The organism is Acinetobacter gerneri DSM 14967 = CIP 107464 = MTCC 9824 (assembly GCF_000368565.1).
In the GTDB taxonomy this organism is placed as follows: Bacteria; Pseudomonadota; Gammaproteobacteria; order Pseudomonadales; family Moraxellaceae; genus Acinetobacter; species Acinetobacter gerneri.
In genome coordinates, this window is sequence record NZ_KB849543.1 from 551,078 (window position 1) to 645,261 (window position 94,184).

General features: G+C 36.8%; 91 protein-coding genes, 1 tRNA gene and 3 pseudogenes (1 of these 95 cut by a window edge). 63 read left to right on the forward strand and 32 right to left on the reverse strand.

Translation table 11 applies throughout. The features are described 5' to 3' along the window. The 7 genes from lysA to F960_RS10840 all read left to right on the forward strand — a co-directional run. Nucleotides 1–13 carry the 3' portion of a diaminopimelate decarboxylase gene (lysA, locus tag F960_RS10810; RefSeq protein ID WP_004863966.1) on the forward strand. 1,232 nt of this gene lie to the left of the window's left edge, so the window shows 13 of its 1,245 coding nt (coding positions 1,233–1,245); the start codon falls outside the window, past its left edge; the stop codon is at nt 11–13. A 13-nt stretch (nt 14–26) separates the two neighbouring features. Then, nucleotides 27–872 carry a diaminopimelate epimerase gene (gene dapF, locus F960_RS10815; protein WP_004863970.1) on the forward strand — a complete coding sequence of 282 codons (846 nt, stop codon included), beginning with the start codon at nt 27–29 and terminating at the stop codon, nt 870–872. Nucleotides 873–1,049: 177 nt separating this feature from the next. Next, nucleotides 1,050–2,312 (forward strand): accessory Sec system protein Asp2, encoded by a 1,263-nt coding sequence (locus F960_RS21535; protein ID WP_004863972.1) that lies wholly within the window; start codon nt 1,050–1,052, stop codon nt 2,310–2,312. 272 nt (nt 2,313–2,584) lie between these two features. Beyond that, on the forward strand, nt 2,585–3,013 hold the full coding sequence (locus tag F960_RS10825) for a DUF7832 domain-containing protein (RefSeq protein WP_004863976.1): 429 nt from the start codon (nt 2,585–2,587) through the stop codon (nt 3,011–3,013). Between the two features lie 164 nt (nt 3,014–3,177). Then, nucleotides 3,178–4,005, forward strand: coding sequence for an enhanced serine sensitivity protein SseB C-terminal domain-containing protein (locus F960_RS10830; protein ID WP_004863980.1), 828 nt, complete (start codon nt 3,178–3,180; stop codon nt 4,003–4,005). 70 nt (nt 4,006–4,075) lie between these two features. Then, on the forward strand, nt 4,076–4,963 hold the full coding sequence (gene xerA / locus F960_RS10835; RefSeq protein WP_169333015.1) for a site-specific tyrosine recombinase/integron integrase: 888 nt from the start codon (nt 4,076–4,078) through the stop codon (nt 4,961–4,963). Between the two features lie 226 nt (nt 4,964–5,189). Beyond that, nucleotides 5,190–5,561: a hypothetical protein gene (locus F960_RS10840; RefSeq protein WP_004863988.1), complete on the forward strand. Its 372-nt coding sequence runs from the start codon at nt 5,190–5,192 to the stop codon at nt 5,559–5,561. Nucleotides 5,562–5,568: 7 nt separating this feature from the next. Here F960_RS10840 and F960_RS10845 read toward each other — a convergent pair whose 3' ends face one another. Further along, nucleotides 5,569–6,123, reverse strand: coding sequence for a GNAT family N-acetyltransferase (locus F960_RS10845; RefSeq protein WP_004863991.1), 555 nt, complete (start codon nt 6,121–6,123; stop codon nt 5,569–5,571). A gap of 644 nt (nt 6,124–6,767) precedes the next feature. On the opposite strand from F960_RS10845, the gene F960_RS10850 reads away from it, so the two are divergent. From F960_RS10850 to F960_RS10885, 8 genes are all read left to right on the forward strand, one after another. Beyond that, nucleotides 6,768–7,520: an electron transfer flavoprotein subunit beta/FixA family protein gene (locus F960_RS10850; RefSeq protein ID WP_004863993.1), complete on the forward strand. Its 753-nt coding sequence runs from the start codon at nt 6,768–6,770 to the stop codon at nt 7,518–7,520. Between the two features lie 18 nt (nt 7,521–7,538). Further along, entirely contained in the window at nt 7,539–8,471 is a 933-nt protein-coding gene (locus F960_RS10855) for an electron transfer flavoprotein subunit alpha/FixB family protein (protein ID WP_004863995.1), read from the forward strand. Between the two features lie 88 nt (nt 8,472–8,559). Beyond that, a complete protein-coding gene (locus F960_RS10860; protein WP_004863997.1) occupies nt 8,560–9,099 on the forward strand; it encodes a tetratricopeptide repeat protein in 540 nt (179 codons plus the stop codon). A gap of 150 nt (nt 9,100–9,249) precedes the next feature. Beyond that, nucleotides 9,250–10,221 carry a zinc ribbon domain-containing protein gene (locus F960_RS10865; protein ID WP_004864001.1) on the forward strand — a complete coding sequence of 324 codons (972 nt, stop codon included), beginning with the start codon at nt 9,250–9,252 and terminating at the stop codon, nt 10,219–10,221. Nucleotides 10,222–10,549: 328 nt separating this feature from the next. Continuing rightward, nucleotides 10,550–13,528 (forward strand): DNA gyrase subunit A, encoded by a 2,979-nt coding sequence (gyrA, locus tag F960_RS10870; RefSeq protein WP_004864004.1) that lies wholly within the window; start codon nt 10,550–10,552, stop codon nt 13,526–13,528. Nucleotides 13,529–13,705: 177 nt separating this feature from the next. Next, nucleotides 13,706–14,530: a DUF3472 domain-containing protein gene (locus F960_RS10875; RefSeq protein ID WP_004864008.1), complete on the forward strand. Its 825-nt coding sequence runs from the start codon at nt 13,706–13,708 to the stop codon at nt 14,528–14,530. A 304-nt stretch (nt 14,531–14,834) separates the two neighbouring features. After that, on the forward strand, nt 14,835–15,203 hold the full coding sequence (locus F960_RS10880; RefSeq protein WP_004864009.1) for a hypothetical protein: 369 nt from the start codon (nt 14,835–14,837) through the stop codon (nt 15,201–15,203). A gap of 128 nt (nt 15,204–15,331) precedes the next feature. After that, nucleotides 15,332–15,784, forward strand: a complete 453-nt coding sequence (locus F960_RS10885) for an ABC transporter permease (RefSeq protein ID WP_004864015.1) — start codon at nt 15,332–15,334, stop codon at nt 15,782–15,784. Between the two features lie 55 nt (nt 15,785–15,839). On the opposite strand, the gene gltP is transcribed toward F960_RS10885, so the two are convergent. Then, on the reverse strand, nt 15,840–17,135 hold the full coding sequence (gene gltP / locus F960_RS10890; protein ID WP_004864018.1) for a glutamate/aspartate:proton symporter GltP: 1,296 nt from the start codon (nt 17,133–17,135) through the stop codon (nt 15,840–15,842). Between the two features lie 326 nt (nt 17,136–17,461). Here gltP and F960_RS10895 point away from each other — a divergent pair, with 326 nt between their 5' ends. After that, nucleotides 17,462–17,782 carry a YqfO family protein gene (locus tag F960_RS10895; protein ID WP_020846401.1) on the forward strand — a complete coding sequence of 107 codons (321 nt, stop codon included), beginning with the start codon at nt 17,462–17,464 and terminating at the stop codon, nt 17,780–17,782. A gap of 147 nt (nt 17,783–17,929) precedes the next feature. On the opposite strand, the gene F960_RS10900 is transcribed toward F960_RS10895, so the two are convergent. Then, nucleotides 17,930–18,730: an enoyl-CoA hydratase gene (locus tag F960_RS10900; protein WP_004864023.1), complete on the reverse strand. Its 801-nt coding sequence runs from the start codon at nt 18,728–18,730 to the stop codon at nt 17,930–17,932. A 102-nt stretch (nt 18,731–18,832) separates the two neighbouring features. Here F960_RS10900 and F960_RS10905 point away from each other — a divergent pair, with 102 nt between their 5' ends. Both F960_RS10905 and F960_RS10910 read left to right on the forward strand, forming a co-directional pair. Beyond that, nucleotides 18,833–19,402 carry a nicotinate-nicotinamide nucleotide adenylyltransferase gene (locus tag F960_RS10905; protein WP_004864026.1) on the forward strand — a complete coding sequence of 190 codons (570 nt, stop codon included), beginning with the start codon at nt 18,833–18,835 and terminating at the stop codon, nt 19,400–19,402. A gap of 72 nt (nt 19,403–19,474) precedes the next feature. Then, on the forward strand, nt 19,475–20,059 hold the full coding sequence (locus F960_RS10910; RefSeq protein WP_004864028.1) for a YceI family protein: 585 nt from the start codon (nt 19,475–19,477) through the stop codon (nt 20,057–20,059). A gap of 144 nt (nt 20,060–20,203) precedes the next feature. On the opposite strand, the gene F960_RS10915 is transcribed toward F960_RS10910, so the two are convergent. The 5 genes from F960_RS10915 to dapD form a co-directional block, all read right to left on the reverse strand. Next, entirely contained in the window at nt 20,204–20,668 is a 465-nt protein-coding gene (locus F960_RS10915; RefSeq protein WP_004864033.1) for a peroxiredoxin, read from the reverse strand. Between the two features lie 93 nt (nt 20,669–20,761). After that, nucleotides 20,762–21,160 carry a hypothetical protein gene (locus F960_RS10920; protein ID WP_004864037.1) on the reverse strand — a complete coding sequence of 133 codons (399 nt, stop codon included), beginning with the start codon at nt 21,158–21,160 and terminating at the stop codon, nt 20,762–20,764. 15 nt (nt 21,161–21,175) lie between these two features. Beyond that, nucleotides 21,176–21,847: a 7-cyano-7-deazaguanine synthase QueC gene (queC, locus tag F960_RS10925; protein ID WP_004864041.1), complete on the reverse strand. Its 672-nt coding sequence runs from the start codon at nt 21,845–21,847 to the stop codon at nt 21,176–21,178. A gap of 33 nt (nt 21,848–21,880) precedes the next feature. Beyond that, entirely contained in the window at nt 21,881–22,591 is a 711-nt protein-coding gene (gene queE / locus F960_RS10930) for a 7-carboxy-7-deazaguanine synthase QueE (protein WP_004864043.1), read from the reverse strand. A 132-nt stretch (nt 22,592–22,723) separates the two neighbouring features. Then, complete coding sequence (gene dapD, locus F960_RS10935) at nt 22,724–23,545, reverse strand: 2,3,4,5-tetrahydropyridine-2,6-dicarboxylate N-succinyltransferase (RefSeq protein WP_004864046.1); 822 nt, start codon at nt 23,543–23,545, stop codon at nt 22,724–22,726. Nucleotides 23,546–23,849: 304 nt separating this feature from the next. On the opposite strand from dapD, the gene carO reads away from it, so the two are divergent. After that, entirely contained in the window at nt 23,850–24,602 is a 753-nt protein-coding gene (gene carO, locus F960_RS10940) for an ornithine uptake porin CarO (protein ID WP_004864049.1), read from the forward strand. Nucleotides 24,603–24,917: 315 nt separating this feature from the next. Here carO and F960_RS10945 read toward each other — a convergent pair whose 3' ends face one another. From F960_RS10945 to F960_RS10970, 6 genes are all read right to left on the reverse strand, one after another. Beyond that, complete coding sequence (locus tag F960_RS10945; RefSeq protein WP_004864052.1) at nt 24,918–25,847, reverse strand: CysB family HTH-type transcriptional regulator; 930 nt, start codon at nt 25,845–25,847, stop codon at nt 24,918–24,920. 52 nt (nt 25,848–25,899) lie between these two features. Next, nucleotides 25,900–26,961: a sulfate/molybdate ABC transporter ATP-binding protein gene (locus tag F960_RS10950; RefSeq protein WP_004864055.1), complete on the reverse strand. Its 1,062-nt coding sequence runs from the start codon at nt 26,959–26,961 to the stop codon at nt 25,900–25,902. Nucleotides 26,962–26,972: 11 nt separating this feature from the next. Further along, nucleotides 26,973–27,863, reverse strand: coding sequence for a sulfate ABC transporter permease subunit CysW (gene cysW, locus F960_RS10955; RefSeq protein ID WP_004864058.1), 891 nt, complete (start codon nt 27,861–27,863; stop codon nt 26,973–26,975). Continuing rightward, a complete protein-coding gene (cysT, locus tag F960_RS10960; RefSeq protein WP_004864061.1) occupies nt 27,860–28,693 on the reverse strand; it encodes a sulfate ABC transporter permease subunit CysT in 834 nt (277 codons plus the stop codon). Before cysT ends, cysW begins: the two co-directional genes overlap by 4 nt. A 95-nt stretch (nt 28,694–28,788) precedes the next feature. Next, nucleotides 28,789–29,394, reverse strand: a complete 606-nt coding sequence (locus F960_RS10965) for an RBBP9/YdeN family alpha/beta hydrolase (RefSeq protein WP_004864063.1) — start codon at nt 29,392–29,394, stop codon at nt 28,789–28,791. Between the two features lie 22 nt (nt 29,395–29,416). Then, entirely contained in the window at nt 29,417–30,424 is a 1,008-nt protein-coding gene (locus F960_RS10970) for a sulfate ABC transporter substrate-binding protein (protein ID WP_004864066.1), read from the reverse strand. Between the two features lie 160 nt (nt 30,425–30,584). On the opposite strand from F960_RS10970, the gene pabC reads away from it, so the two are divergent. From pabC to F960_RS11005, 7 genes are all read left to right on the forward strand, one after another. Continuing rightward, the gene (gene pabC, locus F960_RS10975; RefSeq protein WP_004864070.1) at nt 30,585–31,418 is read left to right on the forward strand and encodes an aminodeoxychorismate lyase; all 834 of its coding nucleotides are present in this window, start codon (nt 30,585–30,587) and stop codon (nt 31,416–31,418) included. Beyond that, nucleotides 31,399–32,472, forward strand: coding sequence for an endolytic transglycosylase MltG (mltG, locus tag F960_RS10980; protein WP_004864074.1), 1,074 nt, complete (start codon nt 31,399–31,401; stop codon nt 32,470–32,472). The genes pabC and mltG overlap by 20 nt, the downstream gene beginning before the upstream one ends. A gap of 9 nt (nt 32,473–32,481) precedes the next feature. Continuing rightward, nucleotides 32,482–33,090 carry a dTMP kinase gene (gene tmk / locus F960_RS10985; RefSeq protein WP_004864076.1) on the forward strand — a complete coding sequence of 203 codons (609 nt, stop codon included), beginning with the start codon at nt 32,482–32,484 and terminating at the stop codon, nt 33,088–33,090. Nucleotides 33,091–33,313: 223 nt separating this feature from the next. Further along, the gene (locus F960_RS10990) at nt 33,314–34,276 is read left to right on the forward strand and encodes an IS30 family transposase (RefSeq protein WP_004854881.1); all 963 of its coding nucleotides are present in this window, start codon (nt 33,314–33,316) and stop codon (nt 34,274–34,276) included. A 114-nt stretch (nt 34,277–34,390) separates the two neighbouring features. Beyond that, nucleotides 34,391–34,807 (forward strand): PaaI family thioesterase, encoded by a 417-nt coding sequence (locus F960_RS10995; protein WP_004864078.1) that lies wholly within the window; start codon nt 34,391–34,393, stop codon nt 34,805–34,807. Nucleotides 34,808–34,906: 99 nt separating this feature from the next. Beyond that, nucleotides 34,907–35,299: a hypothetical protein gene (locus tag F960_RS11000; RefSeq protein ID WP_004864080.1), complete on the forward strand. Its 393-nt coding sequence runs from the start codon at nt 34,907–34,909 to the stop codon at nt 35,297–35,299. 10 nt (nt 35,300–35,309) lie between these two features. Then, nucleotides 35,310–36,092, forward strand: a complete 783-nt coding sequence (locus F960_RS11005; RefSeq protein ID WP_004864082.1) for a helix-turn-helix domain-containing protein — start codon at nt 35,310–35,312, stop codon at nt 36,090–36,092. 41 nt (nt 36,093–36,133) lie between these two features. On the opposite strand, the gene nadB is transcribed toward F960_RS11005, so the two are convergent. Further along, on the reverse strand, nt 36,134–37,777 hold the full coding sequence (gene nadB, locus F960_RS11010) for an L-aspartate oxidase (protein WP_004864085.1): 1,644 nt from the start codon (nt 37,775–37,777) through the stop codon (nt 36,134–36,136). Between the two features lie 234 nt (nt 37,778–38,011). Between nadB and F960_RS11015 the strand changes: the two genes are divergently transcribed. Further along, complete coding sequence (locus tag F960_RS11015; RefSeq protein ID WP_004864089.1) at nt 38,012–39,400, forward strand: Do family serine endopeptidase; 1,389 nt, start codon at nt 38,012–38,014, stop codon at nt 39,398–39,400. Nucleotides 39,401–39,613: 213 nt separating this feature from the next. Further along, complete coding sequence (locus F960_RS11020) at nt 39,614–40,072, forward strand: acyl-CoA thioesterase (protein WP_004864093.1); 459 nt, start codon at nt 39,614–39,616, stop codon at nt 40,070–40,072. A gap of 318 nt (nt 40,073–40,390) precedes the next feature. Here F960_RS11020 and F960_RS11025 read toward each other — a convergent pair whose 3' ends face one another. Next, nucleotides 40,391–40,603, reverse strand: a complete 213-nt coding sequence (locus tag F960_RS11025) for a DUF1090 family protein (RefSeq protein ID WP_154650754.1) — start codon at nt 40,601–40,603, stop codon at nt 40,391–40,393. A 429-nt stretch (nt 40,604–41,032) separates the two neighbouring features. Between F960_RS11025 and lepA the strand changes: the two genes are divergently transcribed. Genes lepA through F960_RS11070 form a run of 9 tightly spaced genes read left to right on the forward strand, consistent with a single transcriptional unit; the run spans nt 41,033 to nt 48,271 of the window. Then, nucleotides 41,033–42,850, forward strand: a complete 1,818-nt coding sequence (gene lepA, locus F960_RS11030) for a translation elongation factor 4 (RefSeq protein WP_004864099.1) — start codon at nt 41,033–41,035, stop codon at nt 42,848–42,850. 22 nt (nt 42,851–42,872) lie between these two features. Next, nucleotides 42,873–43,727 (forward strand): signal peptidase I, encoded by an 855-nt coding sequence (lepB, locus tag F960_RS11035; protein ID WP_004864102.1) that lies wholly within the window; start codon nt 42,873–42,875, stop codon nt 43,725–43,727. Nucleotides 43,728–43,760: 33 nt separating this feature from the next. Then, entirely contained in the window at nt 43,761–44,138 is a 378-nt protein-coding gene (locus tag F960_RS11040) for a DUF4845 domain-containing protein (RefSeq protein ID WP_004864105.1), read from the forward strand. Continuing rightward, nucleotides 44,110–44,802, forward strand: coding sequence for a ribonuclease III (rnc, locus tag F960_RS11045; protein WP_004864109.1), 693 nt, complete (start codon nt 44,110–44,112; stop codon nt 44,800–44,802). The genes F960_RS11040 and rnc overlap by 29 nt, the downstream gene beginning before the upstream one ends. Nucleotides 44,803–44,813: 11 nt before the next feature. Then, a complete protein-coding gene (gene era, locus F960_RS11050) occupies nt 44,814–45,860 on the forward strand; it encodes a GTPase Era (RefSeq protein WP_373429824.1) in 1,047 nt (348 codons plus the stop codon). 39 nt (nt 45,861–45,899) lie between these two features. Further along, nucleotides 45,900–46,094 (forward strand): NF038104 family lipoprotein, encoded by a 195-nt coding sequence (locus tag F960_RS11055; RefSeq protein ID WP_004864115.1) that lies wholly within the window; start codon nt 45,900–45,902, stop codon nt 46,092–46,094. A 9-nt stretch (nt 46,095–46,103) separates the two neighbouring features. Beyond that, complete coding sequence (gene recO, locus F960_RS11060) at nt 46,104–46,841, forward strand: DNA repair protein RecO (RefSeq protein WP_171066266.1); 738 nt, start codon at nt 46,104–46,106, stop codon at nt 46,839–46,841. Between the two features lie 14 nt (nt 46,842–46,855). Then, on the forward strand, nt 46,856–47,581 hold the full coding sequence (pdxJ, locus tag F960_RS11065) for a pyridoxine 5'-phosphate synthase (RefSeq protein ID WP_004864121.1): 726 nt from the start codon (nt 46,856–46,858) through the stop codon (nt 47,579–47,581). A gap of 33 nt (nt 47,582–47,614) precedes the next feature. Next, a complete protein-coding gene (locus F960_RS11070) occupies nt 47,615–48,271 on the forward strand; it encodes a MiaE family protein (protein WP_004864124.1) in 657 nt (218 codons plus the stop codon). 140 nt (nt 48,272–48,411) lie between these two features. Here the strand turns inward: F960_RS11070 and F960_RS11075 are convergent, their stop codons facing one another. Next, complete coding sequence (locus tag F960_RS11075; protein WP_035374553.1) at nt 48,412–48,675, reverse strand: hypothetical protein; 264 nt, start codon at nt 48,673–48,675, stop codon at nt 48,412–48,414. A 93-nt stretch (nt 48,676–48,768) separates the two neighbouring features. Here F960_RS11075 and F960_RS11080 point away from each other — a divergent pair, with 93 nt between their 5' ends. Then, the gene (locus tag F960_RS11080; RefSeq protein ID WP_004854881.1) at nt 48,769–49,731 is read left to right on the forward strand and encodes an IS30 family transposase; all 963 of its coding nucleotides are present in this window, start codon (nt 48,769–48,771) and stop codon (nt 49,729–49,731) included. 460 nt (nt 49,732–50,191) lie between these two features. Next, nucleotides 50,192–51,019: a DUF4198 domain-containing protein gene (locus F960_RS11085; RefSeq protein ID WP_004864126.1), complete on the forward strand. Its 828-nt coding sequence runs from the start codon at nt 50,192–50,194 to the stop codon at nt 51,017–51,019. Nucleotides 51,020–51,269: 250 nt separating this feature from the next. Here the strand turns inward: F960_RS11085 and F960_RS11090 are convergent. Beyond that, a tRNA-Asn gene (locus F960_RS11090) sits at nt 51,270–51,345 on the reverse strand. 236 nt (nt 51,346–51,581) lie between these two features. Here F960_RS11090 and F960_RS11095 point away from each other — a divergent pair. Beyond that, complete coding sequence (locus tag F960_RS11095; RefSeq protein ID WP_004864129.1) at nt 51,582–52,001, forward strand: hypothetical protein; 420 nt, start codon at nt 51,582–51,584, stop codon at nt 51,999–52,001. 77 nt (nt 52,002–52,078) lie between these two features. Here the strand turns inward: F960_RS11095 and F960_RS11100 are convergent, their stop codons facing one another. From F960_RS11100 to F960_RS11110, 3 genes and pseudogenes are all read right to left on the reverse strand, one after another. Beyond that, complete coding sequence (locus tag F960_RS11100; RefSeq protein ID WP_004864130.1) at nt 52,079–52,669, reverse strand: DUF1269 domain-containing protein; 591 nt, start codon at nt 52,667–52,669, stop codon at nt 52,079–52,081. 171 nt (nt 52,670–52,840) lie between these two features. After that, nucleotides 52,841–53,275, reverse strand: a pseudogene (locus tag F960_RS11105) (PaaI family thioesterase). 107 nt (nt 53,276–53,382) lie between these two features. Next, the gene (locus F960_RS11110; RefSeq protein WP_004864141.1) at nt 53,383–53,628 is read right to left on the reverse strand and encodes a hypothetical protein; all 246 of its coding nucleotides are present in this window, start codon (nt 53,626–53,628) and stop codon (nt 53,383–53,385) included. Between the two features lie 206 nt (nt 53,629–53,834). Here F960_RS11110 and F960_RS11115 point away from each other — a divergent pair, with 206 nt between their 5' ends. Together F960_RS11115 and F960_RS11120 are read left to right on the forward strand one after the other, a co-directional pair. After that, on the forward strand, nt 53,835–54,248 hold the full coding sequence (locus tag F960_RS11115) for a GFA family protein (RefSeq protein ID WP_004864144.1): 414 nt from the start codon (nt 53,835–53,837) through the stop codon (nt 54,246–54,248). A 130-nt stretch (nt 54,249–54,378) separates the two neighbouring features. Beyond that, complete coding sequence (locus F960_RS11120; protein ID WP_004864147.1) at nt 54,379–55,239, forward strand: DMT family transporter; 861 nt, start codon at nt 54,379–54,381, stop codon at nt 55,237–55,239. Nucleotides 55,240–55,438: 199 nt separating this feature from the next. Here the strand turns inward: F960_RS11120 and F960_RS11125 are convergent, their stop codons facing one another. After that, a complete protein-coding gene (locus F960_RS11125) occupies nt 55,439–56,674 on the reverse strand; it encodes a pyridoxal phosphate-dependent aminotransferase (RefSeq protein WP_004864150.1) in 1,236 nt (411 codons plus the stop codon). A gap of 429 nt (nt 56,675–57,103) precedes the next feature. Between F960_RS11125 and F960_RS11130 the strand changes: the two genes are divergently transcribed. After that, nucleotides 57,104–57,283, forward strand: a complete 180-nt coding sequence (locus tag F960_RS11130; RefSeq protein ID WP_004864153.1) for a hypothetical protein — start codon at nt 57,104–57,106, stop codon at nt 57,281–57,283. A gap of 47 nt (nt 57,284–57,330) precedes the next feature. On the opposite strand, the gene F960_RS11135 is transcribed toward F960_RS11130, so the two are convergent. Together F960_RS11135 and F960_RS11140 are read right to left on the reverse strand one after the other, a co-directional pair. Continuing rightward, nucleotides 57,331–58,761: a sensor domain-containing diguanylate cyclase gene (locus F960_RS11135; RefSeq protein WP_004864156.1), complete on the reverse strand. Its 1,431-nt coding sequence runs from the start codon at nt 58,759–58,761 to the stop codon at nt 57,331–57,333. 284 nt (nt 58,762–59,045) lie between these two features. After that, on the reverse strand, nt 59,046–59,825 hold the full coding sequence (locus F960_RS11140) for an A1S_2505 family phage non-structural protein (RefSeq protein WP_004864160.1): 780 nt from the start codon (nt 59,823–59,825) through the stop codon (nt 59,046–59,048). Between the two features lie 186 nt (nt 59,826–60,011). On the opposite strand from F960_RS11140, the gene uvrB reads away from it, so the two are divergent. The 6 genes from uvrB (at nt 60,012) to F960_RS11170 (ending at nt 67,547) form a co-directional block, all read left to right on the forward strand. Further along, complete coding sequence (gene uvrB / locus F960_RS11145) at nt 60,012–62,033, forward strand: excinuclease ABC subunit UvrB (protein WP_004864161.1); 2,022 nt, start codon at nt 60,012–60,014, stop codon at nt 62,031–62,033. A gap of 374 nt (nt 62,034–62,407) precedes the next feature. Further along, the gene (locus tag F960_RS11150) at nt 62,408–63,013 is read left to right on the forward strand and encodes a lipocalin family protein (protein ID WP_004864164.1); all 606 of its coding nucleotides are present in this window, start codon (nt 62,408–62,410) and stop codon (nt 63,011–63,013) included. Nucleotides 63,014–63,125: 112 nt separating this feature from the next. Next, nucleotides 63,126–64,061, forward strand: coding sequence for an EamA family transporter RarD (rarD, locus tag F960_RS11155; RefSeq protein ID WP_004864167.1), 936 nt, complete (start codon nt 63,126–63,128; stop codon nt 64,059–64,061). 270 nt (nt 64,062–64,331) lie between these two features. Then, nucleotides 64,332–65,789, forward strand: a complete 1,458-nt coding sequence (locus F960_RS11160) for a glyceraldehyde-3-phosphate dehydrogenase (RefSeq protein ID WP_004864170.1) — start codon at nt 64,332–64,334, stop codon at nt 65,787–65,789. A 327-nt stretch (nt 65,790–66,116) separates the two neighbouring features. Beyond that, on the forward strand, nt 66,117–66,857 hold the full coding sequence (locus tag F960_RS11165) for a hypothetical protein (RefSeq protein WP_004864173.1): 741 nt from the start codon (nt 66,117–66,119) through the stop codon (nt 66,855–66,857). A gap of 9 nt (nt 66,858–66,866) precedes the next feature. Further along, nucleotides 66,867–67,547: a hypothetical protein gene (locus tag F960_RS11170; protein ID WP_004864177.1), complete on the forward strand. Its 681-nt coding sequence runs from the start codon at nt 66,867–66,869 to the stop codon at nt 67,545–67,547. 139 nt (nt 67,548–67,686) lie between these two features. Here the strand turns inward: F960_RS11170 and F960_RS11175 are convergent, their stop codons facing one another. Next, nucleotides 67,687–68,544, reverse strand: a complete 858-nt coding sequence (locus F960_RS11175) for an SDR family oxidoreductase (protein WP_004864180.1) — start codon at nt 68,542–68,544, stop codon at nt 67,687–67,689. A 132-nt stretch (nt 68,545–68,676) separates the two neighbouring features. Between F960_RS11175 and F960_RS11180 the strand changes: the two genes are divergently transcribed. Then, nucleotides 68,677–69,054 (forward strand): winged helix-turn-helix transcriptional regulator, encoded by a 378-nt coding sequence (locus F960_RS11180; protein WP_004864182.1) that lies wholly within the window; start codon nt 68,677–68,679, stop codon nt 69,052–69,054. 19 nt (nt 69,055–69,073) lie between these two features. Here the strand turns inward: F960_RS11180 and F960_RS11185 are convergent, their stop codons facing one another. Both F960_RS11185 and prfH read right to left on the reverse strand, forming a co-directional pair. Further along, entirely contained in the window at nt 69,074–70,135 is a 1,062-nt protein-coding gene (locus tag F960_RS11185; RefSeq protein WP_004864186.1) for a hypothetical protein, read from the reverse strand. A gap of 7 nt (nt 70,136–70,142) precedes the next feature. Beyond that, nucleotides 70,143–70,736, reverse strand: coding sequence for a peptide chain release factor H (gene prfH, locus F960_RS11190; RefSeq protein WP_004864189.1), 594 nt, complete (start codon nt 70,734–70,736; stop codon nt 70,143–70,145). A 469-nt stretch (nt 70,737–71,205) separates the two neighbouring features. On the opposite strand from prfH, the gene cgtA reads away from it, so the two are divergent. Both cgtA and proB read left to right on the forward strand, forming a co-directional pair. Then, the gene (cgtA, locus tag F960_RS11195) at nt 71,206–72,420 is read left to right on the forward strand and encodes an Obg family GTPase CgtA (RefSeq protein WP_004864194.1); all 1,215 of its coding nucleotides are present in this window, start codon (nt 71,206–71,208) and stop codon (nt 72,418–72,420) included. 163 nt (nt 72,421–72,583) lie between these two features. Next, nucleotides 72,584–73,717 carry a glutamate 5-kinase gene (proB, locus tag F960_RS11200; protein ID WP_004864198.1) on the forward strand — a complete coding sequence of 378 codons (1,134 nt, stop codon included), beginning with the start codon at nt 72,584–72,586 and terminating at the stop codon, nt 73,715–73,717. A gap of 255 nt (nt 73,718–73,972) precedes the next feature. Here the strand turns inward: proB and prpR are convergent, their stop codons facing one another. Further along, nucleotides 73,973–75,964, reverse strand: a complete 1,992-nt coding sequence (gene prpR / locus F960_RS11205; protein WP_004864201.1) for a propionate catabolism operon regulatory protein PrpR — start codon at nt 75,962–75,964, stop codon at nt 73,973–73,975. A 489-nt stretch (nt 75,965–76,453) separates the two neighbouring features. Between prpR and F960_RS11210 the strand changes: the two genes are divergently transcribed. The 6 genes from F960_RS11210 (at nt 76,454) to F960_RS11235 (ending at nt 82,403) form a co-directional block, all read left to right on the forward strand. Next, entirely contained in the window at nt 76,454–77,371 is a 918-nt protein-coding gene (locus F960_RS11210) for a SphA family protein (protein ID WP_004864206.1), read from the forward strand. A 121-nt stretch (nt 77,372–77,492) separates the two neighbouring features. Next, the gene (locus F960_RS21540) at nt 77,493–77,900 is read left to right on the forward strand and encodes a nuclear transport factor 2 family protein (RefSeq protein WP_004864209.1); all 408 of its coding nucleotides are present in this window, start codon (nt 77,493–77,495) and stop codon (nt 77,898–77,900) included. 457 nt (nt 77,901–78,357) lie between these two features. Further along, nucleotides 78,358–79,554 (forward strand): CaiB/BaiF CoA transferase family protein, encoded by a 1,197-nt coding sequence (locus F960_RS11220; protein ID WP_004864211.1) that lies wholly within the window; start codon nt 78,358–78,360, stop codon nt 79,552–79,554. Nucleotides 79,555–79,556: 2 nt separating this feature from the next. Then, entirely contained in the window at nt 79,557–80,492 is a 936-nt protein-coding gene (locus F960_RS11225) for a hydroxymethylglutaryl-CoA lyase (RefSeq protein WP_020846606.1), read from the forward strand. A 67-nt stretch (nt 80,493–80,559) separates the two neighbouring features. Further along, nucleotides 80,560–81,159 (forward strand): VOC family protein, encoded by a 600-nt coding sequence (locus F960_RS11230; protein WP_004864217.1) that lies wholly within the window; start codon nt 80,560–80,562, stop codon nt 81,157–81,159. After that, complete coding sequence (locus tag F960_RS11235; protein ID WP_004864220.1) at nt 81,159–82,403, forward strand: alpha/beta hydrolase family protein; 1,245 nt, start codon at nt 81,159–81,161, stop codon at nt 82,401–82,403. The genes F960_RS11230 and F960_RS11235 overlap by 1 nt, the downstream gene beginning before the upstream one ends. 219 nt (nt 82,404–82,622) lie before the next feature. On the opposite strand, the gene F960_RS11240 is transcribed toward F960_RS11235, so the two are convergent. The 3 genes from F960_RS11240 to F960_RS11250 form a co-directional block, all read right to left on the reverse strand. Beyond that, nucleotides 82,623–83,285 carry an HAD-IB family hydrolase gene (locus F960_RS11240; RefSeq protein ID WP_004864225.1) on the reverse strand — a complete coding sequence of 221 codons (663 nt, stop codon included), beginning with the start codon at nt 83,283–83,285 and terminating at the stop codon, nt 82,623–82,625. Continuing rightward, a complete protein-coding gene (locus tag F960_RS11245) occupies nt 83,252–84,460 on the reverse strand; it encodes a DUF1615 domain-containing protein (protein ID WP_004864227.1) in 1,209 nt (402 codons plus the stop codon). The genes F960_RS11240 and F960_RS11245 overlap by 34 nt, the downstream gene beginning before the upstream one ends. A gap of 314 nt (nt 84,461–84,774) precedes the next feature. After that, nucleotides 84,775–85,827, reverse strand: a complete 1,053-nt coding sequence (locus tag F960_RS11250) for an AraC family transcriptional regulator (RefSeq protein WP_035373050.1) — start codon at nt 85,825–85,827, stop codon at nt 84,775–84,777. A gap of 881 nt (nt 85,828–86,708) precedes the next feature. On the opposite strand from F960_RS11250, the gene F960_RS11255 reads away from it, so the two are divergent. From F960_RS11255 to F960_RS11265, 3 genes and pseudogenes are all read left to right on the forward strand, one after another. Then, a complete protein-coding gene (locus F960_RS11255; RefSeq protein WP_004864231.1) occupies nt 86,709–88,247 on the forward strand; it encodes a TolC family protein in 1,539 nt (512 codons plus the stop codon). Further along, nucleotides 88,244–90,361, forward strand: a complete 2,118-nt coding sequence (locus F960_RS11260; RefSeq protein WP_004864233.1) for a type I secretion system permease/ATPase — start codon at nt 88,244–88,246, stop codon at nt 90,359–90,361. Before F960_RS11255 ends, F960_RS11260 begins: the two co-directional genes overlap by 4 nt. 10 nt (nt 90,362–90,371) lie before the next feature. Beyond that, nucleotides 90,372–90,989, forward strand: a pseudogene (locus tag F960_RS11265) (HlyD family secretion protein); the annotation flags it as partial. A 54-nt stretch (nt 90,990–91,043) separates the two neighbouring features. Here the strand turns inward: F960_RS11265 and F960_RS11270 are convergent. After that, nucleotides 91,044–92,378 carry an ISNCY family transposase gene (locus F960_RS11270; RefSeq protein ID WP_004856465.1) on the reverse strand — a complete coding sequence of 445 codons (1,335 nt, stop codon included), beginning with the start codon at nt 92,376–92,378 and terminating at the stop codon, nt 91,044–91,046. A gap of 85 nt (nt 92,379–92,463) precedes the next feature. Between F960_RS11270 and F960_RS11275 the strand changes: the two are divergent. Together F960_RS11275 and F960_RS22380 are read left to right on the forward strand one after the other, a co-directional pair. Beyond that, nucleotides 92,464–93,048, forward strand: a pseudogene (locus tag F960_RS11275) (beta-barrel domain-containing protein); the annotation flags it as partial. A 312-nt stretch (nt 93,049–93,360) separates the two neighbouring features. Beyond that, nucleotides 93,361–94,184, forward strand: an 824-nt coding sequence (locus F960_RS22380) for a BapA/Bap/LapF family prefix-like domain-containing protein (protein WP_004864239.1), incomplete at its 3' end; no start/stop codon positions are given.

Genomic DNA, 94,184 nt, shown 5'->3' on the forward strand with positions numbered 1-94,184 from the left:
TTTGTTGCCTTAAGGAGTAATTCAAGATGTTATTAGAATTTACCAAAATGCATGGTCTAGGCAATGACTTCATGGTGGTGGATTTGATTAGTCAACGTGCATATTTTGATGCAGTGACGATTCAACGTTTGGCAGATCGACATTTCGGTGTTGGTTTTGATCAATTGCTCATTGTTGAGCCACCTGATGAACCTAATGTAGATTTTAAATATCGTATTTTCAATGCTGATGGCTCAGAAGTAGAGCAATGTGGTAATGGTGTGCGCTGTTTTGCACGCTTCGTGCATGAACGCCAACTTACCAATAAAACCAAACTCCGCGTGCAAACCTGTTCAGGGATCGTTGAACCTGAATTGGGTCCAAATGGTTGGGTACGTGTCAATATGGGTTATCCACGTTTTTTACCAAACGAAATTCCATTTGTAGCTGAAGAACCAGAAAATCTATATGACTTGGCTTTGGCTGATAATGAGTCGATTTCGATTGATGTTGTCAACATGGGCAATCCGCATGCTGTCACCATCGTTTCAAATGTTTTGACTGCTGAAGTTGCTAAAATTGGACCACAAGTCGAGTCGCATGAACGTTTCCCTGAGCGTGTGAATGCTGGCTTTATGCAAATCGTTGATGAAAAGCATGCTCGTTTACGCGTTTATGAACGTGGTGTAGGTGAAACAATGGCATGTGGTACAGGCGCTTGTGCTGCTGCTGTTTCAGGTATGCGCCGTGGTTTGTTGGCAAATAATGTTGAAATCGAATTGGCTGGTGGCAAACTTCAAATCGAATGGCAAGAAGGCGGTGTAGTTTGGATGACAGGTCCAACAGCTACTGTATATGAAGGTCGTTTGGATATGCGTTACTTCCAAAATTGATTGAAAAATTAAAAAACAAAACCCTGATTCGTCAGGGTTTTTTATTTAAAGTGTTTTATAGTTTAAATTATAGATAACAGAAAAATAAGTTAATTAATTAATTATTTATTGTTAATATTTATAAACAATGTCTAAAATAGTATAAATAAGTATTTGACTATAAAAGGATATAGATGAATGTTGCTTGCTTCTGGTAAAGAAGAAACTCATAGTTTTTTAGGTTATCAATTCAAATATATTTTAAAGAATCGTAGCTATGATACTAATCATTTAATTATCGTGTTCAGTGGTTTTGGTACGGGTAGTGATTTTACATATGACTTTTTCGGTTCTTTAAATAATTCATGCCGTGCTGCTGTTCTTTGGATTAAAGATGATTTTTACCAGAATAATTTGGCAACATATTATATGGATGTTTTAGGTGAGGATCGATTAGAGCAGGCAGTTATTGGCTTTATTCGTAAAGTGCAACTATTTTTGGAGATAGATCAGCAATATTGTACTTTACTTGGTTGTTCTAAGGGGGGAGCTAGTGCATTGTATTATGGGGCTAAATATAATTTTAAAAATATAGTAGCTTCAGCCCCAACTATAAAAATAGGATCATTTATTTCAGGTATTGAACCGAAGGACCAGCCAAGATTATGTGCAAATTTTATATGTCATGGCGAAGTTAATTCTGAAAAAATTAACCAACTTGATCTGAGAGTAATTAAAGAAATTGATCAAGATCAGGCGTTTGACAAAAATATTTTTTTGATTTCATCACAAAAGGATTACATTCATAATTCTCAAATAAAGCCTTTTATTGGAGCATTTGCTAAATATAACAATTTCAATTACATCGAATCTCAATCATGCTTGGTACGAACGCACCCAGATGTAACATTTTTTAATACACCGCTTATCTTAAGCATTTTAAATTGTTTGGTTTTTAATTTAGTGCCCTCATTTTTAAATCATGTGTCAATAGGGGATTTACCACATAAAAAAGCTAAAGTTACAAAGGAACCAGTATTTAAGGCAATGAAAGTTGATTTTGATGATGAGTCGAGATTTCATCCTGAAGGTGTATTTTTCTTGAGAGGTTTGGCATGTCAAAATTATGAAGACTTAGATTATGTACTTTTACTTGATTCAGATACTTCACAATTTAAATTAGATTTAGCAAAAGGTCATAAGATTTTTATTACAAAAGAATATTATGCAGATGCCTTTGTTAATTATGATAAAGCTTTTTTCTGTACATTGGGTTTTCGTGGCTTAGCATTAGATTACTTGCCTCAAGGTTTTTATAGGTTGTCTATAGAAATCATTATGGAAACGGGGGAACGAGTTATTTCACCTTTTTTCTACGAATTAGATGAAAAAAATATTAGCCTGAATGGTAAATATGAGCTATCTACTGAAGATGATATTTTGTATTTAAATATAAAATAAGATGCTATATATACTGTGTCTGAAAGATAGATTTTTTGATTTATCTACTTTATTTTAATAGGTAAAACTATAAGAAAAAATACTCTATTTTTAGCATTATTTTATATCTTGGGTTAGCGTTGCAAAGTGCAACACCATGCAATTAAAACAAAACCCTGATTCGTCAGGGTTTTTTATGATAGGATTGTATGAAATACGATCATTTATTTATGTGGTGATTGTAAATATTAAATAGAAAAAAACACATTGATCACTTTTAAAGGGGAAATGAAATGGCAATAGACCGTTTAGATTGGCATGTAGATACAGTTGAAGAAGCTGATTTGCCTTATGAAAATTCGGGTACACATATTGGGATGTATTTGGCGTGGATGATTATGCATCATCTTGAAGGTGAAATTCATCAGGAAGATAGTGAAAGCGAGTTGGATAGTGTTCGAAATAGACAAATGACAGGACGTACTTTTCTAATCAATGTCTGTGACGAAAAATTTTGCGATGAGGACTTGAGTGATGAAGGTTTTGCTTTTACTCAAGCTTATTATGAAACCGATCAGTATAGTAACGACTATGATGAAATTTTAGTTTTGCCAGAAGGTTTATCGAGCAGTTATGCGGTAGCTGATACATGGGAAAATTATGACTTAATTGCAGCCAAAATTACGCAGCGCTATACAGAGTGGAAAAAGAATCAGTCTTAATCTTAGAAAAGTTAGATTCAGGATTTTGGCATCATCAAGATGCTAAAATCCGTTCTTTATTTATCCATTTTATAGTCGCAACTAAAATTACAAGAAAGCTACCCCATTTTTAGCAGTATTTTATATATTAAAATCTTAATATTAAAAGAAATAATGAGTTCATTATGTTTGATATTCAAAAAGAACAGGCACTTGAAGCACTTTTTACACAAGCAGCTAAAGAGCCTGCTTACCGCCCTGAGTTTTTAAAACAATTATTGGATGCTGATATTTATGTTGTTGGGCATTCAAATAAAGATGCCGATACACCTAAGCAGATACAAGAAATGACGCTGACTGAGGGAAGTCAGGTGCAAATAAAAAGCTGGAATAAAGCAGATGGAAGCAGCATATTGCCATTTTTTACTTCATTGAAAATGTTGCAACAGGCGATTGAAACGCCAGATTCCTATTTAAATCTCAATACTCGAGCTTTCTTTGAACTGACATTGGGAAGCAATTTAGTACTCAATCCGAATGGTCCATATAGCAAAGAGTTTTTAGTGCCAGAGATTGAGGGTTTACTCAAAGGTGATTTGGGTATGTCACCAAAGCCTTATGAATACCAAGAATCTACCGAAGTTTTATTGAGTCAGCCTTCAGATTATCCTGAAGAAATGCTGGAACAATTAAGTAAATTTTTCAAACTAAAATCAGCAGTACAATCTGCATATTTAGCGCAAATGCATGATGTAAAACGTGATCCTGAACCAACATTATTATTGGGGATTCTAAGCAAAAAAAATGTGACAGAAGAGGAGCGAAAACAGTTAAGCCGTGAAATTGGGCAAGTTGCATACGATAGTTTGGTGACGAAGCGAGATGTGGATGTGTATTTTATTGATGAACAAGATACAGACGGTTTAAGTCGATACTTACTGGATGAAACAACAGCTTTTTATACGGCTAAAGATGACCCTAAAAAGGGATTTTTTGCTAGACTATTTTCTTAAACCATTTCAGATCAATGCAAGATAAAAGGAGAGCTTTATGCAACAGTATGGTGCGATGCAATTGCTCTCTATGTTTCTAAAAGATCGTAAAATACAAAACCAATCTGAGCATACTTTAGATGCATATTTTCGTGATATTTCAGGTTTTATCGATTTTTGTTATGAGAAAAATATAGAATTAAGAGAAGTTGAATCTTCTGATCTCCGTGAATATTTGGCAAAAAAAGTTGAGCAAGATGGGCTGGTTTCCAGTAGTTTACAGCGTCATTTGACCTCCATTCGCCAATTTATGAAATGGGCGGAACAAGGAAACTATCTTGAAATGAATCCTGCCAATGATTTGCAACTTAAAAGACAACCTCGACCATTGCCCGGAATGATTGATGTAGAAACAATCAACCAAATATTGGATCAAAAAAAGCCTGAAAAAGCACTCGAACAACAGCTTTGGTTTCGAGATAAGGCTATTTTAGAATTGTTATATTCAAGTGGTTTGCGTTTGGCTGAAATTCAAGGTTTAAGTATAAAAGATATTGATTTCAATCGGATGCTGCTCAGGATTACTGGTAAGGGGAATAAAACTCGGATCGTGCCTTTTGGCTCTAAAGCGAAACAAAGTTTGGTGGAATGGTTGCAGATTTATCGGATTTGGATGGGCGAATTTCAATGCGAATCGGCTGTATTTATTTCACAAAAAGGTAATGCTTTGACCCCGCGTCAAATCGAAAATAGAGTGAAGTTACAAGCGGCTCGTGCAGGAGTAAATATTGATTTACATCCGCATTTATTGAGACATTGTTTTGCAAGCCATATGTTATCCAACAGCGGTGACTTACGCGCGGTACAAGAGATGCTTGGACATAGCAACTTAACCACAACCCAAATCTATACCCATGTTGATTTTGATCACTTAGCTCAAGTCTATGATCAAGCGCATCCACGTGCACAAAAAAACTGAGATGCATTTGGCATTCTTTACATTTAGATATAAAAATAAGTTGTATATAAGGAATTGTTCTAGCAGAGCTTTGACTAAAGTTAGCATTAAAAAAGCAATATTATAGGTGAATTTACACGCAGTTTTCGTCTATGATGTCAATTCAAAATATTGCATTTCGTGTTGAAATGCGAAAATCCTCATCAAGGATGATTGAATTTGTGTTGATGTAATAATAGGCAAAATAATGATAGATGAGCTTGAAAAGAAATACCAACAACTGACTACGCCACAAAAAGAGATTTTTCGTGGATATGGTTTACGTCAAATTAAACATTTTGTTGAATGGACATTGCCTAAAGTTGAACCACTTTTACCTACCGAAACTGAAGTGATCGGAGTGAATGCTGAGGGTAAAGTTCAAGCTGAAAACGCTAAAACACATCAACTTTATTTGTGGATTTCTGATCAACAATGGCAACAGACTCAAAAGCAAACTAAACATATCGACTTAAAAGAAGATTTTATTGAAATCTGGAAAGTTTTAGAGTTAGAAAAGCAAGATTTGATTGATTTAAGTCATATCCATCGTGACTTTTTAGCGGGTACTTCAAACTAAAACAGGCCTAAGTTTTTTGCAAAAAGCTTTCTTTGCTGATTTTATATAACACATGCTCTGCAAGAGGATGTACCGCTTCTAAATCTGGATGATAAAAGTTTTTGTGCCATGTCATACCCAGACGTTGCATGACTTTCATAGACGGTAAATTTTGTGTAGCGGTAAATGCAACGACCTCATCCAGATCTAATTGGCTAAATGCAAAATCTAAACAGGCATGCGCCGCTTCAGTCGCATAGCCTTTGCCCCAAAATTCTTGTAAAAAGCGCCAACCGATCTCTACACAAGGTTGAAAATCAAAGTCTGCACTCGGGCGATGTAGCCCTGTAAAACCGATAAATTGCTGAGAGTCTTTGAGTTCTACAGCCCACATTCCCCATGCATTTTCTGCTATGAGTGTCATTATTTTTGTTGCAAGTGCATCACTTTCAATTTGTGTCAGTGGTTTGGGGAAGTAACGCATGGTATGTGCATCAGCATTGAGTTTTGCAAATGGAGCAAAATCAGCAGTTTTCCATTGTCTTAGTCGTAATCGTTCAGTTTCAAGTTCAAAAATTTGCATATTGAATGACTTTATATACTTTGCAATAGAGCATTTTATCTTAGCGCTTTTTCTTGTGTTTTTCAGATATGAAAATAAATCGACTTGCTATGAGTATTTTTGATATGAAATGACAGTTATTTTTATGAAAATATTCAGCTTTTTGAGAATATGTCTAGTAAAAAGGGCTAAATTTCACAAAATATAGATAATTTATTTGTAAAATAATGTAGCAATGAGACAAAAAATAGCGTTTCTATCCTAAATGACATTTTATTACGAAATGATCAAAGGATGTTTTATGGTAAAAAAAACTTTTTTATTCATTCTTTTAAATGATTAATCTATCAGGTTTTTAGACGATCATTGTTTTAAATGTATAACAAAATCAATAGTTAAAATTTAAGCAATTGCTTTTAATTTATACCTATATCAAGGGCTTAATATTTTTTGTGAACTCATCATTCTATAATTTTTACGCTTTTTTACAGCACTTTTATCAATTGTGACTTGACCCAAATGCCAAACACATTGCAAGATAGGGCACCTAAAAAATTTTAAATGAAGAGTATATTAGGAGAGTGCTCGATTTTTCATAATCAGGAAGATCATAAGCTCCTAGACTTTTCTTAACATTTACATTTGCTAAAACAGCCGAGGATTACATGAAGGCTCTTGTTGCTGTAAAACGTGTGGTTGATGCCAACGTTAAAGTTCGCGTAAAGCCGGACAATAGTGGGGTTGACCTTGCTAACGTTAAAATGTCAATTAACCCATTCGATGAAATCGCAGTGGAAGAAGCGGTTCGCTTAAAAGAAAAAGGAACAGTTTCAGAGATCGTTGTTGTTTCTATTGGTCCTAAAGAAGCTCAAGAACAAATTCGTTCAGCGATGGCACTTGGTGCTGACCGTGGTATTTTGGTTGAAGCTGACGATAACCAAATTGGCGCTTTAGAAGTTGCTAAAATCCTTAAAGGTGTTGTTGAACAAGAACAACCACAACTCATCCTTTTAGGTAAACAAGCAATTGATGATGACTCAAACCAAGTTGGTCAAATGCTTGGTGCATTGTTAAATGCAGGTCAAGGTACTTTCGCTTCAGAAGTTAAAGTTGAAGGCGATAAAGTACAAGTTACTCGTGAAATTGATGGTGGTTTACAAACTGTAGAGTTGAACCTTCCAGCGATCATCACAACTGACCTTCGTTTGAATGAGCCACGTTATGCTGCTTTGCCTAACATCATGAAAGCGCGTAAAAAACCACTTGATACAAAAACTCCTGCTGATTTTGGCGTGACTTCAACAACTCAACTTAAAACAGTTAAGGTTGAACCACCTGCAGAGCGTAAAGCTGGCGTACAAGTGAAGTCTGTTGATGAATTAGTCGACAAACTTAAAAATGAAGCAAAAGTGATCTAATAGGCAGGGATATAAATCATGAGTATTTTAGTTCTCGCTGAGCACGACAATAAAACACTTAACGGTGCAACTTTAAACGTTGTTGCTGCAGCTCAAAAAATCGGTGGTGACATCACTATCCTTGTTGCTGGTTCTGGTGCGCAAGCTGTAGCTGATGCTGCTGCTAAAGTTGCAGGTGTGAGCAAAGTATTACTTGCTGACAATGCAGTTTATGCAAATCAATTGGCTGAAAACGTAGCTGCTTTAGTTGCTGACTTGGGTAAAGGTTATAGCCATATCCTTGCAGCTGCGACTACAAATGGTAAAAACATTTTACCTCGCGTTGCTGCACTTTTAGACGTAAGCATGATCACTGACATCATCGCTGTTGAAGGTCCAAAAACTTTCAAACGTCCTATCTATGCAGGTAATGCGATCGCAACTGTTGAATCTTCTGAATCAATCGTTGTTGCAACTGTACGTGGTACAGCATTTGATCCAGTTGCTGCAGAAGGTGGTTCTGCTGCTGTTGAAGCTGTTGCAGAAGTGAAAGATGCTGGTATTTCTAAGTTTATCAACGAAGAAATCGTAAAAACTGAACGCCCAGAATTGGCAGGTGCACGTATCGTTGTATCTGGTGGTCGTGGTGTAGCTTCAGGTGAAAACTACCATAAAGTTCTTGATCCATTGGCTGACAAACTTGGTGCTGCTCAAGGTGCATCACGTGCGGCAGTTGACGCTGGCTTCGTTCCAAACGATATGCAAGTAGGTCAAACAGGTAAAATCGTTGCTCCAGATCTCTACATCGCTGTAGGTATTTCTGGTGCGATTCAGCACTTGGCTGGTATGAAAGATTCTAAAGTGATCGTAGCGATCAACAAAGATGAAGAAGCACCAATCAATGCTGTTGCTGACTACTGGTTAGTTGGTGATTTGAATACCGTAGTTCCAGAATTAGTTTCTAAACTTTAATTCTGAAACCTTGGTTTCAAAAACGCTCTTAGTTAACTAAGGGCGTTTTTTGTTATAGAATAAGTTTTTTAATTGGTCAAAAAATAATATGAAGAATAAAATAATTTTGTTAAGTGTATTTCTATTTTTAAATAGTTTTTCAAATATCTATGCTGTAAATTGCCCAGAAAATATTGAAGAAAGAACGTATCAGTTTATCGATGGTGATATAAAACTTGATATTGAACAAACCAAATTATGTGCTAAGCAAGGAAATATTAGAGCACAAAAAGATTTGGCCTTAGCCTATGCATCAGGTCGTTTGGGATTAGAACAAGACTTTAAACAATCCTTTGAATGGAATTATAAAGCCGCATTACAAGGAGATGCTGAAGCACAAACTGAATTAGGAAAGGATTTTGAGAACGGATTCGGTATTCAACAAGATGAACAAAAAGCGATGTATTGGTATACAAAAGCATCTGATCAAAATTATGGCAGAGCGCAATTATATATCGGTATGCTTTATGCCTATGGCAAAGGGGTAGAAAGGGATACTGATAAGGCTATAGCGTGGTATTACAAGGCTGCTGAAAATGGTAATACCTCAGCACAAATGTTTGTAGAAACTTTTGGTCTAAATAAATGAAGTCTTTTGTTTAAAGTAAATATAAGAAACAAATCTACTAAGAAAAGATGCCGTATAGAAATTAAATGAAAATTACCGCATCAATAGGTGAATTTATATATTTATGCTATAGATATAAGCATAATTTAAAAATAAAAATTGGTAACACTGATGAATTGTCAAAAATGTGGAGCAACAAATATCAATGAAGCAGTCTTTTGTGGAATGTGCGGTAAGCGATTGCATCATCCTAAAATGCTTGACGATTTTACTGGGCATAGCAGCGTCCAATCTTCTTATAAAAGAACAGAACAAAATAGTAAAAATCCATTATTCAATCAGAAAAAGCCTTTTAAAAAGCAAAAAGCGACACCTGTTTTTAGCGCAAGTCAGACTCAAAGAAATACTGTCAATTCTCCACCGCAGATTCCAAAGCAATCGCCGCAGTCACAGCAGGACAACCGTAAAAGCAATATATTTGAAGAAGCATCAAAAGTCAGTTCTTTGAAAGAGTTAACTGATCTTTTAAGTAAAACGTGGAATGAAAAATCCAGTAACGAGCCAGCAAAAGCATCTAGTTCAAAGAGGAAAAATCCTAAAAACTGGATATTTGTTGCGATCTTTATTTTTATCTTTTTTTCACCAATATTGTCTTTTATAACATCAAGCATACCGTGGTTAGGGAATCAGCTTTCAAATTTTATCCATCGTGATGAAGCAGTCCCTGCTGAAGATGCTGTGGCAGTAGCGGATGAAGCTGTAGCAGGGGCGGAGCAAGTTGTTGACGATCAAGATCCGGAAAGTACGGCTAATCAAATCTATGCGCGTTTTCAAGGGGTGAAACAGATTCAACCTGAGGTTGAGCAATATTATTTAGAACATAAAAGAATGCCACTCAACTTAAAACAAATCGAAGCATATAGTGATACAGGGCAGACTGATTATACCTATAAAAATTTTGCTATCGTGCGTGATGGTATTGTCGTGGGCAAGTTTGAGCATGATCCTGATAAGAAAATCTATGCAATCCCACATATCAATAAAGGCAAAATTGTTCGTTGGACATGTGCAACAGTCAATTTAGATAGTTCTGAAACGAATGAATGCATCGCATTGACTGCGGATCCTTATGCGAGTCGCTAATTCACGTATTTTTTAGATCGCTTTATCTTGAATGGAGCTATTTAAAAAATGAAATTATGCATTTTAAAAAGTATAGATATTGATCATATTAGGGTTTAATTTCGAGTTTAGAAAAACTTGTTTTTGTAAATAAACTACTGCCTGAAAAATATGCAAATTTTAGCAAAAATATATCAGAACTCCTTGCATCAACGCTCACCATTTTAAGGCCTTTTGTGCTATAATTTTTGGCTGTATTTTTTAGATTTTAGCTTGGATCATTGAGCTAATTTTTTATTTTTTGAAGAGCAAATGAAGTGGTGAAAACTGCTTATCATGAGGAGTATGCATGAGCGTATCGGAAACCAGGCCGATTGCCATTGAGGATGAACTCAAGCATTCGTACTTAGACTATGCCATGAGCGTTATCGTTTCACGTGCATTGCCTGACGTACGTGATGGTCTTAAACCAGTTCATCGTCGTGTGCTTTTTGCTATGCACGAACTGGGCAACGATTATAACAAAGCCTACAAAAAATCTGCCCGTGTTGTCGGGGATGTCATCGGTAAATATCACCCACACGGTGACTCTGCTGTTTATGAAACCATTGTTCGTATGGCGCAAGATTTTAGTTTGCGTTATCAATTGGTTGACGGTCAAGGTAACTTCGGTTCTGTCGATGGTGACAGTGCAGCAGCAATGCGTTATACCGAAGTACGTATGCAAAAATTAACCCATGAAATTTTAGCCGATTTAGAAAAAGATACGGTTGATTGGGAAGATAACTACGACGGTTCTGAGCGTATTCCTCAGGTGATGCCTACACGCATTCCAAACCTCTTGATCAATGGTGCTGCAGGTATTGCTGTTGGTATGGCGACCAATATGGCGCCGCACAATATGACTGAAGTGGTCAATGCTTGTTTGGCTTATGCGGACAATCCTCATATCTCTATCGAAGGTTTGATGGAATATATCTCTGGTCCGGATTTCCCTACAGGCGGTATTATTTATGGTAAATCAGGTATCGTAGATGCTTACCGTACAGGTAAAGGTCGTCTACATATTCGTGGTAAATACCATTTTGAAGAAGATGAAAAATCTGGTCGTACAACGATCGTTTTCACCGAGATTCCTTATCAAGTCAATAAAGCAAAAACCATTGAGCGTATTGCTGAGCTTGTAAAAGAGAAAAAACTCGAAGGTATTTCAGAACTTCGTGATGAATCAGATAAAGAAGGGATGCGTATTGCAATCGACTTGAAGCGTGGTGAAAACGCTGAAGTGATCGTCAATAACTTATTCCTCAATACTCAGCTTGAAAACTCATTTAGCATCAACATGGTCTGCCTAGATAATGGTCAGCCTAAGTTGATGAATCTAAAAGATATCATTGCTGCATTTATTCGTCACCGTCAAGAAGTTGTAACTCGTCGTACGATGTTTGAACTTCGTAAAGCACGTGATCGTGGTCATATCTTAGAAGGTTTGACTGTTGCTCTTGCCAACATTGATGAAATTATTGAAACCATCAAAACTTCTGCTAACCCAGCTGAAGCGCGTGAGCGTTTACAAGCAGGTGAGTGGGCAGCAGGTGGTGTAAGTGCATTGCTTGAAAAAGCTGGTGCAATCTCAGTTCGTCCAGACGAAATTGAGGGTGAAGATAAAAATCGTCCGTTTGGTATTGATGGTAATATTTACCGTTTATCACCTGTACAAGTGGCAGCGATTTTAGAACTTCGTTTGCACCGTTTAACAGGTCTTGAACAAGACAAATTACAAGCTGAATATACTGAAATCTTAGGTCAAATTGCTGAACTTACAGCGATTTTGAACGATTTCAATTTATTGATGGGCGTAATTAAAGAAGAATTGGCAGTGATTTTGCAACAATATGGCGATGCTCGTCGTACTGAAATCGTAGAATCGCGTGTTGATTTCTGTCGTGAAGATTTGATTCCTGAAGAACAAGTTGTATTGACTGTTTCTAAAACAGGTTATGCAAAAACTCAGCCATTGTCTGATTATGCTGCACAGCGTCGTGGTGGTCGTGGTAAGTCTGCGACATCGATGAAAGAAGATGATTATATCCAACATCTTATCGTGACATCGAACCATGCAACTGTGCTTTGCTTTACCAATGTCGGTAAAGTCTATCGCTTGAAAGTGTTTGAGGTGCCTCAAGCTTCACGTGGTGCAAAAGGGCGCCCTATGGTGAACTTGCTACCACTTGAAGCTGATGAAACAATTACAGCTATCTTGCCAGTGATTGATGCGCCGAAGAAATTTACTGAGCGTTTGGCTGATTTTAAAGCCTTTGTAAAAGCCAATAAGGCACATTTACAAGAAAATGAAGTGATCAATGCACATTATGCAGAACTAGAAGCTGCATTTGCTGAAGTCGCTGATGATGCAGATGAGTTATCTATTTCACTTCGTAAGCAGTTGAAAGAGCTTGGTATTGAGCTTTCAACGACTGATCTTGAAGATGAAATCATCGCTGAATTTGCAACTCAAGCTGAAAGTGTTCGTAAAAACTTCTATGTATTTATGGCAACTGCAGCTGGTACAGTGAAACGTGTTGAATTAGAACAATTTAGTAATGTTCGTTCAAATGGTTTACGTGCAATTGAGTTGAAAGAAGAAGATACCTTGATTGGTGTTGCGATTACTGATGGCGAACAGCAAATCATGTTGTTCTCTAACGAAGGTAAGGCGATCCGCTTCTCTGAAACTGACGCACGTGCGATGGGACGTACTGCCAAAGGTGTACGTGGTATGCGTGTATCATTGGCTGCTCAAGCGGACGAAGAAACTGACAATGAAAATGATTCAGATGATGAAGATTCTTCTGATTCAAATATTGTAAGTCGCATCGTATCTCTTGTGGTTGTACCAGAAACAGGTGAAGTGCTTTGTGCTTGTGCCAATGGTTATGGTAAACGTACTCCAGTCGAAGACTTCCCGACCAAGAAACGTGGTGGTAAAGGCGTAATCGCAATTAAAACATCAGAACGTAATGGTGAATTGATCGGTGCAGTTTCGATTGATGAATTTAAAGAATTGATGTTGATTTCTGATGGCGGTACTTTGGTACGTACTCGTGCTTCTGAAGTAGCAACGACTGGTCGTAATGCTCAAGGTGTTCGTTTGATCCGTTTAGGTGATAATGAAAAACTCGTGGGTGTAGAAGTGATTGATGCTGTAGAAGAAGATGAAGAAATCATTGAAGAATCTTTAATTGATACAGAACAATTGGTCGATGAACAAACGATTGTTGATGAAACTGAAAATGAATCTGATTTAAGAGAATCTGACGAAGAATAAGTTAAATCAAAATTTAAAGAGCGCTTAGGCGCTCTTTTTTTTGATACATAAAAAAACATTGTTAAAATAAATTAAACAATATATTAAATATTTCTTACAGTTAATACTTATTTCATACTTACTTTTTGCATGAATATTCACATTATAAATGCTCTCTTTGCATGATGAGCAAATACAATGACACTTAAGATAACTATTCAAAAAATAGCATTATGTACAGCTTCAATGTTTAGCCTACAAGCATTTGCAGATCCTAATATTAGTTATGGTTTGGAATCTGCAAATGCGACGGGTGGTTATGATAAAGTCACTTTTCCAATTACAGTAAATGAAGCACCATTTACTGGAAGAAATTACTACTATGCATTACAAGCAGACTTCATAAAAGACATTGATCCTGCAAAAGGAGGATCGGCGATTTATATTGGTTTACAACCAAGGGATGAAGGTAAAAATCTTGTTATTTTTAGTACTTTTGGTACTGGAACGACGGCTTTATCAAGTAATTGTAAACCGGGTGCAGATGGAGGTTCTGGCACTTCATGTTCAATCCAATATGATTGGAAACTAGATACTCCTTATGTGTTAACGATGCAAAAAGAATACAAGGATAGTACTGCAAATTTAGATGTATGGAGTGGGCATATTCAAAATAAAAAGACTTTAGAAACCTTGGAAATTGGTCGTTTTTCAGTACCTAAAGAAAGGTTGGGGCTGAATCATAGTATGTATCACTTCAATGAATATTTCCTATTTAATAATCCGAAATATAAAAATCCAGAAGATCGACCATGTATCCAGTATTCTAAAATTACGGTATACGCACCAACAGGCTATGTTAAAAATAAAAGTTATCCGACCAATAAGATCAAAGGTGTTCGCTTAGATACTGGAAAAGATAGCTGTGCAATCGCACAAAATAAATTGAATTATCGGGCGACGAATATTCCTGGAACATTTGATTATATAAATGAAACGGGAATCTTAAACAAAAATAAGTAGTTAATCTTTGAAAGTAAGCTGGGCCTTTTATTTATTTGATAAATGGCTTAGCTTTTATAATGAAGTAAATATTTTCGTGATTTGTAAAATATTGATGTTTAAAAAATCTTAACCGTGATGATTTATTTGAGAAATATGCTTAAATTATACACAATAACTAAAATGCTATAGATTAAAACATTCAAACTGAAGATTAAATATACAATCTAAGAGAGATAAAGCTTTAGAAACTTAAGATTATTTAAAATATGATTCAGTTGTACAAGGTTGTATATATCTAAATGAAAAAAGCATGGAAAAATATATGAATGATCAAAAACAATTTAGTTTAAGTATTAGCCCAGCACAATATCAGCATGCAATCGCATTGTATGATGCATTGCTCGCACAAGATCTCAATAGAATCTATGATTTGATCAATCTCCAAGTAAAAGTTGAATTACAGCAAAAAACTGAAAGTTTACAAGCTGCTTTTACTGTTTTAGAGGGGAAAAATCAAACAGAAGCAGAGTTGATTGCGATTGAAAAAACGACTGATGCAAGTTGGGGACAGATATACAAAGTCAGTTTTCGGTTTGATTATGTTGAAAATGACATCCTTTATACCGTTGTTTTTGCTGACGGAAATAAGCCCGATATTATCGGATTTTGGATCAATCAAACACAGAATTGAGATAAGTAAGATGTTACTTCTATCGTCTTATTTGACTAAAAATATACTAAAAAACCAATGGTTATTTATCTTAAAATCACTTTAAAATTGCTATAATTTGGATGGTTAGAGCAATAGATTAAGTGATAATGAAGCGAATTCTCCCGATTATATTTTGTGGTGTTTTTCTCAGTGCATGTGGAAATAGTGCTCAAAAGAAAGCCGATGAAAAACAGCAAACAGCAAAAGTTGAAGAACAACAAAAACATACTGCTGAACAACTTTATCAGGCATTACAGTCTGGAAATACAGCCCAAATCAAACAAAACACCACGGATAAATGCTATAAGCTGATTACAGCAAAGGCGGAAACGCTTGAGCAAATGCAGCAAATCATTCCGAAGCAAGCATATAAAGAAAAAATCTTGATCGCATCTTCAAGTGCATCAGTGAGTGAAAATAAAGAGAAGCAACAGGGTGCAGCTTTAGCTTTTGAATATAAATATGCTGATAAATCTGTGGTCTATTTCGTACAGTTTGATGGAAAACAAGACTCTTTAAAAGTTGATGATATCAAGTTGGAAGAACGTGCAAACCCTTAAATTTTGCAAATAAAAAAGGAAGCTTCAAGCTTCCTTTTTTAGATCTATACTGAAATTACAAAGTGTTATGTGAGTTCACATCATAAGCTTTTTGTTTTTCAGTATCGAATTGGCCTTCCCATTTACTGATGACAAGTACTGCCAAAGCATTACCAATCACGTTCAATGCAGTACGTGCCATATCTAAGATACGGTCAATACCTGCAATAAATGCTAAGCCTTCAAGTGGGATACCAACACTGCCTAGAGTAGCAAGCAATACCACGAAAGATACACCAGGAACACCTGCGATACCTTTAGAGGTAATCATAAGGGTAACAACCAAAATGATTTCTTGAGTCAATGACAAGTCAATACCGTAAAGCTGAGCAATAAAGATTGCAGCGATACTTTGATACAGTGTAGAACCATCAAGGTTAAATGAATAACCAATCGGAATCACGAAACTGGTAATGGATTTTGGAGCACCATAAGCTTCCATTTTTTCCATGATTCGAGGTAAAACTGTTTCAGAACTTGCTGTTGAATAAGCCAAAATCAATTCATCTTTTAAGATTTTGATCAAGGTAAAGATGTTGAAGCCACAAATTTTGGCAACAATACCCAGAACCACGATAGCAAAAAAGAAGATTGCAGCATAAACCAAAAGTGCGAGTTTGATTAACGGAATGAGTGAGCTAAATCCGAAACTTGCAACAGTTGCAGCGATCAAACCAAATACACCAAATGGTGCAAATTGCATGATCATGTGTGTCACTTTAAACATGGTTTCTGAGATTGATTTTAAAACATCAATCAAAGGTTGTTTAGTTTCTTTAGATAAAGCACCTAAACCAAGACCAAAAATGACAGAGAAGAAAATGATTGGCAACATGTGCCCATCATTCATGGCAGCAAAAATATTAGGTGGAATCAAAGAAAGAATGGTTCCAACTAAACTGTGACCGCCAGCGCCAACTTCTTGTGTAGTGTGCTCAAATTGTGAAATGTCAGTTTTAGTCAAACTGGCCATATCAATACCGGCACCCGGTTGGAACACATTGGCTGCTACAATACCGACAACAATGGCTATCGTGGTAATTACTTCAAAGTAAAGAATGGTTTTTACACCTAATTTACCGACACTTTTACCATCACCTGCATTGGCAATACCTAAGATGAGCATTGACATTACAAGTGGAATAACGATCATCTTGATAAGGTTAATGAAAATTTTCCCCAATGGATTGAGAAAATTATTCGTTAACATTTCACGATATTCTGGAGAGCTATGTAGGAAAGAGCCGACAAGCACACCTAAAATAAGTGCGATTAAAATCTGCCAGGCAAGGCTAATTTTTTTAGTCCGCATAGTAAGCCCTTAATCATAATTGAAAAAGAATAGGAGAAATTGGCTTTTTGATAAAAACAGGAGAGGGAGAGACCAAAATAAAATAAGGTCAAAGAGCAGTCCTAAGAAATTTTATGCAAAAGCAAAATGCAGGGTATTTTGCACCTTGTTTAATCAAAGTGGAAATAAAATTATGTAAAAAGTGTGAACTAATTAAAGTAATTTGTATAAAAAGGACGTATGTGTATATTTATTGTACAGATTTACATTATTTAGAAATCTTTAATAAAATAGTGGATTCACGAAATTTACGACTAAAGTCTAATATGATCAAAGGTATAAGTCCTATGTTGAAATTGATTTATTATGTTCCAGAGTCTCATTTAGAGCTGACAAAACAAGCTGTTTTTGCTGCTGGTGCAGGTGGTATAGGTAACTATGAGCACTGCGCATGGCAGGTTTTAGGTACTGGACAATTTAAACCAGTGAAAGGCGCTAAGCCATTTATAGGGGCGTTAGATCAACTTGAACAGATTCCAGAGTGGCGTGTAGAAACCATCGTAGCAGAAGATGTAGTTAAAGCTGTCGCTCAGGCATTGATCAAAAGCCATCCCTATGAGGAACCTGCATTTGAGTTTATACAGATATTTGAGATTGACGTAGATTAAAAGTTCAAAGAGAAATTTTTATTATTGATGAGATAAAGAGAATCACTTAAGCTAAAGCAATTCTCTTTAAAATCTAAGGTATTTAAATACCTTAGGGGTATTTTCTACTAAAAAATATAGCGCTTTTATACCTGATTTACTTTTGTTTTAACTAAATTGCGCAAAATCAGGTTTACGTTTTTGTAGAAAAGCTTGAACAGCTTCAGCCATTTCTGGTGAGCGTACGCGTTTCATAAAGACTTCGGCTTCATGGTCAATACATTCGATGATTTCATCCAGATTGTGTTTCATGAGTGCTTTAGTTTGCTTTAAAGAAGCGCTCGGAAGCTGTGCTAAATAATTGGCTTGGGCATCTGCATGTGCATAAACATCAGCAACGATTTCATTGACCAATCCAGCATTTAAAGCTTTTTCTGCATTGAATTTTTGTGCTGTAAATAAAAGTTCCGCAGCTTTGTGATAACCCGCTTGTTGAATCAGCAATTTACTCGCAGCACCTTCTGGTGATAAGCCGAGTGTCACAAATGGGATTTGGAATAGGGCAGTATCATCAGCAAAGACCATATCTACATGTAAAAGGATGGTCACACCAATACCAATCGCCACACCACGAACAGCTGCGATCAATGGTTTTGAAAACTTTGCAGCAGATTTGAGTAAAACAAATGGAGGATTGTCACCAGCTTTAGCTGCTGTTGGCTGCTGAGCTGAAGCGAGAAAATCTTGCATATCATTGCCTGCAGTGAAATCATTTTCCAAACCACGTAAAATGACAACACGAACAGCACTGTCTTGATCAGCTTCGTCGAGTGCTTTTGCGATCCACAGATATAATTCACCATAAATCGCATTTTTTGCTTTTGGTCGGTTAATGGCTAATGTCAGTACACCATTTTCTAATTTTGCTTGTAAATCTTGATGTGGCTGTTGAATACAACTGAGTGTCATCGTACTATCCTTGCTTTAAACCAAATTTAATTTTATAGCTGCATTATGTCGCATAAATGATATTTATGTTGCAACTGATGAGTTCATAAAAACTGACCGTATATGAATAAAACTTTCGACTATCTTGTCTATATTGGGCGTTTTCAGCCATTTCATTTGGCGCACAAACAGACTGTAGAAATTGCGCTTGCAAACAGTCAATACGTCATTTTGGCGCTCGGTTCAGCACAAGATGAACGCAATATCAAAAATCCATTTTCTGCGATCGAACGTGAACAGATGATTTTGTCTAGTTTTTCGCAGGCAGAACAAGAACGTATCATTTTTGTGCATGTTATCGATGTTTATAATGATGAAAAATGGGTTAAACAAGTTAAATCGTTAGTAAATGGTGTGGTTAAACCTGAGACGAAAATAGGTTTGATTGGTCATTTTAAAGATGATTCTTCATATTATTTAAGATTATTTCCAGAGTGGGAAATGTTTGAATTAGATAGTTTAAACGGTTCTATTTCAGCAACACCTATGCGTGAGGCTTATTTTCGAGGAGAGATCCGAGAGCAAGTTTTTCCAAATGGTACTATTTCATTTTTACAAGAGTTTCAAAAAACACCGATTTATCAACAATTGCAAAACAAATACCAGACGCAGGATACGAGCAATCTCGAATAAAAACGTTATCATTTTATAAAAGTATTTTGATGCTTCTTGATTGAAAGATAAATAAAAATTTCGAGGTATTTTATGTTTTCTGCTTTAAATCATCAGATTTTGCAAAATAAAGTAATGAAATCTTTATTTATTTTGCCACTTATGACGATAGCAACAAGCAGTTTTGCGACAAATTGGTCGATTACACCACAAAGTAATGTGGGATTTTATATTCAGTCGATGGGTGTCAAGGTTGTCAAAGGTCGTTTTAACCAAGTTCAATCCAATTTTAATCTCGACCCTAAAGCAATCCAAAATGCTCAGGCAAATTTTACCATGAATGTAAATAGCCTAAGTTTAAGTAAGCCCTCTATGATGAATATGATGATGGGTAAGGATCTGTTTTATGCTGAAAAATATAAAACAGTAACTTTTAAAAGCAGTCAATTTAAGCCATTAGGACAAAATAAATATGCTGTTTCAGGGCAGTTAACTTTGCGTGGTGTGACACGGCCAGTGGTGTTTACGACGACACTGACACCGACTAATGATAAATCCTTGATGGCGATTCATTCAAGTACGCAGATTGATCGTAGCGATTTTGGTATGAAGCCTGCATTTGGTGGAATCGGTGAAAAAGTCAATTTGGTAGTTGATGGTCAAATTCGTAGTAAATAGATTTTGTTGTACTTCCATTTAAATGAGTCGATATCATTTCGCTTGAATTTCAGATTAACAATGACCTTGTTCAATTAAAAAATCCTTCATACGATTGAAGGATTTTTACATTTTAGCTAAGTTTAAAAGCTAGACGTTAATATTTTACGCGCTTTGCAATGCTTTTAAATCTTCAAGTACTTGCTCAGCATGACCTGCAGCTTTGACTTTACGGTAGCTTTTAACCAATTGACCTTTATGGAAAATAAAAGTTGAACGCTCGATACCCATGACTTTTTTGCCATACATATTTTTTTCTTTAATGACATCAAAAAGCTGGCAAAGCTCTTCTTCTTTATCACTAATCAGGTCGATGGTCAGCGCTTGTTTTTCTGTAAAATTTTGATGTGCTTTTACTGAATCACGAGAAATCCCGATGATCGTCGTATTGATGGCATCAAATTGATCTTTTAGACAAGAAAAGCCAACAGCTTGCGTCGTACAGCCTGGAGTTGAATCTTTTGGATAAAAATAGATGATTAACCAATCTGTAGAGATTTCGCTGAGATTGATTTCACCTTGTGTGGCTGGAAATGCTTTATTGGGAAGTTGGATATTTTCCGTTGTCATCTTTCTATTCTCCATAAAAAATTAGCCACAAAAAAAGTGGCTAATTTAATTTCTTAATTATCAATGATGATCGATTAATCAAGAAATATAAGTTTATTTACCAGCTGATTTCATTGCGGATTCAGCCAATGTTTTAAGTTTGCCAGTCAATTGTGGGCCAAAACATGCTTGAAGATCACGGTTTTGCTGTTGAACAAAAGCTAAGCTAGATGGGCTTTTCTTTTGGTTTACAGCGCTTTGGATTTCCCATTTTTGCGCTTCAGTTACTTTACCTTGAGCTTCAATTTGGCAAGAACAGAATTTATTTACTTCAGCAGCATTTAATTTACCGCCTTTCGTTGTTTCTTGTTTACAAACATTGATTAAAGCAGATTTTACGTTGCTGCTTTTATATGCTTGTTGAAGTGCATTATCTGCCGCATGAGCTACAGAACCCATCATGGCAAAGCCTGCAAATAAAGAAAGAACAGCATTCGTTTTTAAAAATTTCATAAAATAAAGTACCTATTATTGCGGTATATAACGTGTTGGGTCTGCAATACCAGCGTCGATAAAGCCTTGTTTGCGCAATCGACAACTATCACATTTACCACAAGCGCGTCCTTGATCGTCAGCTTGATAGCAAGACACTGTATGACTATAGTCTACGCCATGTTCTATGCCTAAACGTATTATATTCGCTTTGGATAAATGTAACAGAGGTGTTTCAAATTTTAGTGGTTTTCCTTCAACACCTACTTTGGTTGCAAGGCGAGCCATATTGGCAAAAGCTTCGATAAATTCAGGTCGACAATCTGGATATCCTGAATAATCTACGGCATTGATACCGATCACAATTGCTTCTGCATCAAAGACTTCGGCTGCTGCAAGTGCATAAGAAAGGAAAATCGTGTTACGTGCAGGCACGTAAGTCACAGGGATGCCTTCTTGTTGTTCTTCAGGTACGTCAATGTTATGGTCTGTAAGTGCAGAGCCACCCAAGTTACCTAAGTCTATATTAATGACACGATGTTCTACACCAGCGCGTGCAGTCAAGGCTTTTGCGGCATCAAGTTCAGTCGTTGAGCGTTGACCATACATAAAACTGATTGCAATACATTCATAACGAGCTTGAGCCCAAGCTAAGCAAGTTGTTGAATCTAAACCACCTGATAATAACACGATAGCGCGAGGGCGCATTTTCAATATCTCCAATCAATATAAGAATATGGATTAACGACCAGTTTCATCATTCCAAAGCAATTTATGCAATTGCAGTTGGAAACGAACAGAGAGTTGATCGTCTAAAATCCATTGTGCAAGATTTTTTGCCAATTCAGGAAGTTTAGCGGCATTTTTCTCGACAGCAAAAGCTGGAGAAAACCAAACGCTACTCACCAGTTGATCTAGATGATGTTGCTGAACTTGTTGTTTAGACCACTCATAATCTTCACGATTGCAAATCACAAATTTAATTTGATCACGTTTGCTCAGATGCTCAAGATTGCTGAGTAAGTTGCGTTTATCTTCACCTGAAGTTGGTGTTTTTAAATCTAAAACTTTAGAAACACGTGGATCAACCTTGGATACATCTAAAGCACCACTGGTTTCAAGTGAAACATCAAAGCCTAACTCACATAATTGTTCAAGCAATACTAGACAGTTTGGCTGTGCAAGTGGTTCACCACCTGTCACACAAATATATGGTGTATTAAAACTTTTAGCTGTCTGGATAATTTCTTCAAGAGATTGTCGTTCGCCACCTTCAAAAGAGTAGGTGGTATCACAATAAGTACAACGTAATGGACAACCCGTGAGACGAATAAATACAGTCGGTAGTCCTGCTGCATTTGCTTCTCCTTGCAATGAATAAAAAATTTCAGTAATACGTAAACCTGAAGCAGGGTCAGTTACTGGAATATTTTGAGTGCGTAGAGAATTCATAAAAATTTACCACAGGTGAAAGGATCACAGGAGAATGTTGAACAAAGTTGTTCAAGCAAGATTTAATACATCATATAAAATGAAAAATCTCTACGACCCTAAAGATCGTAGAGATTTGTAAGCATAGGAAAATTAGTCAGCGCGTAATAAATCGTTCAAACTTGTTTTTGCACGAGTTTTCGCATCAACTTTTTTCACAATGATTGCAGCATAAAGGTTGCAGCTACCATCTTTAGAAGGAAGGCTACCAGAAACGACAACAGAACCCGCTGGTACACGACCATAATGGATTTCGCCAGTTTCACGGTCATAGATCTTAGTTGATTGACCAATGAATACACCCATTGAAATCACAGAACCTTCTTCTACGATCACACCTTCAACGATTTCAGAACGCGCACCGATGAAACAGTTATCTTCGATGATTGTAGGGTTTGCTTGTAATGGCTCTAAAACACCACCGATACCTACGCCACCCGATAAGTGTACGTTTTTACCGATTTGCGCACATGAACCTACAGTTGCCCATGTATCAACCATTGTGCCTTCATCTACATAAGCACCGATGTTGACATAAGAAGGCATAAGAACCACGTTTTTCGCTTGGAAGCTACCTTTACGTGCTACAGCAGGTGGTACTACACGTACACCTGAAGCTTTAAACTGTTCTTCAGTCCAATCTTTAAATTTTGTATCAACTTTGTCGTAAAATTGAAGATCACATGATTCGATTGGTTTGTTATCGTTTAATTTAAATGATAATAAAACAGCTTTTTTCAACCATTGATGAACTACCCATTCACCATCGATTTTTTCTGCTACACGAAGTGAGCCGTTATCTAGACCAGCAATCGCTTGTTCTACTGCTTGACGTACTTCCGCTGGACATTCTGAAGCAGAGTAGTTTGCACGGTTTTCAAACGCTTGTTCAATGATCGTTGAAAGCTCTGACATGGTATCTTCCTTCCCAAAAAAAATTTTAAAGATTCTACACTAAAAATCATACAGGCAGCGTTAAAAAGTTGAAACAATATAAATAAAGGTGCTTTTAATATATTTTAAGATGGGAAAACCCCAAAAAATTTAAAATTAACATGCAAAAAAAGCTTTTAAAACATGAATCAAAACTCATTTGTATCAAAAAATAACAAAAAACTATCATTTTTTTAATTTTTAGTGAAGTTGTTATTGATTATAATGTGCTCAGAAACACACCGATGATTAAAAAAGAAACTCTATGTTTTGTGAGGAGATATAAATGAAAGTGTTAAAAGTAATTACAATTGCTGCTGCTTTATCAGCTGTAACTGGAGCTGCAATGGCTGATTCATCAGTTGTTCATGAAAAATGGGCTTTTGATGGTAAGCAACTTATTCCATCTGGTGTTCGTGCTGAAGTTGGTACTACTGGTTATGGTGGTGCATTACTTTGGGATGTGAACCCGTACGTTGGTTTAGCACTTGGTTATAATGGTGGCGATATTTCTTGGAATGATTCACTTAAAGTGAATGGTACTAAGTACGATATGGACATGGATAATAAAACAGCATATTTAAATGTTGAAATGCGTCCTTGGGGCACAAACGATAATAGATTCGTTAAGTCTCTTTATGTTGCTGCTGGTGCTGCTTATATCGATAACGATTATGACTTAAGCAAGTCTATTTCAGGCGATAATACAACGCGTATTCACGGAAATAACTATGCAGCTGCTCCAGGAACTGTTGCAACAGTATCTGGTAAAATGAAATATGATAACGATATCGCTCCTTATTTAGGTTTTGGTATCGCGCCACAAATCAATAAAAACTTTGGTGTTTTTGCTGAAGTAGGTGCTTACTATACAGGTAATCCAACTGCTGACTTACACACTAATGGTAATTTCATCCCAGTTGCTGGTGGTACAAATAATGCTGATGCTGATGTGAAAACTGAAGCTCAAAAAATTGAATCTTTAAGCAAATACGAATGGTTACCAGTAGGTAAAGTTGGCGTAAGCTACCGTTGGTAATTGTATCTTTGTAATATAAAAAACGGGCTTCGGCTCGTTTTTTTTGCTTTAATATTTCGCTTTAAGTTATCTATTAAGCTATTTGTTTTCGTAATGATTTCATCTTAGAAATGGTATTTAAAAAATTAAAAAAATGGCTTGGTATTGTTATCAAATAATAAAAGCATTTTACTGTAGTAGAAGATATTAACCGTTTATAAAACATGAAATTTTCTTATAGGTTTTCGCAACTTTGAGTTTATTGTCTTGCTATTAAATAAAAAAATAAAGGGCGATATCGCCCTTTATGTTATTCGAACAGGATATAAATTGAGTTTAATCTTCTGGATATGCTGCTTTTTTCAGTGTCTTAATGTCAGCATCTGGTGCACATTGTGAGATAAACTGATAACCAAATCCACGTAATAAATGACCTTTGCGTACCGCAATCCACGTTGTATTGATACCAAAAATATCAGTTTGGATCTGCTTGAGGCGGTGGTCGCGTTCAGGGTCATACGCGACATCATGCACAATACCAACCCCCATACCAAGCTCTACGTAGGTTTTGATGACATCGGCATCAAGTGCTGACATGACGATATCTACATCAAGATTGGCGTTTTCAAAGGCTTTATCGATCTTTGAACGTCCAGTAAAACCACCGTGATAAGTGATAATCGGGAATTCTGCCAATTTTTCTAAAGTAAGCTCATGCGCTGGAATTTTGCTGAGTGGATGTCCCTGAGGGGTAATGATGCAATGTTGCCAATTGTAAAAAGGCACGCTCGCAAGGTTATCCTCAGTGGTCAAAGATTCTGTTGCAATACCAATATCAGCTACACCTAAAAGCAGCATTTCAGCAATTTCAACAGGACTAGCTTGTTGCAAAATCAAATGTACTTTTGGAAATAGCTTTTTAAATGCATTGACGATAGGCGGTAACACATAACGGGCTTGAGTATGGGTTGTTGCAATCGTCAATGTACCCTCATCAACTTTGTTGAAGTCATCTGCAAGGCGTTTGATGTTGTCGGCATCAACTAACATTCGTTCAACAATACTGAGTAATGCTTGCCCTGGTTCTGTCAAGCCTAATAGACGTTTGCCTTTACGCACAAACAATTGAACGCCCAATTCATCTTCTAAGTCTTTGATATGCTTACTTACACCTGATTGAGAGGTATAAAGCGCAGCAGAAGCCTCAGTTAAATTGTAATTTTGTCGAACTGTTTCGCGAATAATACGTAATTGTTGAAAGTTCATGATACTTGATACCTCAAATTTGGATGAGTCTGGTGCTCATCCCAATGTCCTTTTAAGCGACTTGATTAGCAAATAAATGTAATGTTGCTGCACTAATCCACACAGTTTGATTGGGTCTAAATTGATGTAATTTTACTTGTTCAGGGCTTAAATTGATTTCAATCAACTGTCCTTCACGGTCTTGCAATTCAGCAACCACTTTACCTGCAATCCAAACTTCACGTAAGAATGTAGCTTGAATGGCATTTTCCACAGGTTCGGAATGAATTTTTAGCTCATTTGGACGTACAAAAGCAATGACTTTACCATCAGGAGTATTTCGATTTGAAGGTAATTCAATACGATCTGCACCGATTTGAACCACACCTTGATGGTTAACACCCTCAAAGCGATTAGCCTGACCTAAGAAATCAAATACAAATGGTGTCGCAGGTTTTTCATAGACTTCACGCGGTGAGCCGATCTGTTCGATATTCCCTTTATTCATGACAATAATTTGGTCTGCAACTTCCAGTGCTTCTTCTTGATCATGAGTAACAAAGATCGAAGTAATATGCAATTCGTCATGTAACGTGCGTAACCAGCGACGTAACTCTTTACGAACTTTAGCATCCAATGCGCCAAATGGCTCATCAAGTAACAGTACACGAGGCTCTACAGCCAAAGCACGTGCCAAAGCAATACGCTGACGCTGACCACCAGAAAGCTGTGCTGGATAGCGATCTGCCAAAAAACCAAGTTGTACTAGATCAAGCAAGCGAGTGACACGCTTTTTGATTTCAGCTTCGCTTGGACGAGTAGCGCGCGGGCGCACACGTAGACCAAATGCGACATTGTCATAAACCGTCATATGTCGAAACAATGCATAATGTTGAAATACAAAGCCAACTTGACGTTCACGAACATGTGTATTGGTTGCATCATTACCTTCTAAAAGAATTTGACCATGATCAGCAGATTCAAGACCAGCAATAATGCGTAGTAAAGTTGTTTTACCGCAACCTGATGGACCAAGTAATGCCACAAGTTGTCCATCTGGGAAATCTAAAGTGATGTTATTAAGTGCATGGAATGCACCAAAGTGTTTTTCAATATTTTTTACTTGAATACTCATGAGGTGATTCCTTAAGTTAATGACTCTTCAGTGCTTTTGTTTTGCTTATCTTGGCGTGTTTCAACCCAAGTTTTTAAAACTAAGGTGACGATCGCAAGCAAGGCAAGCAAGGACGACACTGCAAAAGCAGCACTAAACGTATATTCGTTATATAAAATTTCAACATGTAACGGCAGGGTATTGGTTTCACCACGAATATGTCCTGATACCACAGACACAGCACCAAACTCACCCATTGCGCGTGCATTACATAGGATTACGCCGTATAACAGACCCCATTTGATATTGGGTAAAGTGACTTTCCAAAACGTCTGCCAACCTGTTGCACCGAGTACGATTGCCGCTTCTTCTTCTTCAGTTCCTTGAGCTTCCATTAACGGAATCAATTCACGTGCTACAAAAGGTACTGTAATAAATACAGTCGCTAAAACGATCGCAGGTGTTGCATACAAAATCTTAATATCATGATCGCCTAGCCATTCTCCAAGCCAACCTTGTGTACCAAAGATCAGAACCAACATTAGACCTGCAATCACTGGCGAAACAGAGAAAGGCATATCTATAATCGTGGTTAAAATTGACTTACCACGGAACTGATATTTGGCAACACACCATGCAGCAGCGACACCAAAGACAACATTCATTGGGACAGCGATTGCGGCGGTGAGCAAGGTCAATTTAACAGCAGATAAAGTATCTGGGTTGACCAAAGCTTGAAAATAAACTGCGATGCCTTCTTTAAATGCTTCTACAAAAACCAAAATCAGCGGCAAAATCAGACAGCTTAAAAAGAAAATCAAGGCAATGGTGATCAGTACATAGCGAACCCAAGTAGGTTCACGGGTTGCATCACGTGACTGCAATTTTTCAGCAAGTTGATTGCTATTGGTGATTAAACTCATTTTGCAGTTCTCCCTGTGCGACGGGTAACCCAAGCTTGTAATAAATTGATCAAGAATAAGATAAAGAATGAAATAACAAGCATCACCACAGCGATAGTCGTCGCACCAGCATAGTCATATTCTTCTAAACGAGAAATAATCATTAACGGTGCAATTTCAGTTTTGAACGGTTGGTTACCTGCGATAAAAATTACAGAACCATATTCACCAACACCACGGGCGAAAGCTAATGCAAAGCCAGTTAATAGTGCAGGGAAAAGTATCGGTAAAATAATTTTCGTGACGATTTGAAAACGATTCGCACCGAGCGCGGAAGCCGCTTCTTCTAGTTCTGTTTCAACATCAGCAAGTACAGGTTGTACAGTTCGCACGACAAATGGAATACCGATAAAAATTAATGCAAGCGTAATCCCGATCGGTGTATAGGCAACTTTGATGCCCATTGGCTCTAAGTATTGTCCGATCCAACCTGAAGATGCATAGAGTGAAGTTAAGGCAATCCCTGCAACTGCTGTTGGTAATGCAAACGGTAAGTCGACCAATGCATCCACAATACGTTTACCGGGGAAACTATAGCGCACCAAGCACCACGCTAAGAGTAAGCCAAACACAACATTGATCAATGCCGCTAAGATCGCGGTCGTAAAACTCAGCTGTAAAGATTTTAAAATACGTTCTGAGCTGATAATTTCCCAGAAACCTTCCCAACCGATCCCTAACGATTTGATAAAAACCGCAGATAAAGGAATCAGCACGATTAATGACAAATACGCTAGGGTAAAGCCTAATGAAAGACCAAATCCAGGCAGCACTCGGGATCGCTGCGACATAGTTACATCCTCAAAATGAGAAAGCTCACACAAAGGGTAAGCAAAAGTTTTTAAACAATTTTTACAAGAAATGCGCCAAGAATAATCAGCACAGTCTAAATTGCAAATTTAAAAAAATACTTTTTGTCATCAGTATTACTGATAAGTGTTTCAGGCTTTTCAGCAATGATGTGATCAAATACAGCAGGAAATGGACCAAAACCAGAGGCAACATTGACATGCCCAACCGCACCTAAATTGATTGGTTTAATATTCCAATCTTCAGCAAGTTCAAGAGCATCTGCATATTTTAACCAAGGATCATTTTCACTGATCAGCATCGTCGTCGATACAGGAAGCTTTAAGCTTTGAAAATAAGCTTTGTAGTCCTGCAAGCTGTCACGAGCAAAACCATTTTCGCCAAAGCGTTCTGGATTTGCAGGAGCAACGAGCAACAGATTTTTGATTTTATGCTGTAGTTCTGGATGTTGATTGAGTGCCGCTACACTGGTTAAGCAACCAAAACTATGTGCCACGATTTGAATCGGAGCGGGTGCTGCTTGCACTGTTCTTACAAATTCAGCCACCCAGTTTTTCAAGATCGGTTTATTCCAATCACTTTGCTCAACGCGAGAGCATGACATGAGCTGTCTTTGTAACCAAGATTGCCAGTGTCCGTATTCGCTACCGCCAACACCCGGTACAATTACAGTATGAATCATGTCAATGCTCCCTATATATCAATTATTTGGCGCTATTTGCTTTAACGATTTGATCGAAAATGCCACCATTTTCAAAGTGTTGTTTTTGCACTTTGGTCCAGCCACCAAACTCTTTATCGATAGTGACCAATTTTAATGGTTTAAAGGTTGCGCTATATTTTTTCAAAATGTCTTGATTACGTGGGCGATAAAAGTTTTTCGCTGCAATGGTTTGCCCCGCAGGTGAATACAGATAATTCAAATATGCTTTTGCGAGATTGGCATTGCCATCTTTTTCAACATTTTTATCAACGATCGCAACAGGTGGTTCAGCCAAAATTGAAAGCGAAGGGGTAATGATTTCAAATTTGCCCGGTTGCTCACGAACTGCTAAATAAGCTTCATTTTCCCAAGCCAAAAGAACATCACCAATTCCACGTTCAGCAAAAGTTGTAGTAGCACCACGTGCACCTGAGTCTAACACTTTGGTTTGTTTATAGATTTGGCGAACAAAATCTTGAGCTTTGGCATCAGAACCATATTTATGTTTTGCATAAGCCCATGCACCGAGATAGTTCCAACGTGCGCCACCAGACGTTTTCGGGTTTGGCGTAATAATATCTACACCCGGTTTGACCAAATCATTCCAATCTTTGATTTGTTTAGGATTACCTTTACGTACTAAAAATACGATGGTAGATGTATAAGGTGTCGAGTTTTGTGGGAATTTTTTCTGCCAATCTTTTGAAATGAGATTGGTTTTATCTGCAATCGCATCAATATCTGCTGCCAAAGCTAAAGTCACCACATCTGCTTTTAGACCATCGATCACAGCACGAGCTTGTTTACCAGAGCCACCATGAGATTGTTTAAAGTTGACATCTTGTCCTGTACTTTTTTTCCAGTAAGCACCAAATTGTTTATTGAAATCATCATACAATTCACGTGTAGGATCATAAGACACATTAAGAAAGTCTTTGGCTGCAAAGGTGATTGATGATGCTGATACAAGTGCTGCAAGTACCCCGATTTTGAGTGCTTTAAGGTTCATGATATTCCTCTAGAATTTTTAAAATTTGTTACATGGCGCTAGAATAACGCTGGTCTTTAATCTAAAAAAATAATAAAAAACGAATTCTATATGAATAAAAAAGAAAAGTGTTTTTGAAAAATTTGGCAGAATATATTGAAACTAAAAGGTAAATCTAAAGATGATTTGTTTAAAGAATGCAGAACCCATTCAAACGCTTTCGATATTGGATCGTGCATTTCAGTATGGTGACGGTTTCTTTAGTACCGCACGCTATCAGCAAAATCATTTGCAGTTGAAATCCTTACATATGGCAAGGATTAGTGATACGAGTCGCCGTTTACAACTAAAATTTGATCTTAAATTATTAGAAAAATCATTTGATTATTTGCATCAACAATTTCCTATTTTAAATGGAACTTTAAAAATTTTAGTTAGTCGTGGTATCGGTGATCGTGGTTATGCGATGCCTGATCATGATGCAGATTTATATTGTTATTTTTATCCGCAAGCTGATGTGACCGCACAAGTTGAGATCATTGACAGTGGGGTACTGGATCAAGCAATTGGACTCTGTATGCCAAATTTGGTTGGGATAAAAAGCTTGAATCGATTGGAACAAGTCCTTTTAAAGCAAGAAGCCAATGAAAAAAAATGGTTAGAAGCTTTGGTTACGGACGTACAAGGTGGAATTGTTGAAGGTGTGAGCAGTAATTGTTTTATTAAAATAAATAATGAGTGGATTACGCCTGATCTTCGCTATAATGGTGTGCATGGGGTCATGCGTGCCGAAATTTTAGCGCGTATGAATCAAGCCAACATTGCCTGCATACCACGTTTTATGGGAATTGAAGAGATTCAGCAGATACAGAGTTTATTTTTCTGTAATGCTCTTAGCCCAATGAAAGCGGTACGACAACTTGGCAATCGAGCGCTTGAAGTAGAACCTTGTATTCAACTTTTCGACACTTTGCATTTGGATCAGTTAAGTCATCATGCCGACAGCAAAACCTAAAACTAAATCTAATTCAAAAAAACCGAGTCCTAAGGGGGGGGATCAGCCTAATCGCACCCAAAAGACTCTTTTGATCACCTTGATTGCTTTATTGGTGATCGCGATCATTATTTTGAAAATGAGTTTATTTAAAACTTATCCAGTTGAAGGCAAAAAACAAATGCTTTCTATCAATACTGGAGAAACCTATACCGCCTTTATTGACAATCTTGCAAAAGAAAATAAAGTCGATTTTCCTGTTATTTTAAAACTTTATCGTAAATTGTTTATTCATGAAACGCTTAAAGCGGGTGTTTATGAAGTACGTCAAGGCATGAATGTTCGCCAAGTATTGGAAATGATTTCAGATGTTGATAATGCTGAAATGATCCGTGTACAAGTGATTGATGGTACGACATTTAAACTACTCAAAGAGCGCCTGAAAAAAGATCCTTTGGTTGAAAAATCAGTGGTGACACTTTCAAATGAAGAAATGATGAAAGCGCTAGACATCCCTTATAGTCATCCTGAAGGTTTGTTTGCACCCGATACATATTTCTTTGGTAAGGGCGAGTCTGATAAAAAAATCTTGTTAGATTTATATCAGCGTCAAATGAAAATCCTAGACGAAGCTTGGGCAAAACGTGATGCAGGTTTGCCTTATAAAGATAAATATGAAGCTTTGATCATGGCTTCTATTATTGAAAAAGAAACCAGTATCAATAGTGAAATGAATCAGGTTTCAGGGGTATTTGTACGCCGTCTAAAATTGGGTATGCGCCTACAAACAGACCCTACTGTAATCTATGGTATGGGTGAGCGCTATACTGGAAAAATCACTAAAAATGATTTACGTACTCCTACAGCTTATAACACTTATACCATGAGTGGTTTGCCACCAACACCGATTGCTTTACCGAGCAAAAAAGCCATCCAAGCTGCAATGCATCCAGATCATTCAGATAATATTTATTTTGTGGCAACAGGCAATGGTGGGCATAAATTTAGTTCAAATTTAGATGACCATAACAAAGCAGTACAAGATTATATTTCAGTGATGCGTTCAAAAAATTAAGGAGTGAGCATGTTTATTAGTTTTGAAGGCACGGAAGGTGTAGGAAAAACCACGCTCATTCAAAAATTACATCAACATTTTCAGCAAAAAGGCATAGATGTAGTATTAACACGAGAACCTGGTGGCACGCCACTGGCTGAGCAAATTCGTAGTTTACTCCTGTCTGTCAATCATGATGAAAAAATGGCAAATGATACTGAGCTTTTATTGATGTACGCAGCTCGTGCTCAGCATTTAGAAAATGTGATTATTCCTGCTTTAAATGCTGGAAAAGTAGTTCTTTGCGATCGTTTTAGTGATTCGAGTTTTGCCTACCAATGTGCAGGGCGTGGACTCAGTCCAGAAAAGTTACAGCTTTTAAATCAAAACTTTGTTTCTAAAATGCCAGATATTACATTTTGGTTAGATGCACCGATTGAACTTGGTATGACTCGTGCTCGTGAACGAGGGGCATTGGATCGTTTTGAACAAGAAAAAGTCAGCTTTTTTGAAAAAGTACGATCAGGCTTCGAGCATATTCAACAAAATGAACCACAACGTATGAAACGCTTGGATGCAACGCAATTGCCTGAAAAAGTCTTTACAGATGCTTTGAGTCATTTGCAGTCCTTGGATTGATTTGTATTTTGGCTGATTAAAAGTACTGCGCATTTGCCAGTGCTTTTTTTATTTATGATAAAAATAAAATAGTTTTTCATAATGAATTTTAGATGATTTTACAATCAATTTTTTAAATACGCAGATTCAAATCCCAAGTGCAACACACTTGTAGTTAGTTGAAAAAGTTAGGTGTATTCATAGAATCATTAGACTTTTTCAACTCGCAATTGGAAAGCACACAATGAAGAAATACACCCAACTTTCTCAAGATGAAAGATACGAAATTTATGCTACTTTGAAAAGTAAAAGTTCAATCGCTAGCCTTGCTCGGGAGTTAGGGCGTTCACGATCAACCATCTACCGTGAGTTAAAAAGAAATACTGGGCAACGTGGATATAGAGCTCAACAGGCAGCGAAATTTGCAAGTCAAAGACGGTACCATCCTTCATCATCCATGACAGCATTTGCCTTCGCTTATATTGATTACTTAATTGGCTTAGACTGGTCACCAGAACAAATTTCAGGTGCTTTAACACAACGCGGTTGGCTGGATGTACCTTCACATGAGTGGATTTACCAGCACATTTATCAAGATAAATCACAAGGAGGTAACCTCCATCTACACTTAAGGCATCAGAAGAAATATCGAAAACGAGGTTACAAAAACACGGATCGTAGAGGGCAAATCATTGATAAAACAAGTATTCATTGCCGAGACCAGGTCATTGATCAGCGACAACGTTTAGGAGATTTCGAAGGTGATACGGTGATTGGTAAACATCATAAAGGAGCTTTATTAACCCTCGTTGATCGAAAGAGCCTGTACGTACATATTGTTCATTTAGGGTCAACGAGAGCATCCTCTAAAACGATTACTTGTGCATTAGATCGTTTACGAATGAGCCATGCTTATAGTGTAACATTTGATAATGGAAAGGAATTTGCCGAACACAAAAGAATTACTGATGTCGGCATAGATACTTATTTTGCTGATCCTTACAAGTCTATTCAGCGAGCTAGAAATGAAAATACGAATGGTTTAATCCGGCAATATCTGCCAAAATCATCATCGTTTGATGACGTGTCAAACGATGAAATAGAGCAGATAGAATTTTCACTCAACCATCGTCCTAGAAAAACACTAGGCTGGTATACGCCAAGTGAAGTTATGGCTGGTTTTTATACTGTTGCACTTGCTGCTTGAATCCGCCATATAAATAGACCCAAAAGTATCTGAACTTTGGCAGTTTTCACCTATGCCTAAACATCGTCTATGGATTATAGTGAATTATGATTCAGAAAAGTAAAAGTAGGGAATATGAAAAGTACAAAGTCAGAAATCATTCATTTTTTACAGAAAGAATTTCCGCAAAGCTTGGAAAAATGTGAAATTGAAGACGTCACAGATAAGGGTGCAACCGTTTTATATCACGTAGGTGCAAGTGACTTACGCCCAGGGGGGACGATATCAGGTCCGACTATGATGACCCTTGCAGATTATGCTTTATATATCGCCATTTTAGGGGAGATCGGTATCGTCGGTTTGACCGTCACCACCAATTTAAGTATAAATTTTTTGCAAAAGCCAGTCGCAAATCAAGACATTCGTGGGGTATGTCATCTCATGAAAGTGGGTAAAGTATTGATTGTAGGTGATGTTTGGTTATATTCAGTAGGTATGGAACAACCGATTGCCCATGTGGTGGGGACATATTCAATACCGCCGAAACGCTAAATTTTGGCTGGTTTACACAATTTATTGGCTATTTAAACTAATGAAGACATGAGTCGAATCATTGATAATGAGAAGTATTCTTATTAAAAGTGAGCCATTATGTTTATTCGTCACATTGAAAATTTTCCGATCGTGCAAATTAGTTACTTGGTAGAAGATGCTGTTTCTGTAGATGAAACATTGGAAATATTTACGCATTTACTCGATAAACAGCAAAAGTTTGTTTTTGTGAGTCGAGGCGCATTTCCTGAGCAAAAAGAGCAACATGAGGATCGGAAAAAGGTTGCAAATTGGGTAAAGCAAAATCGTGATATTTTAGCAAAATACGTTAAGGCTTTGATTCATGTTGAACCTGATGAAAATATACGATTGGTAGAGCAAAAATATGCCAATAATTATGTTCGTTTTACAGGTTATCCAATGTTTATCGTGGAAAATGATGGGCAAGCAGAGCAATTGATTCAAAGGTTTTTAAACAGCCACCCAGTGTGAATAAAATGTCGTGAAAAATGATCAAGCTGAAGCATTTTTTGCAGATCTTATCCAAAGACCTGCCATTGTCCTGAAAATTCAAGAGCAGGTTCCAGATTGGGAGCTGGCTGAGCATCAACATATAAAAAGCCAGTTTCTGATCACATTTTCAGGATTGATTACTATAGAAACGGATGATGGTATTTGGATGGTGCCGCCAAATACTGCGATTTGGATTCCACCTTATGTCATGCATCGAGGGCGAAGCTTTGGCTTTTCATCTGGATATGTTGTTTTTATTGATGATCATTTTAGCAAACAAAATCAATATCTTGAAATGTATCAAGTGCCTGCATTTTTAAAGGCTTTACTTATGCGTGTTTCAGAGATTGAGCATGAGTATACAAGTCTAGAAGACGATCGATTGATACATTGTTTGTTGGATGAAATTAAAAATGCACCTGTGCAAGCATTGAACTTGCCGATTCCTAAAGATATTCGCTTGAAAAAGATAACAACAATATTGATTGAACAGCCTGAGCTACATTATTCATTGGCTGCGTGGGCAAAATTAATATGTATGAGTGAGCGTAATTTCACGCGCTTATTTAAAAATGAAACAGGTTTGAGCGTACAACAATGGCGTCGTCAACTGCATGTTTTATTGGCTTTACAATGGCTAAGTGAGGGTTGGTCTGTGCATCAGATTGCAGAGAAACTTGCTTATGATAGTGACTCATCATTTATTGTGATGTTTAAAAAGATCATGGGGATTTCCCCAAAAAGATATTTAGAACAACATACAAACTATTAAAAGTTGAGTAGCAGAGATCTAATCTGCTACTCATTTTTAGATTAAACAGCGACCGTGGTATTGACCAAGGGTTGTTCTACCTCAAAATTGGGTGGCGTTAAAACAGTTTTGCGCAGTTCAGGATCAAGATTTGGATAGTCGAGTGTATAGTGCAAACCACGAGATTCTTTACGCTGCATCGCACAGCGTACGATCATTTCTGAAACCAAAACCAAATTACGTAGTTCAATCAAGTTCTTACTAACATGATAACCTTGATAATATTCAGTAATCTCGCGTTTAAGCATCTCGATACGATGCAGGGCACGTTGCAAACGTTTAGTCGTACGGACAATACCAACATAGTTCCACATGGTGGCACGTAGCTCATCCCAGTTCTGCAAGATGACAACATCTTCGTCAGCATCTACAACTTGACTTGCATCCCATTCGGGTACATTTGGAAATGTGAAATTTGCAGTAAATTTCTGTTGGATATTTTGTGCTGCACTCATCCCATACACGAAACATTCGAGTAGTGAGTTACTCGCCATACGGTTTGCGCCGTGTAAACCCGTATATGAGGTTTCGCCAATCGCATATAAGCCTTGCAAATCCGTTTGACTGTTTTCATCAACCACCACGCCGCCACAAGTATAGTGTGCAGCAGGGACTACAGGAATCATATCTTTGGTGATATCGATTCCTAGCTCAAGTAAACGCGCATATAAAGTAGGGAAGTGTTCTTTTACAAAGTCAGCAGGTTTATGACTAATGTCTAACCAAACATGACGTATACCTAAGCGCTTGATTTCATAGTCGATTGCGCGAGCAACGATATCACGTGGTGCAAGTTCTGCACGTTCATCAAAACGTAGCATAAAACGCTCACCATCGGGTAAACGTAAATAAGCACCTTCACCACGCATTGCTTCAGTGATCAAGAAAGAACGTGCTTGAGGATGGTATAAGCAAGTTGGATGGAATTGGTTAAATTCCATATTTGCAACGCGGCATCCTGCTCGGTAAGCCATGGCTATACCATCGCCAGTTGCGATATCTGGGTTGGAGGTATACATATAGGCTTTCATCGCACCGCCACACGCTAGGGCAGTAAATGGTGCTAGAAAAGTGTGAACTTTCTCATTTTTTTCGTCTAAGGCATATAAGCCTAAAGCACGATTTTCATCCGTAACATGACCCAACTTGTGCGCTGTGATCAGATCTACTGCGATGTAATTTTCAAAAATATGAATATTGGATTTTTGTTTTGCTTGCTCAACTAAGGTTGTTGAGATGGCTTTACCGGTTGCATCGGCATTATGGATAATACGTCGTTTAGAATGACCACCTTCACGAGTGAGATGTAATTCTTGATTTTCATCTAAGGTGAACGGTACGCCTTGTTTCAGCAGAAAATCTACTGATGGGCGACCACCTTCAACGGTATGTTGTACCGCATCACGCTCACATAAATAAGCACCTGCAATCATAGTGTCATCTATGTGTTGTTCAATAGAATCAGATTCGTCAAGAACCGCAGCCACACCACCTTGAGCAAAGTAAGTACTGGCATCAGTCAAATGAGATTTTGCAAGAACAGCAATATTAAAATGTTCTGGTAGCGATAAAGCTAAGCTTAAACCTGCACCACCACTCCCCACAATAATTACATCGAAATGATGTAAAGTATCGAAATTAGACATTGTCCATCAGCTAATTTAAAAAACGTCCGATAATCAGACGCTTTTTTAAACCAAAACGCAATAGTAAAAGCGAACGTTTTAAATCAAATTTCCAATAAAAATATTTGTTTTGTAATATTTTGCATAAGATGTTGTTTTGCCAATTATAATCCAACATATTATTACTAAAAGATAACCAAGTTTGTGTTACAAACTATTTTTACGATTAATGCTTAACATATGGGTTTGTGGTTCATGAATAGTCGCGTTATACAAAAAGGGATGTATGCTGCTGTTTTTACGGTTGTTGCTACACAATCTCAAGCAGCTGCACCTGTTGATTTTTCCAATCTGGTAGAGCAAGTTAGCCCTGCTGTTGTCAGTGTAAGTGTTGTAAAAAAAATGTCTCAGGAAGAACTTTTACAACAACAAGTTCCTGAAATATTGAAGCGCTTTTTTGGCAATCAGATCATCATTCCACAGCAGCAAGCACCGCAAGAAAAAACGGCTTATGGAAGTGCCTTTTTTATTAGCAAAGATGGTTATTTGGTAACAAACCATCACGTGATTGAAGATGCTTCAAAAATTACCATTACTTTAAATGATCGCCGTGAATTGGATGCCAAGCTTGTGGGGAGTGATGAGCGTACCGATGTGGCTTTATTAAAAGTAGATGGCGGCAGTTTTCCTGCGCTTAGAACAGGAGATATTAATCAATTAAAAGTTGGGCAGCCTGTTTTAGCGATCGGCTCTCCTTTTGGATTTGATTACTCTGCTTCAGCAGGTATTGTTAGTGCAAAATCACGTAATATGTTAGGTGAAAATTCAGTACCTTTTATTCAAACTGATGTGGCTTTAAATCCCGGAAACTCGGGTGGTCCACTATTTAACCAAAATGGTGAAGTTGTAGGGGTTAACTCGCGAATTTTTAGTGGTACAGGCGGGTATATGGGCTTGTCATTTTCCATTCCTATCGATGTTGTAAATGATGTCGTCGATCAGTTGAAGAAAAATGGTAAAGTGACGCGTTCATACTTGGGCGTGATGCTTCAAGATATTGATCGTAATCTTGCGGATGCGTATAAATTGCCTAAACCAGAAGGTTCATTGATTACTCAAGTTACGCCAAATTCACCAGCAGACAGAGCAGGGTTTAAAGCGGGTGATGTGGTGATGAAATATAATGGCTCGCCAATTTTACGTACAGCTGACCTGTTGAATTATCTCAATCGTACAATGCCAAATCAAAACATTCAGCTTGAAGTTTTACGTGATAATAAACCTAAAGTGATTTCTGCTACTTTATCTACAGCTCCTGATGATACTCCTGCACCTGCGGCTTCAACTGCACAGAAAAAGCGTCAAGGTCCAGTGTTAGGTATGTCTATTCGTGCACTGAGTCAGACAGAAATGGGTCGCTTGGATGTTAAAGGCGGCGTTTATGTGGATGATGTGACTTTTAACGGTTTGGCTGCGCAATCGCGTATTATGCCAGGTGATATCATTACCCAACTCAACAACAAGAAAATTAACAATCCTAATGATTTTGTAGATGCAGTTGCGGATTTGCAAAAAAATACGGTTGCTCGTGTTTCGATCATTCGCCAAGGACAACATGCGATGTTGGGACTACGTATCCAATAATTTAAGTGTTTTTATAGTGCAATAGCCACAAATCTGTGGCTATTTTTTTATGAAAATTAAAATGAAATATCAAGCGTTTTACATCTGCCGAAAAAATGACGTTTAAAAAATAAGCAAAAAGTAAAATAAACTCAATTTGAACAGATTGAGCACTATCATTTAGCCAAAAATCGATTAACGTATCTAGCAAAGAAATCTGTTGAACTGATTGAAATGAGCAATTTTTTTGATTTAAAAATAACGGTAAAACCTGAGCATATTGATATTTTAGGGCATGTCAATAACGTGGTTTATGTGGCTTGGATGCAAGATGTAGCGACGGCACATATTGAGCATTTAGGCGTAGGTTTGAATAAATATCTAGAGATGAAACATGCCATGGTTGCGGTGGAGCATCATGTGCAATATCGCAAAGCGGCATTAGAAGGCGATGAGATTGTTTTAAGAACTTGGTTCAATGATATCAATGCCTTATATTCATTTCGTCAATATGCATTCTATAGAGCAAAAGACCAAGCTTTACTGTTTGTCGCAAATACCAAATGGGCATGTGTCGAAATAGAAACGGGTCGTCCAAAGCGTATGTCACCAACTTTTATACAGGCCTATCAACCCTACGATGGTGAACAAGATCCGTATGATTTTTCACAAGAATATTTTTCACAAAGATAGGGTCTGTTGACATTTCAAATTGGTTGCGACGCTGAGTATTTTTTAGATGATATGAGGCGTAGATTGAGAAATTTAGTGATCTAAATGATCAAACTACAACGAAATAGCGTCAAAAAATACTCTCGTCCCGAAGGGTTGTAGCTAAAATTATCTCAGGCTTCGTTACGAAATTTGAAAATGGTCTCGCCATTCTCTGCATTTCGTGCCTTGCCTGCTCAATTTTAGCCAACAACGCAATTCAGTTGTGAAATGTCAACAGACCCTAATATTATAAAACTCAAGCTATACGCCGTTGAGTGTATAGCTTGATAAAAAAAATTATTTTGCTACATAGACCGCACATTTTTGATCCAAACGAGCCAATGCACGTTCTAAGCCTTTAATTCGTTGGGTATTGTTATACTGTTTAGCATAATGTAGTTGTTGAACTAATTTTTCTCTTTTGATCTTGCAAGAGTGAGCATCGTAAGCGAAAGAATTTACTGAAATTAATGCAACCGAGAGAGTAAGTAAAATACGTGTAAACATCATAATAATATCCAAAAATGCAATATATATCATAATTTTAACTTGTGCTCTAAAAGTGTATTTCATGTTAATAAATGTAATATTTAATTGATTTTAAACACTATATCGTGTGTCTTAATCTCATATTGGGATTAAAATGCCAAGCTGAATGCTTGTACTTGTCATAGTAGAAAAATAATGTGAATGGCATGGTTTTATTGTCATGGATTTAATTTGCCTTGATTATTTTAAAGTTCAAATAAATCTTGAATTTGATTGATCGCTAAATTTATGTGTAGTTCGTTCAATTTAGGGCAATATTTGTTGTTCGACCGTGATTAATATGAATACTTTAAAAAATCCATCTGCTATAATCTTCCGCAATTTGTTATTCAGCTTTTGCTATGTAGTTTAAATTTCTTACATAGCCTATTTTATTGTTCAAGGTAGCCCATGGCGCAAGCTAAAAAATCCGTTGATATTAAAAATATTCGTAATTTCTCGATTATTGCTCACATTGACCATGGTAAGTCGACTTTGGCTGACCGTTTTATCCAGATGTGTGGCGGTTTACAAGATCGTGAAATGCAAGCCCAAGTTCTTGATTCTATGGAATTAGAGCGTGAACGCGGTATTACGATCAAAGCGACTTCTGTTACTTTGTATTACAAGCATCCAAATGGTCAAGAGTATCAACTGAATTTTATTGATACACCGGGACACGTTGACTTTTCATATGAAGTGTCACGTTCGCTTGCCGCTTGTGAAGGGGCATTGTTGGTGGTAGACGCAGCACAGGGCGTAGAAGCTCAGTCTGTAGCAAACTGTTATACCGCGATTGAACAAGGCTTAGAAGTTTTACCTATTTTAAATAAAATTGATTTGCCACAAGCAGAACCAGAGCGTGTGATTCACGAAATCGAAGAAATCATCGGCATCGAAGCAACTCATGCACCAACATGTTCAGCAAAAACAGGTTTAGGTGTTGAGAGTGTTCTGGAAATGTTGGTTGAAGTGATTCCACCACCAGAAGGCGATCGTGATGCACCATTGCAAGCATTGATTGTTGACTCATGGTTCGATAACTATCTTGGTGTAGTTTCATTGGTTCGTATCAAGCAAGGTCGTGTAAAAAAAGGCGACAAAATGCTGGTCAAATCAACAGGTCAAACGCATATCATCACTTCTGTAGGTATTTTCAATCCTAAACATACTGAAACTGATATTTTAGAAGCCGGTGAAGTAGGTTTTGTGATTGCTGGGATTAAAGATATTTTTGGTGCGCCAGTGGGTGATACCATCACCTTATCGACTACGCCAGATGTAAAAACTTTGCCAGGTTTTAAAAAGGTTAAACCACAGGTTTATGCGGGTTTATTCCCGATTGATGCCAGTGATTTTGAACCATTCCGTGAAGCATTGCACAAATTGCAAATCAATGACTCTGCGTTATTCTTTGAGCCAGAAAGTTCAGATGCGCTTGGTTTTGGTTTCCGCTGTGGCTTCTTGGGCATGCTACACATGGAAATCGTACAAGAACGTTTAGAGCGTGAGTACGATTTGGATTTGATTAGTTCTGCGCCAACTGTAATTTATGAAGCACTGACTAAAGCAGGGCAAACGATTTATATCGATAGTCCGTCAAAAATGCCTGATGGTTCAACCGTAGAAGATTTGCGTGAACCGATTGCTGAATGTCATATCCTTGTTCCGCAAGAATATTTGGGTAATGTCATGACTTTATGTATTGAGCGCCGTGGCGTACAAAAAGACATGAAGTTCTTGGGTAATCAAGTTTCTATTACTTTTGAAATCCCGATGGCTGAAGTGGTTATGGACTTCTTTGACCGTTTGAAATCATGCTCGCGTGGCTTTGCTTCACTCGATTACAACTTTGTGCGTTTCGAAAGTTCATCTTTAGTTAAGGTTGATGTATTAATTAATGGTGAGAAAGTTGATGCTTTAGCCATGATTTGTCACCGTAATGATGCACGTCATCGTGGTATTGCATTGGTTGAAAAAATGAAAGACTTGATTCCTCGTCAAATGTTTGATGTGGCAATCCAAGCTGCAATTGGTGCACAGATTATTGCTCGATCTACTGTAAAAGCAATGCGTAAAAACGTATTGGCAAAATGTTATGGTGGTGACGTGTCGCGTAAGAAGAAACTCTTATCGAAGCAAAAAGAAGGTAAGAAACGCATGAAACAAGTGGGTAGCGTTGAAATCCCACAAGAAGCGTTCTTGGCTGTGTTAAAAGTAGAAAGATAATAAGGTAGAGGTACACCCACTCATGGATTTTGATTTTAATTTAATTCTCGTTCCACTTACTCTGGTCTTTTTCGGATTGTGGTTACTCGATAAGTTTGTGTTGAAACAACGCGAAACTAAAGGGCGGGGAGAAGAGAGTTTCATCATCACGTGGGCGTATGACTTCTGGCCTGTACTTGCCGTAGTTTTAGTGTTGCGCTCTTTTGTTTTTGAACCATTTAATATTCCTTCAGAATCAATGGTGCCAACACTACAAACAGGTGACTATATTTTGGTAAATAAATACCAATATGGTATTCGTATGCCAATTACCAATTCAAAATTGATCAGTGTTGGTGAGCCTCAGCGTGGCGAAGTTGCAGTATTCCGTTATCCTGAAAATCCAAAAATTAGCTATATCAAACGTATTGTCGGTTTGCCAGGTGATACGCTTAAGTTTGAAAATGGTGTGTTGTTTGTCAATGGTCAAAAACAAGAGCGTACTTTTGCTGCAAATACCACGATCAATGCTAAAGCCAATGAAATGGGTGGTCAGCAAGTGATGGTTGATTTGGCGGGTACAAAATATAGTTCATCTTTGGGTGAGCATCATTTTACCACTCAAGAAATCAATTCTGAACAGACTACACCTGATGCTAAAGCTTATGTTCAAAATGTAGAACGTATGTATCCACTTTCGCACGAACAAAACTGGGAAGTTAAAGTACCCGATGGTAAATACTTTGCGATGGGTGATAACCGTGACCAAAGTGCGGACAGCCGTTTCTGGGGCTTTGTGCCTGAAGAAAATTTAACTGGTCACGCAGTGTATGTCTGGATGCATAAAGAGCCAGGATGGCACTTACCTTCTTTCAGTCGAAATGGTAAAATTGACTAATTAGAAAATCATAAACACCTTAGGGTGATAAAAATGGCAACATCACAGCGAGGTACAGCGTACCTCTCTATTTTATTTGGGGTGGTGGCTTTTATTTTCATTGCTAAATTTTTACTAGCAATATGGCCTGCCTATTGGGATGATCGTGTGATTAATAATCAAATTAAAGAGTCTCTACTCGAGGCTCCATTTGATAGCACACCATCTAGTTTTAGGGCTCAAGTGAGTCAGGGTTTGGAAAGATACAATATTACAGACATCCAGTTTGCCGATATTGCTAAAATTTCAAACGAAAATAATGGTCTTAAAGTGATTAAGCAATATGAGGTAAGAAGACATTTCTTTTCCTCGATTGATTTAGTCCTCACATTCGAGAAAAGTTTTGATCAAAGGTCAGTCCAAAGTAGGTGATTTTCGCTTACCAAGTCGCATCGGTTATCAGTTTAAACAACCTGAATTACTTAAGCTTGCGCTGACACACCGATCGGTGAGCCACAAATATAACTATGAACGACTAGAGTTTTTAGGTGATTCATTGTTAGGGATGATCATTGCAAATTATTTGTATCATGCTTATCCTGAAGAAAATGAAGGTCGATTGACCCGTATGCGTGCAACCTTGGTTCGTCAAGAAGCACTCGGGAAAATTGCAAACGACTTGAAACTTAGTCAAAGTATGATTTTGAGTACAGGTGAACTCAAATCAGGCGGTCATCACCGTGAATCAATCATGGCGGATACTGTAGAAGCAATTATCGGTGCGATATATGTCGATAGCGCTGATTTACCTGTATTACAGAAAATCGTTTTAAAATGGTACGAACCATATTTAGAACATATTGAACCTACTGATCAGTTAAAAGATCCGAAATCACGGTTACAAGAATATCTACAAGCTCGTAAAAAACCTTTACCGCATTATGAGGTTGTAGATATTCAAGGTGATGCACCAAACCAACATTTCAAAGTAGAATGTATAGTAGAAGACTTGCCAACAATGCTGGGTGAGGGATCTAGTCGCCGATTTGCTGAACAAGCAGTCGCGGCACAAATTTTAAAGTTATTGGAGCAATAACCTTCATGTCGATTCAGAATGATCAAAACAATGTAGATCAAGACTCTGAAATTCAAGATACAGAACATCTTGAACAACAGGATAATGATCTCATTGATCAATTTTTTAGTTCACAAGGAATGACGATTCCAGCTGATTATAAAAGCGGATTTGTTGCCATTGTTGGACGTCCCAATGTAGGTAAATCTACGTTAATGAATCACTTGTTGGGACAAAAGCTATCAATTACTTCACGTAAACCGCAAACCACACGTCACAAGATCGTGGGGATTGATACACGTGAAAAATCTCAAGCGGTCTATGTAGATACGCCGGGGATGCATAAAAAAGAAGTACGTGCCATCAATAAAATGATGAATCGTGCTGCACATTCTGCACTTCGCGATGTCAATTTAGTTCTTTTCGTTGTTGATGGTCATAAATGGACTCAAAACGACGATTTAGTACTCGAAAAACTAAAAAATGCTGAAATGCCAGTAATGCTCGTGATCAATAAAATTGACACATTAGAAGATAAAAAAATGTTGTTACCATTGATTCAAGAGCGTACCAAGCTCATGAATTTTGTGGAAATTGTTCCAGTTTCTGCGCTTCGTGGTGCCAATCTTGATCATCTTCGTGAATCAATTGAAAAGTACTTGCCATTTCAGCCACCATTGTACTCAATGGATCAAGTCACAGATCGTTCAGAACGTTTCTTGGCAAGTGAAATTATTCGCGAAAAAATCATGCGTCAGTTGGGCGAAGAGCTTCCTTATGATTTAACGGTTCAAATCGAATCATTTAAAACTGAAGAATCTTCGATCAATGAAAAAACAGGTAAAATTAAACCACCTTGTACTTTTATTGATGCCACCATTTTTGTAGAGCGTTCGGGTCAAAAAGCCATTGTTATTGGCGATAAAGGCACAAAGCTGAAAAAAATTGGTATGGATGCACGTGCAGACATGGAAAAAATGTTTGAACAAAAGATCATGCTTACACTTTGGGTTAAAGTCAAAGGTGGTTGGTCTGATGATGAACGTGCGCTAAAAAGTTTAGGTTATAGTGATATCTAATCGCGGATACCAGTAAACAAAAAAAGTCGAGTAACTGTAATGATCCGAGTTTTAACCGTTCTTGCATGTGTATTTATGCTTCAAGGCTGTATCACAAAAATCGTTACAGTTCCTGTAAAAGCGGCCTATGGTGTAACCAAAGGTGTTGTAAAAGGCACAGCCGCTGTTGTTGGCGCTGTTATTCCTGATGGGGATGATGACGAAGACGACAAAAAGGACAAAGATAAGGATTAAACCTGCTATATCATGCGTAATGAACTCTTGCATGGTTATCTCATCCATCATCGAAAATACCGTGAACGTAGCCATATTGTGCATTTATTTACACAAGAGCATGGTCGTGTTGACGGTATTTTACGTCAAACACCTCCGCCTCAATATCAACCGATATGTATCCAAGCAACGGGGCGTGGTGAGCTTAAAAATTTTTCCAAGCTTGAAATTGTAAACCAGCCCGTTTTTTTCTTTGGTGATGCATTCTTTTCTGGGTTTTACCTCAATGAAGTTATCCTCAGATTGTGTCCTCTCGAAGAAAGCATGCCTGAAACATTTGAGCAATATCATCTGACTCTGGCGCATTTACAAAACTTATCTGATCATCCAGATGCCAATATTTTTCTAAGACAAATTTTACGTCAATTTGAACATGCTCTACTTGAAGAGCTTGGCTATCCACTTGATTATGAAACAGATGCAAGCCAAAATCAGATTTTAGCTACACAACATTATCAATTCCAACTTTCGGATGGATTTATCCCAATTTCTCATCGTTCCAATGCCGCTTTACTTGGTGCTCAAATCATGAGTATGCAACACTATGAAAAGGGTATGGATTTTAATCCAGAACAGTTACAATTGTTGGGTAAACTTTATCGGCAAATGATCTCGGCACTTTTGGGTGACCGCCCATTGAAAAGCCGACAGTTGTGGATCCAAAATTTTGCATCGACAACTCAAGCAAAAGTTCAATCAAAATCTTAATTTAGGACATCATTATGGCTGCTTTGTTAGGTGTAAATATCGACCATGTTGCAACGCTAAGACAGGCACGAGGTACTACTTATCCTGATCCAATCAATGCAGCATTGATCTGTGAAGAGGCGGGTGCACAAGGCATTACTTTGCATTTACGTGAAGATCGTCGCCATATCCAAGATGCTGATGTTCGTCGTATGCGCGGTGCATTGAAAACTAAAATGAATTTGGAAATAGCAGTCACTGATGAAATGGTTGAGCTTGCCAAAGAAGTTAAACCGCATCATGTCTGTTTTGTACCAGAAAAGCGCCAAGAGTTAACCACTGAAGGTGGTTTAGATGTGGTGACTCATTTTGAACATGTAAAAGCTGCGACTCAAGCATTGAATGCGATTGGTGTTGATGTTTCATTGTTTATTGATCCTGATTTTGCGCAAATTGATGCTGCGGTTGCTTGCGGTGCGCCAACCATTGAATTGCATACTGGACGCTATGCTGATGCTGAAACAGAAGCTGAACAATTACATGAATTGGAACGTATTGTTCAAGGTTCTAAATACGCAGCGAGCAAAGGTTTGGTGGTCAATGCAGGACATGGTTTAAACCTTGAAAATGTTCATGCCATTGCCGCAATTCCAGAAATTAATGAATTGAATATTGGTCATTCCATCATTGCAGACAGTATTTTTGTTGGTTTGGTTCATGCAGTAAAAGAAATGAAAGCTGCAATTCATGCTGCACGATAAGAAAGAGCTGTAACAAAGTAAATTGGGATAGTTATGTCTAATATTGATTATGATGCATTGATGCAGCCTGTCATTGCATTTTTGGGGTGCGAAACACCAAAGGCTTGGTTAGATGAAGCATTAGATCATCTTGATATTTTGATGCAAGATCATGCCAACTGCGAAAAAAAAGCAGCAGGTACAGCCATGAACTTGATGTTTCGCTATAGTTTCTTTACTGATCTGCAAGTTAAGCTCGCACAATTGGTCCGTGAAGAAATGCTGCACTATGAGCAAGTTCTTGAGTTTATGACCAAGCGTGGGCAAAAATGGCAAGGCTTGAGCGCAGGGCGTTATGCAGGTGGTTTACGTAAAGAAATTCGAACTTATGAGCCTGAAGCTTTGATTGATGTGCTTGTCATTGGCGCATTTGTTGAAGCACGTTCATGTGAGCGTTTTTATGCACTAGCACCATTGGTTGATGAAGAGTTGGGGCGTTACTATCGTTATCTGCTTAAATCAGAATCACGCCATTATGAAGATTATTTGGCCTTGGCTTTAGATGTCGCGAAAACTGCGAAACTTAAAGATCCTGAGGAAGATATCCAAGGTCGTATCGAGCATATTCGAGAAGTCGAAAAAAATCTGATCTTAAGCCCAGATAAAACTTTTAGGTTCCATAGTGGAATTCCTGAAAAGATATCAGCTTAAACTGTTGAATATTATTATATAAATAAGGTGATCTTTCTTCGAATTTTTTGAAGAAAGGTCACTCGAAAATTAGCATTTCATTGAGATTATAAATTTAATGTGTTGCAAAAAGTATATTTAAGATAATTTGAAGTTTAGCTTTATTTATTGAAAGGTCGATTAAATTTTTCAATATAGTTTTGATCTATTTTCCTTACTTTTATTTTTGAAGGATAATACTGATAAAAATTTTCCACTTGCCAACGACAAGTTATTGTATTTTCTCTAAGTTCAGTGGGTATATTATTGATTTCCAAATCAACTATAACCAATTTATCTGCAGATAAAATATAGATGCTAGAAAGAAAACAAGGAGGCTCAGCAATAAATCCTACATGACCATCTTTTAAAATACGCAGATTCAAATCCCAAGTGCAACACACTTGTAGTTAGTTGAAAAAGTTAGGTGTATTCATAGAATCATTAGACTTTTTCAACTCGCAATTGGAAAGCACACAATGAAGAAATACACCCAACTTTCTCAAGATGAAAGATACGAAATTTATGCTACTTTGAAAAGTAAAAGTTCAATCGCTAGCCTTGCTCGGGAGTTAGGGCGTTCACGATCAACCATCTACCGTGAGTTAAAAAGAAATACTGGGCAACGTGGATATAGAGCTCAACAGGCAGCGAAATTTGCAAGTCAAAGACGGTACCATCCTTCATCATCCATGACAGCATTTGCCTTCGCTTATATTGATTACTTAATTGGCTTAGACTGGTCACCAGAACAAATTTCAGGTGCTTTAACACAACGCGGTTGGCTGGATGTACCTTCACATGAGTGGATTTACCAGCACATTTATCAAGATAAATCACAAGGAGGTAACCTCCATCTACACTTAAGGCATCAGAAGAAATATCGAAAACGAGGTTACAAAAACACGGATCGTAGAGGGCAAATCATTGATAAAACAAGTATTCATTGCCGAGACCAGGTCATTGATCAGCGACAACGTTTAGGAGATTTCGAAGGTGATACGGTGATTGGTAAACATCATAAAGGAGCTTTATTAACCCTCGTTGATCGAAAGAGCCTGTACGTACATATTGTTCATTTAGGGTCAACGAGAGCATCCTCTAAAACGATTACTTGTGCATTAGATCGTTTACGAATGAGCCATGCTTATAGTGTAACATTTGATAATGGAAAGGAATTTGCCGAACACAAAAGAATTACTGATGTCGGCATAGATACTTATTTTGCTGATCCTTACAAGTCTATTCAGCGAGCTAGAAATGAAAATACGAATGGTTTAATCCGGCAATATCTGCCAAAATCATCATCGTTTGATGACGTGTCAAACGATGAAATAGAGCAGATAGAATTTTCACTCAACCATCGTCCTAGAAAAACACTAGGCTGGTATACGCCAAGTGAAGTTATGGCTGGTTTTTATACTGTTGCACTTGCTGCTTGAATCCGCCATACTTAATATATCTTTTATGGTTTTATTTGAAAGTTCACTTTCTAAAATTTGATCCCTATAGCTATTTTTGATTGTTGTGCAACCCAAGACTGAAATAGAAAATAAAATAATGAGGATAAATTTCACAGTATTATCTCCTTAAGTTTATTCTAATGATGTGATTCATAATGTTTAAAACATATAGATTTACTTTGTAAAAGGATTTTGAATCATTTTTTCTCATATCGATGATATTAATGTTATTGATTTTAGAATAAATGAACCCTAAATAATCATTCAAATGCTTATGCATAGCGATTTTAAAATGATATTTCTCAGTATAAATGAAAGATTGCAATTTTCTCTAAGCACGAATATCGAAATTAACAAGAATATTTATTAATTGATAATAGTTATTATTTGTATTTGATGTTAAAGTTCAATCCATAATTTTTTTAGTGGCTTGAATCTTATGTCTATTTTGAAAAAAGTGCTTATTTTGAGCAGTGGTTTATTTTTATTGCAGCAAGCAAATGCACATGCGCCTTATGTTGCACCCCTCAATTTTCAGACCTATAACCTCAATACTTCGATCATTGCAGGTTTTTATGACAATCCATTTGCTTCAGAAGTGGCATTAAAAAATTTTAAATTTATAAAAATCACGCCAGATGGCACGAAAAGTGATATTGCTGATCAAGAATGGGCTCAGACGCAAACCTTGAGTCAGTATAGTTTGGATAATAAGGTCGATGGTACTTATCGTATACGTGGTGTTCGAGAGGGCAAGGAAACACGTTATGCAAAAATTGGTCAGCAATGGAAATTGATTGTTGCATCAAATCCAACTCAAGATCCCTTGCCAGATCACGTGATTTTGGAAGAAGATTTACCGAAAAAAGCAACTATCAAAACTGTGAAAACGACTGATATCGTCGAAACATTTGTCTCAAGAAAATCATTGAGTGAGCCAGCTGTAAAAGCTCAGCAAGCTGGATTTAATGTTGAGTTTGGTACCCATCCTAATCAATTTAAAACTAAGCAAAATATACAATTAAAAGTGACCAATCAGGGGCAGGCAGTTGCAAATGCAAAGGTTGAAATCTTGGCACAGACCACGAATTTTAGCCATGAAAGTACAGTGCAGAGCTTAAAGACAGATCAAAATGGCATACTGACATTTCAAATTGATAAAGCCAACCAGTATTTGATGATAATAGAAGATCAAGAATCATTTGATTTAAAGAAAAATGAATTAAATCGCTATCGTTATACATTAAGTTTTAATGTGGGCGAGTAATGATGTAGCTGAGTGTTAAAGTGATTTGGGGCTGTGATTATTTATTAAAAACAGCTCTATTATTTTCCGTTCCAGACATTTTATGTTTAGATTTAATTTACAGTACAAAAAATATGAATCACTTTTAGATTTGTATAGTCACTAAATGATTCACATAAAAATGATGCTAAAGTAAAAAATAAAAAGTAAATAATAAAAGAAAAAATAGAATAAAAAAAGCCCACTGCAATAAGAGTGGGCTTTTAGAATTTGGCTCTCCAACCTGGGCTCGAACCAGGGACCTGCGGATTAACAGTCCGTCGCTCTACCGACTGAGCTATTGGAGAATCTGCATGCGATTATAAGGGGATTTTTTTATGGGTCAAGTAAATTTGTCATGTTTTCTTCATTTTAGGTCTATATGTTGTTTAAATGAACAAAAAGACAATTTTCTGAATAAAAACTTGCACTCGATGTACTGGCTTGGTAGATTAAATTCAAAACAGAGAGTTTAGAAGTAATTCTAAACAGTGTGGATTTAAACCAACTTGCCAGCACAAAAATGGCTAAATCGGAGAAAGCAATGACTAAGCTTAGCATTTCAGATATTTTTTCAAATTTAGAATATTATAAAAAACATTATCTTGCGATATTAGATGATTCCAATCAATACTTTACTGAAGTTGAAAATGCACATTTCAAACTTGAATTCTTCAAAGATAAAAAAATATTTTTGGGGGATTTATTGCAGCTTTGGTTTTCTGAAAAATGGTTATTTCAAAAACATTTTAATTTGAAACAGATCCATTTTCCATGGGCGAAGCAAGCAAAGCCAGAACAAGACCTCTATTTATTTGAAGTGAAAGGTAATATTTTTACTGGAAATAATATTTGTCGAGCATGGTGTGCGTCTGAAAATAAAATCATCAACACCACACTTGATGCCGTATTTCCATATTATTGCTACATCAAAACCCTAAGTCGTCCACATTTACATGGATAAAAATCAAATCTCTCAACCATTAAAAAAGGTTGTTTTATTCTAAATAAAACAACCTTTGTATCATTTAAAGCGCAAGATTATTTGTGGAATTTGGCTTTAAAATCTTGCCATTTTTGTTGGCGCTTGGCTTTATTTTCAGCTTTCTTTTTCTCTTTTAAAGCAAGGTTGGCTTGACGACTAGTTTCTTCCCATGTTTCAACAGAGGCTTCAATTTCTGCCTCTACTTCATCATAATCCCAACGGTAAAGCGTCGCGCCTGAGGTTTTAAAAAACTCATCAGCAAGTGCATCTGAGTCTTCATCGATATCGATAATCAGGCCTGTAGTTCCTGTAGGTAAAGCTTGACCAATTTTCCCCAATACTGCCAAATCAGCATTGGCATTATCGACATCAAACGCAGAACCGATCAAAGCACCTGCGGTAAAACCTAATAAAACCCCGAGTGGGCCACCTAAAATACCGATCAATGAACCAAATATACTTCCGCCCCAAGTATTTGTATCAGGAGCATCACCATTTTGGTCATGGATTTTAAATTTACCATCTTGCTGACGTTCCACGATACTGGCTTGATGAATATTAGCCAACCCCGAATTTTTTAATTGGCTAAAGCTTTCGTATGCTTTAGAAGATTCGTTCCAAGTTGCAAGTAAAATATGATGAGTCATGAAGTTATCCTATATTTATATTATGAGAATTCATTGTTCATGTTTTACTTTATGTTTATGTGAAAAATAAACAATTATTATTAATAAATATTTAACAAAATGTGAATTAATTCTAATTATTTGAAAAATAAAAGTTATTCCAAGCTTATACTTTAGAAGAACTTTATAAAACTATTTGCGTATGATCATACAGGTTGCTGACGCATAGGCATAAATTTTACCGTTTTCATCAACGATTTTGCCTTCAGAAATTCCTAGATTTTTACTGAGATTAATCACATTTCCAGTGGCTAATAGTTCAACATTTTGGGGAATAGGGCGACACATTTTAATATTGAGATCAATAGTGCCGTAACCCACACCAGCTTCAAGCATACTATGTACAGCACAGCCCGTAACCGAATCCAAAACTGTTGCGGCAAATCCACCATGCACACCACCGAGTGGATTTAAATGGCGTTCATCCGCTTTCACTTTAAAACTGATTTAACCTTCGCTCACGGAAAAAGGGCGCATCGGAATGGTATCGCTGATACTGGCTGGTGGAATTTTTCCATCGCACATGGCCTGTAAAAGTTGTAAACCTGTCAGTTGTAATGGATTCATTTTTTATTCCTATTTGATTTTTAGTTCCAAAAAAGAACTTTAATCTTAAAATATCGAATAGGAAGTCATTTTGCAAGCTAAAGAATTTGTATGAAGAATAAAATGAATTAGCGATCAATTTCGTAAATTTTATCTAAAGAATCACCGCTGGAAATGATTTGTAAATCAATTTTTTCACCTGTAGCCCAAGTGGCTTTATTTGCAATAGCATCTACATCAACGATATCCAGCTCGCGGCACAGTTTTATCGGGCTTTCAATGACGATATATTGGGGAGATTGCTGTTTTAAGCATTTGGCTATATATCTTTCAATCTGCTGTTTTTGGTACACATCAATAATTTTATAGCGCATAAATTCGTTCTTTGTCATTCATTTATAGGGTATTAAGACATCTTATATTGTGGATAAAAAACAATAAAATCATTATATGTTTCAAAATGTGCTGAAAATATTTTTTATTCATGAAATATTTTGTACTCCACTTTAAGCTTAATTTGTCATTTTAAAATAAAAAAATACTGCTACATTAACTTAAAAATAGTGACGAGGTTTTGAAAATGAAAGGACAATGTTTATGCGGGAAAACTCATTTTGAAGCTGAAATACTCAATTCAGACGTACATGTTTGTCATTGCACCATGTGTAGAATACATACTAGTGGTGTGATTATGACCTTAGATATTGTGCCGAAAAGTCTAAATTTTACTGCAAATTCAGCTTTAAAAATTTATGATTCTTCAGAATGGGGTGAACGTGGTTTTTGTTCGGAATGTGGTACATCATTGTTTTGGCGTATGAAAAATAATGAATATTGCAATGTAAATGTATTCGCATTGGATTTACCTGAAACAGATTTGCATCTAGATAGTGAAATTTATATTGATCATAAACCTGAATTTTATGCTTTTAAAAATCATACCAAGCAAATGACAGAGGCAGAAGTGCTGCAATTATTCAATGAAAATGAATAACTTTACGCGTAGGATCTATGCACAAAACGTAGTCTTTAGTCTAATTTGCATAAAATTTTTTAAAAATATTAGAACAGTTGTTAAAAATCCGTTATATCTAAGCGAGGTAGATTGAAAATGGAAGTTCAATATGTTCCTGAAAATTGCGATTGCGATGATCGCATTTGCAGCAAATTCAGTCCTATGTCGTTTGGCTCTTGCGGGTGAGCAAATTGATCCAATGAGTTTTAGCCTGATTCGGGTGTTGAGTGGGGTAGCGGTTTTATTTGTGCTCTATCTTTTATATCAAAAAAAGAATCATCTCAATCAGGATAAAATTGAATGGAGTTTTAAAAATGGTTTGTTTTTAGCGACCTATATCGTAGCTTTTTCGTTAGCCTATTTAAAAATAGACGCTGGCGTAGGTGCGCTTTTACTGTTTGGAACTGTACAGATTAGCATGATTATTTATGGGATTTTTCATGGAGAATCGATCAATCTCAAACGTGGTTTAGGTCTAGTCATTGCTTTATCTGGAATCATATTTTTACTTCTACCTGGTGCAAATACCCCAAATTTATTTTATGCAGCGATCATGGTTTTATCAGGTTTGGCATGGGCGGGTTACAGTATTTCTGGAAAAAGTATGCGTAACCCATTGTTAAGTACTTTTGCCAATTTTATTGTCGCAACTCCACTGATTTTATGTGCATTTTTATTTTTCAAACAAGATATCTTTTTATTTAAAAAAGGCGTAATTCTTGCAATCTTATCGGGTGGTTTGGCATCGAGCGGTGCTTATGTCCTTTGGTATTCGATAGTCAAGAAAATAGATCGTATTACAGCAAGTACCGTACAACTTTCTGTGCCATGTCTAGCAATTATCGGTGGCACGCTCTTTATTGGAGAGTTGTTATCCTTACGCATCATCATGTCAACGATTGCAGTTTTATTTGGAATTGTTTTAGTGATCTTTTCTACTGCGGCAGAAAAACCTGTGTTGAGTAAATGATGCTATTTTAAATGAGTTGTTTTAATGGCTTATTTTAAATCACTTTTTGAAAGCAATTATTTTTAATTCATTATTTTGAGTCATTTAAAATAGAATACGCTTCTAAAAAGAACATGATCTATGTCACTTTTAATGAATGATTCACATAAAAAAACCCGTCAAAAGTGACGGGTTTTTATGAAACTAAATACTAATTAAATTATTTAGCCGCTTTTTCAGCTTCAATTGAAGCAATCGCAGCATCAACGCCTTCGATTGAATCAGCAGCTTTTTTGATACGAGCTAATGCATCTACTAGAACTTCGTCAGCAGTTGCATAAGAAATACGCATATAACCGCCTAAACCAAATGCATCACCAGGAACAACTGCAACACCAGTTTCTTCAAGTAACCATGCTGAGAATTCTGTGCAAGATTTTAAACCTTTCGCACGAATCAATGGGCGAATGTTTGCATATGCATAGAACGCACCATCAGCAGGTAAGCAAGTGATACCGTTGATGTCATTTAAGCCATTTACCACTAAGTCATGACGACGGTGGAAAGCTTCAATCATTGGTTGAAGAACGTCTTGAGGACCATTCAACGCAGCTTCAGCAGCAACTTGTGAAATAGAAGTTGGGTTTGAAGTTGATTGAGATTGGATTTTTTTCATCGCACCGATAAGTTTTGCAGGACCCGCTGCATAGCCGATACGCCAGCCAGTCATTGCATATGCTTTTGAAACACCATTAAGAACGATTACACGGTCATAAAGATCAGGCGCTACAGTTGCGATATTATAAAATTCATCATCCCAACGGATTGGTTCATACATATCATCAGAAGCAACCATCACTTCAGGATATTTACGAAGCACTTCAGCCAAAGCTTCGAGTTCAGCTTTAGTATAGATCATACCTGTAGGGTTAGAAGGGCTGTTTAGAACAACTAAACGAGTTTTATCAGTGATCGCAGCTTCTAATTGAGCAGGAGTGATTTTGAAACGTTGTTCTTCACCACATTTTACGATAACAGGAGTACCTTCAGCGATGATCACCATATCAGGGTAACTTACCCAGTATGGAGCAGGAATAATAACTTCATCACCTTTGTTTAACAAAGCAAGAGCTAAGTTAAAGAATGATTGTTTACCACCACAAGAAACCAAGATTTGGTTTGCTTGATAGTCAAGATTATTATCACGTTTCAATTTCGCAATAATTGCTTTTTTAAGGCCTGGCGTACCATCAACAGCGGTATATTTTGTAAAACCGTTATTAATTGCAGCAATAGCAGCATCTTTGATGTGTTGTGGTGTGTCAAAATCTGGTTCGCCTGCGCCCAATCCAATGACATTTTTACCAGCAGCTTTTAATTCAGCAGCTTTGTTGGTAACAGCAAGCGTTGGAGACGGTTTGATGGCATTTACACGATCAGAGAGACGTACGTCCACGGCAGTATTCCTTCTTATAGGGATTAAAAAAATAAAAAGCACACTATAGTAGCGTATATTTAATATTATGTTTGTTTAAAATTTAATCAAATTCAATAAAAATAGCAAAAAAATATTTTTTATAGAAAATCTAAGTCATGAATTTTATAGCATAAGTTTGAAAAACCATGATATAGCTAAAATTTGTCTGATAAATTGTAAAATAACTTGTCCTAATTATTTAATTGTAGATATAGATCAGAGGGCTTTTGATATTTTTGTTTAAAATCACTTTTTTGATTTTAAAACGTTTATTTTAAATATCCATTTTTGAAATATTTTATTATCCTAAGACGCTTTTTCAAATAAAAAATGCAAGGAATGATGAACTTTCTCGCATCAAACGGCAAAAAACTTTAGAATAGGCGCAAAGTTGTAAGAGTAAAGAAAATGAGTAAGCAACAGCCTACTTCTAAAAAGCCATTGGTGAAACTTCCTTTCCCAGTGCCGGCATCTGAACACGAGCAAGATGAAGTTGCTCATAATCAGGTTCGTCCGAAGCCAGAAAATTATGCAGATAAAACTTGGCCACCTCCACGTGGTACCCGTCGCTCTATGGGTAAAAGATAAAAAAACAGGCTTTATGCCTGTTTTTTTTATTTGATTTTTTATATGAATTAGATGGGATCTAAATAATATTTTTTCTTTCGATCATACATGAGTTTATCAGCGCGTTTGAGCATATCATCTACAGATTCATCCTCTCGTATCGTCGCAAAACCCATCGCTATACTGATCGGTTGGCTTGCATAGTATTGATTATCAATACTAAATAACTCCTCGATTGTACTGAGCATATTTTTCACTTGATGCTCATCAGCACCCGACATGAGGATGACAAATTCATCACCACCGATTCTGGAAGCTGTAAAACTTGTGTGATTAATTGCACGACTCAGAATGTTTCCTACACGGCGTAATAGTCCATCACCAATATCATGTCCCATCGTATCATTGACTTCTTTTAAGCCATTCATATCTAAAAATATACATGAAATAGGTCGCAATATATTGCGTTCTAGTCGATTAATTTCTTCAGTATAAAATGAACGATTAAATAACTTAGTTAAGACATCATGTTTACCTAAATATTCAAGATAACTTTCTGCTTTTTTTCGGGCGGTAATATCGGTTAGTGCGACTTGAACCAATCCCCAATCATCTTCATATCCAGGAAAAACTGTGAATTGGAGTAACACATTACGGATTGAACCATCTAGAGCATAGTTAATGGCTTCACGTTGATGATGGATTTTACCATTCCATAATTCAATTAATTGTTCACGAAAAGTTTGATGCATTTCTTGGGCAAAAACTTTGTTTAAATTTTTAAATAAAGTGTCTTTATCTGGTGCTTTTAGTAGATCGAGCGTTGCTTGATTGACATCTAATAGTAAAATTTCGTCAACACATTGGTGAACAAAATCGGCATGTACATCCAAAAAAGTCCGAAAATCTTCAATACCCATCTGACGAAGTTGATCTAAACGTATTTTAACTCGGCTGAAGTCTTCAACCCAAAGCGAAGTAGGGGAATAGATAAATCGAGCTTCAGCCAATAAACGATTTTTTTCTTCTAAGCGACAGGCATTTTGATAATCGCTAATGTCTTCCGTGGTCAGTAAAAGCTTTTCCCAACTTTGTTCATATCCCGGTAAAACAACGCCTCGCAATTTAATATCAAGTTTTTTACCTGACAAAGTATAGTTGACGGTTGTACTTGAAAATTCAGTTTTTCCTTCCCACAAAGAAATCAGTTCATGAATATGTGTTTTAAACATTTCATTACGGAAAATTGCAGTAAGATTATCGCAAAGATGCTGCTGATTATTGGCTTCAAAAAGTTGTAAGGTTTTTTGATTGACTTTAATAATTTTTAATTTGTGCGCACATTGGGTGATACGAGAAGGATCTTGTTTTAAGTATTCTGCTAAATCAGAAACACCTTCAGTTCTCCAGAGATCAAATTGTTTTTTGACTTCACTATAATCTTCTAGCCACATTGGGATTGGTGACAAATCAAAAATCGATGAATCAAAAAACTGCATTTTAAATTCCATTTTATTACTGGATTGTTTACGCAGAATATAACACTTCAAATGTGATAAAAAAATACATTTCATATATTAATGCGATATAAATCACAGTATTAGTTATAAAATCTAATCAGCATTTTTTATTGTTAAGTTTTAATAAATTAATTGATTGATTATTGCATAGAAAAAGTAATAAATTTGTTGTTATATGGCTCATATCATTTTGATATTGTGATTATTTTTAATTATGAAACTCAAGAACGATGGGTATTTCACTGTTCTTGAGTTTTGATCAATTATCTCTTAGATTTATTTGCTGCTTTGGGCGGTAAAATTTCTTTTTTAGCTTGCCATATATCAATAAAATCTTGCTCATTTAATTGGTAAAGTTCAAGAAGTGCTAAAACAATTCCACCAAATATCATTTCATATTCATTTGAAATTTCAAATTTAGTAATTTTGGTTTTAAGGGTATGCAAAATATCCTGTATTTCAAATTCACGATCACGGCCATTACTATCCGTTGGATACATTGGGGTATTTAATAAAATAGTGACTAAACTTTTTTCAGCATCGCTGAGATCGAGTGTTTGAATGGTTTGAGTCGTATCGTTTTGTGATAAGAAATCCTCATTGAGGAAAGTATGCAAAAAATGTTGATTAAGTTTAGGCAAAGTACTTTCTACAAAAGGTCTAAACGACGCAGGGAAAATGACATTATGCGAAATCCCTTTAAACATTGGCGCAATTTCTTCGATTTTATAGCCTGCAACACCACAGCCGACTGAGGTTAGAAAATATTTAGTTTTCAAATGATTTTTCGTATAAATTTTAAAATCGTCGATATAGTGCTCGATTTGCGATAGTGGCATCTGTTGCAAATGTTCATTCATGGTCGGAATGGCAAAACTTTGACCCGCCCAACCCCGTCCGACACCTTTGATTGCGCCAAAATGGTTTAAGGCTATTTTAGCAGCACCGCCAGCATGCGTTCCTGCCAAGTTGCTACCAAAGACAAAAATGGTATCTTCAGGTAAATTTTTGATAATACTTTCATCGTGATAGTGGTAGTTCATGGCAAAACTTTTTTCTCAGAATTGAGTATTTATGTTGCAGGGGAAATGCAGCTTGGTCAAGGGGAAACTTGAATATAATTCTTTTAACCCAATCTAGTTTTTAAAAGTATTTTGTCGATTTTTCAACTACAGAACTAATCGAAACATACTGCTACAATGGCATCATAATTTAATTTAGAGAATATCGTGAGCGAACATTTACCATTTGAACTTGTAACCGACTACCAACCTGCAGGTGACCAGCCTCAAGCGATTGAAAAACTGGTTCAAGGTGTCAAAAAAGGTTATCACGATCAACTTTTGCTAGGGGTTACAGGGTCTGGTAAGACTTACACGATGGCAAATGTCATCTCTCAATTACAACGCCCGACGATTGTGATGGCGCACAATAAAACCCTAGCGGCTCAGCTTTATGGAGAATTTAAATCATTTTTTCCAAATAATGCGGTTGAGTATTTTGTTAGTTATTATGACTATTACCAGCCGGAAGCCTATGTGCCATCTTCTGATACTTTTATCGAGAAAGATGCAGCAATTAATGATCATATCGATCAAATGAGACTCTCTGCCACACGTTCTTTATTGGAACGACGTGATGCGATTATCGTTGCTTCTGTATCAGCGATTTATGGCTTGGGCGACCCAAATGCCTATATGAGCATGCTTTTACATATTGTAGAAGGCGATCGAATCAACCGTGATGACATTATTCGACGTTTGGTCGAGATGCAATATACCCGTAACGAGCTTGAATTTTTACGTGGTACTTACCGTATTCGTGGGGAAATTATCGATATATTTCCTGCCGAATCGGATCAACATGCGATTCGTATCGAGCTGTTTGATGATGAAGTAGATTCAATTCGGTGGTTTGATCCTTTAACTGGAAAATTGACGCGTAAAGTGCCTCGTGTCACCATTTATCCAAAAAGCCATTATGTTACGCCTAAAGACAATTTAGAACGTGCCATCGGTACGATTAAAGAAGAACTCAAAGATCGTTTAGTCTTTTTTAAAGAAAACGACAAACTCATCGAATTGCAAAGAATTGAGCAACGTACGCGATATGATTTAGAAATGATGCAACAGTTGGGTTATACCAACGGTATTGAAAACTATTCACGACATTTGTCTGGTCGTCCTGCTGGTGAAGCACCGCCGACATTATTTGACTATGTACCAGATGATGCTTTGCTGATTATTGATGAATCTCATGTGACTGTTCCACAAATTGGCGCAATGTATAAAGGTGACCGTTCACGTAAAGAAAACTTGGTGAATTATGGTTTTCGCTTACCGAGTGCACTAGACAATCGACCGATGAAATTTGAAGAATGGGTGCGTATTATCCCTTCTACGATTTATGTAAGTGCAACTCCTGCGCTCTACGAATTAGATAAAGCAGAGCAGGTCGTAGAACAAGTGGTTCGTCCAACAGGTTTGGTTGATCCCGAAATTGAAATACGTCCTGTCTTGACTCAAGTCGATGATGTCCTATCAGAAATTAATATCCGTAAAGATTTGGATGAGCGAGTTTTAGTCACGACTTTGACCAAGCGAATGGCAGAAGATCTCACCTCATATCTTAAAGAGTATGGTGTAAAAGTAGCGTATTTACATTCGGATATTGATACGGTTGAACGGGTCAAAATTATTCATGAACTGCGAACTGGTATTTATGATGTACTGGTTGGGATCAACTTGCTGCGTGAAGGTTTGGATATGCCAGAAGTGTCTTTGGTTGCAATCCTAGATGCTGACAAAGAAGGTTTCTTACGTTCGGAACGCTCACTGATTCAAACCATTGGGCGTGCTGCGCGTAATGTGAAAGGTAAAGCAATTTTATATGCCGATCGCATTACAGATTCGATGCGTAAAGCGATAGATGAGACAGACCGTCGTCGTGCAAAACAACAGGAATTTAATGAGCTACACGGCATTATTCCGCGTAGTACGATTCGCTCAAAAAATAAGGAAATTGATACTGGCGAAGTGTTGAGTGATGATCAAATTGAAGTGATGATTGATGATCAAGCTAATGCGCTGACGGCTGATGAAATGCATATTATTTCTGATCCTAAGTTATTTAGTAAACATATCAATAAGTTGGAAAAAGATATGTTGAAGGCATCTAAAGAGTTGCAATTTGAACAAGCTGCCAAAATTCGAGATGAAATTGTGCGATTAAAAGCGAAAATGTTGCAGTAGTACAAATTTGCCAGATAGATCAGAATGTGGCTTTATGTGAGTTGTTGCATAAAGCTACATATTGATTTTAATCAATTTAATGTCATCGTTTCGTCTTTAAAATGTCAGCACAATAGAGAATAAAAAGCAAACAATTTGGTCGAAGTATTCTAGTTTAAAAAAATTATGTTATTTTGTAGTAGAAATAGCTTGTGATATAGATTTATTTCACAAAATGCTCTTAGATATAGAATGATTTATTGGCTAATCTAATTGTGGTACTTATTAAAGTAGATAGACTGTTCAGCTATAGATTGAATATCGTTAAATACTTAATGTTCAGAAGTATAAGTGATGTGTAACACATCTATAATTAGAATAATGAGGCGATCGATATGTTGAAGCTTTTTAAGCCGAGGCTAAATTTTACATTTACACTAATTTCGAGTGCATTTTTATGTGCATTTTCTAGTAATATTTTTGCAGATTCTACATCCAATAAAAGCACAAAAGAAGTTACGGTTAGTCCTGATCATATAGAAATAGATAAATATCTCGGTGTTTGGTACGAAATAGCGCGAAAACCCAATAGTTTTCAAAAGAAATGCAAAAAAAATGTCATGACGATTTATACCTACAATGAAAATGGTAATCTAGGCATAGATAATCGTTGTATCAATCGTACAGGTGATGTTCAAAAAATTGCTGCTGAAGCTTTTATTGAAAATTCACCATTTAATAGCAAATTTAAAATCAGTTTCTTGCCAGAATCTATTCGATGGATACCCGTGGTACGTGAAAATTATTGGATTTTAAAGGTGGATGCAAATTATCAAATGGCGTTGGTTGGTGAGCCAGATCGACATAATCTGTGGTTGTTGTCTAGAAATCCACATCCAGATCAGGCTGTGGTAAGCGAGTTTTTGGAGTATGCCAAAGCCGAAGGATACAATTTAAAAGATTTGATTATGACGGTTCAAACGGAACAGCCGAAATCTTAAAAAATAATTAGTTTAAACGTAGGAAATTATCCTGCTAAATATTTTACTTTTCAATCTATTTTGGCAAAAAGCTGTTTATAATGAGCCTCAAGATCGATTTAAGAGGTGATGGATGTTTAAAGGCGTTTTCCTGTCTGTTTTGGCATCGGTCACATTTGGTGTTCTTTATTTTTATACCAAACTTTTAGGTGATTTTGATAGTGAGCAAACCTTTGGTTGGCGTATCATTTCTACCTTACCTTTTTTGACACTTTTCATGCTTTATAGTGGTGATTTTGCCCACGTCAAAACGATTTATCAGCGTATTTTAAAAAATCCAATGCTTATATTGATGTTGATCGTGACATCAGCTTTGACTTGTGTGCAACTGTGGCTGTTTTTATGGGGGCCGATGAATGGTCGAGGGCTACAAGTTTCACTTGGTTATTTCTTGTTGCCGTTGGTCTTGGTGCTGGCTGGAAGTTTAATTTATAAAGAAAAATTATCTAAATTTCAGTTGATTGCTGTAATTTTTGCTGTCATAGGTGTTGGGCACGAATTATGGCGATTAGGCAGTATCGCATGGGAAACCATGTTGGTTGCGATTGGTTATGCGCTGTATTTTCTGATTCGTAAAAAAATCAATACTGATAACCTTGGCGGTTTTTGGTGGGATATCGTGATCTGTATGCCCGTTGCGATTTATTTAACACATACAGGGCTTGCACCTTATACAAAATTTGCTGATCAGCCTAGTTTAGTTTTAGTGATTATGGGGCTAGGTGTTTTGAGTGCGATTGGGCTCGGTAGCTATATTTTGGCAAGTCGTTTTTTACCGATGATTTTATTTGGTTTATTGAGTTATCTTGAGCCAGTTTTGTTGGCACTTGCTTCATTGGCTTTGGGTGAAAGTATCAAATCTGAGGAATGGTTGACCTATATTCCGATCTGGTGTGCGGTGGCTATTTTGGCGCTCGAAGGGGCAGTGCACTTGATACAGCAACGAAATCGTCAGCGTAATTTAAACCGAAATATTGAAAAGCTTGAACAGCGTTTGGATGAAAAATAAACTATTTAATGTTTGAAAATCATCATTATTTTAAAGCAAAGGTTTTATCGATGATTTTTGGGCGATATTTTTGACGATGTTTAGGCTGCTTTTGGCCGACTTTGCACTATCTTGGCTGTTTATTTTTACTATTTTGTAATTTTATAGTGAATATATAAGAAAATTTGCACTCCTATATCAGCTTTTGATTCAATCTTGATGATAATTCCATTACAATTATGGGGTTTTAAAATTTCATGCCTAGATATACATAAAATAGAGGACGTATCTGTGAGCAAAGACACTATCATCGCCCTACACTCAGAGCATCAAGGTCGTTGGAAAAACCGCGAAGAAATCGCGGAACGTATGATTGCTCTCATTGGTCAATTGTACCGTGAAAAAAATATTGTGACTTCAGTTTATGGACGTTCTTTAGTTAACCGTTCTGTAATTCAAATTTTGAAAGCACATCGCCGTACACGTATGATGGATGTTGAGCTTTCTGTAGTTCACACATTTCCAATTTTAGAAGCCTTAGCGAAACAAGCGCACATTGGTTCTGCAGAAGTTGATTTAGGTAAACTTGCTGTTGAATACAAAGAAAAAGGTGGTGATGTAGACGCATTTGTTGCAGATGCTGTTAAATCATTGAACGGTCGTGCAGAAGTTGCTGAACCTAAAGATGTTGTTCTTTATGGTTTCGGTCGTATCGGTCGTATCTTAGCGCGTCTTATTATCAGCCAATCTGGTCTTGGTCGCGGTTTAAGCCTTAAAGCAATCGTTGTTCGTAAATCATCTGATGGTGATCTTGCGAAACGTGCTTCTTTACTTCGTCGTGACTCAATTCACGGTTCATTTGCAGGTACGATTTCTGTAGATGAAGAAAATGAAGCAATCATTGCAAATGGTAACTTTATCAAAGTGATTTATGCTTCAAGCCCTGCTGAAGTAGATTATACAGATTACGGTATTGATAACGCTCTTGTGATCGACAACACTGGTAAATGGCGTGATGTTGATGGTTTAACTCAACACCTTCAATGCCCAGGCGTTGCTCGTGTTGTGTTAACTGCACCTGGTAAAGGTGACATGAAGAACGTTGTATTTGGTGTAAACCAAGCTGATATCTTAGATGAAGACAAAATCATCTCTGCTGCAAGCTGTACAACTAATGCAATCACTCCTGTATTGAAAGTATTAGACGACAAATACAAAGTGATCAATGGTCATGTTGAAACTGTTCACTCATTTACAAATGACCAAAACTTAATTGATAACTATCACAAAGCTGACCGTCGTGGTCGTGCTGCGACTTTGAACATGGTGATTACTGAAACTGGTGCGGCTAAAGCCGTTGCTAAAGCATTGCCTCAGTTACAAGGTAAATTGACTGGTAACTCAGTACGTGTACCTACACCAAACGTTTCATTGGCAATCTTGAACTTGACACTTGATAAAGAAGTTGATCGTGAAGAAGTGAACGAATATATTCGTCAAATCTCAATCAACTCAAACCTTCAAGGTCAAATCGGTTATACAAACTCAACTGAAGTTGTATCAAGTGACTTTATCGGTTCACGTACAGCAGGTGTTTTTGATGCGCAAGCAACAATCACTTCTGGCAACCGTTTAACAGCTTATGTTTGGTATGACAATGAAGTAGGTTATAGCTGCCAAGTATTGCGTATCGCTGAACAAATGTGTGGCGTGAGCTATCCAAAAGTTCCTGCAGAAACAAATGCATAATTTGTAAATGCACAAAAAACCCGACTTAATGTCGGGTTTTTTATTGTCGTTATTCAATTGCAAGAACAGTATCGTTATTGTGATTTATATAAAAATAAATATATTTCAATGCTTTACTGATTTTTGGTGATGCAATCCAATTGAAATAAGCAGCTTAAAGTTAATGTTTTTCATCATGAGCATTAAAAATAGCACTACATTATTTATGCTATTTGATTGATTTTTATACATGAAAATGTCTTATTAATACAAAAAAAAGTAAACTTGATCACAATATTGGATACACTAAACCTAAGGAAAAATAAAACTGACTAAAAGGATAGGATTTTGCATCTAAGGAAATGGATAGGTGTACTCATTTTTATATTGGCTGCTGCAATTTGTGGTGTTGTCTTAGCTATTTGGGTATTCAAACACTTTAATATATATATCCCACTTGAAAATCAATCGGTTAACATTGATTTAAAAGAGCCTTTGCAAGCAAAAGTTCAAATTCATGATGCACTTGATGTCGATGTGGTGGGTAATGTCAATGCGACAATTCCGATTCATGAAAAACTGAGTATCCCGATTGCGCAAACACTCAATCCTCGAGTCTATTTTGATAATGAGGTACCGATTTCGACCACGATTCCAGTAAATGAGGTGTTACATGTCAATCAAGACATGCCAATTGATACTCAAGTTCAAGTGAAAGTTCTCGGTAAAAATATCACTTTGCCACTCAAAGGAACGATTCCAATTAAGATGGATGTCCCTGTCAATTTACAAGTACCACTTAATCAATCTGTACATTTAAAATTTGATGCACCTGTCAAAACTATATTAAAAGAAAATTTAAATATTCCGCTAGACGCTACATTGAAAACCAATATTCCTGTGAAAGGTCATTTAAATGTTCCAGTAAAAACGGCATTGGATGCGAGTGTGGATGTGACCAATACTTTGCCAGTTAAAATCAGTCAAGGACAACTCAAGATACCACTTAATAGCCTAAGTTTGTCTAAAAACGATTCGATGCAAAAGGCGAATGAACATTCTGATTCTAAAAGTAGTACAGCAAAATAGGAGAGGGAAATGTGGATTTTTACTTCATTTCGAAATGCCCTGATTTGCTTTCTTTTGATCGTCATTTTAGTTGCAGTTTTGTTTTGGCTTTATTTGAATGTTCAAGCTTCGATGCAAGTTTCTGCACAAAATGCCAATATCGAACTTGCTCATTCGTTGCCGACTGAAATTGAAGTAGGCAATTATTTACAGACGCATGCACAAGGTGCACTCGACACTAAAATTAATATTGATCGACATCTGGATTTACCTTTGAGAGGAAAATATTTAGCTGATTTGAGTTTTGAGGTGACGACACCGATTACGGTAAATATCAACTATAGTACCAATATTGATATTTCGACTACGATGCCTTTGGACACGACGACAGACTTGGTTTACCAAAACAAGTTATTACCAGAATTTCCATTGCATATTGATGTGCCGATTAAGCTAAGCGTACCATTTAAAATTAATCGTGATTATCATGTGCCGATTAAAATCAAATTTGCAGGTCCTGTGTATTTTCAATTTGATGAGCTGGCAAAACTGCATGTTCAACATGAGTTTAGTCCAGTATTGAATATGAACGATAATATGACCATGCGTAAAATCGCAAAGTTTAAAGCAACGATGACCAATACTGAACGTAATACCATTGCTGATTTAAATATGAATATTGATTTACCTGTCAAAAATATTCATCAGTGATGTTTATTGTTGTTTGCTTATGTATGAGCGATTATTTTTTTGTTTTTTGAGATTTACTCAGCCATCTATAAGATAACCAATAAGCGCTGAGTAAATCACAGTGTTTTACTTTGGGTTTAAATGATTAGCTCATTTAAAATCAATGTGTAAATAGCATTTTAATTTGATATTGAATGCTGGTCGTTTTGCGTTTCAACAATGTCTCTAAATCTTTGCTATCACTATACATTGCGCCATTTACAGTTTCTTTATCTGCATCAACGATCACCTCAACTAGCGCTTTAGGTAGACCTGCTTGGAGCAATGCATCAGTGTATTGCTCAGGGCTGAGGTCTTGATATTTCACCTCTTTTTTAGAAGCCTCGCTGATATATGCTGCCATATCTGTCAAAGTGAAACTGTTAGAACCCGCGAGTTCATAAGTTTTGTTGTCATGACCATGAGTCGTCAAAACCTCTGCAGCAGCTTCGGCATAATCTTGGCGTGAAGCTGAACTGATTTGTCCATTTTGTGCTGCACCATACAATGCGCCGTGTTCGATCGCAGGGTTTACATTGGCTAGATAATTTTCGTTATACCAATTATTTCTTAAAAATGTATAACTTAGTCCACTTTCTAAAATAAGTTTTTCAGTTTCAACGTGCTCTTTTGCAAGTGGCATCGGGTTGCTGTCCGCACGCAATAAACTGGTATAAGCGATATAAGGCACTTGAGCAGTTTTTGCTGCTTCAATAACAGCCTGATGTTGTGGCGTACGGCGACCGACTTCATTTGCAGAAATAAGTAAAAGTTTATCCACGCCTTTTAAAGAAGCAGATAATTGTTCAGGTTGGTCATAGTCAAAATGACGTAGTTCAACGCCTTTGTTTTTTAAATCTTCGGCTTTGGATTCATTGCGGACAAGGGCAATGATTTGGCTTGCATCGGTTCGTTTGAGGAGTGCATCAATAACAAGATGACCGAGTTGTCCTGTTGCACCTGTAATTGCGATTTTCATTATGTCACCTTTCACTTAATTTCAAAGATACTTGATTGTTTTGTGTACTTGATGGCATTATGTTATTTCTAAAACTTACTAAATGTAAGTACGTACCCGAAGGTAAGTAAATTGCAGTTTGGAGAGAAATGGATGGTTAGTTACGCGACGAGTAATTTGATTGGTCAAGTTTTATCCAATGAATGTCCATCACGTGAAATATTGGAACATCTCACTAGCAAATGGTCTGTATTGGTTTTGCGTTGTTTAAGTGATGGCGTGCAACGATTTAGTGAACTTCGTAATCGTATACAGGGGATTAGTGAAAAAATGCTGGCCCAAACTTTGAAAATTCTTGAGCAAGATGGCTTTATTTTACGTACAGTTTATCCCGAAGTTCCCCCAAAAGTTGAATATCAGTTGACCATTTTAGGGGCACAAGCTGCTGAGAAATTGAATTATCTGATCTCTTGGATTGAAAGAAGTTTACCCGATATTATGGAAAATAAAGCAAAAGTTATTGTTCGATAAAGTGCTGAAATATCGTCTTTTATATCAGATCGCTATAGTCCAAACTCTGCAACGTCTTTTCTTGAAATGAGAATAGGCAATGACTTGATGGATGCTGGACTTGTGCCCGTTGATTTGGAAATTCTGCAAGTTTGCTAAACTTTGTTGTACTGTAGAAACTGATATTTTCATTACCGACGATGATCAACAATTTTTGATCTGAAAATAATGCCATGACCTTTTGAGTTTGTTCTGGCATTGCCCAGACTGAACCCTCATCAATTTCCACCAAAGAATAAAGCCGGACCCCATAACCTTGACTATTATCAGATTCAACTGATTCGTATTGTTCCATATCCCAAATCAGGGTATGCCATAAGGCAATTGTGGTATCTGTTAACCAGCACATTGGATAATTCCAATCATCTCGATAGCTGAGTTGACGTAGTGAATGACCATCCTCACTTTCATACGGGTTTTTTGAAAACCAATCTGGTAACGACCAAATGCGTGGGATATTGACGGGTTGCCAAACCCAGCCATCACCTAAGATTCGTTGGTGATTTGGACTGACATATAAATTGCCATGAAAATAATCTAAATAGTGCAAAGGTATTTGATCTTTATAAGCATCGATGTGGCGCTGAGTCATGAGTGTATTTTGCGTTAAATTGTATGCATCTAGACGATTCCAATCTGTCCGAAAAATACAAATATCATCATTGTTGTAGCGACTAAATGCAAAGGAAAAGCCAACGGTATATTCATAGTACTGCTTGGCATCTATCTGCAAAATTGTCTCGCCACTACTGATATTGAACACATGCGCAAATTGTCCATGATCAACCGCCACTGCGGCATATAGACCATTTTGTGAGGCATAAAGTTTATATGTGGGAGCTCCGAAATAATGATCTTTATCCTCACCTAAAACGGGCAATTGAATGCTTGATAAATATTGAAGTTGATTTTTTTGAATATCAAATCCATATAATTTCGCCGAATCGGTCAAGATTAAAATCTGCCCATAACTTGCCTCAATGCTTTGAATCGCGAGGATTGGGCGATCTAATTGTTCTAATAAATATTGTTTTTGTTTCATAATAAGCCTAAATTTTTTTATAGCTCCGAATAGGATTGCCACGTTCGATCATGGCGTGTTGTTGATGCATTGCTTGTTTATTGTCTGCATGGGCATGTTCTAATTTTTGCGCGAGTTTCAAAGCGATCAACTCTTTGGCAAGACGTTTATTGGCATGTTGACTCCGTTCAGACATGACTTTAACACTGATACCGCTCGCGATATGTGTGGCATGAATAGCAGAATCTGTTGTGTTGACATGTTGACCGCCAGCACCTGAGGCTCGGCAAGCTTGGAATACGATGCTGTCATTTTCAGGTAATGTTTGCGGATCATCAAATAGCCTGATACCAACAAACCAATTTTTACGTTTATGATTGGGTCTGATTTTACTCTGAAAAGTCCATTGAATCGTGCCACACCAAGTCTTCGTCCAGATTAGATGGGCTTGATCGAGTTGCAATAAAATACTCGAATAGCCATAAACAGTTTCGGTTTTTTCAAGTATTGTGATTTCTATTTGATGCTTTTTGGCATCTTTTAATAATTCTTCAAAGCTATATTTTACAGCTTGTTCACATTCAGCAGGACCTTTGGCTGCACTGAGTTGAAGTATAGGCAATCTATTTCCTTATTAAGGTTTTGGGTAATGTTAAAAATAAGATTTAGTTATTGATTTATATAGAATTACAAAACATTTTCTTAAATTATAGTATGGTGCATTATATAAATAACTTAGCCTAAGTTCAAATTTATCGGATTTTTACTCTTTTAATCGTTTAGGCACATAGATTTGAGCACAAGTACTTTACAGACCTGATCATTTTTATGAAAAAGAAAAGGTCACATTTTTTGGATATACAAAGCCGAATTAGATGCCTGAGTCTCAAGTCATTTAAATGAGAGATCATTTGCTAAGCGGGAGTTTATTCTTTTGTCATTTCTATCGCTTTTTCACTGAAGCCAATTTTTTGAGATCAATAATTCGAAAATGCAGTAATTTTTATGCTTTGCTGAATAATTCTATTCGAGAATTTTTTAAAAATATGGCAAAATAGACGGTTTTAAAAGTATTTTAGAGGATTGGCAACATGCGCTTTGTTGATGAAGCAGTCATTACCGTAGAGGCTGGCGACGGTGGCAATGGCGTAGCCAGTTTTCGCCGAGAGAAATTTGTGCCATTTGGTGGTCCAGATGGTGGTGATGGTGGTCGTGGAGGCAGCGTATATATTCAAGCTGATGACGACACCAGTACTCTTGTAGATTATCGTTATACCCGTAAATTTCGCGCTGAACGTGGTAAAAATGGTGCAGGCGCAAACTGTGCTGGCCGTGGCGGTGAGTCCGTCGTGCTTAAAGTTCCTGTAGGAACAACAATTGTAGATACAGATTCTGGTGACATTATTGGCGATTTGATCGCAGATGGTCAAAAAGTCTTGGTTGCAAATGGTGGTGATGGTGGTTTGGGTAATACCCATTTTAAATCATCAACTAACCGTGCACCGCGTAAATGTACACACGGGATCAAAGGCGAATTTCGTGAAATTCGTTTAGAGCTTAAAGTGCTTGCTGATGTGGGCTTATTGGGCATGCCAAATGCGGGTAAATCTACCTTTATCCGTGCCGTATCAGCTGCAAAACCAAAAGTTGCGGATTATCCATTTACAACTATGGTGCCAAACTTAGGTGTGGTTGATGCAGACAGTCATCGCTCATTTGTAATGGCAGATATTCCAGGATTGATCGAAGGTGCAGCAGAAGGTGCTGGTCTGGGTATTCGATTCTTGAAACATTTGGCTCGTACTCGTATTTTATTGCATATCGTAGATGTTCAGCCGATTGATGGTTCTGACCCTGCAAATAATGCAAAAGTGATTATGGAAGAATTGAAAAAATTCTCTCCTACTTTGGCTAAACTTCCAGTGGTCTTAGTCTTAAATAAACTCGATCAATTGCCAGAAGATTCTCGTGAAGAATGGTGTAAACACATTCTTGAAGAAATGCAATGGGATGGCCCTGTATTTAAAACTTCAGGCTTGCTCTCAGAAGGTACTAAACCAGTGGTTTATTATCTGATGGATCAAATTGAGCAACAAAAAGAACGCGAAGTTGAAGATCCAGAGTACGCTAAAGAAATCAAAGCATTCCGTGATCAGCTTGAAGCTGAAACACGTGAACAAACGCTTGCTGCAAAAGAAGCGTACCGCGCAATGCGTCGTCAACAACGTCTTGAAGGTCTGTTATCTGATGATGACGATGATGAAGACGGTGATGATGGCGATATGGAAGTGTACTACGTACGTTAAGCTCATATAGATTTGAGTAGGGGCTGTGGACGTTTCAGAAATCGACCGCGTTGTGCTTTGATCATTTAGATTACTAAATTTCTCAAACAACGCCTTGTATTGTCAAAAAATACTCGTTGTCGTAGCGAGTTTGAAGCGTCAACAAACCCTAATAGAGGACAAAATGATAGAAGTGGTAGATGGGCAACGTAAGCTCGAAGCTTGTAAACGAATCGTTGTTAAAATAGGCTCATCTTTACTTACAGCAAATGGGCAAGGTCTAGACATCAATGCTATTTCGCACTGGGCGAAACAAATTGCTGATCTACACAATGCAGGACACGAAATTATATTGGTGTCATCAGGTGCTGTAGCGGAAGGGATGGTACGTATGAAGTTACCAAGCCGACCCACCGATCTACCCAGTCTTCAGGCTTGTGCTGCCATTGGTCAAATGGGCTTGATCCAAACATGGTCAAGCGTTTTGGATTTACATACGATCCAAACAGCACAAGTCCTTTTAACTCATGATGATTTAGCTGATCGCCGTCGTTATCTCAACTCATGTGATGCTTTGCAAAACTTGATTGATTGGCGCGTGATTCCTGTGATCAATGAAAATGACACGGTATCTACCAATGAAATTCGTTTTGGTGATAATGATACGCTTGCTGCGATGGTCGCAGGACAAGTCCATGCGGATTTGTTGATTATTTTGACAGATCAACAAGGGATGTTCGACTCTGATCCACGTAGTAATCCAGATGCAAAATTGTTGTCGACTGTTCGTGCTTTAGATGAAAGTCTATTTGAAATGGCTGGCGGTGGCGGTGCTCTCGGAAGCGGCGGTATGGTCACTAAAGTTCGAGCTGCTCGTTTGGCTGCAAAATCAGGTTGTCCAACTTTGATCGCAAGCGGTGAAAGTGACAATGTATTGGCACGTCTGATGTCTGGGGAAATGATGGGAACATTATTTATCACAGACAATGACCGTATGACTGCTCATCAACAATGGTTGGCTGCACATCTGCAAACAGCGGGTCGTTTGGTGATTGATGATGGTGCTGTCGATGCAATCAAACAAAAGCATCGTAGTTTATTACCTGTAGGCGTTAAAGCTGTCGAAGGGCATTTTGATCGTGGTGATGTCGTTGAGTGTGTAGATCGTCAAGGTAAACGTGTCGCTGTTGGACGTGTCAACTTTAGCTCACGTTCAGCGGAAATCGTTAAAGGTTTATCCTCTGATAAAGTGCATCAGGTTTTAGGTGAAGCTCGATCTTTGGAAATGATTCATCGCAATCATATGGCGATTTATTGATAGTATAAGTATTTGAATATAATGTATTTTAAATAAAAAATTTAACTACATTGTTCATGTTAAAAGCCCACTTTTAAAAGTGGGCTTTCTCATGGTAAAACTTCCGAACTTAGAAGTAAGCCTAAACAAATAAGCCTAAACCAATAGAAAAACGACTCATTACAACAAAATGAAGGCTTATTTTTAGAACGAGCTTATAAATAATCATTACAAAAATTTAAGCGATAAAATAAGCATCATTTTTCTATCATTCATTCAAGATTTTTTACTTTTCAACCAACGCCATAAGGTCGTACGGCTAATACCAAGTAAAGTTGCAGCCTGAAAATGGTTACCACTTGCCATTTTCAATGCAGCAGTCGCTTGATCAAAGTGAGATGTCAAATTTTCGAAAGCTACTTTTTCACTGATATGTGGGTTCTTTATCTGAGGAGGTCGCACAGAATTAATATTATTTGGCAATGAATGTATTGCAAAAAAATCTGGCAATTCTTCATACAAGAGTTTTTCATCAATCGGCACGGTGAGTGTTGGTAAAAGAATAGCGACTCGTTTCGCTATACTTTCTAATTCTCTAATATTACCTGGCCATAGATACTGATTTAAATGGTGTGAAAGCAAATGTTGAATCTCATCCAAAATTGCATGATTTTTAAAATTTTTTGCTATATTTAATTTTAGGAAATTGTCGAAAAGTAATGAAATATCAATTTTCCTTTCTCGCAGGGGCGGGAGTTTAAGCTCCAGTGTATTCAAGCGATAATATAAATCTTGTCTAAATGATTTAAGTGAAACAAGATCTTTTAAAGGTTGATGTGTTGCAGCAATAACTCGGATATCAATCGGAATGGGTGTGTTAGATCCTAATCTAGTAATCGCTCTTTCTTGTAGAACACGGAGTAAGCGCGTTTGCAAGGATAGGGGCATATCACCAATTTCATCCAAAAAAAGTGTTCCTTTATGTGCAGATTCAATTAAACCACGTCTTCCTCCACGCTTTGATCCTGTAAATGCACCATCATCATGACCAAATAATTCACTTTCAATAAGCGTTTCTGGAAATGCTGCACAATTAATCGCAATAAAGGGGTGGTTCGCTCGATGACTTTCATTATGTATGGCTTGTGCAAAAAGTTCTTTACCTGTACCACTTTCGCCCATAATGAGGATATCAAACTCTGATTTTGAATAGCGTTTGGCTTTATTGATTGTATTTTTGAGTGCGCTACTATTACCTTGAATTGTGCCAAAATGATGTCTTGCCGTAAATTGTCTTTTACGTTCAAACATTCGAAGTTTGGTATCTGAAGTATAAATTGTACCAGCATCATGTAGGGTAATGGCCGCGCCGACGATTTGCCCATTCTCAAATATAGCTGCTTTGTGACTCACCCAATCTCGATGATCTAGTTGTAGAACAGAGGAGGGGATTTCATCGCCTGTATAGTTTTGAAGTACATCCTTTAAAGATAGCTCAGGCTGTACCTCAGAGAGATTAGTTCCACGAATATCTTGATTTTCAACAGATAAAATCTTTTTCATGGCATGATTGATTGCAATAATTTTTTCTTGATTATTCACTGCAACCACAGCATCAGGCAGGGTTTGTAAGACACTGTTTAATTGGTCAAACCGTGTGTGTTCCAGATGGGCGATACGTCCAACTTCTAGCGCTTGATCTAAAGCGGTACGTATACTTTGTAATGAATAGGTGAGTATGGCTTGCATACCTGCTTTTTGAGCCAATTCGACAATAATACTTGAGCCTAAGACGACCTCTACACCTTTATCTTTAAGCTTTTGAATGCATAACTGAGCTTCTTGTGGTGTTTTATAATGATATTGGGTCAGATTTAACAACAATAAACTTTTTAAATCATCAAGTGATGGGATGGCATCACCATAAGTAATCACACCGACATTTGGGCTAATTTCTTTTGCTTTGATGAGTGCTTTCATCAAGTCATAACCTGAAACATCAATGCTCACCACAGGTGTTTGTACACCGTCACGTAAGATACTGGCATTTGAACCTGCACTTAAGAAAACATCTACATTTGCATTTTTAATTCTTTCATTTGCAAGGCCGAGCACTTGATCAAAACTGGCGTCCAGGGTTTCTATTTGTGCTCGAAAAGCGTATTCCTCCAAAATGGGTTTAGAGAAAGTTCTCAATAAATGATGACTCATAAAACAGATACGAGGCATATATTTATTTTTACTGTTTATATTTTGCATGGTTGTCATATGTGCTCTTTGTTAAATATAGATCCTTCTATATTTGAAATGAATAGATTTAATATGATGTCTATATGTATTTGAATATGATGAAACTAAGCCATCATAGAAAAGTAATGTGAGACATTTTGTCGATCTTATTTCAATATAATATTTATAATTGAAACAAAAGCTTAGTCTGTAAAATTTAGTAAGTGTATTAAAAATAATGTTTCATTTTTTATTTTTGTGAAACAGGTGAAACAAATTGGAAATGTTTCATTTATTTGTAAGATTTTGATTTTTAATAAATATTTAATATTTTAAAAAGTGGCATACATTCTGCTTAAGACAACATAATCAAATTAAACTGGAGAAAATAAAATCTCAGGAATTTTTGGGTTAACTTTAAATTAGACGTAAATTCATGATTGTAAATCAGGAAGATTGAGATTGAATTGAGTACATAAAGTTAATCTTAATATTAAAGGATGAAAAATATTAAGGATTAATAAATATATGGATATTATATTTAAAAAAATTGTATCAGGTTTATTATTTTTATTTTGTTCAAACGAAATACTGGCAGCTGAAAATGGGAAGTCAAGTTATCCACCCGGTGGGTCAATGTATTTTATTGCAGAATATCCACCAATACCGGGTAATTATCTGCAAAGCTTAACTTATTATGGTACAGCAAATCGTATAAATGATCATAATGGGAATAAAACAGAAAATTTAAATCTTGATTTCAGTGTGGTTTCTCAATCATTAAGGTTTGTTGCAGTTTGGGATTCTCATTTGTTTAAGGCTGATGCTGTTGCTTCTGAGTTAATTGTAACTTATGCATCTGCCCGAAATTCAATGGATATATCCAATGTACGTATGAACAGTACCGCAGATGGCTTAGGCGATATCGTGATAGCTCCACTGGGTTTACAGTGGAATTTGGGAGAAAAGAAAAATTGGCAAACCGTCGCTACAGTCTATTATGTCATCCCTTCAAACTCATATTCAAAACATAAAGCTCTGAATATTTCCAACAATCACTATTCAATTCAACCAACATTTGGAGTCAAATATCGAGATGAAAGTGGTTTCTCCGTTGGTATATCGCCACGGGTATCTTTTAACTGGAGGAATGATGATACTCAATATAAAAATGGAACAGAGTTTTTTGCTGATTATATGTTTTCTTATAAAGTCGGAAATTGGGAGCCCGGTCTAGTTGGTTATTATTCTAATCAGTTTGAAAATGATGAAATCGATGGTAAGAAAATTAAAGATTCAAAAACTGAAGGTTTTTCTATAGGCCCAGGAATTTATTATAACCACGCCAATAAAGTTTTTATGAGTGCCAGTTTCCAAAAAGATTTAGTGGCAAAAAATAAATCACAAAATAATAGCTTATTTATATCTGTCGCATTTCCATATTAATTTATGTGGGGATGTTAAACATTTTCTGTATTTTTATAGCTAAAATTTTTTAGATCAATATGATTGTCAAAATGAATACAGAGAAAATATTGTGTGAAATAAAATATCGAGGAGTATTAAAATGAATCAAGTTGAATTAAATAAAACTCAGGCTAAACGCTTTTTAGAATATCTAGCGAAGACTGATTTTGACAGTCTTCGGCAGCTTTTAGCTGATGAGATGCAATACATTTTGCCCGGAAAATCACCCTTAGCAACGCATCTCACATCTGCGGCAGAATTTAGTGATTTTTTACATTCTGCTTTTAGTGGAAAAGTTGCACAAGCCAAATTTGAGATTTTAAATATCACTGCTGAAGATAACCGAGTTGCTGTCGAAGCTACTGGATTATTTGAGTTTAAGGCTGGCTTGATCTATGAAAATATATACCATTTTCTCTTTCATTTTAATGATCTTGGTAAGATTACCCAATTGACTGAGCACATGGATAGTTACCATGCAACTAAGTTATTTGTGGGTGGTGAGTGAGAGTCATATTCAACCCCAAAGTTTGATACTGCATTGAATTTTTTACCATTAGAACGGCTCTTGTAGCGGCAATAAACATTATGTATTGAATAAATGGACGTTATTTATAACGTCCATTTTATTTTATATAAACTACTTTTTTAGAGTTTTTGGATCGAAGTGTTAAATTGATCAAGATCATATATCAATACAGTGTTCCAATATTAAAAAATGAAACACATGAATGTTTCATTCTTTAATAAAATATTTATTTGATTAATAATAATATTTTCAAATCATTTATTTAAATCATGTCATTAAGTTGAAACATTATTTATAATGAAACATCTTAAAATCAATATAAATAAAATAATAATTATATATTTCAAATGCATAATTTTACTAAAAATGTTGGCATGGTTAGTGCTTTATAAGAGGCAGGAATAAAAAATGCCATTGCAACATTGGAGGTGAACATATGGCTTTAGAACATATCACTATTCTTGATTTAACACATATGGTCTCAGGTCCTTATGGAACGATGATACTTTCTGACCTAGGTGCAAGAACTATTAAAGTAGAGCCTCCTGTAAAAGGTGAGGGAACACGACGTTTATTGGAAAATGACAAACTCTATTCAAAAGATGGCGTAGGAGCATACTTTCTTACACTCAATCGTAATAAAGAAAGTGTCTGCATTGATCTGAAAAAGGCTGAGGGTCGTGAGGTTTTTTTTGATCTCGTTCGTAAAGCTGATGTCGTGTTTGATAACTTCAGTGTCGGTGTAACCAAACGTCTAGGGATCGATCACGAAAGCCTATCCAAGGTGAATCCTAAAATTATCACTTGTTCCGTGACAGGTTTTGGTGAAACTGGACCAGAAGTAAATCGTCCTGCATTTGATCAGGTGATTCAGGCAATGGGTGGTGGAATGTCCATCACAGGAACACCTGAAACTGGACCAATGAGAAGTGGTATCCCAATGGGTGATTTGGGAGGTGGTGTTTTTGGCGCATTGGGCGTGCTTGCCGCACTGGCAGAAAGAGAACATACAGGTAAAGGACAACATGTCGATATTTCGATGCTAGATGTGCAGGTTTCACTTTTGAACTATATGGCAACAATGCATTTGATGTCGAAAGAGGTTCCGCAAGGGATCGGCAATGGTCACTTTGTTCATGTTCCTTATAATTGTTATCCAACAAAAGACGGTCATATTATTATTGCCTGTATTGGTGATCCATTTTTTGAGCGTTTCGCCGATTTTATCCAAATTCCTGATTTACAAAAAACAGAGTTAAAAGCACAACCTGTTCGATTTGCTATAAAAGATCAAATTGATCAATTGATTACCGAAAAATTACTTGAACATCCAACCGCATATTGGTTGGAGAAGTTACAGGAAGTCCGAATCCCGTGTGGTCCAGTCAATAATATGGCACAGACGTTGAGAGATCCTCAGGTTCTTTCACGAGATATGGTGGTTTCCGTTGATTTACCTTCTGGTGAAAAGCTGGATATGCCAGGTAATCCCATAAAGCTTTCCAATGCCACTCAAGCAAAATTTAAAGCCTCTCCAGAACTTGGTCAAAACACCGATGAAATTTTGCATGAATGGTTAGATTATTCAGATGAACAAATTACCCATCTCAAAGTTTCTGGAATCGTGGGGTGATTATGGAACGGATATATATCACTGATGTAGCGCCAAGAGATGGATTACAAAATCAATCTGTTGCTGTAAGCACAGAAGATAAATTTACACTGATTTCAAAATTGGTTGAAGCAGGTATTGAAAATGCCGAAGTGACAAGTTTTGTTTCGCCTAAAGCTGTACCGATGATGTCTGATGCAGCTGAACTTTTTCCTAAAGTACAAGGTGCATTTCCTCAGCTGAATAGTTTTGTATTGGTTCCAAATCTAAAAGGCTTAGAAAAGGCTCATGAGGCTGGCGTCAAAGAAGTGGCTTTTGTGTTATGTGCAACTGAAATGATGAACCAGAAAAATATCAATATGAGTTTGGCCCAAGCGATTGAGTCTACATTGCAATTGATCGAGGAAAGCAAACGTCTAAATATACGTTCGAGAACGTATATATCAGTCGCATTTGATTGCCCATACGAAGGTGAAACGCCATTGCCACGAGTTGTTGAGCTTGCAAAAAAAGTGTATGAGGCTGGGACAGATCAGATTGTTATTGCTGATACCATTGGCTCAGCGGCTCCCGCTCAGGTCACTGAACGCTTAAATGCAATTTTGAAATATATTCCTGCGGAAAAAATTGTGATCCATTTACATGACACACGAGGAATGGCAGTTGCCAATGCATGGGCTGCACTGCAATGTGGAATCCGATGGTTCGATGCCAGTGTTGGCGGGATTGGAGGATGTCCTTTTGCACCTGGTGCAGCAGGAAATATGGCAACCGAAGATCTGGTACTTATGGCAGAGCAGAGTGGTTTTGATACAGGTATTTCGCTAGAAAAACTCTTGTATGCTGTTGACCATGCTCAGCAGGTACTCGATAAAACGCTCGGAGGTGGCTCAATAAAATGGTTAAGACAAAATGTTAGAGCAACGACTACTTTAAATCCCAAGACCCTAAATTTTTAAAATACCTCTTTCAGTTTGAAGTAGTGGAAAAAATCTTCAAATTAAAACATCAGTCAAGGAGAATGACATGAATAATGATTCAAGTATAAAAAACGAGTCAGGGCGTACAATTTTATCAGCAGATCAACATATTGATAAAATTGATATTTCCGTGAAATGTTTACATCATGCTGCGTATTTTTGTTATGACGCAGAAGAAACACGTCATTTCTATGAAGACTTGCTTGGATGGCCGTTGGTACATGCACTTCGAGTCGATGAGAGAGATCTTCCTAGTCCTAATTTTAGTAAACCTTATATGCATTTGTTTTTTGAATTAGAAGATAAATCGTGCATTGCTTTTTTTGATCTATTAGATGAACCCACAAGTGCTATGACTTCTCCCCATCCACCCATCAACCATATTGCATTTAAGGTTGAAGATCGAAGCCAACTTTTAACAGCTAAAAAACGATTGGAAGATGCAGGTGTCAGTGTGCTTGGCGCTTTAGATCATGGTTTTGTTGAATCTATATATTTTGAAGATCCAAATGGCGTGCACCTTGAGTTGACATTTGACAGTGTTGACGAAAATTTTCATGTACATGCCAAAGAAACAGCTCGAGACAACCTGAAAGCATGGTCGCTCGAAAAAGCACAAAATCATAAGCAAACAGGAGTGGCATAATGAGTAACAATATTAATATGAGTGCGCGGAATTTGACCCCAAAAGATTATGATCAATCTATTAACATACCTTCGCAAAAATATGAGTTTGACCGTATTCCCGTACTTTTTAAGTTTGCAGATCCAGAAAAAATTGTAGAAACATATAGTTTTCACGGACCTGTTGGCGAAGTTACAGTTGAAGGTCAGTTTTTGATTCCTCGTGGCGTTGAATCAAAAATATTGTATGTCATGATGCATCCATCAGGGAATTTAGCTCAACTTCCTATGCCGATTGCTTTGGCGGCACGAGCAGGACAACATGTATTATGTGCAAATAGCCGTTATCCATATAATGATACCGCTTTGATTATGGAGAAAGTGGTTCAAGATTTAGGTGCATATATTCGCTATGCCAAAGAAAATAAAGGCTATGAAAAAGTTGTTTTAGTCGGTTGGTCTGGTGGCGGTTCTTTATCATTATTTTATCAAGCACAAGCAGAGAACCCAACGATTACCCATACACCAGCGGGTGATCCATATAGCCTAATAGATGCTCAACTTATTCCTGCTGATGGTGTTATTTTTATCGCAGCACACTTGAGTCGGGCAGAAACACTAACTGAATGGACAGATCCATCTATCATCATTGAAAGTAATCCAGATATTCGAAATCCTGAATTCGATATTTATTCGCCAGATTGTCCAAATAAGCCCCAATATACTCAAGATTTTGTTTTGGCATTTAGAGAAAAGCAGAGAGAACGAAATCGTAAAATTTCACATTGGGCTTTGGAAATGTTAGAAGCATTGAAGAAAAATGGTGAAATGGAACGAGGTTTTGTCACACATAGAACCATGTGTGATGTGCGTTGGCTAGATACAAATGTTGACCCAAATGGGCGTAAAGCAAATGACTGTTATTTAGGCAATCCTCAAGAAGCAAATGCCGCGCCTGCAGGCTTAGCACGATTTTCTACGTTACGAAGCTGGTTATCTCAATGGTCTTATGATTACTCAAATGCGAAAGGTTCTGTCAATGCAACCTTGATTCGTAAAACACCTGTTTTACAAATCGTCAATGAGGCCGATGATGCAGTACCTGCAACACACAATCCAATTATTCGTGATGCGCTTGCAACACCTGATAAAACTTATGTTGAAATTAAGGGTGCAACACATTATTACCGTAATCAGCCTGAATTGATGGATGAATGTTTGAATGCTCTACAAAAATGGGCAGAACAACGCGGTTTTTGGGGATGATATTTAAAATATTAAGATTTTATTTTTAATATTGAATCGTACGCATTAGATCGAAGAAAGCTCATCAACACTTGTTTTTGAGCTTTCTTTCATGCCTAAACAGATTACAAATTTAATTTTTAGCTTAAGTTATGGAGGAAACTCTATGGTATTTAAACATAAACAAAAGCTTCGAGCTGATGTCGAAAATAAGCAACCCTTGTAAAGCTATTCAATCTCCTAAGTAAGTTCTTTGCTTTTATCTTTTTTGTGATTCAAGATTTTCGGTAAATGGTTATCTCGCCCTACGATATAAGAAAAATCAGCTAAAGCACACATTTCCAAATCTTCATTACTATTACCGTAGGCATAAACATTATGGTAATGATCAAGATTATATTCATCTAAAACTCGAATACGTTTTTGTTCACAACTACAATCTGCTGTGGCATAGGAACCGGTCAATTTATCATTTTTAATTTCTGTTTTGGTGCAAATCAGTTTAACTTCGAGTATTTCACAGATAATCTCAAGGTAAATATCAATAGATGCTGAAACGATGACGATCTCATCACCATTTTGTTTATGTATCAAAAACTGCTTATAAATATTTTTATTGAGATGATTAAGTAGAGAGGGTGCATATTCTTGCGCTAAAATTCGAATTTCATCTGCATTAGCATTGCGAAACATTGCATTATAAAGTTTCGGGCGCATCGAATTTGCAGGATAAACATTAAGATAATATGCCTGAATCCAAGGAAGAATTTTTAAACCTTGTTTAACGATGTGCCTTTTTGATAGCGCATAAAAGATAAACCCTGTGAAACTATCTTTTTTACACAAGGTTCCATCAAAATCAAATAGGGCTAAGTTCTTATTCTCTTGGCGCGGTGCATACATGATTCATATCTTCCATTTACACGACTAGCGTACCAATTGGTGTTGTAATCACGGCTCAGTTTAGGTCCTGTAATCAAAACCTCTGGCATGATGGCATAAGGTGCATCTTTACCTGTTTTGGCTTTATACAGTTTATTGACAGCAATGTAAGTTTGCGTCTTTTCAAAACCTGCTTCTTTTTCCTGTTTTAAATCGCTACGCAATTGACGCGGAGTAATCAAAACATTGTTTTGAGTGAATAATGTCAATAAAGCTTTTTCAGTATCAGTCACGGCAGCTTTTGGATTGCCGTTTTTGTCATAAGACAATAAATCACCATCCAAATCAAGTTTAGCATCGGTCAATTTATCAATCGCTTGCTGAAAAGAAGCATTACGACTTGAATACATACCTGAGTTATAGTCAGCAAAACGATAAATCGCTTTATCGTAATCTGCAGGGTACATCATAAGACGATGAATACCATAATACAGTCCGCCGTATTGGGTATATAAATCATCACGTAATTCATTAATATTCACATTATTACGTTTGTGTTCTTTGGCATAATTTATATGAACTTGCATAGAACCTAAGGTGGTAATCGGGTTCATTTTCTCAGCAATATCTTGTCCAACCAGTTTGGTAGCACCAGTAAGCGCACTAACATGATAATGCTTAGACATATAATCGAAAATTTCTCGATAGAGCACGTCTAAATCTTCCTCAGTTCGTACTTTACGCATCTGTTTTAAATAGCTGTCTTCAGGCGTAGGCTGATTTTTTAAAACGGTTTCGAAATAGCCCCCAATCGGTTCACCGATGGTATCACCGAGTTTATCAACAAATTTTTCTTTTAAACGTGAACTAACTTCTTTAACCGCTTTGTCACCTAAACCGGGCACGACAGGGTTTGCTACAAAGTTTGACTCTTGGTCAACAATAGCAATGATCGAGCAAACATTATCTTTGGTTTGGGGGATTTTTAGATCACTGGTAATTTGATAAATATCTTTTGCCCATGATGCACGATCATTCACACGTGCAGGGATGAGTTTTTTAACTTGTTCTTCCTTTAAAGTGGGGTCGTCATCCTCTGACCAAATAGAGCCTTTACCACATGCAGCAAGACTGAGTGCTAAAGTCATAACACTGATAGATTTTAGAAAACTAGGCTGTGACATAAATTTTTTCATAGCGATGAAAACACATACTAAAAAGGGAGAGCCAATTTGGCTGATGCAGTATACTATGGAAGTCGTCAAATGTATGAATATATATGTATATTGGTCTGGTCAAACTGTCAAATAATTCGATGAAAGATGATTCATTTCATCTACAACATTTGCTTTAAATCGTCATCATTACACTTTTGTATGTCGCTTATGGCCAAGTTAAATGATGTTGCGTTTGACAACACTCAGGATGAGGTCAGTGCTTAGAATGTATTCATTACAACTGACCCGTGTAACAGTGTTGTGGCAATACGTCGTTAAGCCATTTATCTAACTTAATTATCTTGTAGAGCATTACATTCGCTATATAACGATGATTTTATATGATTATTTCTCCAACAAGTTGGTGTTTCACCTGTCCATATTTTAAATGCACGAGTAAAAGATGTTTGTTCTTTATAACCTAATAAGTTTGCGATCTCGATAATAGATAAATCTGTTTCTTTGAGATATTTTTTTGCCAGAAAAACTCTAGATTCTTTTAATAGGTCTTGAAAAGAAGCATTTTTGGTTTTTAAAATATTTTGTAGACTTCGAGTCGAAATATTTAAATATTTTGCGATATTATCTATATGTGGATTACCATTAAGAATTGATTTTACAATACTTAATTTAACTAACTTCACAAAATCAGACTCTTTGGGTATATTTTTAAGTAATACTTCTGCATATTGGATAAGAATATAAAATAAAGTTGTATCTGATTTTTCCTTTTTTGTGCTTAAAATTTTAGTTGAAATAAAAATACTGGTCTGATGCATATCAAAAAAAACAGGGCATTTAAAATAATTTTCATAAATACTCGGATCTTTAGGTGTTGGTATGCTTAATTCTAGTTTAGTAAAAATATTATCGAATATTCCCAACATTTGAGAAATCCTTTGAAAAATAATCGCAACTTGGAGTTCCTCAGAGATAATAGTTTCTCGGATATATAACCCAGCAGTATAATATGTACCTTTATTCCAAGAAATGATGACTTCATCTCCATTGAAGAAAATATTTTTTTTTGTATAGTTATACCAAATCTTTGAATATTTTTCGAAAATTGGTAAATAATCAAGTAAGCTTTCACAACTTTCTGCGATATAAGCACAAATACCAATATCACGTATATCGACGTATTTTGCTATTTCTAAGCCTAAACCTTCTTTATTATATTGTTGCTGTACACACTTTATCTTGTTTAACCAAAGGTCATAATAAATATTGTCATTTACATCATATTTATTTTTAACAGGTGTTTTAATTTTTTTGATGTTGCAAAATTTATTTAGAAGACGAATCATTCCACTTCCAACACTTTTGTTTTTTAAAATAGTCTGCATATCTCACCAGTTTAAAATATAATATTTAATTGCGATTTATAATCATATATTTTCATATGATTATTGTGAAATATAGCAAATTATTTTTAATAATTCTTAATTGAGTCTTGGTGGGTTTTTTTTAATTGTGAATGAGGTTTTTTATTCTTTGATATTTTTTTTGTTTTCATCTTACCTTATCATTTTAAAAAATATAATACTAAAGTTTTTTAAATGATCTATTTGTTTGTGTTAAAAATAAATTTTGTCATATTAATAAAATTTCATGCAACCTTGTCTAGATAAGATATTTAAAATAATTTAACTGATTTAATGGTTGTTTGACAAGTCATCGTTCTTCTATGTTTGAGATGGTTTTTTCTTATTCATGTAAATAAAATTAATTTATTTTAAAATCTAAATGTTTGACTTTATTGTAATATTTTTGATTTTTATTTGTTATTTTAGCAGTATTATGGACTGTGAAATTTGATTTTTATAGATAAATGTGGCGTGAATTACAATATTTTTTATCATCATTTGACAGATTTTTTAGATTGTTTTTATTCAAGTCAAATCATGACTAACCTATAGAAATGTATATTGAGTTGTGTAATTTTTTATTTTGGTAAATTTTATAAAGTGTTTTTATTTTTGTTTTATTGAAAAAATTATTATATTTAAATTTAAGTGTATTTTTATTTTATTGTTCATGTGCGGATAAGAAAATATGGTGTATTTATGTGATTTTGTATTAAACATGGTTTAATACATGTTTTTATTTAATATTAAGTAAATCAATATCTTGTGATTTTATTTTAAAAATTATTGCTGATTAGGTTACTAATGCAAAGCTTATAAATAAGATGTGATGTGTTGCAATATTTTGAGATTGGTTATTGATGGATTTTTTGTTCCATATAAAGAAGATAAGATTTTTTTTGAGACTCATTGTCGTTAAATTTTATTTATGTTTTGGTTTGTTATTTTTTTCTGCTGCGGTTTTTTCTGAGAATAGTTCCAACAAAAAGTTAATTGAAAGTTTAAATCAGGTTTTTAAGCCAAAAGAAAATGATCAATATAAAATTGTTGAATTTAAAAAATTGAGTAATTTCTCCTATATTGATCGTTCTACACAAGAGGTGTTACCAACAGTTATTCTAAAATCTGTCGGCTCTCAGTCCATTTCTCGACGTCTTGTCGCTTTAGAAAAAGAGATAGATTTTTTAAGTGCTATTCGTTTAGCGATTCAGCGTAACCCTGAGATTTCACAGGCAATTGCTTTTTTAGCGTCTCAGAATTCATCCATTGATGTAGCCAAGTCTCAGTATTATCCACAAATTTCTGGTGGCGTATCGACCAGCGATCTAAGCAGTGGGCAGCACGGTCAGCAGTTGTTGAGTTTAAATGCGACTCAAATGCTTTATGATTTTGGGAAAACTAAAACCAGTGTAAATATTGAAAAAGCCAAATTATTGCTAGAACAGGCAAATGTTCTGGTCAGTATTGATGATATTGCTAATCAAGTAGCTGCGGCGATGATCAATATTGAAAGATATAAGAGTTTATCAAATACGGCTCAGCAACAAATTTTAGGTATTCAAGGTATTTTGAATATCGCAAATCTTAGGGCCAACGCAGGGATCAGTAGTCAAGCCGATCCAATTCAGGCGCAATCATATCTTGAATCTGCAAGATCAAATCTGATTGCTCAGCAGTTGTTACTCAAACAATATCAGCAACGTTTACGCACGTTATTGGGATTTGATATTTCAAATCGTCATTGGATTATTCCAGATCATTTGGTAAATGCTTCCGATTTATTTCGTGATCCTGAATTCAATACTATACCTGCCATGATTGTAGCTCGGACAGAAGTTGAGGTTGTGCAATATCAAAAGCATCAGACTGATTTGAGTCGTTATCCCACCTTGTTTGTAAAAGGTTCTCTCAATCAGGCGATCAATGGTGTTAACCCAAATAACAATAAAGATGATGGTTTTTATAGTTCGGTTATGTTTGAAGCTTCAAGTCATTTTTATCAAGGTGGGGCGATTTCTGCGCAGACACGCGCGGTCAGTTATGCAGAACAAGCGGCTCGTTCCAAAGTAAATGCTGTGTATATGGATGTATTGGACCAGATTCGTATTACACGTGAGGACATTAAAAATAAACAGCGTTTAATCAAAGTCTTGGTTGCGAGACAAGAAACTGCTGTTCGGACGCGAGAATTATATCAAGAGCAATATAAGCTTGGAACGCGATCAGTGATTGATCTTCTCAATGCAGAAATAGCTATACATACAGCGAATTCTGAGCTTGAAAATGCTCGCTATGACATTTACAGCAATCTTGCTCATTTTATAAAAGTTACGGGGCGTTCCCGAGATATTTACCAGCTTAATCATATTTCTATTCAGGGGATCGAGGTTCAGCCATGAGTCAGTCTTTTCATTATCAACCTTGGCTGCAAGCGGTCATGATCGTCGCTAAACATTATCGTATCGAGGCTTCTATAGAAAGCGTACGCTTACAGTTAGATTGGAATCAAAATCAAAGTGTTGAAGATGTCATGTTTTTGATCTGCCGACAGTTAGGTTTGAAGTTTCGTAAAGTCGATTTTTCAGTTGATGTGATCAATCCTTGGCGTTTGCCAATCATTCTTGAGTTTCAGGACGGTCAAATTGGAGTAGTAGAAAAAGCGGATAGTCACGGCAATATCAGTATTCAGTTGAGTGGGGAGCAAGGGCTTGCCCAAGCTTTTCATTTAGATGAGTTGAAAAGTCTCATTCAATCCGTTTATATCGTACGGCCAGAAATATCGGTTCCTGATGCGAGGGTAGATGAATATATAAAGCCTTATGAGGAAAGCTGGTTTTGGTCAATTGTTTTAAATGATTGGAAACGCTATTTCGACATTATGCTTGCGTCATTTATTGCCAATATTTTGGCTTTGTCCACGATTGTATTTTCTATGCAGGTGTATGACCGTGTCGTACCCGCACAATCGATACCAACATTGTGGGTACTGGCTGCAGGGGTTCTTATTGCTGCAACATTCGAATTTTTACTGCGAGTTTCACGTATTTATTTATCAGATATTATCGGAAAGCGCGCTGATTTGAGAATTTCAGATCGTGTATTTGGGCATGCCTTGCGGATTAAAAATAATGAACGCTCAAAATCTACGGGCACATTTATTTCACAGATTCGTGAGTTAGAAGGTGTTCGAGAATTAGTCACGTCTACTACGATTAGTGCAATTGCAGATTTGCCATTTTTCTTTTTGTTTCTGGTGATTTTTTGGCTTATTGGTGGAAATCTTTTTTGGGTCATGTTGTTGGTTGTGCCATTGATGATTATTCCAGGATTATTGGCTCAGAAAAGGTTGGCAAATTTGGCGCAGGAAGGCATGCGTGAATCTTCAATTCGTAATGCGATATTAGTTGAAGCTGTGCAGGGCATTGAAGACATCAAATTACTCAGAGCTGAATCGAGATTTCAAAACCAATGGAATCACATGAATGAAGTGTCAGCAAGTATCGGCATGCAACAACGGAAAATCGTTGGTGTATTGACTGCATGGACACAGAAAATCCAAGGTCTAACCTTTGCAGTCGTAGTTTTAGTTGGGTGTTTTGCTGTGATGAAAGGGGATATGACCACGGGTGCCTTGGTGGCTTGCTCGATTCTATCATCACGAATGCTTGCACCTATTTCACAGCTCATAGGGGTTTTAGGGCGTTTACAACAAGCCAAAGTTGCAAAAACAAGTTTGGATGAATTGATGAAGAAATCAGTCGATCAACCTGATCATATGCATTTGATTCACAAGGCTGTGATGTATGGAAATTATGAGTTTAAAGGTGTTTTGTTTCAATACACAGAGGAAGATACCAAACCGACTTTAGTCATTCCGAATCTCAAAATAAAAGCTGGGGAAAAGATCGCAATTTTAGGGCGAAATGGCGCAGGAAAATCAACCTTGTTACAGCTTCTTTCGGCGATGCAAATGCCACTTAAAGGTCAAGTCAATCTAGATGGCATAGACATCGGTTTACTTGATCCTGCCGATATACGACGGGACATGGGATTGTTAAATCAAAACGCACATTTATTTTTTGGAACAATCCGTGAAAATGTCATGTTGGGTGCGCCTTTAGCAACGGATGATGATGTTTTAAAAGCACTGAAAATGACAGGTGCTTTACGCATCGTGGAAGAAAAAAAAGAAGGGCTAGACCATTTGGTTTTAGAGGGTGGAATCGGCTTTTCAGGTGGACAACGGCAGGCTTTGTTATTGGCAAGACTGCTGATATGTGAACCTAACATTCTTTTATTGGATGAGCCTACAGCCGCAATAGATGATGTCAGTGAAAAGCAGTTAATTGAGCAGTTGAAATCATGGTTAGGTCATCGAACTTTGGTGGTTGCAACACATCGTCGAGCTTTATTGGAATTGGTTGATCGAATCATCGTGATGAATGATGGAAAAATTGTGGCAGATGGAACACGTGATCAGATTTTAAATCAATTTTCATCATCTTCAACATAAGGCAACCCACATGAATTTGACAAAAAAATCACAAGAATATACTTCAGCAACACCCTACAAAGATCCACGTTTGCCTCGTGTTAGTTTGGTGATTTGGATCATTGCAGGCGGATTATTGGTTCTACTGATTTGGGCGCGCTTTTTTATGCTTGCAGAAGTTTCAACAGGTACAGGTAAAGTTATTCCTTCATCAAAAGAACAGATGATTCAGTCTTTAGAAGGTGGGATTTTGACAAAATTAGAGGTTAAAGAAGGTGATATTGTTGAAAAAAATCAAATATTGGCTCAGCTCGATTTAACTCGATTTGCTTCAGATGTGGGTGAATCACAATCCTTACTGATATCCGCACAAGCTACCGCGGCACGTTTGCAAGCTGAAGTCAGTGGAACTACTTTGGATTTTCCTGAAAATGTCAAAAATATACAGCAATTAGTACAGCAAGAGACTGCACTCTATCATTCACGACGTATGAATCTTGAGGATTCTTTGGCTGGACTCCGTCAGGCATTGTACTTGGTTGAACAAGAATTACGAATGACTGAACCTTTGGTTGCCAAAGGAGCTGCAAGTGAGGTTGAGGTTTTACGCCTAAAACGTGGTGCAAATGATCTTAAAAATCAAATGAATTGTTATTCACCAATTAAAATGTCTATGCGAAAAACCATTTAAAATGTCCTGTTTTTAACTACAAGAGTCAAGTACAGGATTCAACTTTCTTTGTTTAATAATATTTTTCTGAGCTCTACGACTCGGCATACTTTTCTTGAGACGGGAACGTTTATTCTGTTTCTCCAATTCCTCATGTTGCTGCTGGATATGGGCCAGGACCGAACCTAATCTTTTATTCTCAACCACATCATTCTGCTGTAGTCCAGCCAGTTTATTGAAGACTCTATAGTTGATCTTCCGTCCTTCATGCATGATTGCCACAGTACCATCCGGGTACTCCAGAAATGAAATGTATTGCCCAACAAGCTTATGATTCAGCTCTGTCGGTTCAAGCATATAAATACACTTGTCATAGGTCAGGGTCAGATTCTTGGTGACCTTACGCGGTTCCTGCCAGGTAAAAATATCATCCAGTTCAAGATCAGATTCGGTTAATGGCCGATGCAGGTTCTTTGAGTTTCGCGCACATTTGGCGAACTTCTGATTGAACTGCTCAATAAAGCAGGGTAACCATATATTGGCCTCTGCAATCGAACCGATGCCTTCCAGGCGCATCTCTTTGATCAGACGGTCCTGAAGGGTTCTGTTGGCACGTTCCACACGACCTTTGGCTTGGGGTGAGTTGGCAAAGATAATATCGATGTTCAAATTATTCAGAATCCGCCCAAATTGCGTAATCTGGCTGTCTTGCCTGGATTTTTTATTAACTCTGAATACCGAATGCTTGTCGCTATAAAAGGCTAGAGGTTTGCCGTATTGTTCAATGTAGGCTCGGGTTGAAAGCATGTAGTCAAAGGTCGTTTCAGCCTCACAAAAGCGCAGATGCAACAGCTTTCCAGTAGCATCATCGATATAAACCAACAAGCAGCATTTTGCAGCTCGACCTTCAAACCAGTCATGATATGAGCCATCAATTTGGATCAGTTCACCGAAGCAATCCCGGTTATAACGTGGCTGATATGGACGCTTCAGGCGCTTGGATCGCGGAATCCACAGGTCATTGGCCGTCATCCAGCGCCGAAGCGTTTCTACCGGGATATTCAGGTCAAACATGCTGCTGAGCTTCTCATGCGCCAAGGTGGGTCCAAAGCCCAGCAAATGTTCAGCAATAATGGAAAGGCACTTTGATTTTAACAAGTCATCATGGCGACGATGGCCAGGTTGACCACGACTGGCATGTGCCATACCTGAGACACCATCTTGATTGAGCTTCTGCAATAACCGGGTAATTTGACGGGTGGAAAGATTTAGGATTTCAGCAGCACGGACCTGGGTAATACGATGATCTCGAACGTCTTGCAGAACTGCAAGCCGTTGAATTTCTTTGTCAGACATAGTGATCAGCATCTATATTTATATCCAGTCCATGGTGATAAAAACCATCATAAACTAGACATTTTTATTGGTGAGAATATAGACACTTTAAATGGGTTCTAACATGAATGATGTCAATAATCAATATTATGTTAAAGCACGAGAGGAACTTTCAAAAGTCAATACAGATATACAAAGACAACAACAAGTGATTAAAGGACGTTCGGATACTTTAAATCGGGCGGTGTTTAAAGCACCTGTTCGGGGCGTAGTGAAGGAAATAGAGGTCACCACTTTGGGTGGAATTATTCCACAAAATGGCAAACTAATGACGATCGTACCACTCGATGAAAAATTGTTGATTGAAGCGCGTATTTCTCCGAGAGATATTGCGTTTATCCATCCAAATCAAGATGCTTTAGTCAAAATTACGGCTTATGACTATGCGATTTATGGTGGATTGGAAGGACAAGTGACTATTATTTCACCCGATACGATAAGGGATGAAGTGAAACCTGATCAGTATTATTATCGAGTATATATACGGACAAAATCAGATAAGCTTTATAATAAAGAAGGAAGGGGATTTAGTATTACACCGGGAATGATGGCAACGGTTGATATTCGAACTGGAAATAAAACGGTCTTGGATTATTTGATTAAACCGTTCAATAAAGCGAAAGAAGCACTTAGAGAAAGGTGAGATATTTTAAACCCTGATAAATCAGGGTTTTTTGTGGGTTAAATTAAAATACATGTCATTATTTATCATTGTTTAAATGCATATTATAAAACAGGTTGTTTATTTATTATTGTTATTTTTACTTGTTAATAAACAATAATTTAATTTATTTTTATGTGAATATTGGTTATTTAAAAATTCAATAATAATCTTTTATGTACTTAATTATGAGTTGTTTTGAATTGGATATTTCATGTGCGTACTATTGGGTTTGGTACTTGGCTTTAAAATAAGCCGTATTATTTTATGGGTATGTTCTGGAGCAATAAACATATGACTCATATTCAAGTGATTTCTAAAGAAGCACATAAAATATTGAATCAAGTTGATGGTGATAATATTTCATTATCTAGACCCTCTGTTGTTATATTAAAAGTTGATAGAAATAATGTAAAAAAAATTGAAAAAATTGGTCATGATGCATTAATAACACTAGATTCTGGTGAGAAAATTATTATTAATCAATTTTTTAATGATGGAACTTATCATAGTGAAAATAGCCTAGTTTTTGACGATGGTGAAAGTAAATTAATTTGGGTGCAATTTACTGATGAAAATGGGGCACTATTAGAAAATATTACATATAACTATATTGATAGTATTGATCCTTTACTCTATCAAGATGATGGTACTGCAAGTCCTTTGGCTTGGGCTTTTATCCCGACCGCTGCGGCTGGGATACTATGGTGGGCGAATGATAGTGACAATGATTATGTTGCAGTAGCTCCACCCGCAAAGCCCGCAACACCTGAAGGCTTTATCGATAATGAAGGCGATAAAACAGGTATTTTCCCAGGTGGAACCGAAACCGATGACACCACTCCGGGTATTATCATTGGTCCAATTGAAGATGGTGAAATACCGAAACTGATCGTTGATGGTCAGGAAGTCGAATCTGTATATGATCCAGATACAGGGACATTGACCCCAGTCAATCCTTTACCTGAGGGTGAACATGAGATTGGCTTTACGGTAACTGATCCAAAAGGTAATGAAAGTGAAGTGAGTGATCCGATTATTGTGATTGTGGATACCACACCTCCTGCTAAACCTACAGCACCAGAAAGCTTTGTGGATAATGAAGGAAAGCAAACAGG

Bases quoted from the DNA above. Each gene is read 5' to 3' on its own strand.
- dapF (WP_004863970.1), top strand. From the start codon at position 27: ATGTTATTAGAATTTACCAAAATGCATGGTCTAGGCAATGACTTCATG.
- F960_RS21535 (WP_004863972.1), top strand. From the start codon at position 1,050: ATGTTGCTTGCTTCTGGTAAAGAAGAAACTCATAGTTTTTTAGGTTAT.
- F960_RS10825 (WP_004863976.1), top strand. From the start codon at position 2,585: ATGGCAATAGACCGTTTAGATTGGCATGTAGATACAGTTGAAGAAGCT.
- F960_RS10830 (WP_004863980.1), top strand. From the start codon at position 3,178: ATGTTTGATATTCAAAAAGAACAGGCACTTGAAGCACTTTTTACACAA.
- xerA (WP_169333015.1), top strand. From the start codon at position 4,076: ATGTTTCTAAAAGATCGTAAAATACAAAACCAATCTGAGCATACTTTA.
- F960_RS10840 (WP_004863988.1), top strand. From the start codon at position 5,190: ATGATAGATGAGCTTGAAAAGAAATACCAACAACTGACTACGCCACAA.
- F960_RS10845 (WP_004863991.1), bottom strand. From the start codon at position 6,123: ATGCAAATTTTTGAACTTGAAACTGAACGATTACGACTAAGACAATGG.
- F960_RS10850 (WP_004863993.1), top strand. From the start codon at position 6,768: ATGAAGGCTCTTGTTGCTGTAAAACGTGTGGTTGATGCCAACGTTAAA.
- F960_RS10855 (WP_004863995.1), top strand. From the start codon at position 7,539: ATGAGTATTTTAGTTCTCGCTGAGCACGACAATAAAACACTTAACGGT.
- F960_RS10860 (WP_004863997.1), top strand. From the start codon at position 8,560: ATGAAGAATAAAATAATTTTGTTAAGTGTATTTCTATTTTTAAATAGT.
- F960_RS10865 (WP_004864001.1), top strand. From the start codon at position 9,250: ATGAATTGTCAAAAATGTGGAGCAACAAATATCAATGAAGCAGTCTTT.
- gyrA (WP_004864004.1), top strand. From the start codon at position 10,550: ATGAGCGTATCGGAAACCAGGCCGATTGCCATTGAGGATGAACTCAAG.
- F960_RS10875 (WP_004864008.1), top strand. From the start codon at position 13,706: ATGACACTTAAGATAACTATTCAAAAAATAGCATTATGTACAGCTTCA.
- F960_RS10880 (WP_004864009.1), top strand. From the start codon at position 14,835: ATGAATGATCAAAAACAATTTAGTTTAAGTATTAGCCCAGCACAATAT.
- F960_RS10885 (WP_004864015.1), top strand. From the start codon at position 15,332: ATGAAGCGAATTCTCCCGATTATATTTTGTGGTGTTTTTCTCAGTGCA.
- gltP (WP_004864018.1), bottom strand. From the start codon at position 17,135: ATGCGGACTAAAAAAATTAGCCTTGCCTGGCAGATTTTAATCGCACTT.
- F960_RS10895 (WP_020846401.1), top strand. From the start codon at position 17,462: ATGTTGAAATTGATTTATTATGTTCCAGAGTCTCATTTAGAGCTGACA.
- F960_RS10900 (WP_004864023.1), bottom strand. From the start codon at position 18,730: ATGACACTCAGTTGTATTCAACAGCCACATCAAGATTTACAAGCAAAA.
- F960_RS10905 (WP_004864026.1), top strand. From the start codon at position 18,833: ATGAATAAAACTTTCGACTATCTTGTCTATATTGGGCGTTTTCAGCCA.
- F960_RS10910 (WP_004864028.1), top strand. From the start codon at position 19,475: ATGTTTTCTGCTTTAAATCATCAGATTTTGCAAAATAAAGTAATGAAA.
- F960_RS10915 (WP_004864033.1), bottom strand. From the start codon at position 20,668: ATGACAACGGAAAATATCCAACTTCCCAATAAAGCATTTCCAGCCACA.
- F960_RS10920 (WP_004864037.1), bottom strand. From the start codon at position 21,160: ATGAAATTTTTAAAAACGAATGCTGTTCTTTCTTTATTTGCAGGCTTT.
- queC (WP_004864041.1), bottom strand. From the start codon at position 21,847: ATGCGCCCTCGCGCTATCGTGTTATTATCAGGTGGTTTAGATTCAACA.
- queE (WP_004864043.1), bottom strand. From the start codon at position 22,591: ATGAATTCTCTACGCACTCAAAATATTCCAGTAACTGACCCTGCTTCA.
- dapD (WP_004864046.1), bottom strand. From the start codon at position 23,545: ATGTCAGAGCTTTCAACGATCATTGAACAAGCGTTTGAAAACCGTGCA.
- carO (WP_004864049.1), top strand. From the start codon at position 23,850: ATGAAAGTGTTAAAAGTAATTACAATTGCTGCTGCTTTATCAGCTGTA.
- F960_RS10945 (WP_004864052.1), bottom strand. From the start codon at position 25,847: ATGAACTTTCAACAATTACGTATTATTCGCGAAACAGTTCGACAAAAT.
- F960_RS10950 (WP_004864055.1), bottom strand. From the start codon at position 26,961: ATGAGTATTCAAGTAAAAAATATTGAAAAACACTTTGGTGCATTCCAT.
- cysW (WP_004864058.1), bottom strand. From the start codon at position 27,863: ATGAGTTTAATCACCAATAGCAATCAACTTGCTGAAAAATTGCAGTCA.
- cysT (WP_004864061.1), bottom strand. From the start codon at position 28,693: ATGTCGCAGCGATCCCGAGTGCTGCCTGGATTTGGTCTTTCATTAGGC.
- F960_RS10965 (WP_004864063.1), bottom strand. From the start codon at position 29,394: ATGATTCATACTGTAATTGTACCGGGTGTTGGCGGTAGCGAATACGGA.
- F960_RS10970 (WP_004864066.1), bottom strand. From the start codon at position 30,424: ATGAACCTTAAAGCACTCAAAATCGGGGTACTTGCAGCACTTGTATCA.
- pabC (WP_004864070.1), top strand. From the start codon at position 30,585: ATGATTTGTTTAAAGAATGCAGAACCCATTCAAACGCTTTCGATATTG.
- mltG (WP_004864074.1), top strand. From the start codon at position 31,399: ATGCCGACAGCAAAACCTAAAACTAAATCTAATTCAAAAAAACCGAGT.
- tmk (WP_004864076.1), top strand. From the start codon at position 32,482: ATGTTTATTAGTTTTGAAGGCACGGAAGGTGTAGGAAAAACCACGCTC.
- F960_RS10990 (WP_004854881.1), top strand. From the start codon at position 33,314: ATGAAGAAATACACCCAACTTTCTCAAGATGAAAGATACGAAATTTAT.
- F960_RS10995 (WP_004864078.1), top strand. From the start codon at position 34,391: ATGAAAAGTACAAAGTCAGAAATCATTCATTTTTTACAGAAAGAATTT.
- F960_RS11000 (WP_004864080.1), top strand. From the start codon at position 34,907: ATGTTTATTCGTCACATTGAAAATTTTCCGATCGTGCAAATTAGTTAC.
- nadB (WP_004864085.1), bottom strand. From the start codon at position 37,777: ATGTCTAATTTCGATACTTTACATCATTTCGATGTAATTATTGTGGGG.
- F960_RS11015 (WP_004864089.1), top strand. From the start codon at position 38,012: ATGAATAGTCGCGTTATACAAAAAGGGATGTATGCTGCTGTTTTTACG.
- F960_RS11020 (WP_004864093.1), top strand. From the start codon at position 39,614: ATGAGCAATTTTTTTGATTTAAAAATAACGGTAAAACCTGAGCATATT.
- F960_RS11025 (WP_154650754.1), bottom strand. From the start codon at position 40,603: ATGATGTTTACACGTATTTTACTTACTCTCTCGGTTGCATTAATTTCA.
- lepA (WP_004864099.1), top strand. From the start codon at position 41,033: ATGGCGCAAGCTAAAAAATCCGTTGATATTAAAAATATTCGTAATTTC.
- lepB (WP_004864102.1), top strand. From the start codon at position 42,873: ATGGATTTTGATTTTAATTTAATTCTCGTTCCACTTACTCTGGTCTTT.
- F960_RS11040 (WP_004864105.1), top strand. From the start codon at position 43,761: ATGGCAACATCACAGCGAGGTACAGCGTACCTCTCTATTTTATTTGGG.
- F960_RS11055 (WP_004864115.1), top strand. From the start codon at position 45,900: ATGATCCGAGTTTTAACCGTTCTTGCATGTGTATTTATGCTTCAAGGC.
- pdxJ (WP_004864121.1), top strand. From the start codon at position 46,856: ATGGCTGCTTTGTTAGGTGTAAATATCGACCATGTTGCAACGCTAAGA.
- F960_RS11070 (WP_004864124.1), top strand. From the start codon at position 47,615: ATGTCTAATATTGATTATGATGCATTGATGCAGCCTGTCATTGCATTT.
- F960_RS11080 (WP_004854881.1), top strand. From the start codon at position 48,769: ATGAAGAAATACACCCAACTTTCTCAAGATGAAAGATACGAAATTTAT.
- F960_RS11085 (WP_004864126.1), top strand. From the start codon at position 50,192: ATGTCTATTTTGAAAAAAGTGCTTATTTTGAGCAGTGGTTTATTTTTA.
- F960_RS11095 (WP_004864129.1), top strand. From the start codon at position 51,582: ATGACTAAGCTTAGCATTTCAGATATTTTTTCAAATTTAGAATATTAT.
- F960_RS11100 (WP_004864130.1), bottom strand. From the start codon at position 52,669: ATGACTCATCATATTTTACTTGCAACTTGGAACGAATCTTCTAAAGCA.
- F960_RS11110 (WP_004864141.1), bottom strand. From the start codon at position 53,628: ATGCGCTATAAAATTATTGATGTGTACCAAAAACAGCAGATTGAAAGA.
- F960_RS11115 (WP_004864144.1), top strand. From the start codon at position 53,835: ATGAAAGGACAATGTTTATGCGGGAAAACTCATTTTGAAGCTGAAATA.
- F960_RS11120 (WP_004864147.1), top strand. From the start codon at position 54,379: ATGTTCCTGAAAATTGCGATTGCGATGATCGCATTTGCAGCAAATTCA.
- F960_RS11130 (WP_004864153.1), top strand. From the start codon at position 57,104: ATGAGTAAGCAACAGCCTACTTCTAAAAAGCCATTGGTGAAACTTCCT.
- F960_RS11135 (WP_004864156.1), bottom strand. From the start codon at position 58,761: ATGCAGTTTTTTGATTCATCGATTTTTGATTTGTCACCAATCCCAATG.
- F960_RS11140 (WP_004864160.1), bottom strand. From the start codon at position 59,825: ATGAACTACCACTATCACGATGAAAGTATTATCAAAAATTTACCTGAA.
- F960_RS11150 (WP_004864164.1), top strand. From the start codon at position 62,408: ATGTTGAAGCTTTTTAAGCCGAGGCTAAATTTTACATTTACACTAATT.
- rarD (WP_004864167.1), top strand. From the start codon at position 63,126: ATGTTTAAAGGCGTTTTCCTGTCTGTTTTGGCATCGGTCACATTTGGT.
- F960_RS11170 (WP_004864177.1), top strand. From the start codon at position 66,867: ATGTGGATTTTTACTTCATTTCGAAATGCCCTGATTTGCTTTCTTTTG.
- F960_RS11175 (WP_004864180.1), bottom strand. From the start codon at position 68,544: ATGAAAATCGCAATTACAGGTGCAACAGGACAACTCGGTCATCTTGTT.
- F960_RS11180 (WP_004864182.1), top strand. From the start codon at position 68,677: ATGGTTAGTTACGCGACGAGTAATTTGATTGGTCAAGTTTTATCCAAT.
- F960_RS11185 (WP_004864186.1), bottom strand. From the start codon at position 70,135: ATGAAACAAAAACAATATTTATTAGAACAATTAGATCGCCCAATCCTC.
- cgtA (WP_004864194.1), top strand. From the start codon at position 71,206: ATGCGCTTTGTTGATGAAGCAGTCATTACCGTAGAGGCTGGCGACGGT.
- proB (WP_004864198.1), top strand. From the start codon at position 72,584: ATGATAGAAGTGGTAGATGGGCAACGTAAGCTCGAAGCTTGTAAACGA.
- prpR (WP_004864201.1), bottom strand. From the start codon at position 75,964: ATGACAACCATGCAAAATATAAACAGTAAAAATAAATATATGCCTCGT.
- F960_RS11210 (WP_004864206.1), top strand. From the start codon at position 76,454: ATGGATATTATATTTAAAAAAATTGTATCAGGTTTATTATTTTTATTT.
- F960_RS21540 (WP_004864209.1), top strand. From the start codon at position 77,493: ATGAATCAAGTTGAATTAAATAAAACTCAGGCTAAACGCTTTTTAGAA.
- F960_RS11220 (WP_004864211.1), top strand. From the start codon at position 78,358: ATGGCTTTAGAACATATCACTATTCTTGATTTAACACATATGGTCTCA.
- F960_RS11225 (WP_020846606.1), top strand. From the start codon at position 79,557: ATGGAACGGATATATATCACTGATGTAGCGCCAAGAGATGGATTACAA.
- F960_RS11230 (WP_004864217.1), top strand. From the start codon at position 80,560: ATGAATAATGATTCAAGTATAAAAAACGAGTCAGGGCGTACAATTTTA.
- F960_RS11235 (WP_004864220.1), top strand. From the start codon at position 81,159: ATGAGTAACAATATTAATATGAGTGCGCGGAATTTGACCCCAAAAGAT.
- F960_RS11240 (WP_004864225.1), bottom strand. From the start codon at position 83,285: ATGTATGCACCGCGCCAAGAGAATAAGAACTTAGCCCTATTTGATTTT.
- F960_RS11245 (WP_004864227.1), bottom strand. From the start codon at position 84,460: ATGAAAAAATTTATGTCACAGCCTAGTTTTCTAAAATCTATCAGTGTT.
- F960_RS11250 (WP_035373050.1), bottom strand. From the start codon at position 85,827: ATGCAGACTATTTTAAAAAACAAAAGTGTTGGAAGTGGAATGATTCGT.
- F960_RS11255 (WP_004864231.1), top strand. From the start codon at position 86,709: ATGGATTTTTTGTTCCATATAAAGAAGATAAGATTTTTTTTGAGACTC.
- F960_RS11260 (WP_004864233.1), top strand. From the start codon at position 88,244: ATGAGTCAGTCTTTTCATTATCAACCTTGGCTGCAAGCGGTCATGATC.
- F960_RS11270 (WP_004856465.1), bottom strand. From the start codon at position 92,378: ATGCTGATCACTATGTCTGACAAAGAAATTCAACGGCTTGCAGTTCTG.